The sequence below is a fragment of the Deinococcus ficus genome (genome assembly GCF_003444775.1).
Taxonomy (GTDB): domain Bacteria; phylum Deinococcota; class Deinococci; order Deinococcales; family Deinococcaceae; genus Deinococcus; species Deinococcus ficus.
In genome coordinates, this window is the sequence record NZ_CP021081.1 from 86,617 (window position 1) to 195,000 (window position 108,384).

Annotated in this window: 100 protein-coding genes and 3 tRNA genes (2 of these 103 cut by a window edge); 61 read left to right on the top strand and 42 right to left on the bottom strand. The window is 70.6% G+C overall.

The window, feature by feature from the left end; translation table 11 throughout:
- A protein-coding gene (gene tsaE / locus DFI_RS00385) for a tRNA (adenosine(37)-N6)-threonylcarbamoyltransferase complex ATPase subunit type 1 TsaE (RefSeq protein WP_027463234.1) crosses the window boundary here: on the bottom strand, window positions 1-337 show its 5' portion. The gene continues 110 nt to the left of window position 1, outside the view; only the first 337 of its 447 coding nucleotides appear in the window; its start codon is at window positions 335-337; the stop codon falls past the left edge of the window.
- A 67-nt stretch (window positions 338-404) separates the two neighbouring features.
- Here tsaE and DFI_RS00390 point away from each other — a divergent pair, with 67 nt between their 5' ends.
- From DFI_RS00390 to DFI_RS00435, 10 genes are all read left to right on the top strand, one after another.
- Complete coding sequence (locus tag DFI_RS00390; RefSeq protein WP_022800674.1) at window positions 405-698, top strand: Lrp/AsnC family transcriptional regulator; 294 nt, start codon at window positions 405-407, stop codon at window positions 696-698.
- Window positions 699-1,114: 416 nt separating this feature from the next.
- Window positions 1,115-1,531: a hypothetical protein gene (locus DFI_RS00395; RefSeq protein ID WP_027463235.1), complete on the top strand. Its 417-nt coding sequence runs from the start codon at window positions 1,115-1,117 to the stop codon at window positions 1,529-1,531.
- 75 nt (window positions 1,532-1,606) lie between these two features.
- Entirely contained in the window at window positions 1,607-2,587 is a 981-nt protein-coding gene (locus tag DFI_RS00400; RefSeq protein ID WP_027463236.1) for a CobW family GTP-binding protein, read from the top strand.
- A gap of 34 nt (window positions 2,588-2,621) precedes the next feature.
- A complete protein-coding gene (locus DFI_RS00405) occupies window positions 2,622-3,086 on the top strand; it encodes a PaaI family thioesterase (protein ID WP_022800671.1) in 465 nt (154 codons plus the stop codon).
- A gap of 145 nt (window positions 3,087-3,231) precedes the next feature.
- Window positions 3,232-3,645 (top strand): hypothetical protein, encoded by a 414-nt coding sequence (locus tag DFI_RS00410; protein WP_244940287.1) that lies wholly within the window; start codon window positions 3,232-3,234, stop codon window positions 3,643-3,645.
- A gap of 97 nt (window positions 3,646-3,742) precedes the next feature.
- Window positions 3,743-6,145 carry a penicillin acylase family protein gene (locus DFI_RS00415; protein WP_027463238.1) on the top strand — a complete coding sequence of 801 codons (2,403 nt, stop codon included), beginning with the start codon at window positions 3,743-3,745 and terminating at the stop codon, window positions 6,143-6,145.
- 117 nt (window positions 6,146-6,262) lie between these two features.
- On the top strand, window positions 6,263-6,862 hold the full coding sequence (locus DFI_RS00420) for a hypothetical protein (RefSeq protein ID WP_022800668.1): 600 nt from the start codon (window positions 6,263-6,265) through the stop codon (window positions 6,860-6,862).
- A gap of 8 nt (window positions 6,863-6,870) precedes the next feature.
- Entirely contained in the window at window positions 6,871-7,644 is a 774-nt protein-coding gene (locus DFI_RS00425) for a metallophosphoesterase (protein ID WP_027463239.1), read from the top strand.
- 78 nt (window positions 7,645-7,722) lie between these two features.
- Window positions 7,723-7,798 (top strand) — tRNA-Asp (locus DFI_RS00430).
- Window positions 7,799-7,816: 18 nt separating this feature from the next.
- A tRNA-Phe gene (locus DFI_RS00435) sits at window positions 7,817-7,892 on the top strand.
- Window positions 7,893-7,941: 49 nt separating this feature from the next.
- Here DFI_RS00435 and DFI_RS00440 read toward each other — a convergent pair.
- Entirely contained in the window at window positions 7,942-9,117 is a 1,176-nt protein-coding gene (locus DFI_RS00440; RefSeq protein WP_027463240.1) for a S8 family serine peptidase, read from the bottom strand.
- A 66-nt stretch (window positions 9,118-9,183) separates the two neighbouring features.
- Between DFI_RS00440 and DFI_RS00445 the strand changes: the two genes are divergently transcribed.
- Together DFI_RS00445 and DFI_RS00450 are read left to right on the top strand one after the other, a co-directional pair.
- On the top strand, window positions 9,184-9,966 hold the full coding sequence (locus DFI_RS00445; RefSeq protein WP_027463241.1) for an SDR family NAD(P)-dependent oxidoreductase: 783 nt from the start codon (window positions 9,184-9,186) through the stop codon (window positions 9,964-9,966).
- 57 nt (window positions 9,967-10,023) lie between these two features.
- Window positions 10,024-11,175 carry an App1 family protein gene (locus DFI_RS00450; protein ID WP_027463242.1) on the top strand — a complete coding sequence of 384 codons (1,152 nt, stop codon included), beginning with the start codon at window positions 10,024-10,026 and terminating at the stop codon, window positions 11,173-11,175.
- Between the two features lie 60 nt (window positions 11,176-11,235).
- Here DFI_RS00450 and rnr read toward each other — a convergent pair whose 3' ends face one another.
- Entirely contained in the window at window positions 11,236-15,309 is a 4,074-nt protein-coding gene (gene rnr / locus DFI_RS00455) for a ribonuclease R (RefSeq protein ID WP_420810872.1), read from the bottom strand.
- 336 nt (window positions 15,310-15,645) lie between these two features.
- On the bottom strand, window positions 15,646-16,422 hold the full coding sequence (locus DFI_RS00460) for an exodeoxyribonuclease III (protein ID WP_027463243.1): 777 nt from the start codon (window positions 16,420-16,422) through the stop codon (window positions 15,646-15,648).
- Window positions 16,423-16,523: 101 nt separating this feature from the next.
- On the opposite strand from DFI_RS00460, the gene DFI_RS00465 reads away from it, so the two are divergent.
- Window positions 16,524-16,832: a hypothetical protein gene (locus tag DFI_RS00465; RefSeq protein WP_022800661.1), complete on the top strand. Its 309-nt coding sequence runs from the start codon at window positions 16,524-16,526 to the stop codon at window positions 16,830-16,832.
- A gap of 24 nt (window positions 16,833-16,856) precedes the next feature.
- Here the strand turns inward: DFI_RS00465 and DFI_RS00470 are convergent, their stop codons facing one another.
- The 5 genes from DFI_RS00470 to efp form a co-directional block, all read right to left on the bottom strand.
- On the bottom strand, window positions 16,857-17,477 hold the full coding sequence (locus tag DFI_RS00470; protein WP_027463244.1) for a class I SAM-dependent methyltransferase: 621 nt from the start codon (window positions 17,475-17,477) through the stop codon (window positions 16,857-16,859).
- A complete protein-coding gene (locus DFI_RS00475; protein WP_027463245.1) occupies window positions 17,474-17,785 on the bottom strand; it encodes a hypothetical protein in 312 nt (103 codons plus the stop codon). Before DFI_RS00475 ends, DFI_RS00470 begins: the two co-directional genes overlap by 4 nt.
- Window positions 17,786-17,816: 31 nt before the next feature.
- Window positions 17,817-19,163 carry an acetyl-CoA carboxylase biotin carboxylase subunit gene (accC, locus tag DFI_RS00480; protein ID WP_022800659.1) on the bottom strand — a complete coding sequence of 449 codons (1,347 nt, stop codon included), beginning with the start codon at window positions 19,161-19,163 and terminating at the stop codon, window positions 17,817-17,819.
- A 136-nt stretch (window positions 19,164-19,299) separates the two neighbouring features.
- Window positions 19,300-19,854, bottom strand: coding sequence for an acetyl-CoA carboxylase biotin carboxyl carrier protein (gene accB, locus DFI_RS00485; protein ID WP_027463246.1), 555 nt, complete (start codon window positions 19,852-19,854; stop codon window positions 19,300-19,302).
- Between the two features lie 295 nt (window positions 19,855-20,149).
- Window positions 20,150-20,707 (bottom strand): elongation factor P, encoded by a 558-nt coding sequence (efp, locus tag DFI_RS00490; RefSeq protein WP_022800657.1) that lies wholly within the window; start codon window positions 20,705-20,707, stop codon window positions 20,150-20,152.
- 299 nt (window positions 20,708-21,006) lie between these two features.
- Here efp and DFI_RS00495 point away from each other — a divergent pair, with 299 nt between their 5' ends.
- Window positions 21,007-21,753 carry a 50S ribosomal protein L25/general stress protein Ctc gene (locus DFI_RS00495; RefSeq protein ID WP_022800656.1) on the top strand — a complete coding sequence of 249 codons (747 nt, stop codon included), beginning with the start codon at window positions 21,007-21,009 and terminating at the stop codon, window positions 21,751-21,753.
- Window positions 21,754-21,796: 43 nt separating this feature from the next.
- Here the strand turns inward: DFI_RS00495 and DFI_RS00500 are convergent, their stop codons facing one another.
- Complete coding sequence (locus tag DFI_RS00500; RefSeq protein ID WP_051307888.1) at window positions 21,797-22,885, bottom strand: aminopeptidase; 1,089 nt, start codon at window positions 22,883-22,885, stop codon at window positions 21,797-21,799.
- 31 nt (window positions 22,886-22,916) lie between these two features.
- Between DFI_RS00500 and DFI_RS00505 the strand changes: the two genes are divergently transcribed.
- The 6 genes from DFI_RS00505 (at window position 22,917) to DFI_RS00530 (ending at window position 26,397) form a co-directional block, all read left to right on the top strand.
- The gene (locus DFI_RS00505; RefSeq protein ID WP_043778358.1) at window positions 22,917-23,387 is read left to right on the top strand and encodes a cupin domain-containing protein; all 471 of its coding nucleotides are present in this window, start codon (window positions 22,917-22,919) and stop codon (window positions 23,385-23,387) included.
- A 26-nt stretch (window positions 23,388-23,413) separates the two neighbouring features.
- Window positions 23,414-24,616, top strand: coding sequence for an HD domain-containing protein (locus DFI_RS20620; RefSeq protein ID WP_244940288.1), 1,203 nt, complete (start codon window positions 23,414-23,416; stop codon window positions 24,614-24,616).
- A 58-nt stretch (window positions 24,617-24,674) separates the two neighbouring features.
- Window positions 24,675-24,929, top strand: a complete 255-nt coding sequence (locus tag DFI_RS20515) for a hypothetical protein (RefSeq protein WP_027463249.1) — start codon at window positions 24,675-24,677, stop codon at window positions 24,927-24,929.
- A gap of 3 nt (window positions 24,930-24,932) precedes the next feature.
- The gene (locus DFI_RS00520; RefSeq protein ID WP_244940289.1) at window positions 24,933-25,184 is read left to right on the top strand and encodes a hypothetical protein; all 252 of its coding nucleotides are present in this window, start codon (window positions 24,933-24,935) and stop codon (window positions 25,182-25,184) included.
- 188 nt (window positions 25,185-25,372) lie between these two features.
- The gene (locus DFI_RS00525) at window positions 25,373-25,813 is read left to right on the top strand and encodes an acyl-CoA thioesterase (protein ID WP_022800650.1); all 441 of its coding nucleotides are present in this window, start codon (window positions 25,373-25,375) and stop codon (window positions 25,811-25,813) included.
- A complete protein-coding gene (locus DFI_RS00530) occupies window positions 25,810-26,397 on the top strand; it encodes a histidine phosphatase family protein (protein WP_043778361.1) in 588 nt (195 codons plus the stop codon). The genes DFI_RS00525 and DFI_RS00530 overlap by 4 nt, the downstream gene beginning before the upstream one ends.
- Before the next feature lie 44 nt (window positions 26,398-26,441).
- Here the strand turns inward: DFI_RS00530 and DFI_RS00535 are convergent, their stop codons facing one another.
- A complete protein-coding gene (locus DFI_RS00535; RefSeq protein WP_051307890.1) occupies window positions 26,442-27,149 on the bottom strand; it encodes an HD domain-containing protein in 708 nt (235 codons plus the stop codon).
- 96 nt (window positions 27,150-27,245) lie between these two features.
- Between DFI_RS00535 and DFI_RS00540 the strand changes: the two genes are divergently transcribed.
- Complete coding sequence (locus DFI_RS00540; RefSeq protein WP_081425867.1) at window positions 27,246-28,022, top strand: response regulator; 777 nt, start codon at window positions 27,246-27,248, stop codon at window positions 28,020-28,022.
- 9 nt (window positions 28,023-28,031) lie between these two features.
- Here DFI_RS00540 and DFI_RS00545 read toward each other — a convergent pair whose 3' ends face one another.
- The 3 genes from DFI_RS00545 to DFI_RS00555 all read right to left on the bottom strand — a co-directional run bounded on the left by DFI_RS00545 (window position 28,032) and on the right by DFI_RS00555 (window position 31,017).
- Window positions 28,032-28,832 (bottom strand): Fic family protein, encoded by an 801-nt coding sequence (locus DFI_RS00545; protein ID WP_043778366.1) that lies wholly within the window; start codon window positions 28,830-28,832, stop codon window positions 28,032-28,034.
- On the bottom strand, window positions 28,829-29,026 hold the full coding sequence (locus DFI_RS00550; RefSeq protein ID WP_155864562.1) for a hypothetical protein: 198 nt from the start codon (window positions 29,024-29,026) through the stop codon (window positions 28,829-28,831). The genes DFI_RS00545 and DFI_RS00550 overlap by 4 nt, the downstream gene beginning before the upstream one ends.
- 152 nt (window positions 29,027-29,178) lie before the next feature.
- Window positions 29,179-31,017 (bottom strand): acyl-CoA dehydrogenase C-terminal domain-containing protein, encoded by a 1,839-nt coding sequence (locus tag DFI_RS00555; RefSeq protein ID WP_027463252.1) that lies wholly within the window; start codon window positions 31,015-31,017, stop codon window positions 29,179-29,181.
- A gap of 303 nt (window positions 31,018-31,320) precedes the next feature.
- Here DFI_RS00555 and DFI_RS00560 point away from each other — a divergent pair, with 303 nt between their 5' ends.
- Window positions 31,321-32,016 carry a Crp/Fnr family transcriptional regulator gene (locus DFI_RS00560; protein ID WP_027463253.1) on the top strand — a complete coding sequence of 232 codons (696 nt, stop codon included), beginning with the start codon at window positions 31,321-31,323 and terminating at the stop codon, window positions 32,014-32,016.
- A 57-nt stretch (window positions 32,017-32,073) separates the two neighbouring features.
- Here DFI_RS00560 and DFI_RS00565 read toward each other — a convergent pair whose 3' ends face one another.
- Both DFI_RS00565 and DFI_RS00570 read right to left on the bottom strand, forming a co-directional pair.
- A complete protein-coding gene (locus DFI_RS00565) occupies window positions 32,074-33,198 on the bottom strand; it encodes a 2-oxoacid:ferredoxin oxidoreductase subunit beta (protein WP_081425880.1) in 1,125 nt (374 codons plus the stop codon).
- A gap of 26 nt (window positions 33,199-33,224) precedes the next feature.
- The gene (locus DFI_RS00570; protein ID WP_081425868.1) at window positions 33,225-35,177 is read right to left on the bottom strand and encodes a 2-oxoacid:acceptor oxidoreductase subunit alpha; all 1,953 of its coding nucleotides are present in this window, start codon (window positions 35,175-35,177) and stop codon (window positions 33,225-33,227) included.
- A 188-nt stretch (window positions 35,178-35,365) separates the two neighbouring features.
- On the opposite strand from DFI_RS00570, the gene DFI_RS00575 reads away from it, so the two are divergent.
- Entirely contained in the window at window positions 35,366-35,953 is a 588-nt protein-coding gene (locus tag DFI_RS00575) for a hypothetical protein (RefSeq protein ID WP_027463255.1), read from the top strand.
- A 1-nt stretch (window position 35,954) separates the two neighbouring features.
- On the opposite strand, the gene DFI_RS00580 is transcribed toward DFI_RS00575, so the two are convergent.
- The 3 genes from DFI_RS00580 to DFI_RS00590 all read right to left on the bottom strand — a co-directional run bounded on the left by DFI_RS00580 (window position 35,955) and on the right by DFI_RS00590 (window position 38,236).
- Window positions 35,955-36,803 carry a YwiC-like family protein gene (locus DFI_RS00580; protein WP_051307894.1) on the bottom strand — a complete coding sequence of 283 codons (849 nt, stop codon included), beginning with the start codon at window positions 36,801-36,803 and terminating at the stop codon, window positions 35,955-35,957.
- A gap of 88 nt (window positions 36,804-36,891) precedes the next feature.
- Window positions 36,892-37,623 (bottom strand): DUF2259 domain-containing protein, encoded by a 732-nt coding sequence (locus DFI_RS00585; protein WP_081425869.1) that lies wholly within the window; start codon window positions 37,621-37,623, stop codon window positions 36,892-36,894.
- A gap of 22 nt (window positions 37,624-37,645) precedes the next feature.
- Window positions 37,646-38,236, bottom strand: coding sequence for an HAD family hydrolase (locus DFI_RS00590; RefSeq protein WP_051307896.1), 591 nt, complete (start codon window positions 38,234-38,236; stop codon window positions 37,646-37,648).
- Between the two features lie 85 nt (window positions 38,237-38,321).
- Here DFI_RS00590 and DFI_RS00595 point away from each other — a divergent pair, with 85 nt between their 5' ends.
- Window positions 38,322-39,170, top strand: a complete 849-nt coding sequence (locus DFI_RS00595) for a hypothetical protein (RefSeq protein WP_027463257.1) — start codon at window positions 38,322-38,324, stop codon at window positions 39,168-39,170.
- A gap of 49 nt (window positions 39,171-39,219) precedes the next feature.
- On the opposite strand, the gene nadA is transcribed toward DFI_RS00595, so the two are convergent.
- From nadA to DFI_RS00620, 5 genes are all read right to left on the bottom strand, one after another.
- On the bottom strand, window positions 39,220-40,233 hold the full coding sequence (gene nadA / locus DFI_RS00600) for a quinolinate synthase NadA (protein WP_081425871.1): 1,014 nt from the start codon (window positions 40,231-40,233) through the stop codon (window positions 39,220-39,222).
- Complete coding sequence (gene nadC / locus DFI_RS00605; RefSeq protein ID WP_051307898.1) at window positions 40,230-41,096, bottom strand: carboxylating nicotinate-nucleotide diphosphorylase; 867 nt, start codon at window positions 41,094-41,096, stop codon at window positions 40,230-40,232. Before nadC ends, nadA begins: the two co-directional genes overlap by 4 nt.
- A gap of 49 nt (window positions 41,097-41,145) precedes the next feature.
- The gene (locus tag DFI_RS00610; protein WP_027463259.1) at window positions 41,146-42,690 is read right to left on the bottom strand and encodes an L-aspartate oxidase; all 1,545 of its coding nucleotides are present in this window, start codon (window positions 42,688-42,690) and stop codon (window positions 41,146-41,148) included.
- Between the two features lie 92 nt (window positions 42,691-42,782).
- Window positions 42,783-43,202: an excalibur calcium-binding domain-containing protein gene (locus DFI_RS00615; protein WP_043778372.1), complete on the bottom strand. Its 420-nt coding sequence runs from the start codon at window positions 43,200-43,202 to the stop codon at window positions 42,783-42,785.
- Between the two features lie 80 nt (window positions 43,203-43,282).
- On the bottom strand, window positions 43,283-44,035 hold the full coding sequence (locus tag DFI_RS00620) for a DsbA family oxidoreductase (protein WP_027463261.1): 753 nt from the start codon (window positions 44,033-44,035) through the stop codon (window positions 43,283-43,285).
- 71 nt (window positions 44,036-44,106) lie between these two features.
- On the opposite strand from DFI_RS00620, the gene DFI_RS00625 reads away from it, so the two are divergent.
- Window positions 44,107-44,880, top strand: coding sequence for a hypothetical protein (locus DFI_RS00625; protein WP_027463262.1), 774 nt, complete (start codon window positions 44,107-44,109; stop codon window positions 44,878-44,880).
- Window positions 44,881-44,890: 10 nt separating this feature from the next.
- On the opposite strand, the gene DFI_RS00630 is transcribed toward DFI_RS00625, so the two are convergent.
- The 4 genes from DFI_RS00630 to trpS all read right to left on the bottom strand — a co-directional run bounded on the left by DFI_RS00630 (window position 44,891) and on the right by trpS (window position 49,909).
- Complete coding sequence (locus DFI_RS00630) at window positions 44,891-45,208, bottom strand: hypothetical protein (protein WP_027463263.1); 318 nt, start codon at window positions 45,206-45,208, stop codon at window positions 44,891-44,893.
- 39 nt (window positions 45,209-45,247) lie between these two features.
- A complete protein-coding gene (locus tag DFI_RS00635) occupies window positions 45,248-45,457 on the bottom strand; it encodes a hypothetical protein (protein ID WP_027463264.1) in 210 nt (69 codons plus the stop codon).
- Between the two features lie 127 nt (window positions 45,458-45,584).
- Complete coding sequence (carB, locus tag DFI_RS00640; RefSeq protein WP_027463265.1) at window positions 45,585-48,674, bottom strand: carbamoyl-phosphate synthase large subunit; 3,090 nt, start codon at window positions 48,672-48,674, stop codon at window positions 45,585-45,587.
- A gap of 206 nt (window positions 48,675-48,880) precedes the next feature.
- Entirely contained in the window at window positions 48,881-49,909 is a 1,029-nt protein-coding gene (gene trpS / locus DFI_RS00645; RefSeq protein ID WP_027463266.1) for a tryptophan--tRNA ligase, read from the bottom strand.
- Between the two features lie 236 nt (window positions 49,910-50,145).
- Here trpS and DFI_RS00650 point away from each other — a divergent pair, with 236 nt between their 5' ends.
- The 8 genes from DFI_RS00650 (at window position 50,146) to DFI_RS00685 (ending at window position 57,677) form a co-directional block, all read left to right on the top strand.
- Window positions 50,146-51,210 carry a M42 family metallopeptidase gene (locus DFI_RS00650; RefSeq protein WP_022800626.1) on the top strand — a complete coding sequence of 355 codons (1,065 nt, stop codon included), beginning with the start codon at window positions 50,146-50,148 and terminating at the stop codon, window positions 51,208-51,210.
- Window positions 51,211-51,275: 65 nt separating this feature from the next.
- Window positions 51,276-51,836 (top strand): DUF4126 domain-containing protein, encoded by a 561-nt coding sequence (locus DFI_RS00655; protein ID WP_027463267.1) that lies wholly within the window; start codon window positions 51,276-51,278, stop codon window positions 51,834-51,836.
- A 264-nt stretch (window positions 51,837-52,100) separates the two neighbouring features.
- Window positions 52,101-52,472 carry a P-II family nitrogen regulator gene (locus DFI_RS00660; RefSeq protein ID WP_022800624.1) on the top strand — a complete coding sequence of 124 codons (372 nt, stop codon included), beginning with the start codon at window positions 52,101-52,103 and terminating at the stop codon, window positions 52,470-52,472.
- A gap of 20 nt (window positions 52,473-52,492) precedes the next feature.
- Window positions 52,493-53,794 (top strand): ammonium transporter, encoded by a 1,302-nt coding sequence (locus tag DFI_RS00665; RefSeq protein WP_027463268.1) that lies wholly within the window; start codon window positions 52,493-52,495, stop codon window positions 53,792-53,794.
- 137 nt (window positions 53,795-53,931) lie between these two features.
- Window positions 53,932-55,014: a DUF4384 domain-containing protein gene (locus DFI_RS00670; protein ID WP_022800622.1), complete on the top strand. Its 1,083-nt coding sequence runs from the start codon at window positions 53,932-53,934 to the stop codon at window positions 55,012-55,014.
- 121 nt (window positions 55,015-55,135) lie between these two features.
- Window positions 55,136-55,333, top strand: coding sequence for a hypothetical protein (locus tag DFI_RS00675; protein ID WP_022800621.1), 198 nt, complete (start codon window positions 55,136-55,138; stop codon window positions 55,331-55,333).
- 77 nt (window positions 55,334-55,410) lie between these two features.
- A complete protein-coding gene (locus DFI_RS00680) occupies window positions 55,411-55,845 on the top strand; it encodes a thioesterase family protein (protein WP_027463269.1) in 435 nt (144 codons plus the stop codon).
- Window positions 55,846-55,940: 95 nt separating this feature from the next.
- On the top strand, window positions 55,941-57,677 hold the full coding sequence (locus DFI_RS00685; RefSeq protein WP_027463270.1) for an NAD-dependent malic enzyme: 1,737 nt from the start codon (window positions 55,941-55,943) through the stop codon (window positions 57,675-57,677).
- Window positions 57,678-57,704: 27 nt separating this feature from the next.
- Here the strand turns inward: DFI_RS00685 and truA are convergent, their stop codons facing one another.
- Window positions 57,705-58,502, bottom strand: coding sequence for a tRNA pseudouridine(38-40) synthase TruA (gene truA, locus DFI_RS00690; RefSeq protein ID WP_043778381.1), 798 nt, complete (start codon window positions 58,500-58,502; stop codon window positions 57,705-57,707).
- A gap of 320 nt (window positions 58,503-58,822) precedes the next feature.
- Here truA and DFI_RS00695 point away from each other — a divergent pair, with 320 nt between their 5' ends.
- From DFI_RS00695 to DFI_RS00785, 19 genes are all read left to right on the top strand, one after another.
- Window positions 58,823-60,121 carry a hypothetical protein gene (locus DFI_RS00695; protein WP_043778384.1) on the top strand — a complete coding sequence of 433 codons (1,299 nt, stop codon included), beginning with the start codon at window positions 58,823-58,825 and terminating at the stop codon, window positions 60,119-60,121.
- Between the two features lie 49 nt (window positions 60,122-60,170).
- Complete coding sequence (gene mutY, locus DFI_RS00700) at window positions 60,171-61,226, top strand: A/G-specific adenine glycosylase (protein WP_027463272.1); 1,056 nt, start codon at window positions 60,171-60,173, stop codon at window positions 61,224-61,226.
- A gap of 63 nt (window positions 61,227-61,289) precedes the next feature.
- Entirely contained in the window at window positions 61,290-62,120 is an 831-nt protein-coding gene (locus tag DFI_RS00705) for an isoprenyl transferase (RefSeq protein ID WP_027463273.1), read from the top strand.
- 474 nt (window positions 62,121-62,594) lie between these two features.
- Complete coding sequence (locus tag DFI_RS00710; RefSeq protein WP_027463274.1) at window positions 62,595-63,098, top strand: hypothetical protein; 504 nt, start codon at window positions 62,595-62,597, stop codon at window positions 63,096-63,098.
- Between the two features lie 45 nt (window positions 63,099-63,143).
- Window positions 63,144-65,411: a beta strand repeat-containing protein gene (locus tag DFI_RS00715; RefSeq protein ID WP_027463275.1), complete on the top strand. Its 2,268-nt coding sequence runs from the start codon at window positions 63,144-63,146 to the stop codon at window positions 65,409-65,411.
- 155 nt (window positions 65,412-65,566) lie between these two features.
- Window positions 65,567-68,368, top strand: coding sequence for a DUF11 domain-containing protein (locus tag DFI_RS00720; RefSeq protein ID WP_051307916.1), 2,802 nt, complete (start codon window positions 65,567-65,569; stop codon window positions 68,366-68,368).
- Between the two features lie 2 nt (window positions 68,369-68,370).
- On the top strand, window positions 68,371-73,227 hold the full coding sequence (locus DFI_RS20895) for a DUF11 domain-containing protein (RefSeq protein WP_027463277.1): 4,857 nt from the start codon (window positions 68,371-68,373) through the stop codon (window positions 73,225-73,227).
- Between the two features lie 2 nt (window positions 73,228-73,229).
- A complete protein-coding gene (locus DFI_RS00730) occupies window positions 73,230-76,478 on the top strand; it encodes an SdrD B-like domain-containing protein (RefSeq protein WP_043778387.1) in 3,249 nt (1,082 codons plus the stop codon).
- Window positions 76,479-76,581: 103 nt separating this feature from the next.
- Window positions 76,582-79,239 (top strand): DEAD/DEAH box helicase, encoded by a 2,658-nt coding sequence (locus DFI_RS00735; RefSeq protein ID WP_027463279.1) that lies wholly within the window; start codon window positions 76,582-76,584, stop codon window positions 79,237-79,239.
- A 60-nt stretch (window positions 79,240-79,299) separates the two neighbouring features.
- Window positions 79,300-79,373 (top strand) — tRNA-Gln (locus tag DFI_RS00740).
- A gap of 329 nt (window positions 79,374-79,702) precedes the next feature.
- Entirely contained in the window at window positions 79,703-79,999 is a 297-nt protein-coding gene (locus DFI_RS00745; RefSeq protein ID WP_370568081.1) for a V-type ATPase subunit subunit G family protein, read from the top strand.
- Window positions 79,996-82,080 carry a V-type ATP synthase subunit I gene (locus tag DFI_RS00750; RefSeq protein ID WP_027463280.1) on the top strand — a complete coding sequence of 695 codons (2,085 nt, stop codon included), beginning with the start codon at window positions 79,996-79,998 and terminating at the stop codon, window positions 82,078-82,080. The genes DFI_RS00745 and DFI_RS00750 overlap by 4 nt, the downstream gene beginning before the upstream one ends.
- Window positions 82,081-82,097: 17 nt before the next feature.
- Window positions 82,098-82,400 (top strand): ATP synthase subunit K, encoded by a 303-nt coding sequence (locus DFI_RS00755; protein WP_022800605.1) that lies wholly within the window; start codon window positions 82,098-82,100, stop codon window positions 82,398-82,400.
- Between the two features lie 4 nt (window positions 82,401-82,404).
- Window positions 82,405-82,962, top strand: a complete 558-nt coding sequence (locus tag DFI_RS00760; protein ID WP_022800604.1) for a V-type ATP synthase subunit E — start codon at window positions 82,405-82,407, stop codon at window positions 82,960-82,962.
- 13 nt (window positions 82,963-82,975) lie between these two features.
- Window positions 82,976-83,953 carry a V0D/AC39 family V-type ATPase subunit gene (locus tag DFI_RS00765; protein WP_027463281.1) on the top strand — a complete coding sequence of 326 codons (978 nt, stop codon included), beginning with the start codon at window positions 82,976-82,978 and terminating at the stop codon, window positions 83,951-83,953.
- Window positions 83,950-84,303 carry a V-type ATP synthase subunit F gene (locus tag DFI_RS00770; protein ID WP_022800602.1) on the top strand — a complete coding sequence of 118 codons (354 nt, stop codon included), beginning with the start codon at window positions 83,950-83,952 and terminating at the stop codon, window positions 84,301-84,303. The genes DFI_RS00765 and DFI_RS00770 overlap by 4 nt, the downstream gene beginning before the upstream one ends.
- Before the next feature lie 69 nt (window positions 84,304-84,372).
- A complete protein-coding gene (locus tag DFI_RS00775; protein WP_022800601.1) occupies window positions 84,373-86,121 on the top strand; it encodes a V-type ATP synthase subunit A in 1,749 nt (582 codons plus the stop codon).
- A complete protein-coding gene (locus DFI_RS00780; protein ID WP_022800600.1) occupies window positions 86,118-87,536 on the top strand; it encodes a V-type ATP synthase subunit B in 1,419 nt (472 codons plus the stop codon). The genes DFI_RS00775 and DFI_RS00780 overlap by 4 nt, the downstream gene beginning before the upstream one ends.
- A gap of 70 nt (window positions 87,537-87,606) precedes the next feature.
- Window positions 87,607-88,281, top strand: a complete 675-nt coding sequence (locus DFI_RS00785) for a V-type ATP synthase subunit D (protein ID WP_022800599.1) — start codon at window positions 87,607-87,609, stop codon at window positions 88,279-88,281.
- A 62-nt stretch (window positions 88,282-88,343) separates the two neighbouring features.
- Here the strand turns inward: DFI_RS00785 and DFI_RS00790 are convergent, their stop codons facing one another.
- The 3 genes from DFI_RS00790 to DFI_RS00800 are packed head-to-tail and all read right to left on the bottom strand — an operon-like array spanning window position 88,344 to window position 89,797.
- Window positions 88,344-88,922, bottom strand: a complete 579-nt coding sequence (locus tag DFI_RS00790; RefSeq protein WP_043778391.1) for an HD domain-containing protein — start codon at window positions 88,920-88,922, stop codon at window positions 88,344-88,346.
- Window positions 88,919-89,122, bottom strand: a complete 204-nt coding sequence (locus DFI_RS00795) for a YwbE family protein (protein ID WP_022800598.1) — start codon at window positions 89,120-89,122, stop codon at window positions 88,919-88,921. Before DFI_RS00795 ends, DFI_RS00790 begins: the two co-directional genes overlap by 4 nt.
- A 9-nt stretch (window positions 89,123-89,131) precedes the next feature.
- Window positions 89,132-89,797, bottom strand: a complete 666-nt coding sequence (locus DFI_RS00800) for a class I SAM-dependent methyltransferase (protein WP_043778393.1) — start codon at window positions 89,795-89,797, stop codon at window positions 89,132-89,134.
- A gap of 104 nt (window positions 89,798-89,901) precedes the next feature.
- Here DFI_RS00800 and DFI_RS00805 point away from each other — a divergent pair, with 104 nt between their 5' ends.
- From DFI_RS00805 to DFI_RS00815, 3 genes are all read left to right on the top strand, one after another.
- Window positions 89,902-91,380, top strand: a complete 1,479-nt coding sequence (locus tag DFI_RS00805; RefSeq protein WP_027463284.1) for a hypothetical protein — start codon at window positions 89,902-89,904, stop codon at window positions 91,378-91,380.
- A 451-nt stretch (window positions 91,381-91,831) separates the two neighbouring features.
- Window positions 91,832-92,866 carry a hypothetical protein gene (locus DFI_RS20020; RefSeq protein WP_155864563.1) on the top strand — a complete coding sequence of 345 codons (1,035 nt, stop codon included), beginning with the start codon at window positions 91,832-91,834 and terminating at the stop codon, window positions 92,864-92,866.
- 83 nt (window positions 92,867-92,949) lie between these two features.
- Window positions 92,950-93,402 (top strand): hypothetical protein, encoded by a 453-nt coding sequence (locus DFI_RS00815; protein WP_027463286.1) that lies wholly within the window; start codon window positions 92,950-92,952, stop codon window positions 93,400-93,402.
- A gap of 95 nt (window positions 93,403-93,497) precedes the next feature.
- On the opposite strand, the gene purF is transcribed toward DFI_RS00815, so the two are convergent.
- The 7 genes from purF to DFI_RS00850 form a co-directional block, all read right to left on the bottom strand.
- Entirely contained in the window at window positions 93,498-94,916 is a 1,419-nt protein-coding gene (gene purF, locus DFI_RS00820) for an amidophosphoribosyltransferase (protein ID WP_022800592.1), read from the bottom strand.
- Window positions 94,913-97,150 (bottom strand): phosphoribosylformylglycinamidine synthase subunit PurL, encoded by a 2,238-nt coding sequence (gene purL, locus DFI_RS00825; protein WP_027463287.1) that lies wholly within the window; start codon window positions 97,148-97,150, stop codon window positions 94,913-94,915. The genes purF and purL overlap by 4 nt, the downstream gene beginning before the upstream one ends.
- Window positions 97,147-97,812 (bottom strand): phosphoribosylformylglycinamidine synthase subunit PurQ, encoded by a 666-nt coding sequence (purQ, locus tag DFI_RS00830; RefSeq protein ID WP_027463288.1) that lies wholly within the window; start codon window positions 97,810-97,812, stop codon window positions 97,147-97,149. The genes purL and purQ overlap by 4 nt, the downstream gene beginning before the upstream one ends.
- A gap of 2 nt (window positions 97,813-97,814) precedes the next feature.
- The gene (locus DFI_RS00835; RefSeq protein WP_027463289.1) at window positions 97,815-98,186 is read right to left on the bottom strand and encodes a cupin domain-containing protein; all 372 of its coding nucleotides are present in this window, start codon (window positions 98,184-98,186) and stop codon (window positions 97,815-97,817) included.
- Window positions 98,183-98,437, bottom strand: coding sequence for a phosphoribosylformylglycinamidine synthase subunit PurS (gene purS / locus DFI_RS00840; RefSeq protein ID WP_022800588.1), 255 nt, complete (start codon window positions 98,435-98,437; stop codon window positions 98,183-98,185). The genes DFI_RS00835 and purS overlap by 4 nt, the downstream gene beginning before the upstream one ends.
- A gap of 41 nt (window positions 98,438-98,478) precedes the next feature.
- Complete coding sequence (gene purC, locus DFI_RS00845) at window positions 98,479-99,192, bottom strand: phosphoribosylaminoimidazolesuccinocarboxamide synthase (RefSeq protein ID WP_027463290.1); 714 nt, start codon at window positions 99,190-99,192, stop codon at window positions 98,479-98,481.
- A 321-nt stretch (window positions 99,193-99,513) separates the two neighbouring features.
- Entirely contained in the window at window positions 99,514-100,926 is a 1,413-nt protein-coding gene (locus tag DFI_RS00850; RefSeq protein ID WP_043778395.1) for a DR2241 family protein, read from the bottom strand.
- A 165-nt stretch (window positions 100,927-101,091) separates the two neighbouring features.
- Here DFI_RS00850 and DFI_RS00855 point away from each other — a divergent pair, with 165 nt between their 5' ends.
- The 3 genes from DFI_RS00855 (at window position 101,092) to DFI_RS00865 (ending at window position 104,121) form a co-directional block, all read left to right on the top strand.
- Complete coding sequence (locus DFI_RS00855; protein ID WP_022800585.1) at window positions 101,092-101,517, top strand: hypothetical protein; 426 nt, start codon at window positions 101,092-101,094, stop codon at window positions 101,515-101,517.
- A gap of 109 nt (window positions 101,518-101,626) precedes the next feature.
- Window positions 101,627-102,712, top strand: coding sequence for a M20/M25/M40 family metallo-hydrolase (locus DFI_RS00860; protein WP_027463292.1), 1,086 nt, complete (start codon window positions 101,627-101,629; stop codon window positions 102,710-102,712).
- A gap of 80 nt (window positions 102,713-102,792) precedes the next feature.
- The gene (locus DFI_RS00865) at window positions 102,793-104,121 is read left to right on the top strand and encodes a S41 family peptidase (RefSeq protein WP_027463293.1); all 1,329 of its coding nucleotides are present in this window, start codon (window positions 102,793-102,795) and stop codon (window positions 104,119-104,121) included.
- 36 nt (window positions 104,122-104,157) lie between these two features.
- Here DFI_RS00865 and DFI_RS00870 read toward each other — a convergent pair whose 3' ends face one another.
- A complete protein-coding gene (locus DFI_RS00870) occupies window positions 104,158-105,408 on the bottom strand; it encodes an MFS transporter (RefSeq protein ID WP_051307900.1) in 1,251 nt (416 codons plus the stop codon).
- Between the two features lie 36 nt (window positions 105,409-105,444).
- Between DFI_RS00870 and DFI_RS00875 the strand changes: the two genes are divergently transcribed.
- The 3 genes from DFI_RS00875 to DFI_RS00885 all read left to right on the top strand — a co-directional run bounded on the left by DFI_RS00875 (window position 105,445) and on the right by DFI_RS00885 (window position 107,596).
- Window positions 105,445-106,353, top strand: coding sequence for an MBL fold metallo-hydrolase (locus tag DFI_RS00875; protein WP_027463295.1), 909 nt, complete (start codon window positions 105,445-105,447; stop codon window positions 106,351-106,353).
- Between the two features lie 67 nt (window positions 106,354-106,420).
- The gene (locus DFI_RS00880; RefSeq protein ID WP_022800580.1) at window positions 106,421-107,056 is read left to right on the top strand and encodes a Dps family protein; all 636 of its coding nucleotides are present in this window, start codon (window positions 106,421-106,423) and stop codon (window positions 107,054-107,056) included.
- 78 nt (window positions 107,057-107,134) lie between these two features.
- Window positions 107,135-107,596, top strand: coding sequence for a dUTP diphosphatase (locus DFI_RS00885; protein WP_051307901.1), 462 nt, complete (start codon window positions 107,135-107,137; stop codon window positions 107,594-107,596).
- A 56-nt stretch (window positions 107,597-107,652) separates the two neighbouring features.
- Here the strand turns inward: DFI_RS00885 and DFI_RS00890 are convergent, their stop codons facing one another.
- Both DFI_RS00890 and DFI_RS00895 read right to left on the bottom strand, forming a co-directional pair.
- On the bottom strand, window positions 107,653-108,201 hold the full coding sequence (locus DFI_RS00890; protein ID WP_027463297.1) for a single-stranded DNA-binding protein: 549 nt from the start codon (window positions 108,199-108,201) through the stop codon (window positions 107,653-107,655).
- Between the two features lie 61 nt (window positions 108,202-108,262).
- Window positions 108,263-108,384, bottom strand: partial view of a GNAT family N-acetyltransferase gene (locus DFI_RS00895; protein ID WP_043778399.1) — the 3' portion only. The gene runs 679 nt beyond the window's last position; 122 of the gene's 801 nt are visible here — the last part of the coding sequence; its start codon lies beyond the right edge, outside the window; its stop codon occupies window positions 108,263-108,265.

Consider the following 108,384-nt stretch of genomic DNA (forward strand, 5'->3'; position numbering starts at 1 on the left):
CGGTGAGGCGGGCGGTGCGGATTAGGTCCTCCAGGTCCATCTCGTACAGTTCGTTCACGTCCCGGACGCGGTAGGCGTCCACGTGCAGCACGCTGCCCTGCGGGGTGGGGTAGGCGTGCATCAGGGCGTAGGTGGGGCTGGTCACGGCGTCCGTGAATCCCAGCGCCCCCACCAGGCCCTGCGTGAGGGTGGTCTTGCCCGCGCCGAGTTCGCCTTCCAGGAAGAGCACGCTGCCGGCCGGCAGATGCGCGGCCAGGGCGCCGCCCAGATCGCGCTGGGCTTGGTCGCCGGTCAGGGTGCGGGTCTCGCCGGGGGCCAGGGGAAGGGGGGCGGGCATGCGAGCAGGGTACGGCAGGGGCAGACGATGTGACACGGCCGGGCCGGTCCCGGGTGAGAATGGGGGCATGGTGACCGCGATCGTGATGGTGCAGGCTGAGCGTCAGCAGATTCCCGAGACGGCGGACGCGCTGGCGGGCGTGCCGGCCGTGCGTGAGGTGTACAGCGTGACCGGCGAGTGGGACATCGTCGCGATCATCAAGCTCGCCAATTACGACGAGCTGGATGACGTGGTGACCGGGCACCTGCGCAAGATTCCGGGCATCACGCGCACGCAGACCATGCTGGCGTTCCGGGCGTACAACGAGGGCCTGCTGGACCAGGGGTTCGGGGTGGGTCTGGATGAAAGCCAGCCGCAGTGATTGACGGCAGTCTCAGGGGCTAGACAGGGAGTTCTTTTCTACAGTCAGGGGGCGTGGCTTACCGGCCGGGTGTTTCCTTCTCGGGGGAAATGCCTGGCTGCTCCATATTTGATGGCCCATTCTGGCATTTCAAGTGCGCCGTCAAGCATGTACGACTCTCGATCCACTTCAGCCGGACCCCCTCTTTCGGGCTTGGCCGTTCATTCAGAATCGAAGCTTTGGGAGCGAATTTGCGCCCCATGAATCATCAGGATGACGGGAAAGGTCAATCCTCTTCTGAGTTTCTTCTCAAAGGCAATGCTTTACAACAGGCGGCCCGGTCTTTCATACTGAGCGCGTCCGCCTGTTCAGGCATCACGCAATCACCTGGGTTGCGCCCCGGTGAACAGGCTGTAAACCGATCAAGGAGCACGACAATGCCTTACAAGAGACTCAGCGAGCAGGTCCGTGAACTCACCAACCCCCAGCGCAGCGATTCGTTCATCAAACTCTTCCGTGAAGCGGTCCGGGAGGGCAAGATCGAAGGCGCGTACCTGCCCGAGCGTTTTACGCTGCCCAAGGCGTTCACGAAGCGCGGCACGGAAGGCACGTACCAGCGTGACGCGAAGGAAATGCTGTTCGACGCCACCCCGAAGTTCGAGAAGTGGTTCGATCAGGTGAACCGGGATCTGGCCGTGTCCCGCCGCGGCAGCGCGCTGAAGCCCACCGCGGAGAACATCGAGGCCGGTCTGGTGGACTTCAAGGCCCTGGCGGCCGAGACCCGCAAGAAGATGCAGGCGAGTTACGAGAAGGGCCAGGCGCTCGGCAAGGGCCGCGCGAAGAGCCGCAAGTAACCTCCCCTGGAACGCCCGCCCCGGTCAGGTGCCGGGGCGGGCGCTGTGCTGCGTGGGGGTGGGTATGCTGTCCGGATGACGTCTCCTGAGTCCGTGACGCCGGCCGTGCCGGACGAGCGCCTGCCCGTGATCGTGGTGGGCGGGTTTCTCGGGGCGGGGAAGACCACGCTGGTGAATCACCTGATCCGCAGCCTGCCGCACCGGCTGGGCGTGATCGTGAACGAGTTCGGTGCGGCCGGCGTGGACGGCAGCCTGATCGAGCGCCTGGAGGAGGACGTGCAGGAACTCACGGCCGGGTGCCTGTGCTGCACGGGCCGGGACGACCTGCTGCGCGCCCTGGTGGAGATCGCCCTGCGGGAGCAGAAGCCGGACGCGGTGATCGTGGAACTCAGCGGCGTGGCCGATCCCACGCCCGTCCTGACCACGCTGCTGGACCGCACGGTCCGCGCGGCGTTCCGCGTGGCGACCCTGGTGGGCGTGGTGGACGCCCGGCACGTGCGCCGGACACTGACGGACCACCCGGAGGCGGGGCGGCAGCTGGCGTACGCGAACGTGGTCGTGCTGAACAAGGTGGACCTCGCGGACCCGGCGGCGCTGGACCACGCCGAGGCACTGATCCGCAGCGTGAACCCGCTGGCGCGGGTGGTGCGGGTGGAGCAGGGGCAGGTGGACGCGGCGGCGCTGCTGGCCCGGCGGGACTTCGATCCGGCGGTGCTGGAGGACGCCGCGCCCGTGCAGCACACGCCGGGCGTGACGTCGTTCACGCTGCGCGCGGATAGGGCGCTGGACCCGTACGCGTGGCAGCGGTTCATGACGTCGCACTTCCTGGCCCGGCCGGCGGAGGTGCTGCGCGTGAAGGGCTTCCTGAGCCTGCACGGGTACCCGCAGCGGGTGCTGTTCCAGGCGGTGCGGGACCTGTTCACCGCCGACGCCTGGGACGCCGCGGACGGCCGCAGCGAGCTGGTGGTGATCGGCCGGGGTCTGGACCGCGCAGAGTTCGAGGCGGGGTTCCTGGCGTGCCGGCTGCCGGACCCGGCGGACCTCATTCCCGACTGAGGGCCGGAGCGGGCGGCGTGGGTATGCTGGGCGCATGACGTTGCACCCGGACCTGAACTGGCCCACGCCTGAGGAAATGGCGCGCCTCTCCCCGCAGGAACTCGCGGCGCGTTTCGGGGGACTGTCCGGGACGCTGGGGGAGCGGCTGGGCGTGGAGTTCCTGAGCGTGGAACCGGCCCGGATCGTGGCGCGCATGCCGGTGGACGGCAACCGACAGCCGGCCGGGCGGCTGCACGGCGGGGCGAGCCTGGCGCTGGCGGAGGAACTGGCGAGCGTGGGCAGCTGGCTGAACCTGGACCCGCTGCGGCAACTGGCGGTGGGCGTGGACCTGAACGCCACGCACGTGCGCGGCGTGACGGGCGGCTGGGTGACGGGCGAGGCGACCCTGACGTACCGGGGCCGGTCGCTGATGGTGTGGGCGGTGGAACTGCGCGACGAGCGGGGCCGGGTGACCAGCATGGCGCGCTGCACCTGCAACGTGATCAGCACCGGCGCCTGACCCTCGGCGGCCCGTGTCCTTGAGGCTCCCCTGGGGTGGCGGGGGGGTGAGGGGAGCGTAAGGGCCGTGTCAGAGGCCCGCCCCTACGCTGAACCCTGCCCTGGACGAGCTTCCGACGCGTGCCCGGGCACTCGGGGTGCCCGCCATGATGACCAGTTCCGCCGCCCACCGCCTGCCCCCCACCGACCTGCTCGACCCGGACGGGTTCGAGGACCCCTGCTTTCTGGTGGTGGATCACCTGGAGTTCGCGGACGTGTCCGCCGTACCGGAGGTGCAGGTGCTGGAGGGCGGGCAGGTGCTGACCTTCCGGTTCGGGAACGGGTACGGCGCGGTCGTGGCACGTCAGGATCACCTGCCGGCACTGACGGCGTTCGAGTTCTGCGTGCTGGACTGCACGCCCCCGGGCCTGCGGCCGACCTTCGACACGCCGGTCGCCTCGGCGCTGCTGGCGGGGCTGTCGCACGGGGCGGTGGGCGGGCTGCTGCGGCAGGCGCAGGCCCTGCCCCGGCACCCGGCGCTGCAGGCTGCGGACGCCGCCCTGCGGGACGAACTGTTCTGAGATCCTCCGGGCGTCATGTTCCCGCGCCGGCCACGTGGCCGGCGCGAACGCGTATGCTCTCCTGAACCAGGTTCAAAACAAGGCAGGAGGAACACGTATGGCGACGGGAAGACGCGGCGCAGGCCGCCGGGTGGGATGGGTGGTGAGGGGGCTGCTGGGCCTGATCCTGGCCGTGGCGGCCGTGATCGGCGGGGCGTTCCTGTGGGTGCGGAGCACGGCGCTGCCGCGCGTGGCGGGCGCCGCGGTGGTGCAGGGCCTGTCCGGGCCGGTCACGGTCACGCGGGACCAGTGGGGCGTGCCGCACATCCGCGCGCAGGGCAGTGACGAGGACGCGGTGTTCGCGCTGGGGTTCGTGCACTGGCAGGACCGGGCGTGGCAGATGGACTTCCAGCGCCGCGTGGCCCAGGGGCGCCTGGCGGAGGTGCTGGGCGAGCCGGCCCTGGCGCAGGACCGGTTCCTGCGCATCTGGGGCTTCCAGCGGGCCGCCGAGTCGGCCCTGCCGGCCCTGTCGGACCGCTCCCGCCGCCTGATCCGGGCGTACACCGCCGGCGTGAACGCCGCCATGCAGGAAGGGAAGACAGCGGTGGAGTTCCGGATCCTGGGCTACACCCCGGACGCATGGTCGGACGTGGACAGCGTGTCGTGGAGCAAGCTGATGGCCTTCGACCTGGGCGGCAACTACGACGAGGAACTGCTGGGCCGCCGCGTGGTGGACCGGCTGGGTGAGGCCGGGCTGAACGAGGTGTTCCCGCCGTACCCGGAGGGCGCGCCCACCAACCTGAGCGCCGACGAGCTGCCACGCCCGGCGGCCCCGCCCGCGGGGCCGGCCGGCACCGGGGATACGGCCCTGCTGCCGGAACGCACCGTGGAGACATTGCGCGCGCACCTCGCGGCGGCGCGGAGCCTGGGGATGGAACGGGTGCCCGGCAAGGGCAGCAACGACTGGGTGATCGCCGGGAGCCGCACGGAAAGCGGGAAGCCGATCCTGGCGGACGACCCTCACCTGGCGCTGACCAGCCCCATGCTGTGGTACCTCGCGGACCTCCAGGGCCCGACCCTCAAGGCCATCGGCGCGAGCATCCCGGGCCTGCCGGCCATCGTGATCGGCCGCAACGAGCGCGTGGCGTGGGGGGTCACGAACGTGAACCCGGACGTGCAGGACCTGTACTTGGAACCCGAGGGCACGCGCCTCACGCAGCGCACCGAGGTCATCAGGGTGAAGGGCAAACCGGACGTGCAACTGGTCGTCCGCGAGAGCGCGCACGGGCCCGTCATCAGCGACGTGGCCGGCGAGGACGCCAGGGCCGCCGGGCCGACCGTGGCCCTGAAGTGGACGGCCCTGGCCCCCGGGGACACCACCATGGACGCCTTCCTGGGTCTGAACTACGCCGCTAACTGGGCGGACTTCACCCGGGCCCTGAGCGCCTACGTGGCGCCCAGCCAGAACTTCGTGTACGCCGACGTGGACGGCAACACCGGCTACTACGCGCCGGGCCGCATGCCGGTGCGCCGCGGCTGGGACGGCTCGCTGCCCGTGCCCGGGGACGGCAGCCGCGAGTGGCAGGGATTCATTCCCTTCGAGGACCTCCCGCACACCTTCAACCCGGCCGACGGGCTGGTCGTCACCGCGAACAACCGCGTGGTGCCCGGCAGCTACCCGTACGAGATCGGCAACATCCGCAACTGGGCCGAACCCTACCGCGCCCGGCGCATCACCGACCTGCTCACCGGCCGGCCCACCGGCCTCACCCTGGACGACGTGAAACGCGTGCAGCTGGACACCGTCAGCCTGGTGTGGCAGGACCTGAAACCCCGGATGCTGGCCGCGACGCCCGACGGGGAATCCAGCCGCCGCGCGCTGGAACTGCTGCGCGGCTGGGACGGCAACCAGACGGTGGACAGCGTGCCCGCGCTGATCTTCGAGGCATGGCTGATGCAGTTGCAGAAACTCGCGCAGGACGAACTCGGCAACGAGCACGCCGTGAACAGCTTGGCCGTCCTGAACGCCCTGGACGGCGGCGGCCGCCTGTGCCAGGACGCCGCACGGCAGATCAGGGACTGCCCGCAACTGCTCACCGCCACCCTGCGGCAGGCCGTGACCGACCTGCAGGCCCGCCTGGGCGATGACCCCGCCGGCTGGACGTACGGCAAACTGCACCGCGTCGCCAGCGACCACCGCGCCTTCGGCAAGGTGAAGTACCTGCGGGACGTGTTCAACCACAGCGCCCCCACGCCCGGCGGCACGAACACCGTGAACGTCGCCCGGCCGGAGGCCGGCACCTTCCGCCAGACGCACGGCCCCAGCTACCGCCAGATCGTGGACCTCAGCGACCCCAACCGCAGCCTGTACATCGGCAGCCTCGGGCAGGGCGGCAGCCCCATCGGCCCGCACGCCAGCGACCAGCAGACCCTCTGGGCCCGCGGCGAGTACCTGCCCATGAGCACCGACCCGAAAGACTGGGGCCCGACCCGGGTGATGACCCTGAACAGCCTGAAGTGACCGCCCTCCTCGCTGCCCCCGGCCCCGCACGGCCGGGGGTGGATGCGTCCCCTCCACGCCGTGAGAATGGCGGTTTTCTGAAATCGCCCCCCGGGCAGATGCTCTACACTTCCCGGCATGGCCGACCTCGACCGCGTCCGCGAAGCCCTGCGCGCCAGCATGACCGGCTGGGCGACCCTGGAAGTCCGGGGCGACCAGGCGCGCGTCACGCCCGCCCCCGACCTGGACGCCCTGAGCGCCCACCTGGACCGCGCCGACCCCACCTGGGCCCTGACCTGGGCGTGCGACAGCGTGCAGCCGCCCGTCGTGCGCGCCCACCTGCAACTCGGCGGCCTCACCCGCGAGGGCCTCGCCACCGCCCACACCCTCGCCGACGCGAAACTCGCCGCTCTGGCCGACGCCGCCCGCCTGTACGGCGTGGCGCCCGCCAGCGAAGGCCACTGGGTCGAGTACGACCCGGACGACGGCGCCAACACCACCGACCTCGACGCCGAAGCGCCCCTGCCCACCGCGCCCAGCGCGCCGCCCCGCGTCACCGAACCGCCCCGCGACCCGCAGATGGAAAAGGCCCGCCGGCACATTGAGGACCTCCTCGAACAGCTCAAGGTCGCCGGACGCGGCGGAGAGGCCGCCCGCATCCTCATGCGCGGGTACGGCGAGACCCTCGAGGAAAGCCGCGACATCTACAAGCGCCTCCAGACCCTCCTGAAAGGCTGAGCGGCCCCGTGCGCAAGTTCATCGCCATCGGGGACGTCCACGCCGACTTCGACACCATGTGGGCGGCCCTGCGTGCCGCCAGCTGCGCGGACGCGCAGGGCCGCCCCACCCCGCCCGTCCAGGCCGGGCTGTTCCAGGTCGTCCTGATCGGCGACCTCGTCCACCCCAAGAACGAACGCGAGTACGCCCGCGTCGCCGGACTCCCCCGCTTCAACGCCAGCGACCCCGACCACCTGACCCTCGCCGCCCGGGAACAGGCCCGGCAGCTCGACCGGCTGCGCGAGTACCAGCTTCAGGCGCCGCACGCCGTGCACATCCTGCTCGGCAACCACGACGACGCCGTGCTCCACCCCCGCTTCGTCCTTGGCACCAGCAGCGGCCTCAAACACGTGGAATTCGACCCCGCGCATGGCGGCGTGCCCCTCCCCGCCCACCTGCACGAGTGGATGAGCACCTTCCTGCGTGAACTGCGCGTCGGCAGCGCGGGCGGCGACCTGCACTTTGCGCACGTCAGCCCCCTCCCGGCCCACACCCACTACGACGACCTCTTCTACGCCGACCACAGCCCCAAACGCTGGTTCGTCGACGCGCCCGACTACGTCCGCATGGCCGGGCTCCAGTACGGTGTGTACGGCCACACCCAGATCCAGGGCGGCATCCTCCTCGAGGACGACCACCGCTTCGCCATGATCGACGCCCTGCAATCCCGCGAGTACCTGGAGCTCATGTTCGACCCCGCCAGCACCGACCCCGTGCGCGTCGTGCGCGCCGTGCCCTTCTGAGCCCCGTCCGAAGTTGACAAGCCCAGGAGGCCCCAGTATCCTTAACCCCGCTGCTTTTTCGGGCGGCAACACCAGAATGGTCCGGTAGTGTAGCGGTTAGCATATCTGCCTGTCACGCAGAAGGTCGCGGGTTCAAATCCCGTCCGGACCGCCAACCTCCCTCCGGGGAGACGGCTAGGTAGCTCAGCTGGTAGAGCAAACGACTGAAAATCGTTGGGTCGCCGGTTCAAGTCCGGCCCTGGCCACCAAGAAAGGAATGCCCCCGCCTCGTGCGGGGGTTTTCCTTGTATGCCGTGATTATTTGCGGGCGGTGGGGGTGAGGAGGGCCTTCAGGGCCGCCTGGGCGTTCAGCAGGCCGGCGCCGCAGCTTTTCAGCGGGTCGGGGTCACAGCCCCCGGCGGGAAAGGGCGTGGTGTTGCGGGTGAGCAGGTCCCGCAGTTGCGCCGGGGTCAGGGTGGCGCGGGCGCCGAGGAGCAGGCTGGCAACGCCGGTGACATGCGGGGCGGCCATGCTGGTGCCGTCGGGGCTACGTTCGCCGCCGGGGCCGCTGACGCTGCTGACGGTGATACCTCGGCCCTGTTCCCCGCCGGGCGCGGCGAGGCCGACGGTGCGGCCCCAGTTGGCGTAGGCGGGCCGGGTGCCCTGTTCGCGGACGCTGGTGACGGTCAGGACGTTGCGGCAGCCGGCGGGGGAGTACCCGGCGGCGTCCTTGCCGTCGTTGGCGGCGCCGGCCACGACCAGCACGCCGCGGGCGGTCACGGCGTCCAGGGCGGCCTGCACGCGGGCGTCGCAGCGGGTGAGGGGAATGAAGTCGGCGTACAGGCTGAGGTTCAGGATGCGGGCGGGGTTGGGGTTGGCGGGTACGCCGGGCACGCTGAGGCCGGCGGCCCATTTCAGGCCGTCAACGAGATCGGGCACATCAATCATGCCGTCGGTGCCGGCGACGCGCACGTGCACGATCTTCGCCTGGGGGTTGATGCCGGCCATACCGCGGCCGTCGTGGGCGGCGGCGATGACGTTGGCGACGACCTCGCCGTGGTACGCGTAGGGGCCGAGGGCGGTGGCGTCCGCGTCGCGGCCGGTGCCGTCGCCCGCGCGGGTGACGTCCCGCACGAAGTCGTACCCGTTCACGACCCGTCCGGTGAGTTCCGGGGAGTTCACGAACCCGGTGTCGAGCACGGCGACCGTGACCGGCCCGCCGCGGGTAAGGGCCCAGGCTTCCGGGATGTGGATGGCCTGCAGGCTCCACTGCCGGGGGTAGAGGGGGTCTCGGGGCGCGTAGGCGGGTGTGGGTGCGGGGGTGGGCGGGCTGGGGCGGACGGGGTCGGGTTGCAGGACGGGCAGGTCCGGCAGGGGCTGCACGGGGGCGGGCGTGCCGGGCGGCAGGGCGGGAATCGGGACCAGCCGGATGGCGTGGCCGCCCGCGCCGAGCAGGGTGGCCGTGGCGAGCAGGAGCAGCGGGAGGCGGGGCATGATCCCGGGAGTCTGTCATCCGGTCCTGACGGCCGCCTGAGCGGGGGCTTTCGGGTAGCATCACGCATGACCGGGGCACAGGAGCAGGGGCGGGTGGTGGTCCTGACCGGCGCGTCCAGCGGGATCGGGCGGGCCACGGCGGTGGAACTGGCGGCGCGCGGGTACCGGCTGGTCCTGGCGGCGCGGCGGGCGGGGGAACTGCTGGCCCTGGCGATGGAGCTGGACCCCACCGGCACGCGGGCGGTGGCGGTGCCGGTGGACGTGACCTCGCCGGACGCGCGGGCGTTCCTGATGGACACGGCCCGGACGGTGTTCGGGCGGGTGGACGTGCTGGTCAACAACGCGGGCGTGACGGTGGAGCAGGGCTGGTGGTGGGACGATCCGGACCCCCTGCGGGTGCTGCGGGTGAACCTGGAAGCGCCCATCGAGCTCACGCGGCTGGTGCTGCCGGAGATGCGGGCGCGGGGCAGCGGGCACGTGGTGAACATCGGGAGCGTGGCGGGCCGCGCGGCGACGAACGGCATGTACAGTGCCAGCAAGTTCGGCATGCGGGGCTTCTCGCTGGCCCTGCGGCGGGAACTGCTGGGCAGCGGCGTGCACGTCAGCCTGATCGCGCCGGGGTTCGTGAAAAGCGAGATGACCGCCCGCGCGCAGCTGCCCATGCCCGGGCCGGAGGTGGTGGCCCGCGCGGTCGCGGACGTGCTGGAGCGCCCGCGGCGGGAGGTGATCGTCCCGGGCGTGTACCGGGCGCTGGCGTGGCTGGACCGCCGGCTGCCCGCCCTGGCGGACGTGATCGTCACGCGGGTGCTCATGCGCCGCCGCTACGGGCACGGCCGCCCGCACGGGTGACCTGAGGGTCCCTTCACGTCCCGGCCGGGGCCGCCCGGCGCCTCCTAGACTGGGCGGGTGAGTGCGCTCAAGACTGCCTTCAAGGCCCTGCTGCCCGCCCTGGAGCGCGGCGGGAGTTTCGCGGACCGGACCTTCAACGGCATCGTGCAGCCCCGCCGCGCGCGCGGGAAACTGATCCTGCAGGCGTACGTGGGCTGGGGCACCCCCCGCGAGGTGGAACTCTCCGGGCGGGTGCTGCTGCCCCGCACCCCGCAGCGCGCCATGAAGGGCGACACGCGGCTGAGGAACTTCTCGAACGTGATGCGCCGCATGCTCTCCCGGGAGGTCGGCGGCATCACCGTGCAGGGCACCCTGGACGGACAGGTCGTGCAGGCCGTCAGCGACCTGGACGGGTACTTCAACCTGAAGTTCACGCCCGCGCAGCCCCTGCCCGCCGGCTGGCATCAGGTCACCCTGACCATGCCGGGCCGCGACGCGCCGGACGGCACCGGCCAGGTGGGCACCGGGCAGGCCGGGGTGGGACAGGGCCGCCGCGCCCGCGTGCAGGTCATCGACTGCGCCCGTTACGGCATCATCAGCGACCTGGACGACACCGTCATCCAGTCGGACGTGACCAGCGTGCCCCGCATGCTCCAGACCGTCCTGACCGGCAACGCCCGCACCCGCCTGCCCTTCCCCGGGGTGGGGGCCCTGTACCGCGCCCTGACCCGCGACGGCCTGGAACGCAACCCGATCTTCTACGTGAGCAGCAGCCCATGGAATTTCTTCGACCTGCTGCTGAGCTTCCTGGATTACCGCCGCATTCCGCTGGGCCCGCTGTTCCTGCGCAACTGGGGGTTCGACCTGCTGCGGGGGCACGGCGAGTACAAGCACGGCGTCATCGAGGGCATCCTGACCCGCTTTCCGCAGCTGCCGTTCATCCTGGTGGGCGACAGCGGCGAGAAGGACCCGGAGATCTACGCGGAGATCGTGCGCCGCCACCCGAACCGGGTGCTGGCCGTGTACATCCGCGACGTCACCACCGACGCCATGCGGGACCAGGGGGTGCTGGACCTTGCCCGAGAAGTCCGCAAGGCCGGCGTGGACCTCGTGCTGGCGCGCGACAGCCTCGCCGCTGCCGGGCACGCGCTGGCGGCCGGGTTCATCACCCCGGACGAGTACCGCGCCGTGATGGAAAGCGTGCAGGACACCGCCGCCCACACCACCTGACCCCCGCGGGGGACGGGAAAGGGGAGGGCCCGCCGGGCCCTCCCCTGAATGAACGGGGGCTTACTCGGTGCCGCCGGCGCCCGAGCCGTTGCCGCCCCGGCGTCCGCGGCGGCGCCGGCGGCGCTTGGCGTCGTCCCCGCCCGCGTCAGCCGACGCGTCCGGAGCGGCCTGGACCGGCGCCTGGGGCCGCGGGGCGGGCGGGGCCTGACGGGGCTGCTCGCCGGCCTGGGCGCCGTTGAGGTTCCGCACGGCACCCCGGTCGTTCGCACCCCGGGAGTACCCGCGGCCGCCGCGCTCGCTGCCGCCCCGGTCCGGACGGGGGTACCGGTCGCCCCGGCCGCCCTGGCTTTCCTCGGGCGGCATGTTCTCGATGGTCCAGTCCCCGAAGTACATGCGCTGCACGGTGATGTTCACCGGGCGCAGGTGCTCGTTGCGGGGGCGTTCCAGGGTGATCACGCGCCGGGGGTTCCCACCGCGGGAGCCGCCGCGGTCCTGCCGGTCCCCGCGGTCCGGGCGCTCGCCCACGGCCATCCCGCCGAACGTGCGGCCCTGGGCCTGGTTGCTGCGGCTGCCGCTGCGGTCGTTGCTGCCGCGCTCGGCGCGCTGGTACCCGCGGCCGCCGCTGCGGCCCGCGCCGCCCTGGCCGCGCCCGGCACTGGGGCTGCTCATGACGGGGGCCGGGTCGTCCAGCGTGAACTTGCGGGGGGCGCTGGGCTGCACGCCCGCGAGCTTCTCGCGGCGTTCGGCCTCGCGGTCCTCGCGGCGGCGGGCGCGGGGTTTGTGGTCAGTGTCCATGTCGGTACTCTCCTGCGTAAAGTCGATCATGCGCGCCAGGGGGTTCACGGCGCTGATGGTGACGGTCATGGGGTCACCCAGGCGGAAGGTGCGCCCGTGGCTGCGGCCCCGGAGCATCTGCGCGTCCTCGATGAAGATGTAGTAGTCGTCGTCCAGGTTGCTGATGTGCAGCTTGCCTTCCACGCCGTTGTCCAGCGCCACGTACAGCCCGCTGGCGACCACGCCCGACACGTTCCCTGTGAAGGTCTGGTTCAGGTGCTCCTGAGCCCACTTCGCCTGGTAGTACTTCGTCAGGTCACGTTCGGCCTCGGCGGCCGCGCGTTCACGGTCACTGGTGTGATTGCCCATCTCCGGGAGGCGCGACTGCAACTGCGCGACCTCGCGGCCGCCGGCCTTCAGGTCGCCCGCGAGCATGTCCTTCAGCACGCGGTGCACCAGAAGGTCCGGGTACCGGCGGATGGGGCTGGTGAAGTGCAGGTACTCGTCGAAGGCCAGGCCGAAGTGACCCAGGTTCTCGCCGGCGTACTTGGCCTGCTGCATGCTGCGCAGCAGCAGGGTGTTCACCACGCTCTCGCGCGGCGTACCGCGCACCTGCTTCAGCACCGCCTGGTACGCCTGCGGGGTGGGTTCCCCGCCCGGGAACGCGAAGCCCAGACGCCCGATGGCCTGCGTGACCTCCTGGAAGCGTTGCAAGGTGGGTTCCTCGTGGATGCGGAACAGGGCCGGGATCTCGCGCTGCAGCAGTTCGTGCGCGACGACCTTGTTCGCCAGCAGCATCAGGTCCTCGATCATGCCGCGGGCGGTTTCCTCGCGGATGGGAATGAGTTCCATGCGGCCGTCCGGGCCGACGTCCACCTTGACCTCGCGCATCTTGAAGTCCAGGCTGCCTTCCCGCAGCCGCTTCTGGCGGAGTTTGCTGGTGATCTTCAGCAGCAGGTGCAGGTCGCCTTCCAGGTGCCGGGCGTGGTCCGGCAGGGTGGCGGTCGCCTCGCTGTAGGCCTGCACCTCGTCGTACGTGAGGCGCGCCTTGCTGTTGATCACGCTGGGCGCGAGCTGCACGTGCAGGATCTCGCCTTCCGGGGACAGTTCCACCATGGCCGTCAGGGTCAGGCGGTCCTCGTACGGCACCAGGCTGCACACGCCGTTGCTGAGGTGCTCGGGCAGCATGGGCAGCACCCGGCCGGGCAGGTACACGCTGGTCGCGCGGGCGTACGCCTCCTCGTCCAGCGGCGCGCCCTCCTGCACGTAGTGGCTGACGTCCGCGATGTGCACGCCCACCACGAAGTTCCCCTCCGGGGTCGGCTGGATGTGAATGGCGTCGTCAAAGTCCTTGGCGTCGCGGCCGTCCACGGTGAAGATGTTGAACTCGCGCAGGTCCAGCCGACCCACCAGGGCCTCCGGCGGAATCTGCGTGGGAATTGCGGCCGCCTGCGCCTCCACCTCGGGCGGGAACTCGCCGCGCAGCCCGAACTTCACGATCACCGCCTCGGTTTCCGTCTCCGGGTCGTCCTCGGCGCCCAGCACGCGCTTGATCTGCCCGAACACCTCGTCCTCGCCGGTGTGCTCCGGCCAGAACAGCTCGGTCACCACGCGCGCCCCGGCTTCCAGGCCCTCCAGGCCCTCCGGGAGCAGCAGGATGCGGTGCCGGGCGCGGTGGTCGTCCGGTTTCAGGATCGGGTGCCCGTGATGGAATTCCAGCGTGCCCACCAGCTGCGAGTACGCCCGCTGCACGATCCGGATCACGCTGGCGCGCGGGTTCCCGTCGCCCTTCTGGCCGCGCCGGGACCCGCGGGCGCCACGGTCGTCGCCGCGGTCCCCGCGACCTTCCATGCGCACCAGCACGATGTCGCCGTTCCAGGCCTCCATCGTCTGCTCCGCCGGAATGTAGAAGTCGTCCCCGCCGGAGTCCGGGATCACGAACCCGAAGCCCGCCGCCGACGCCTGGAAGCGCCCGCGCACCAGGCTCATCGCCTCCGGCAGCCCATAGGTTTTCTTGCGGGTGCGGATGACCGTGCCGGCCTCCACCAGTTCCTCCAGCAGGTCGCCCAGCTCACGCCAGCCGCCCACCTTCTCCAGCGCCTGCCGGGTAAAGGTTTTTTCCAGGTCGCGCACGTGCAGCGGGCGGCCCAGCTTGCGCAGCTGCGCGATCACCAGCTCCTGCGCAGGGTTGCCCTGCCCGGCGGCCTCGTCCGGTTCGGTCACACTGACCGGCGTCCCGCGCCGGCCCTGGCGGCCTTCCCGCACGGGGGGCGTGTGCTCGGCCGGGAGGTCCTCCGGCTCCAGCACGGCCACCGGCGAGTCCACCAGCGGCCCGGTCGTCGCGCCTGTCGTGGTGGGCACCGCCAGCGGCGCGTCCCCGGTCGCGTGCACCTCCTCCACGCCCGCCAGCGGCGGCAACTCCTCCGCGGGGGCCGGCGCGGCCTTCGGCTTGCGGCCCCGGCGCTTGGGCGGGTCCAGAATCACCGGCTCGGCCACCACGGCCGCTTCCGGCTCGATGACGACCTCGTCGGTCAGGGCCGGCAGGGCGGCCTCGGCGTCCACGTCCGCCTTCTTTCTGCGGCCGCGCTTCACGGGCGTGGGCGGCACGAGATCCGCCGCCGGGGAGACGGGCTCCGCCACGGCATCCACAGACTTCGCGGTCCGGCCGCGGCGCTTGGCCGGTCCGGGCTCAGCCGCGGGCGGTTCCACCGGCCCGGCCTCGGCGGTCGGGGTGACCTCCACCTCGGGCACGGGAACCGCTTTGCCCCGGCCGCGGGTCGCCCGCGCGGGTTTGGAGGGGGCTGGCTGGGGTTCAGCCACAGCCGGCACGTCGGTGCCGGTGTCCACGGCGGCGGCCGGGGTTGCGGCTTTCGCTTTCGGCTGGCGGCCGCGCCGGGGTGCCGGGGACTCCACCGGAGTCTGCTCCAGGGCGGTCGGGGCCGGCTCGGCAAGGGCCGGGGTGACCTCCAGTGCGGGGGCCGCCGCCGTTTTCTTCGCGCGGGTCGTCCGGGCAGGAGGCACGGCTGCGGCGGTGTCCTCTGCCGGTTTCCGGGCGGCGCGCTTGGGCTTGGGGACGGCCGCCTGCGGGGCCGTTTCCGTCACGGCCACCTCGGGCGGGGTGACGGCGTCCGGCTGGCGGTCTTTTTTCTGGCCGCGTTTCGCGGCAGGTTTCGTGTTGTCTACGGTGTCCTCCGGCAGGGGGGTCCTGCGGGGCGCTGCGGCCTTCTGGCGCGCGCCGGTCTGAGGGGCGGCTGTGCTCGCTTCGCTGGCCTTGCGGGGCGCCGGCATGCCGGGCTCGGCCTGATCGGCTTTCTTCACCTGACGGTTCTGCGCGGCACTCGCGGCATTGTCTTTTTTCACTCTTGGCATGAACGCACCTGAACCTGACAGGGTCTTGCAGGACGCGCCCGTGGGCTTATTTCTCAGGCTCTGTTCGCTCGCTACTGTCGCGGGCCGCGCGTGCGCAGGGGTCGTCCGGTCGGCCTGCCTGCGCGGTCACGGCGCACATTCCCGCCCACGGGAACTGGTTTTCGCTTGTCTCGGGCCCAGGCCGCGCCGCTTTACCCACGGACCACTCTGGGTCACCCTGTGGGGGCGCGGCCTCCGGAACCCGGCAGCACACTCAGAGTAGCACGCCGTTCCTGACGGGATCTTTACGTCAAATGGCCGCCTGACGGGGGACTCCGGGGCGCGGTTTCAGGGGCGCTGCACCACGCCGCTCAGCGGCGCGTGATCGCTCAGGCGCGCGTCGCGGTCCACGCACACGCCGCGCAGGTTCACGCCGCTGGCCAGCAGGTAATCGATGCGCCAGCCGACGTTGTTCGCATACGCGTTCCCGCGGTTACTCCACCACGTGTACTCGGCCTGCTCGCCCAGGCAGTCGCGGTGGCAGTCCACCAGCCCGGCCTGCAGGTGCGCGCTCAGCCACTCGCGCTCGTGCGGCAGGAACCCGCTGTTCTTCGCGTTGGACCGCCAGTTCTTCAGGTCGATATTCTGGTGCGCGATGTTGTAATCCCCACCGATCACGGTGGGCGTGCCCTCGGCCAGCAGGGCCGAGACCCACGCCTGGTAGTCCAGCAGCACGCGGTCCTTGAAGCCCTGCCGCTCCGGGCCGCTGCTGCCGCTGGGCAGGTACACGCTCACGAACCGCACGCCGCCCACCACCGCGCTCACCACCCGGCCCTCCCGGTCCATGTCGTCGTGCGGCATGCCCACCCGCACGTCCTCCAGCGGGTGCCGGGCCAGCAGCGCCACGCCGCTGTAGCCGGGTTTCTGCGCCGGGAACCACGCGCCCGCGTACCCCAGGTCCGCCAGGGCGTCCGGCATCGGGTCGGCGCGGACCTCCTGCAGCAGCAGCACGTCCGGCTGCGCAGCCTGCACCCAGTCGTGCAGGCCCTTGCGCAGCGCGCTGCGCAGGCCGTTCACGTTCAGCGTCGTGACCTTCAGTCCGTCCGGGCCAGCACTCTGCGTCATTGCCGCCGAGGATACCGCCCGGCCTTTACCGGGAGTTCATGCAACGCCGGCCGCGCGCCCCGGGGGACCCGCCGCCGCCTCCGGCCCGGTACTCTGAACCCATGGTAGAGATCAAATTCCGACAGGAGCACAGCGGTGACGAGTACCAGATGACGCACCCGAAAGCGGCCCGCGTCCTGAAGGACATCGAAGCCTGGGCACAGGGCAACAGCTTTTCCAGCGTGACCTTCTGGCAGGACGAGCAGGACCCGCACAAACTCTGGGTGCAGCTCGGCGACGACCGCCTGAACTACTGGATTCACGACAGCACCTTCACCGAAGGCAAGCACGAGACCGTGGAAATGCAGATGGACTACGCCCGGGGCGCGCAGCGCCGCAGCGCCGCCGGGTACGAGAAGTTCGACAAGTAGCCGGACCCGAGCGCACCTGGCGCCTCAGGGCGTGGCGGTCAGCACGACCAGATGAAGGGCGTCTTCCAGCTGGAAGCGCCCTTCTTCCCGCTGGGGCGCGCGGCCGTACAACTCCATCAGCCGCGTGCCCTGGGTCCGGGAGAGCCTGACCGGCGCCTGCACGTCCTGCCGAGCGGCCGTGAACCCCTCCGCGCGCAGCAGATCGAGCAGCGCCACCTCTGGCCCCGGTCCGGAAGCCGCCTCACCCGCGGCCTGCCACAGGGCCCGCAGGTGACCCGCGCCGTGCACCGCCAGGACCAGCTGGCCGCCCGGCCGCAGCACCCGCCGCGCCTCCCGCAGGGCCCCCCGGGCATCCGGCACGTGCGACAGGCTCCGCACGAACAGCGCCGCGTCGAACGCCCCATCCGGGAAGGGTAGGGCGCCCGCCATCCCGGCCTGCACGCCGGGCCCGGGCGAAGGGTCCACCCCCGCCAGTCGCCCCCGGTGCCCCCGCTCCCGCAAGGTCCGCAGCAGCCCCCCGGCCCCGGCGCCCACATCCAGCACGTCCGCCTCTGGCAGCAGGGCCAGGGCGTCCAGCAGCGGCCCCGCCGGCCACGCGACCCCTGCCAGCCGGGAGAGCAGCGCATCACGGTCCGCCAGACTCATGGCGCCAGCCCTCGGGCTGAGTCGATCAGCAAGGCGTTCCACACACTGTCGTCCGGCAGCTTCATGGAGAGGACGTTTCCGGGCCAGCCGGGCGAGTCCCGGATGAGGTCCAGGAAACAGAACACCACGCCGTACAGGTCATGTCCCGCCGGGTCCAGCGCAAGGATGAGGATGCGGACCTCGTCATCGCTGAGGGGCGAACTCATGCCCATGATGGCCTGGACGAGCGGCCACCACCCGTCCTCGTTCACGTCATAACGCAGAGTCCCGAACTCCTTCAGGGCAAGGAATTCGGGACGGGCGCTCATGGCGTTCAGGGTAAGGGTTGCGGGCTGGCGCTCAGCCTTCCTTGTTCTCCATGCGGGTTTTCAGGAAGTTGGTCATGACCGCGCCCCGTTTGTAGAAGGGGTTGTCCATGATCTTGATGTACAGCGGGATGGTGGTCTTGGGGCCCTGGATGACGGTTTCTTCCAGGGCGCGTTTCATGCGGTGGATGGCCTTGTCGCGGTCCTCGTGCCACACGATGAGTTTCCCGACCAGGCTGTCGTAGTTCGGGGGGATGCTGTAGCCGCTGTACGTGTGCGTGTCCACGCGCACGCCGGGGCCGCCCGCGAAGTGCACCTCGTCGATCTTGCCGGCGCTGGGCCGGAAGTCCTTGTCGGGGTCCTCGGCGTTGATGCGGCACTCGATGGCGTGCCCGGTCAGCACCACGTCCTCCTGGCTGATCTTGAGGCCCTCGCCGGCGGCGATCTCGATCTGCATGCGCACCAGGTCCAGGTTGCTGATCATTTCACTGACGCAGTGTTCCACCTGGATGCGGGTGTTCATTTCCATGAAGTAGTAGTTGCCGTCGCGGTCCAGGATGAATTCCAGGGTGCCGGCGCCGGTGTAGTTGATGCTGCTCGCCAGGCGCACGCCGGCCGCCAGGATCTCCTGACGCAGGCTCTCGGGGAGCGTGCTGGGCGCTTCCTCGATGAGTTTCTGGTTGCGGCGCTGGATGCTGCAGTCGCGTTCGCCGATGTGGATGACCTTGCCCTGACCGTCGCCCATGACCTGCACTTCGACGTGCCGGAACTCGGTGAGGAATTTCTCCATGATCAGCGCGGGGTCGCTGAAGTACAGTTTCGCCTCTTCCTGCGCCTGCGCGAAGCCCTTGGCAAGTTCTTCCTGGGTGTGGATGACCTTCTGCCCGCGGCCGCCGCCGCCGGCGGACGCCTTGAGCAGCACCGGGTAGCCGATCTGCTTGGCGGCGGCCAGGGCGTCCTCGACGGTGTCCAGCACGCCGGTGCCGGGCACGACCGGCACGTTCGCGGCGGCCGCCACCGCCCGCCCGCCGGCCTTGGAGCCGAGTTCGTCCATGTTTTCCGGTGTGGGGCCGATGAACACGATGCCGTGCTCGCGGCACATGCGCGCGAACTCGGGGTTTTCGGCCATGAAGCCGTACCCGGGGTGGATGGCCTCGGCGCCGGTGACCATGGCGGCCGAGAGGATGTTCGGGATGTTCAGGTACGACTGGTTGCTCGCTGGCGGGCCCACGCACACGGACTCGTCGGCGAGCAGCACGGGGAGGCTTTTCTCGTCGGCGGTGGAGTACACCACGACCGTCTTGATGCCCATCTCACGCGCCGTGCGGATCACGCGCAGCGCGATCTCGCCGCGGTTGGCGATCAGGATCTTCTTGAACATAGCTTGCGCTCCTTCGTTCAGGAGGTGGACGGGCCGGCCGGCCCGCCCGGGGACGCCACAGCCGGGCTCACCGCGAGGTTGACGCGGCGTGTCCGGCCGGGGGCGCCGCCTGGGGCGGCGGGCCGGCGCCCCTTGGTCACTCGATGATGAACAGCGTCTGCCCGAACTCGACCGGTTCGGCGTTCTGCACGCTGATCTCGCGGATCACGCCGGAGGTCTCGGCCTCGATCTCGTTCATCAGTTTCATCGCTTCGATGATGCACAGCACCTGCCCGGCCGTGACGTGGTCCCCGACCTTCACGTAGGGGGGCGCGTCCGGGCTGCTCGCGGAGTAGAAGGTCCCCACGATGGGCGCCTTCACCGGCGTGCCCTTGCTGGCGGGTTTCGCCTCGGGGGCGGGCGCGGCGGGGGCCTCGGCGGGCTTCTCGGTGGCCGGCGCGGCGGCCGCAGGCGCGCTCTGGGCGGCGGGGGCCGGGGTGGGCGCGCTGGGCGCGGCGGGGGCCGGCATGGCGTAGGTGGGCGCCGGGAGGTGCGGCATGGCGAACCCGGCCGGGGCCGGGGCGACGGGGGCGGCGAACGCCTGCGGGCCGCGTTTGAGGTCCATGGCGAAGCTGCCGGTCGTGAGGCTGAACTCGCGCACGTCGGCCAGGCTCAGGGCGTCGAGAATTTTCTTGAGGTCTTCAGGATTCATGCTGCCTCCTTGCTCCTTGAAACTGGGAATGACCTGTACATCATGACGGGTCAGGTGTGCGGTGAGGTGTCACCGCCTGCCTGACGCCCGGAGGGCTGGACCCAGTTCAACAGTTCCCTTCTACGCTGCGTGCGCGGCGTCTCGTGTCCCGTGTCCAGGGGCCCGCCGGGCCGGTGGGGGCAAGTGTCCCGCGCTGCAAGACTGATGCCCCACACGCCGTCCGGCCAGCAAAAACCTACCCCCCAGAAACCTGGGGGGCGGGCGGGTCCGGACGGGGTTCAGGAAACCCGGCGGGTCAGGCGCGGCTGAGGTACTGCCCGGTGCGGGTGTCCACCTTGACGTTGGTGTCCTGCTCCACGAACAGCGGCACCTGCACCACGGCGCCCGTCTCCAGCTTGGCGGGCTTGGTGCCGCCGGACACGGTGTCGCCGCGGACGCCGGGGTCGGTTTCCACGATCTTCAGGATCACCTGGTTGGGCAGGGTGATGCTCAGGGCCTTGTCGCCGAACATGGCGACTTCCACCTCGGTGTTCTCCTTCATGAACTTCGCGGCGTCGCCGACCAGGGTCTTGCCCAGGTGAATCTGATCGAAGGTCTCCAGGTCCATGAACACGTAGTCGTCGCCGTCGGGGTACAGGTACTGCATCTTCTTGCCCTCGACGTAGATGTCCTGCAGCTTTTCACCGCTGTTGAAGGTGCGGTCCACGATGCTGCCGGTTTCCATGTTCCGGAACTTCGTGACGACCTTCGCGCCGCCGCGGCCCATCTTCAGGTGCGAGTAATCCAGGCACTCCCACAGGCCGCCGTCCATCTCCACTTTCGTGCCGTTGCGCAGTTCAGTCACACTGATCATGTCTCTCGTTCTCCTTGAACAGAACCTGCCCGGTGTCCGGGCGGGTCAGGCCGGGGCCACCTCCGCCCGGACGCTCCCGGCCTGCCCGCCAGGGCGGGGTGCAGGCGGGGCAGGGCGGGGGGCCGCGCGACAACAGGCACGATTCTAGCAGAGTGCCCCGCGGCCCGGCCACCGGCACCCTTCCCCCGTGCGGCGCGGTTTGCTATGCTACTTCGGTTGCACGTCCGCCCCCGCCCCCGGTGCCCACCCACCGGCGCGCGGCGAGCGCGAGGCGGCGAAAGACTTAAGGAGAAACGCTCATGGAACTGACCGCCCAACCCCGCACCAGCCAGCAGAAACTGGCCGAAGGCATGATCCCCGCCGTCGCCTACAACAAGGAAAAGAACGTGTCCTTCGCCCTGGACCGCAAGGCCTTTGACCGCGCCTTCCGCCAGCAGAGCACCACGGGCCTGTTCGACATCACCATCGAAGGCGGCGAGACCTTCCCCGCCCTGGTGAAGACCGTGCAGATGGACAAGCGCAAGCGCGCCCCCATCCACGTCGACTTCTACATGGTCACCTACGGCCAGCCCGTCGAAGTGCACGTCCCCGTGCACACCAGCGGCAAGAGCCAGGGTGAAATCGAAGGCGGCCTGGTGGACATCGTCGTGCACGCCCTGAACATCGTCGCCCCCGGCCCCCGCCGCATCCCCAGCGAACTGACCGTGGACGTCACCAAGCTCGGCATCGGCGACCACGTCACCGCCGGCGACATCAAGCTGCCCGAAGGCTGCACCCTGGCCGTGGCGCCCGACCTGGTGGTCGTCAGCGTCCTGCCGCCCCGCCTGACCGAAGAGCAGCTGGAAGCCGAAGCGCAGGCCGCCCAGGTGGCCGGCATGGTCGCCAGCGGCGAACTCAGCGAGGAAGCCGCCGAGGCTGTCCTGGAAGGCGGCGCCAGCGTCGAGGAAGCCAAGGCGGCCTCCGACGAGGCCCTCACCAGCGGTCCCGAGAAGGCCGCCGGCGAAGGCAGCGACGACGCCATCAGCGAGAGCGGCGAAGAGAAGTAAGCGCCGCCCCGCCCCGGACCTCCGCACTGGGGGTCCGGTTTTTTCATGCCCGGGCCGCCTCCCGCAGGCAGGCCACGCGCTCCGCCGCCGGGCGGGCCGCGCAGCCCTGTACCACGCGCAGGAAGGCCGGCACGTCCCCGTCCACCCGGGCCAGCACCGCCTGGAATTCCGGAACCAGCGCCGCGTACGCCGCCACCGACCCCAGCGCCGCGTTGTTCACGCCCCGCGCGAACCAGCCGTCGTACCCGGCGTACCCGTCCCAGCGTTCCTCCTTCAGCCGGGCGTACCGGGCGTTCAGGTCCGCGAGAAGGCCGGCCTTGCGCGCCCGCATCGTCTCCGGCGGCAGCGCCTGCGCGTACAGAGCCTCCAGCTCCCCGCGCGCCGAGAGCAGCAGCGCGTTGAAGTCCTGCGCGCGCGCCTGCGCCAGCCGGTCCTGCTCCCGCAGTTCCGGCGTGCCCCGCGCCGCCAGCCAGCGCCGCATGCCCTCCTCCTCCACCGCCGTGGCGTACGACTCGTTGAACACCGTGTCGTCCTTCACGTACACGGCCGGGTGCGCCAGCTCGTGAATCACCGTGCGGATCAGCGTGGCGTCCGGGTAGGCCAGCATGGTGGACAGCACCGGGTCCTTCAGGTACCCCAGCGTGCTGTACGCGCTCACGCCGCCCACCAGCACGTCCTGCCCCGTCGCGGCCCGGGCGCGGCCCTCTGCGCGGGCCGCCGCCTCGCTGAAGTACCCGCGGTACGCCACGCAGCCCGCCACCGGAAAACACTGCGTGCTGAGCTGCACGCTGAATTCCGGCGCGGAAAAGACGTTCCACACCACGTACGGCCGCCCCACATCCACGTACTTCACAAAAGACCCGTGGTCCGGCAGGCCCAGCCCGCCCTGCGCGGCCGGCGCCACCGCGAACGCCCGCACGTCCCGCACCAGTTCCAGCTTCCGTCGCGTGACCGCCGGCGTGCCCGGGTCCGCGAGCACGTCCGCCACGCCGCGCGCCCGCACCAGCAGGTCCAGCTGCCCCGCCGCCGCCTGCGCCAGGTACGACACCTCCCCGCACCCGCTCAGCCCGGCCAGCAGCGCCGCGCCCAGCAGCACCCCGCCCAGCCGGCGCCCCCACGTCCCGCGTCTCATGGCGGTCAGTGTAGGGCGCGTACACTCCGGCATGGACCGCCTGCCCCTCGGCCTGAACGGAACCGTGCCGAACCATCCGCGCCTCCCGGTGCTCGTCGCCCGCGCCGCCCTGCCGGACCGCACGCCCGTGCAGATCGAAACGCACCTCGCGCACCGCGGCTGGACCCGGGCCTGGCGCAACGGCATCCACGCCTTTCACCACTACCACTCCACCGCGCACGAGGTGCTGGTGATTGCCCGGGGGCAGGTGCGCGTCACCGTGGGCGGCGAAGGCGGCCCACCGCTGGACCTGCACGCCGGGGACGTCCTGGTGCTCCCGGCCGGCACGGCGCACCGCAACGACGGCAGCAGCGCCGACCTGCTCGTCATCGGCGCCTACGCCGGCGGCCGCGACTGGGACCTGTGCCGCCCGGAAGACACCGACCTCGAAGGCGCCCGCGCACGGATCGCGCAGGTGCCTGACTGGGACACCGCCCCCGTCGACGACCCGGAAGGCGGCTGAGCCCGAGGGCATCAGTACACTTGTGCATGCTGAGCGCCGCCCTGCCCTTCCTCCTGACCGCCGACCGCCTGAAACGCGTGACCCGCCAGAACACCCTGCACGACGGCAGCCGCCCGGAGAACGCCGCGGAACACGCCTGGCACGCCGCGCTGATGGCCCTGGTGCTCGCGGAGTACGCCCCACCCGGCACCAACACCGCCCACGTGGTGGACCTGCTGCTCGCCCATGACCTCGTGGAGATCGAAGCAGGGGACCGCCTCATCCTGGACGCCCCCGGGACCGAGGACCGCCGGGAGGCGCGGGCCGCCCGGCCGCTGTTCGGCTCCCCACCCACCCCCCTGAACGCCGACCTGCATGCCCTATGGACGGAGTTCGACGCAGGCATCACCCCGGAGGCCACCTTCGCCCGGCAACTGGACGCCCTGGCCCCCGCGCTCCTCAGCTGGGGGGACGGCGGAGCCGGACGGGCCCTGTGGGGTCCGCCCAGCGACGCATACCGCGCCGTGAAGCGCCGGACCCTGACCCACCCCGCGCCCTATGCCGCCTTTCACACCTGGATGGTCCGTGCAGGGGCACCCGACGATCCCACCGTGAGCACCCCGACGGAGCGCCTGTCGCGGCAACTGGCGTTCCTGACCGAATGCGACCGCCTGAAGGGCGTGCGGCGGACCACGTACCTGCATGATGGCAGCCGGCCGGAGAACAGCGCCGAGCACTCCTGGCACCTGGCCCTGATGGCCCTGCTGGGCGGCCTCCCGCCGGGCACGGACCGGTCGCGCGTGACCGCGCTGCTGCTCGTGCATGACCTCGTCGAGATTCACGCCGGGGACACGCATTTCGACGCCACGCCCGAGGCGCTGGCCCGGCAGGCGGATCAGGAGGCGCAGGCCGCCCGCACCCTCTTCGGCCGGCTGCCCGCCGATCAGGCCGCGTCCCTGCGGGGCCTCTGGGAGGAATTCGAGGCGCAGCGCACCCCGGACGCCCGGTACGCCCGCGCGCTGGACGCCCTGCAGCCCATGCTGCTCACCTGGGGGCCCGGCGGGCGCGGCTGCACCGACCGCCACCCGGAACTCACCGCGGAACGGCTCCTGGCGCTGAAACGGCCCCGCCTGGAGGCGTACCCTGACCTCTGGGCGCTGGCGCAGCAGGTCGTGACTGACGCAGTGAGGGCCGGCCTTCTGCCCACGGCACCGGTCACGGCCGGCATGAAGCTCCGCTTGAGCCCCTGACAAGAGCGCTTCACGGTCCGGGCACGTTTATCAGGGGCGCGTCCGGCACCCTGCACGCATGACCAACGACGACACGAACCGGGAACGGCAGGGCGGCACCCAGCCGGGCGGGGACGATGGAGCGCGTTACCGTCAGGACGGCGACCCGGCCCGCCGCGAGCAGGCCGAACAGGGCGCCGAGGGACACCACAGCGGCGCCGGCCAGCAGGGCGCGCCCGGCCAGGGCCGTAAGGACCAGGGCAACAACGGGCAGGCCATGAACGACCAGGGCGGCAGCACGCAGCGCGGCAACAACGGCCGTGCGGGGGAGTAAAGCATGACGAACAGTGACGACTATCGCGGCCGCAACGGCACCGATAAGGATGAGAACCGCGGTCAGGGCGCCGGGCACGAGCAGGTCGGGAACCAGCAGCAACCCAGCGGCGGCGCCCCCTACCGCGACGACGCCACCCCGCCCCACCGGGAAGGGGGCCCCGGCAACGAACGCACCCAGGGCCAGGGCAACCCCGGCGGCGGGAACGGGCAGGGGCAGGGCAGCGGCAAGGACAGCTCCGGCAACGACCGGTAAACAGAGAAAGAGAGGGCCGGCAGCGCAGACTGCCGGCCCCTGATCTTTGCCCCTGGCCGGACAGCGGGTCCCGGGCCGCGCGGCGCGCCTGTACACTCACGGGCGCGGCGGGACGGGTGCACTGAGCGCGCCTCCCGGCCGAGATCACCTGAGCCCCGCGCCCACCGGCGGGGCCGTGGAGGGGCAAGATGACGAATGACAGTACGGTTCCCGCCCCGCGCAGCCGCGCCCGCATGCTGGAACTGGTGTTCCCCAAGGACACGAACTATCACGGCACCGCCTTCGGGGGCTGGGTGCTTTCCCTGATGGACAAGGCCGCCAGTGTCGCCGCGGTGCGGCACGCCGGGGGAAACGTGGTGACGGCCCGCATGGACGGCGTGGACTTCCACACCCCGATCCGCGTGGGGGACGCCGTGGCGCTGGACGCTCAGGTGGTGAAGGTAGGCCGCAGCAGCATGACCATCCGCGTGGACGTGTACCGCGAGCACATGGCGTCCGGGGAGCAGCAGCTGGCGACCAGCGGGTTTTTCGTGTTCGTGGCGCTGGACGATGAGGGCCGGACCCGCCCGGTGCCGCCGCTGCCGGAAGCGGACGAGGCCGTGGACAAGCACGTGCACGCCCGCCCATGACCGGCGCGGACCTGCACCTGACGCTGGTGCGGCACGGCGCGACCGCCTGGAACGACGGGGGGCGCTGGCAGGGAACGACCGATAACCCCCTGGCGGCCAGCGGGGAGGCGCAGGCGAGCGCCCTCGCGCCGCGCTTCAGGGGGCAGACCTTCGAGCTGGCGTTCAGCAGCGACCTGACCCGCGCCGTGCAGACCGCCGAACTGGTGCTGCCCGGCCATCCGCTGATCCTGGACCCGCGGCTGCGGGAGATTCACTTCGGGCAGTTCGAGGGCCTGAAGGTGCCCGAGATGCAGCGCCACCCGGAGTACCCGGTCTGGCAGGCGGACCCCTGGCGGGTCGGCCCGCCCGGCGGGGAGAGCCTCGCGGAGGTCGCGGCGCGGCTGCGTGCCTGGGTGGAGGACCTGAGTGGCGGCCGGGTGATCGCGTTCAGTCACTCGGTGGCGATCCGCACCCTGCTGGTGGACCTGTTCGGCTGGCCGCTGATCCCGCAGCCGGACTACCCGGTGCCGTACGCGTTCCGGCTGGGGCACGCGGGCGTGGTGGACCTGCGCCGGGTGGGCGGGCACTGGACGCTGCACGTCTAGGCCCCAGTGCGCCGTGGCTCAGGAGGCCGGGGGAGACCCTGGCCTCAGTTGCTGTACGGCAGGCCGAGTTCGCCGCCGAGTTCCCTCAGGAAGCGGTGCATGAACTCGGTGCGGCGCCGCGCTTCCTCGCGCCCGGGGGGCGTCTGGAAGGTCTGGTGCAGGGTGAGCAGCTTGGTGAAGAAGTGGTCCACGGTGAAGGTCTGGTCGTCGGCGGGGCGGTCCTCGGCCCAGGGGTCCAGGGGGTGCAGCAGAGCGCGTTCCATGCGGCCCCCGACCGCCGCGACCCGCAGGACGCCCAGCGCGCCCAGGGCGTCGAGCCGGTCGGCGTCCTGCAGGGCCTTGCCCAGGGGCGTTTCGGGCGTGGCGCCGCGGGAGAAGCTGTGGTCGCGCACGGCCAGGGCGACCTCGTGCGCGTCGTCGGGCGTGAAGCCCAGGCCGGGCAGGGCGGCCTCGGTGGCCTGGGCGGCCCGGGTGCTGGCGTGCGCGCGGTCCGGGTGGTTCTTGGGCAGGTTGATGACGTCGTGCGTGAGCGCGGCCGCCACGGCCAGGGCGGGGGAGAGGCCGGGGGCGCAGGTCAGCGTCCAGCGGGCCACGCGCACGAGGTGGGCGTCGTCGTGCGCGGCGTCGGGCGTCATGGTCGCGTGCACCCAGGTCCACACGTCCGGGAGGCGGGGGTCCAGGGCGAGCAGGGGCGCGAGGAGCGGCCCGGTGAGCGCCGCTGGGGTGGGGTCGGGGGGAGAGGCGGCCTTCACGGCGTTCAGTATGCGAGGTCCGGTGGGCGGGGACAGGGGGCCGGGCTGGTGGGGGGAGCAAGAGCACCGACAGAATCTTAATGTTACCCTCATGGTATGAGCGGTGGGCCCGGTCGCCTTCCAGTGCTGGTCGTGGACGACAGCGCCGGCACCCTGACGTACCTGCAGCGCCTGCTGGCCCCCCACGTGGACGTGCAGCTCGCCCGCACCGCGCCCGAGGCCTTACAGGTGCTCTCGCCCGGCACCGCCCTGGTGGTCACGGACCTGCACATGCCCGGCCCGAGCGGCCTGGAACTCACGGCCGAGCTGCGTCGCCGCGCGCCGGACGTGCCGGTCGTGATGATGACGGGCGTGGTGGACGAGTTCGTGCAGCAGGAGGCCGCCGCGGCCGGCGCGCGCGACGTGCTGCGCAAGCCCGTCACGGCCGCGAAACTGTACCCGTTGCTGCGCGAGTACCTGGGGCTCACGGACCTGGAGGTGCCCCCGCTCGAGGACGACGACCTGCCGCCCGCGACCACCACGCACCACCCGGCCATGGACCTGCCGGGCCTGCTGAGCGGCGTGCGGGCGCTGGGGGGTGTGCAGGCGGTCACGTACTACGCCGCGGACGGGGCGCGCACGGTATCCAGCGTGGGCGCGCCCCTCCCGGCGGAACTGGCCGGGTTCGTGCACGCCGCCGGCGAGGCTGCACGGGGCGGGGCGCCTTTCCTGGGCGCGGCGGGTGGGGTGCGGGCCGTGCAGGTGGAGTACCTGGACCGTGTGCTGCTGGTCGTGCCGGTCGGGGACGGGCTGCTGGCGGCCCTGACGCGCGACGCGGCGAGCGCCAGCACCGTGAAGGCCTGGCTGCGCTCGGCGCAGTTCACGCTGGGCTGACCCGGGGCGTTACGCAAAGGTCTCTTCGAGTCGCGCCAGGTAGAACTGCGTGAGCGGCCCGTACTCGCGGCGGTTGGTGGCCTCGTGCAGCGCCTGAAAGTAGTCCCCCACGGCCTGCCTGTCCGGGAAGTGCACGATCTGCGGGCTGGTGGCGAGCGTGTCGCCCACGGCGCCCAGCGACACCCACAGCACGTAGTGGTCCAGCAGGCGGCCGCTGCGGCCGTTGGTGTCCACGAAGGGGTGAATGTACTCGAACTGGTGGTGCGTGAGCGCCAGCAGCCGCGCGGCGTCCGGCAGGTCCCAGGGGTCGGGCAGCGCGGCGTACCACGCGGCGAAATCGTACTGAAGTTCCCGCATCTTCGGCCGGACCTCGTACGAGCGGACGTACACGATTCCGCCCGGCCCGGCCTCGGTCAGGCGGGGCGCGCCGGCCCAGTCGTACAGGTGCCCGAACGCGGCGGCGTGCAGGGCGTAGATGTCGTGGTCGGTCACCAGCGGCGAGGTCTGGTCGTTCAGGGCGCGCTCGTGCATCCACTGGCGGCCCGCGAGTTCGCCCTGAATGAGCTGCGTCTGGATCTGGTCGTAGCTGACGAGCAGGCCCAGGTGCGTGTCCTGCGGCTCGGTCTTGCGGGGCCGGCGCGGGTCGGTGATGACGCGCCCGTCGGCCCTGCGGGCGTGCAGGGCCTCGCTGATCTCCCGCAGGCGGCGGGCCGTGCGTTCCGCTTCGTTCCGGCCTTCCTGCCCGCCCTGGTCCGGGTCGGGAAGGCCGGCGGCCTTCTGGTCCTCGGCGTCCGTCGCGTGCGGGCTCATGGTTTGCGCCGGCCCACGATCTGCTGCACGGCTTCGGCCACCTCCTCGCGTTTCACGTCGTAGCCCTCGACGCGCAGACTGCCTGTGATGCTGTCCGTGAGGCGTTCACCCCCTTTCACTGCGTCCTCGTTCCGGGTCACGGCGTCGTCCACGGCCCCCTTCCGGACCGCGTGGGACATCCGCTTTTTCAACACACCCGCAGCGTACCGCGCCCTGCCGGGGCGGACCAGGGGCGCGCGGCCCGGTCGTCAAGGCGCGTCACCCGGGGCGTCCGGGCCCGGCGGCCGGGCACAGGGAGCGGGCAGGGAAGCCGCCGCCTCCCTGCCCGCCGTGTACGTTGCGCGGCTTACGCCGTGACGAGCCCCTGCTCCCAGCCGAAGACGGCCTTGTCGTCCACGGCGAGGCTCTCGTTACCGGCCTTGATGGTCGCGGCCAGCGCCTTGGTTTCGGGGAACAGCTTGGCGAAGTAGAACTTCGCGGTCTGGACCTTGCTCAGGTAGAAGCCGTCCCTGTCCTGCCCGGCGTCGATCTTCTCCTGGGCGATCTTCGCCATGCGGGCCCACAGGTACCCGTACACGACGTGCCCGAAGAAGCGCAGGTAGTCCACGGCGGCGGCGTTCACCTCGTCGGCGCCCTCCGGGCCGCTCATGGCCTTCTGCCCGATCACCATGGTGAGGCTCCCGAGCTGCTGCGCGGCCTTGCCGAGCTGGTTCACGTAGTCGCCGATGTGCTCGTCGTCCTCGTGGCTTTCGGCGAATTCCTGCAGGGTGCCGGCCAGTTTCTGGAGTTTCTTGCCGCCGTCCATCAGGACCTTGCGGCCCAGCAGGTCCAGGCTCTGGATGCCGTTGGTGCCCTCGTAGATCTGCCCGATGCGGGCGTCACGCACGAACTGCTCCATGCCCCACTCCTGGATGTAGCCGTGCCCGCCGAAGACCTGCTGGCTGAGCACCGCGGTCTGGAAGCCGTTGTCGGTCATGAAGGCCTTGGCGACCGGGGTGAGCAGCGCGACCAGGTCGCCGGCTTCCTTGCGTTTGGCCTCGTCCGGGTGGTGGTGTTCCACGTCCAGGCTGAGGGCCAGCCACATGGCAAGCGCGCGGCCGGCCTCGTTGTAGGCCTTGCCGGTCAGCAGCATGCGGCGCACATCCGGGTGCACCAGGATGGGATCGGCGTTTTCGGAAGGCAGCACGCGCGGTTCGTGGCGCATCTGCAGGCGGTCCTTGGCGTAGGCCAGGGCGTTCTGGTAGGACACCTCGCCCAGCCCGAGGCCCTGCAGGCCGGTGCCGAGGCGGGCGGCGTTCATCATGATGAACATGTGGTTCATGCCCTTGTTGATCTCGCCGACCAGCCAGCCCTTGGCCTGATCGAAGTTCAGCACGGCGGTGGCGTTGCCGTGGATGCCCATCTTGTGTTCCAGGCTGCCGCACACCACAGCGTTGCGCTCGCCCACGCTGCCGTCGGCGTTCGGGATGAACTTGGGCACCAGGAACAGCGAGATGCCCTTGGTGCCTTCGGGGCTGCCGTCCAGGCGGGCCAGGACGAGGTGCACGATGTTCTCGGTCAGGTCGTGCTCGCCGGCGCTGATGAAGATCTTGGTGCCGGTGATGTTGTAGGTGCCGTCGCCGTTGTCGCTGGCCTTGGTGCGGATGATGCCCAGGTCCGTACCGGCGTGCGGTTCGGTGAGGCACATGGTGCCGCTCCACTGCCCGCTGACGATCTTCGGCAGGTACAGGTTCTTCAGTTCTTCGCTGCCGACGGCGTGCAGGGCGCTGTACGCGCCGTGCGACAGGCCGGGGTACATGCCCCAGGCGACGCTGGCGCTGTTCAGCATCTCGTTCAGGGTCATGCTGACCAGATGCGGCATGCCCTGCCCGCCGTACTGCGGATCGGCGTCCAGGGCGGGCCAGCCGGCGTCGCAGAACTTCTTGTAGGCGGCCTTGAAGCCGGTGGGGGTCTTCACCTCACCGTGCTCGTCGCGCACGCAGCCTTCGCGGTCGCCGACCTGGTTCAGGGGCTGCACCTCGGTCTCCACGAAGCGGGCGGCTTCCTCCATGACCTGGGTGATCAGGTCGAGGTCGGCGGTGTCGTTGTCCTGGTAGAAGGGCAGGCTGGCGAGCTGGGGGCCGGCTTCCAGCAGTTCAGTCATCACGAATTTGATGTCACGAAGGGGCGCTTTGTAGGTGGGCATGCTGGGGTCCTCCTGGGGTCTCGCCGGTGGCTGCGGCCGGGTGGGGTCCGGGCAGGGGCGGGGCGGCGGGGGGTCGGGCGCGGGCGGGAATGGCGGACTGGACGGTCTGCACGGGGATCGGGGCGGGGAAGGTGGGCCGGAGCGGCGACACCTGCAGCATGGTTAATTGTACCGAGTATAAAACTCCGGCGGGTGAATGTCACGCCCCCCCCGCCCGCCTGCCCCCGGCCGCCCCGCCAACCGGGGGCAGGCGGGACCCGCCGCGCACGCCCCAGTCACGTTTCAGGTATGGTGTAGCAGATCATGAACTATCCAAGTCTGGTCTGGCACCTCAAGCGCACGGAGCTGTTCGCCGACCTGGAACTTGCCGAGCTGGAACGCGTCGCCGCCACCACTCCCTACCGTTCCTACGCCCCGGGCGAGGTCATCTACCGCATGGACGACCCCGCCGACGCCCTGTACTTCGTGCGCAGCGGGCTGGTCAAGATCAGCAAGCTGTTCCCCAACGGCAAGGAAGCCATCCTGGGCGTCATCGGCCAGCACGACACCTTCGGCGAGCTGCTGCTGCAGCCCGAGGAACGCCGCCCCACCCAGGCCGAGGCGCTCGAACGCACCATGCTGATCGTCCTGCCCCGCAACGAACTGCAAAAACTCCTGGCGACCAAACCCGACCTCGCCATGAAACTCATCCGCCTGATGGCCGCCCGGCTGTTCGAGGCCCAGAGCTGGACCGCCACCGTCAGCGCCTACAGCGCCCCCGAACGCGTCGCCAGCCTGCTGTACCGCCTCTCCCGCGAATTCGGCCGGCCGCACGCGCAGGGCGTGGAACTCGCCCTGAAACTCAACCAGGAAGACATCGCCCGCATGGTCGGCGCCACCCGCGAGACCGTCAGCCACAGCCTGGGCAAACTCAAGCAGGAAGGCGCCATCTACCGCGCCCGCTCGCCCATCATCGTCCGCATGGAAGCCCTGCGCGACTACATCGAACGCGGCACCTGACCCCGCTTACGGCACCGCCCTGCCCCCGCGTGAGGGCCGGGCGGACGGCGTTGCCCGTCAGCGGAACTGCGCCATGACCTCCCTCAGGCTCTCGCGGCTGGGCCGGGTCAGCGTCTCGGGCAGCAGGGCCAGCGGCGTGGGCACGATGTGCGTGGTGTCCAGGAGCGTCCTGCGGCCCGGATCGATGTACAGCAGGCCCGTGATCAGCTGCCCGGCGCGCTGCCCCTCCTCGATCAGCCGCAGCGCGCCCAGCCGGTCGGTGGGATCGTACTCGCGGTCCAGTTTCCTGAGCTGCACGGCCGGTCCGTCGTGCAGCTGCACGGTGACCACCTCGCCGGGCGCGTAGTCCACCCGGATCTCCTCGAAGTCCGGCACGAAGGTCACGTCGTGAATGGGCACCTCGTGCGCCTTGCCGTAGCTGTAACTCTTCGTGCTCTCGTCGTGGTTGTTGAAGGTCACGCACGGCGAGACGACGTCGATGATCGCCGTGCCGCCGAAGCGGATCGCGGCCTTGAGCAGCTCCGTGACCTGCCGGGCGTCCCCGGCGAAGCTGCGCGCCACGAACCCCGCGCCCGCCACGATCGCCTCGGCGCACAGGTCCAGCGCCGGCAGCTCGTTCAGACCGACCGCCTTGAGCCGCTGGCCCTCGTCGGCCGTGGCCGAGAACTGCCCCTTGGTCAGGCCGTACACGCCGTTGTTCTCGATGATGTACACCATCGGCACGTTCCGGCGGATCACGTGCTTGAACTGTCCCAGCCCGATGCTGCCGCTGTCCCCGTCCCCGGACACCGCCAGCGCGAGGTGGTTCCGCTGCGCGAGCATGGCGCCCGTCGCCACGCTCGGCATGCGGCCGTGCACCGTGTTGATGCCGTGCGCGCCGTTCAGGAAGTACGCCGGGGACTTGCTGGAACACCCGATTCCCGAGAGTTTCAGCACCTGGTGCGGCTTCACGCCCAGCTGGTAGCACGCGTCGATGATCCGGCTGGAGATGCTGTCATGCCCGCAGCCGGGGCACAGGGTGCTCGGCAGGCCGCGGTAATCGTTCTTCGTGAGTCCGGCGCTGTTCACCGCCGGGGCCCGCTCCGCCGGAGGAGAGACCGGCGCCGGGGAGACCGGTCCTGTCGTGTCCGGCGCCTTCACGTCCGCGCCGATGCCGTCCGTCGCCCTGCCCGCGCCTGTCATGCCGTGCCCCCCTTCCTCCACCGGTGTCATGCGGTGACCGTCCCTTCCGGCCCGTCCTCGCCGGCCTTCACGGTGCGGGGCTCGTCCGTCTCGGCCGCCACCCGCGCGTCCATGCGCCGGGCCGCCTGTTCGGAGCGGTGCTCGGCGCCGGTGCCGGCCTCCCCGCGCTCCCGCACCCGCCCCGCCACGAAGGGCCCGCTCAGCGGCAGGCCGTCGCAGTGCGCCACGCTCAGGATCCGCGGCGCCAGGGCCGGGTACTCGGCGCGCAGCAGCGTCGCCAGCTGCCCGTGCTGGTTCAGTTCCACCACGATCACCCGCTCGTGCGCCTCGATGAACTCCCGCACGCCCTCCCCGAACGGCAGGGCCCGCACCCGCAGGTAATCGGTGTCCAGCCCGCCCGCCTGCAGCAGCGCCCGCGCTTCTTGCATCGCCGGGTCGGCGCTGCCCATGGCGATCAGACCCAGAGCGCGACCCTCGCCGTCCACGACGGGTCTGGGCACGACCGTGCGGGCGTAATTGTGCTTGCGGTCCAGGCGGTCCAGGTTCGCCTTCCAGTCGGCCGGGTGCTCGCTGTACGTGGCCGTGTCGGTGTGCCCGGTGCCGCGCGTGAAGTACGCCGCGCCCAGCGCGTCCGTGCCGGGCAGCGTGCGCGGCCCCACGCCGGTCCGGTCGTCGTCGCGGTAGCGCGCAAACCGGTTGCCCAGCCGCAGGATGTCCTCGGCGGACAGCAGCTTCCCGCGGTTCATCTGCTCCTCCGGGTACTCGAACTCGTCACACATCCAGCTGTTCATGCCGATGTCCAGGTCGCTCAGCACGAACACCGGCGTCTGCAAGCCCTCCGCGATCTCGAAGGCCCGCCACCCGAACTCGAAGCACTCCTTCGGGTCGGCGGGCAGCAGGATCACCTGCTTCGTGTCCCCGTGCGACAGGTAGTACGTGCTGAGCAGGTCCCCCTGCGCCGTGCGGGTGGGCAGCCCCGTGCTGGGCCCCATGCGCTGCACGTCCCAGATCACCAGCGGAATCTCCGTGAAGTACGCGTACCCCGCGAACTCCGCCATCAGGGAAATGCCGGGCCCGCTGGTGGACGTCATGGCCCGCGCGCCCGCCCAGCCGGCCCCGACCAGCACGCCGCTGGCCGCCAGTTCGTCCTCCACCTGCAGGATCGCGCAGGTGTTCAGGCCGGTCTCCGGGTCGCGGCGCAGCTTCGGCACCCACTCGATCAGCGCCTCGGCCAGACTGGTGGCCGGGGTGATCGGGTACCACGCGACCACCGTGCACCCGCCGTACAGGCTGCCCAGCGCCGCGGCGGTGTTCCCGTCGATCAGGATCTTCCCGCCGTTGGCGTCCAGGCGCTGCACCCGGTAGGGGTCGCGTTTGACCACGTTCGCCGCGCACCAGTCGAACGCCGCCCGCGTGATGCTGAAGTTGCTCTCGATCACAGCCGCCTTGCCGTGAAACGCCTGCTCCAGGTACTCGTGCACGGCGCCCAGCTCGATGCCCAGCAGCTGCGCCAGCGCGCCCACGTACACCATGTTCACCATCCGGTCCCGGAACTTCACCGTCACGTCGTGGTCCCTGATGATCCCGTTGGCGGGCAGGGCGTACACCGTCACGTCGTCCCGCGGCCGGGTGGGCTTCAGGTGGTCCGGGCAGAACATCACGCCCCCGCTGGGCAGTTCGGCCAGGTCGGCGTCCAGCGTCTTGGGATTGAACGCCACCAGCACGTGCGCCACGTCCTGCCGGGCGGTGAAGCCCTGCCCGCTCACCCGGATGCGGTAGTACGTGGGCAGGCCCTTGATGTTGCTGGGAAACAGGTTCTTCGCGTTCACCGGGATGCCCATGCGGAACAGGGCGTCCACGATCGCCCCGTTCGCCGTCTGGGACCCGCTGCCGTTCACGGTCGCCACGTTCAGCGTGAACTCGTTGACGGCCGTGCCCACCCCGGGGCCCTGCTCTGTGCGCTCCGCCAGTTGCGTCATCGATTCCCCCTCCTCGGCAAGGAGGTCGGCCTCAGGTGTTCATGGCAAGGCCAGCGCCTCCACGATTGTCCGTGCTCCGACTGTACTCCCCCCGCGGCGGGGCGCATGCCCGGCCCCCTCCCCCCTGCCCGGCCCACCGGACGCCCGCCTGTGAGGGCACGGACCGCGGCTCCGTAGAATCGGGGCAGATGCCCGCGTCCCCCGCCTGCCGGCCCCGGTCCGGTCTCGCCGTCGCCGCGCTGGCCGCCCTGCTGTGGCTGCCGGCCGGGGCCGCACAGACCACCCCCGAACCGCCCCCGGCGTGCCTGGAGGCGGCCGCCGCCCTGCGCGCCTACGAGCGGCAGGCGGGCGTGAACGAACTGCCCTTCGTGCACATCCAGGCCCGGGTGGCGGAACTCGGCTGCGCGCGGCGGGAAACGTTCGACGACCCCGTGTGGTTCGAGCGGACCGTGACGCTGTTCGTGCAGACCTTCACCGCGCAGGGCGGCGACTGGAAAGCCACCGTCGCCGCCTGCGCCGCAGCCGACATGACGCAACTGCTGTGCGTGGACCGCATGGTCGCCCGGCACATCGCCGGCGACCTGCCGCCCGCCCTGCGCGTGACCGGGTGCGGCACCCCCGGGGACTGGGGGCGGGTGGGCGCCCTGATCGTGGAGGCCGCCTACCGGGAAGGGTGGATCTGGGGCGTGGGCGCGGAGGTGGGCGTGCCCTGGCAGCGCGAGCTGGTCCGGGCCGCCTGCCTTCGCGGCGAGGCGGCCCCGGCCGGTCCGACCTGAGTTACGCCCAGCCCAGCAGGAACAGCAGCAGGAAGCTGATGCCGAACTCGGTCAGGCCCACCTGTTTCGGCGTGACCCGCCGGCCCCGCCAGCCTTCCAGCCGGGGCATGACCGCGGCGCGCACGGTGGTGAGCAGGAAGAAGGCCGGGAAGGCCGCGGGGACCACGCCGGTCAGTGCCCCCCACAGAGCCAGTGCGAAGAGGGCCGCGTGCGCGCCCACCGAGAGGGTCAGGTAGGCCGCCTCACCCCGTTCGCGGATCATGGTTTTCACGTACAGCAGCGTGCCCAGGAAGTACGCCCACAACGCCAGGGTGGCCAGGGTGGGCCGGGCGGTCAGGGGCAGGCGCAGCGCGTCCAGCGGCCCCCCGGTCGTCATGACCGCGGTGAGCAGGCAGGCGGCGACCACCGCCGAGCCGCGCGCGAGAAGCGAGGCGTCGTCGCGGTGCGCGGCGCGCCACAGGCCCACGCCCAGCAGCGGCGCGAATGCCAGCGCCCAGCCCAGCAGGTGCGGCGCCAGCGCCAGCGTGAGCCCGCCCAGCACGCCGGACACCGCGCCGTACGTGAGCGCGGGACGCAGGTACAGCGGCTTGCGGCCGGATTTCAGCCACAGGGTCAGGGCGTTGAACGCGAAGTACCCGAACAGCCAGGCGGGCAGCAGGGGCCACGCGAACGCGGGCACGCCGCTCCCCTGCGCGAGCAGCGTCACGCCCACCAGGTAGGGCAAGAACAGCATGGCCCACGCGCCGTGCTGCCGGGGCATCCACTCGGCGCCCACCCGCCGACGGCCCGGTTTGCGGGCGGCTTTCGGGCGGGGTCGGGCGGGGGTGGTCGGGTTGGCGGGGGTGGTCATGGGGGGCTCCTCAGGGTAGGGACGGGGGAAAGTGGATCTCTATATCCATTTTAAGGAACCGGGCCGGGACGTTCAAACCCCCGGCCGGTCACCGCAGGGTGGTCGCGATCACCAGCAGGTCCGCGTCCGGCCCCTCGAAGCCCGGCCGGTACCCGCGCATCAGCACCGCCGCCCGGTTCCCCTGCACGTACACCCCGTCCAGCGCGTAGCGCGCCGTGCCCTCCCGCGAACACGGCAGGAACGCGTCCGCATGCACCACCTGCGCGTTCACCTTCACCTGCACGCCCGCCACCCGCTCGCCGGGGGGAAGCAGCGCCAGCCGCCCCGTCGGCGCCGGGCACGCCGCGGCCCGCACCGGGTACACCCGCCACGTCACCGGCACCGGCCGCGACCACAGCGGCACGTCCACCCGCCCCGCCTGACCCGCCCGCAGGCCGTCCGCCCACCCGATCAACGGCGCGAACGTCCGCCGGTACCGGGCCGTGGCCGCCGGCCGGTTCAGCAGCCCGTACCGCCCCAGCACAGTCCGCTGCGCCCCGAGCAGCCGCGCGGCAACCTGCGCCGGCGCCGCCGATCCCTCCTCCCGCCGGGACGCACCCGCCAGCCGCGCTCCCGTCGCCGTGCTGTACACCGCCAGCGCCGACACCGGGAACCCGCTGCCGTCCTGCACGCCGGCCGTCACGACCAGCACCGCCCGCCCGTCCGCGCTGAAGCGCACCTCCTGCACCGGGAACAGGTCCCCGGCCCGGGCCGCGCCGCCCAGCAGGGCCAGCAGCGCCCCCCCCGCCCTCAGCCGGGACCGCCATGCATTCAAGGTCATGCCCCAGGGTACGCCCGCGCGCTCACCCTCCGGCCGTCATCACGCGCCGGAAGTCCTCCACGCCCGTGAACAGGTGCGCCTGCCACCCGGCCGCCCGCGCGGCCTCCACGTTCTCCGCACTGTCGTCCCAGAACACGATCCGCTCCGGCGCCACACCCAGGTGCGCGGCGACCGCCCCGTAATACGCGGCGTCCGGCTTGCGGTGCCCGACCGTGCAGCTCGCCACCTCACCGTCCACCACCTCACCCAGCCCCACCTCACGCAACAGGTGATTCACCCGGTTGCGCTCCTGGTTCGTCGCCAGGAACGCCCGCCAGCCCGCGCCGCGCAGCTCCCGCACGGCCGCCAGCATCGGGACGTTCGGGTGGTTCTCGTAGTCCAGCCACTCGCGCACGAACCCCTCCGGCGTGCCCGGCCGGCCCGTGGCGTTCAGGAAGGCCGGCACGTGCGACAGCAGGTCCGTCTCCCCGCGCGTGGCGGGCAGGAACGCCCCCTCGAAGAACGCGCGCGCCTCCTGCGGGTGCTCGCGCAGCAGCTTCACCCCGAACCAGTCGGGCGGGATGACCAGCACGCCATCCACATCGAGGAGCAGCACGTCACGTTCCGGATTCACGCCGGCCAGGATACGGGGAAAGTGCCCCGGCCGGTGCGCCAACTGGCGCACGACACGCGGGACGGCGGACTGCCACACTGCGCGGGTGCGGATCCTGAACATCCCCGTGACGGCAGCCCAGCTCGCCGCCTGGCGGGCGCGACTGGCGCCGGCCGCCCAGCCGTTTTTCCTGACCGCACCCGAAGCGGACGCGCTGGCCCTGCCCACCCTGCCCCGCACCTCCCTGGCCGTGACCCCCGAGGACCGCGACACCCTGACCCTCTGGAGGGTGGACCCCCAGGCGGACCGCGTGGTCACCCTCACGACCGCCGAGTTCGCGGCCCTGCCCGGCCGGACACGTCAGGCCCTCCTGCGCGCCCAGGTCCGGCACGGCCGGGGCAACGTCCCCCTGGGCCGCCACCACCAGGACCTGAACCCGGCCCTGCCCGCCGGGCGGTTCCTGTGGCACCCCGATCACCTCACCCCGGCCGTGCTGGCCCGCGTGATCTCACAGGGCAGCGCCCCCTGCCAGCGGGAGCACGTGCCCGCCTCCGTGTGGGCCGAAGCGGTCACGGCCCTGCCGCGCGTGAAGGCCCTCACCGGCACCTTCCCGGCCGGCCCCGGCAACTGCTTCGGCGCCGTGATGGGCGCCGCCGGCCTGACGGGGGCCGAGGACGAATGGATGCAGCGCGCCCCCTTCGAGGCCTTCCTGCACGCCCGCACCCGGCCTGGCGGAACGGACGAACAGCCCGGCACGCTGCTGGTGTGGCGCAACCGGGACGGGCAGGCGGAGCACGCCGCCGTCACTCTGGGCGGCGGCTGGGCCTTTCACAAACCCGCTCAGACGTGGTGGACGCCCCGCATCGTCCTGCCCACCGCCGCCCTGATCCGGAACTGGCGCACCCCCGGCCAGCGCCTGGAACGCCGGACCCTGCTCAGCCCAGCAGCAGGCTGACGCGCGGTAAACCAATGCGCCCGTTGTTGTCAGCCATCCCCTCCGCCCCTCACCCGATGGCGAGCATGCGTTCGATGGGACGCAGCGCCTGCGCGCGGACGGCCTCGGGGACGGTCACGCGGGGGGACAGGTCGCGCAGGGCTTCCCGGACACCTCGCAGGGTGATCATCTTCATGTACTCGCAGCAGGCGGTGCGGCTCACGGGGATGAAGGTCTTGTCGGGCACGTCGTGTTCCAGGCGGGTGACCATGCCGGTTTCCGTGACCACGATGAACGTCTGCGCCGCACTTGCTCTGGCGCGGTGAATCATGCCCTCGGTGGAGTAGAGCTGCACGTCCGGCTGCGACGCCAGGATGCGGCTGCTGCACCCGCACTCCGGGTGGATCAGCAGTTCGGCGTCCGGGTGCGCGCCCTGCTGATGGGCAATGTCCTCCGGGCGGATCGCCTCGTGCACGTGGCAGGCGCCCTGCCAGACGTGCAGGTGCCGGCCGGTCTGGCGCATGACGTGCGCGGCCAGGAAGCGGTCCGGGGCGAACAGCACGGGCACGTCCGCGGGGAGGCTCTCGACGATCTGCACGGCGTTCCCGGACGTGCAGCAGTAGTCGCTTTCGGCCTTCACGTCGGCGGTGGTGTTCACGTACGTCACGACCAGCCCGCCGGGGTGCTGCGCCTTCCAGGCGCGGATGTCCTGCGCGGTCAGGGTGTCGGCCAGGGAGCACCCGGCCCGCAGGTCGGGCAGCAGCACGGTCTTGCCGGGGTTGAGGATCGCGGCGGTCTCGGCCATGAAGTGCACGCCGGCGAACACGATCACGTCCGCGTCCGTGCGGGCCGCCTGCCGGGACAGGCCCAGCGAGTCCCCCACGAAGTCTGCGATGCGCTGCACCTCGGGCCGCTGGTAGTTGTGTGCCAGGATGACCGCGTTGCGCTCCTGGCGCAGGCGGCCGATCTCCTCGATGAGCTGCGGGTCGTCGCCCAGGACCTCCAGTTGCAGCAGGTCGCGGTTGGGCGTCTGCGCGGGCGGGACGACGGGGTGGTACGGGGCGGGGGCGTCGGGGGTGGTCATGACAGGGACTCCTGAAGGGCGGGGAAGACGGGGGTGGGCAGGAAGTTCAGGCTGATGTCCAGCGCGGCGGCCGAGTGCGTCAGGGCCCCGGCGGACACGAAGTCCACGCCGCTCGCGGCGATGCGGGGCAGGCGGTCCAGGGTGACGTTCCCGCTGGTTTCCAGGGTGACGTGCGGTGCGAGGCGGTCCCGCCGGGCGACGGCCTCCGCGAGCTGATCGTCGCTGAAGTTGTCCAGCATCACGCGGTCCGCGCCCGCGTGGATGGCTTCCTCCAGGCCGGCGAGGTCCGGCACCTCGCACAGCACCTTCAGCAGGTACCCGCCCTCGCGCGCGGCCTGCACGGCGGGCGTGATGCCGCCCGCCGCGACGATGTGGTTGTCCTTGATCAGGATGCCGTCGTCCAGCCCGACCCGGTGGTTCACGCCGCCGCCGTGGCGGACGGCGTCCTTTTCCAGGTCGCGCCACAGCGGCGTGGTCTTGCGGGTGTCCAGCAGCCGCGTGCGGGACCCGGCCAGCGCGTCCGCGTACGCCCGGGTGAGGGTCGCGACGCCCGACAGGCGCTGCAGCAGGTTCAGGGCCACCCGCTCCCCGCCCAGCACGCTGCGGGCCGGGCCGCTCACCACCCCGATCACGCCCCGCTCGCGCCGGTCGCCGTCCCGGGCGGTCCAGGTGACGGTCACGGCCGGGTCCAGCAGGGCGTACACCCGCGCGGCCACGTCCAGACCGCTCAGCACGCCCGGCTGTTTCAGCAGGAACTCCGCGCGGGCGGGGGTGGCGGCGGGCACGGTGCTGCGGGTGGTGACGTCCCCGCGGCCGAGGTCCTCGGCCAGCGCGGCGCGCAGGCGGTCATCCAGGGTCAGCATGCGGGGCTCCGTGCAGGAGTCCGGGCGGGGGTCCAGAAAGGCATCCGCCTCAAGGTACGGCCTCCACCGCCGCGTGCGGCACGAGGTCCAGCCGATCCGAACCCTGCACCAGCCGCGACACGCTGTGCTGCGGGGCGCCCAGGTCCGGGAAGTCCAGCCGGGCGTGCGCCCCACGCGACTCCTGGCGGGCGTGCGCGGCCCGCAGCAGCAGCGGCGCCAGCTGCCGCAGGTTCCCGGCCTCCAGGGCCGCCGGCGCCTCCGCTTCCCCGGCCGGGAAGGCGGGGGGCAGGGCCTCCAGCGCCAGCAGCCCCGCCTCCAGCCGCGCCGCGCCCCGCCGCAGGCCCGCCGCGCGGCCCACGATCTCCCGCAGGGCCGGCAGGCTCCCCGGGTCGGCCGCAAGGGCCGGCAGCGCCTCACCGGCCTCCGGGGTCCGCGCGTCCGCCAGTGCGGCGACCGCCGCCCGCGCACCGAAGACCAGCCCCTCCGAGAGGCTGTTGCTCGCCAGCCGGTTCGCGCCGTGCAGGCCCGACGACGCCACCTCGCCCGCCGCGTACAGGCCCGGCACCGTGCAGCGCCCATGTGCGTCCGTCTGCACACCGCCGATGGTGTAGTGCACCGCCGGCTCCACCGGAATCAGGTCCGCACCCAGGCGCAGGCCCAGCGGCGCCAGGCTGGCCGCCACCATCGGGAAGCGCGCGCGCACGAACGCGTCGCCCAGGTGCCGCAGGTCCAGAACCACCTGCCCGGTCCGGTCCCGCTCGGCGGCGATCGCGCGGGCCACCACGTCCCGCGGCGCCAGTTCCTCCAACGGGTCGTACCGCGGCATGAAGCGCTCGCCCTGCGCGTTCAGCAGGTGCGCGCCCTCGCCGCGGGCGGCCTCGGTGACCAGCAGGGCCCGGTGGCCGGCCCGCACCGCCGTCGGGTGAAACTGCACGAACTCCAGGTCCCGCAGCGCCGCGCCCGCCCGGTACGCCAGCGCCAGGCCGTCCCCGGTGCCTTCCGGCGGGGCGGTCGTGACCGGGTACAGGCCGCCGTACCCGCCGCAGGCGAGCAGCACCCCCCCCGCCCGCACCGTGAGCGGCCCGGCCGGCGTGAGCAGCTCCGCGCCCACTACCCGCGGGCCGCTCACCCGCAGGGCCCGCACGAAGGTGCGCTCCAGTACATGTAGGCCCCCGCCCCGGTCGGCCTCCAGGGCCGCACTCAGCGCTACGCTGATCGCGTGGCCGGTCGCGTCGGCCGCATGCCGGATGCGCGGCACGCTGTGCCCGCCCTCCAGCGTCAGCGACGCCTCGAACGGCACGCCGTACGCCCGCAGGCCGTCCACCAGCGCCTGAGATTCCCGCACGAACGCGTCCACCACCGCCGGGTCGCACAGGCCCCGCCCGGCCCGCAGGGTGTCCGCCGCGTGTGCCGCGCGGTCCCCGGCGTCCCGCGGCGCAGCCACCCCTCCCTGCGCCCAGGGGGTGGACCCGCTGCGCAGCCGGCCCTTCGTGACCAGCAGCACCCGCGCGCCCCGGCGGTGGGCGGTCAGGGCGGCCTGCGCGCCGGCCACTCCACTTCCGACCACCAGCAGGTCTGTTTCGAGAACCTCCATCCCCGCAGACTACCGGGCTAAATGTGAGGAGCGCCACCAAGTTGGGCCGGGCTGTCCCGTCAATGCGGCAGCCCGGCCCGCGGGAAGGTCGTTCAGCGTTCGATCTGGTCGCAGGCCCAGCCGTTCCCGTTGCGGTCCAGGCCCACCCGGTACCCGGGCGTCCCCACCCGCGCGGGCGCCGCGCCCGCCCGCCGCATGGCCGTGCAGGACGCGTAGAAGCGGCTGTACGCCCCGCTGGACGCGGAGTTCAGTGGGGCGCTGCGCGTCACCGCCTTCAGGTACGCGCGGCCCACGTACCCGCCCCGGCCCCGGTACGTCGTCCGGCACCATGCACCGTCACAGGCGGTGATCAGCAGCGTGTTCGCGGGAATCACCGCCACCACCGCCCCGCCCGGCGTGCGGCGCAGGTTCAGGCTGGTGGTTGTCACGGAGGTGGCCGCCTCGGCCATGCCGAGCAGCGCGGCGCCCAGCGCCAGGGTCTTCAGTGCGGAACGGAAGGGAAACGCAGTCATGAGGGCAGCATGGCGGCCCTCACCTGACGAACCATGAGGGCAACATGACCACCCCTGAAGGTGACCGGGCGCGGCCGGGGTCAGTCCTGCCGGGCCGGCACGGCGCAGCTGCCGTCCTCGCAGCCGTCCGCGGTGTCGCTGCCCAGCAGGGTCAGGGGCGCGGGGTGCGTTTCCTGCCACACCTGGTTCAGGGCGCCCAGGAAGGTCTGCGGGTCCTGCGCGCCGCTCACGCCGTACTTGCCGCCCAGCACGAAGAACGGCACGCCGGTGATGCCCAGCGCGGCAGCCTGCGCCTCGTCCCGCCGAACCGCGGCCACGCGGGCCTCGTCGGTCAGGGCCGCGCGGGCTTCCCCGGCGTCCAGGCCGGCGCTCTGCGCCAGGGTGACCAGGGTGTCCGGGTCACTCAGGTCGGCGCCCTGCGTGAAGTAGGCATCCAGCAGGGTTTCCTTCAGGCGGTCCTGCACACCCCGCTCGGCGGCGAGGTGCAGCAGCGCGTGCGCGCGGACGGTGTTCACGAGTTTCGCGTCGTCCAGGCGGTAGTTCAGGCCCTCTCCGGCGGCGGCCTGTGCCACGCCGTTCATCATGTCCTGCGCCTGCGCGGGGGTGCGGCGGTACTTCGCGGCGAGCGCGTCGCGCATGCCCAGGGGGTTGCGTTCGGCGGCGCCGGGGTCCAGTTCGAAGGAGTGCCACACGACGTCCACCTGGTCGCGGTGGGGGAAGTCGGCCAGGGCGCGTTCGAAGCGGCGTTTGCCGATGTAGCACCAGGGGCAGGCGATGTCGGACCAGATGTCCACGCGCAGGCGGTCGGGGGTGGGGGGGGCGAGCGAAGTCATGCGAAGAGAATACTGTGCTTTGAAAAATAAAGCTATCATCTGCGCACAATTCCAGCCGCTACCCTGGCCCCATGACTCCCCCCGACTGGCTCCTGTCCCTGCTCGGCGCAGGCGCCGTCGCCCTGCTGATCTTGCTGCTGTCTTCCCTGCGTCCCCGTCGCACACCCCACCCGGCCCGGCGCCGCAGGAGCCGCTCCACCCCGGAACAGCAGGAGCGTCGGGACGAGATGAAAGCCCGCGAACTGGCCCACGAACGGGACGTCATGCGCCCCGGCCTGCTTCACCTGCCCTTCAGCCGCGACAGCGTCAGCATGGGCGACGACAGCAGCATGCAGGGCCACTGGCGCCTCCTGACCTTCGAGGAGGACCTCCCCATGTCCACCCTGCTCGGCCCGCCCATTCACCGGGTGCTGGCCTCCATCCAGGGCGGGCAGGCCACCTGGGTCCTGCAACTGCACGAACCCCTCGCCGCCCCCGTCAAACCCAACGCCGGACGGATGCGCGTCACGGACGTGGCGGTCGTCGCGCAGCAGTGGCCCGCGCCGCGCCTGCTCGTCCCGGACTTCCCCGTCTCCCGGGCAGGCGGCGGCACGCTGTTCGCGTTGTACCTCGCCCAGCTGGACCCGGAACACGTGTACGACACGCTGAATGGCCGACAGGAAGAAAGGACCGAGGTGCAGCCGCACTTCTCCGAGAGGCGGTCTGAGCGTCAGCTGGCGGCCCTGAGCCAGCTTCCCAACCCCCGCGTGCAGGAAACCTACACGCGTTACCCGGTGGGCCCCGAGGTCCCGGCCGGGCAGCGCGTGATGATGCGGGTCCGGCCCACCCCGCCCGCCCAGACGTAGAGATCCGGAGTCAGGGCCGCCTTTCGTCCACCACCACGAACCCCGGTCCCAAGGCCGCCCGGAGCCGCTCCAGCAGGGCGTCCGCCTGCACCCGGAACCCCCGCTCGTCGTCCGCCGTCCACGGCGATGGCCCTCCCGGGTCGTCCCAGTCCAGGCCCGTGTCCCACAGGGCGATCAGGCGCTCGGTCTCGGCCACCAGGTCGGGCGGCAGGGGCAGGGCGCCGGCCTCGACCGCCAGGCCGTACCGGTCTTCGGTGAAGGCGTCACCCGCCCACAGGCAGATGCCGGATCCGGAATCGAAGAAAAAGCGCAGGCGGCAGGGGCGCACGGTGCCGCCAGCCTACCGCCCCCTGCCGCCGTGCCGGGGTCAGTTCTCCTGCGCGCCGGAACGCTCACCCCCGTCGTTCGCCTCGGTGGCCTCCCCGCCGACCTCGCTGTTGCCCGGGGTGCCGGTGCTGCCGGCGCCGCCCGCGCTGGTCTTGCCAGTCTGGCGCTCGTGCTCCTGCCGCTGCGCGTACGCCTCCTGCATCTGCTCGGATTCGTTCCCTCCGTTCGTCCGGTTCTCGTTGTCGGTCATGGCCGCAGGGTAGGGACGAGGACGTGAAGGGGCGTGTGCAGGGCGTGACGGCCCGTTCATCAGGGGACGTCGGACATGGAAAGAACCCGGAAGCCCTCATGCTTCCGGGTTCGGCGCTGGTCGGGCGTCAGTCGGCGGCGACGCTTCCCGTCACCCAGGCCTGCAGGCCCTTCACCCCGAGCTTCGCTCCGGCCGCGGCCTGAATGGCCTTCGCGGTCCACTCCGCGCCCTCCAGCGTGCTCACGATGGGCACGCCGCGTTCCAGGGCGGTGCGCAGCAGGGGGCTACCGGTCACGTCGATCAACAGGTCCGGCAGGGCGTCACCGTTCTGCTGGCGGGTGACGGTCAGGCCGGCGGCGCTCAGCGTGGCGGCCACATCGTCCAGGCCGTCCCCGAGCAGCAGGGCAGTGCCGGTCAGCGGGAGGTAGTTCTTGGCGCCCAGCTGCGCGCGGTAGAACGCCAGGTAGGGATCGGCGTCGATGCCCATGCTCTCGCCGGTGCTCTTCATTTCCGGCCCGAGGATGGGGGCCACGCCCTTGAACTTCAGGAACGGCAGGTGCACTTCCTTCACGCTGTACATGGCGGGCACGGGCGTCTCCAGCAGGCCGATCTGGTCCAGCGTATGGCCCACGGCGATGCGGGCGGCACTCTTGGCGAGGGGGTGGTTCACGGCCTTGCTCACGAACGGCACGGTCCGGCTGGCGCGCGGGTTGGCTTCCAGGATGTACGCCACGCCGTCCTTCACGGCCCACTGCACATTCATCAGGCCCTTCACGCGCAGTTCCAGCGCGAGGCGTTCCGTGTCGGCCTTCACGCGGGCCAGCAGCTCGGCGCTCAGGTTCACGGGGGGCAGCACGCAGGCGCTGTCGCCGCTGTGCACGCCGGCGGCCTCCACGTGCTCCATGATCCCGGCGACCACGGCTTTCTCGCCGTCGCAGAGGGTGTCCACGTCCAGTTCCAGCGCGCCTTCCAGGAACTGGTCCAGCAGGATGCTGGGCTGGCCTTCCACGGCGGCGTACACCTCGTCCAGGTACGTGGTGAGTTCGTCCATGCTGCGCACGGTGCGCATGGCGCGGCCGCCCAGGACGTAGCTGGGGCGGGCCATCAGCGGGAAGCCCAGTTCGGCGGCGAGGTCACGCGCCTGCGCGGGTGTCTCGGCGACCTTGCCTCTGGGCTGCGGCAGGCCCAGGCGTTCGCACAGGGCGTTGAAGCTGGCCCGGTCCTCGGCCTCGTGGATGGTCTCCGGGCTGGTGCCGATGATGGGCGCGCCGGCGTCCGCGAGCTTCCTCGCCAGTTTCAGCGGGGTCTGCCCGCCGAGCTGCACGATCACCCCGACGGGCTTCTCGTGCTCGACGATGTTCATCACGTCCTCGAACGTGAGCGGCTCGAAGTACAGGCGGTCGGCGGTGTCGTAGTCGGTGCTGACCGTCTCCGGGTTGCTGTTCACCATGATGGTCTCGTACCCGGCTTCCTGCAGCGCCCAGACGGCGTGCACGGTGGCGTAGTCGAATTCCACGCCCTGCCCGATGCGGTTGGGCCCGGACCCCAGGATGACCACCTTGGGCTTGTCGGTGGGCGTGACCTCGTCCTCCCATTCGTAGGTGCTGTAGTGGTAGGGGGTGTGCGCCTCGAACTCGGCGGCGCAGGTGTCTACCGTCTTGTACACGGGCGTGGCCTTGGCTTCCTTGCGCAGCTGCCGGACTTCCAGTTCGCTCAGGCCCACGATCTCGCCGATGCGGGCGTCACTGAAGCCCAGGCGCTTGACCTCGCGCCAGTATTCGTACTTCCACTCCGCGATGGGCCCCAGGTCCAGGATTTCCGTCTCGGCGTCGATGATCTCCTTGAGCTGCCCCAGGAACCAGCGGTCGATCTTCGTGGCCTCGAACAGCGCCTCCACGGTCTCGCCGCGGCGCAGCAGCTCGATCACCGCCTCGATGCGGCGGGGGTTCGGGTACAGCAGCGCCCGCAGGCCTTCGACGTCCATCTCGGCGTACACGCCGCGGATGTCGCTCTCGGTGCTGCGCAGGGCCTTCTGCAGGCTTTCCTTGAAGGTCCGGCCGATCGCCATGACCTCGCCCACGCTGCGCATCTGCGTGCCCAGGTGGTCGGGCGTGCCGGGGAACTTCTCGAACGCGAAGCGCGGAATCTTCGTGACGACGTAGTCGATGGTGGGTTCGAACGCGGCGGGCGTGACGCGGGTGATGTCGTTCGGCAGTTCGTCCAGGTGGTACCCGACCGCCAGCAGCGCGGCGATCTTCGCGATGGGGAAGCCGGTGGCCTTGCTGGCCAGGGCGCTGCTGCGGCTCACGCGGGGGTTCATCTCGATGACGATCACGCGGCCGTTGTCGGGGTTCACCGCGAACTGGATGTTGCTTCCGCCGGTCGCCACGCCGATCTCCCGGATGATCGCCAGGGACTGGTCGCGCAATCTCTGGTATTCCACGTCACTCAGTGTCTGCGCGGGCGCCACGGTGATGCTGTCGCCGGTGTGCACGCCCATCGGGTCGAAGTTCTCGATGCTGGTGATGATGATCACCGTGTCGGCGGTGTCGCGCATCACCTCCAGCTCGTACTCCTTCCAGCCCAGGATGCTCTCTTCCAGCAGCACGCTGGTCACGGGGCTGTCGCGCAGGCCGCCTTCCGTGATGGTCAGGAACTCCTCGTACGTGTGCGCGATGCCGCCGCCGGTGCCGCCCAGCGTGAAGGAGGGCCGGATCACGATGGGCAGGCCGATCTCCTTCTGGTACTCGACAGCTTCCTCCATGGAGTGCACCATCTTCCCGCGGGCGGTTTCCACGCCGATCTTCTTCATGGCCGCCTGGAACAGTTCGCGGTCCTCGCCTTTCTTGATGGCCTCCACGCCCGCGCCGATCAGTTCCACGCCGTATTTCTCCAGCGTGCCGCGCTCGTGCAGTTCCATCGCCAGGTTCAGCGCCGTCTGCCCGCCCAGCGTGGGGAGGATCGCGTCGGGTTTCTCCACCTCGATGATCTTCTCCACGAACTCCGGCGTGAGCGGTTCCAGGTACGTGGCGTCCGCGAGGTCCGGGTCGGTCATGATGGTCGCCGGGTTGCTGTTGACCAGCACCACCCGGTACCCTTCGTTCTTCAGCGCCTTGAGCGCCTGCGTGCCACTGTAATCGAACTCGGCAGCCTGCCCGATCTGAATGGGGCCGCTGCCGAGAATCAGGATGGTCTGGAGGTCAGTACGCTTAGGCATTCCAGACAAACAGTATGGCATGACCCGGCCGGGGGTGTCCCGCACACCTGTATGACTATGCACACTGAATGCACGGGGCGGGACGGCGGGGGTCGGATCGACTGGAGATCAAGCGTGGCGGAGCTGTCGTTCTCGGCGATTCTGTCGCGGCTTCAGGTTATGGGTTCGGCAGGCGCCTGTCGGGATCTCTACTTCTAATCGGATACTTATGCGGAAAAGTAGTCCAGCCCCATCGCCTGCCGGACCTGCGCCATGGTCTGCGCCGCCACCTCCCGCCCGCGCCGCGTGCCGGCCTCCAGCAGCGCCATCACCGCGCCCGCGTCACGGGCCGCCTCCGCCCGGCGCTCCCGGATGGGCGTCAGGACGCCGTCCAGCACGTCCACCAGATGGGACTTGACCTTCACGTCGCCCAGGCCGCCGCGCCGGTAGTGGTCCTTCAGGGCCTGCACGCGCTCCCGGTCCGGGTCGAAGGCGTCCAGGTACGTGAACACCGGGTTGCCTTCCACGCGGCCGGGGTCGCTGGCGCGCAGGTGCCCGGGGTCGGTGTACATGCCCATCACCTTGCGCTTCACCTCGTCGGCGCTGTCCCCCAGGAACAGGGCGTTGCCCTGGGACTTACTCATCTTGGTCTGGCCGTCCAGGCCCGGCAGGCGCGGAAAGGCGCTCAATAGCGCCTGCGGTTCGGTCAGGACCGGGGCGTACAGGCCGCCAAACCGCCGCACGATCTCCCGGGTCTGCTCGATCATGGGCAGCTGGTCGTCCCCAACGGGCACGAGGTGCGCGCCGAACGCGGTGATGTCGGCCGCCTGCGACACCGGGTACACGAAGAACCCGGCGGGCACAGCCTCCCCGAAGCCCTTTTGCTGAATCTCGGTTTTCACGGTGGGGTTCTGCCGCAGGTGCGACACCGTCACGAGGTTCAGGTAGAACACCGTCAGTTCCGCGATCTCCGGCACCTGGGACTGAATCACGAAGGTGCAGTGCCGGGGGTCCAGGCCCACCGCCAGGTAGTCCAGGGCGACTTCCAGCACGTTGGCGCGCACGCGGGCCGGGTCGGCGAAATTGTCGGTCATGGCCTGCACGTCCGCGAGCAGGATGAACGTGTCGTACTCGTGCTGAAGCCGCACGCGGCTTTGCAGGGAGCCGACCAGGTGGCCCAGGTGCAGCGGGGCGGTGGGGCGGTCGCCGGTCAGGATGCGTTTCTTCTCAGGCTGGATCGCGTGGGGCTGGGTCATGGGGGGCTCCTGGAATGGGGATGAAAAAGGGACCGCGCCCCGGGGGTGGTCCGGGGCGCGGCCTCTGCTGGTGGAGTCAGGGCATCATGCGGGTCACCCGGCTACGCGGGCCACCACACCTGAACCTGGAAACTCATGCCGTGAGGGTAGCGGGCGCGGGGAGGGGCGCGCATCCGGCAGATGGCCTACCCTCTTGCCGGGCGGACAGGGGGCCGGGCGGGGGGTAGTCTGGGCGCGTGGCGACAACTGATCTCAGGCTGGACGTGTTGATGCAGCTCTCGGACCTTCCCGGCGTGCCCGGGCAGGAGGACCGCGTGCGGGAATTCCTGCTGCGCGAACTGGACGGACTGGCGGACTCCGTGCGGGTGGACGCGATGGGCAACGTGATCGCGCACCGCGCCGCGCACGCCGGCAAGGGCAAGAAGAAGGCCGCGGACCCGGAGCGCGTGATGATCTCCGCGCACATGGACGAGATCGGCTTCCTGGTCCGGTTCGTGGACGACAAGGGCTTCCTGCGCGTGCAGGCGCTGGGCGGGTTTGACACCCGCAACCTATTCGCGCGCAACGTGACCGTGCACACCCGTGGCGGCCCCCTGCCCGGCATCATGCAGCCCGGCGGCAAGCCCGTGCACGTGGCCTCCGCCGAGGAACGCAAGAAGATCCCCGAGGTCCGCGAGTTCTTCATCGACCTGGGCCTGGACGGCGAGGAAGCGCAGCGCCGCGTGCGCATCGGCGACATGGTCACGCTGGACCAGACGGCCCGGCAGGTGGGCCGCTTCGTGACCGGCAAGGCCATGGACGACCGCGCCTGCGTGTTCCTGCTGCTGGAACTCTTGCGGCACCTCAAGGGTCGCAAGCTGCGGCACGACCTGTACGCGGTGTTCAGCGTGCAGGAGGAAGTGGGCCTGCGCGGCGCGATCACCGCGGCGTACGGCGTGGAGCCCACCATCGGCGTGGGCCTGGACGTCACGCTCGCCATCGACGGGCTGGGCGGCGCGCCGGACGAGGCCGTGACCCGCATGGGCGAGGGCATCGCCATCAAGGTGTTCGACTCCACCATGATCAGCACCCGCTGGCTGGTGGACGAGTTCTACGACCTCGCGCAGAAAGAAGGCATCCGCACGCAACTGGAGGTGCTGCCGCTGGGCGGCACGGACGGCGCCGCCATCCAGCGCAGCCGCGCGGGCGTGCCCACCATCACCCTGAGCGTGCCCACGCGCTACATCCACACCGTGCAGGAGTCCGTGCAAGAGGACGACCTGCGCGCCGGCGTGGACCTGCTCGCCGCGTACCTGAGCTGAATCCCTAAAGGTTCCGTGGAGACCGGGCGCCCACACGGCCGCCCGGTCTGGCGTATTCGTGCCGTATGGAACTGCTGTCCGGTCTGCTCTCCTCGCTGGGCCTGTCGGGCGCGGCGGGCCTGAACGCGTTCATTCCGCTGCTGGTGGTGGGACTGCTGGACCGCCTGGGCGTGATGACCCTGGCCGAACCGTACGACCTGCTCGCCAGCCCGTGGGTGCTGCTGGGCGTGGCGGTGCTGGGCGCGCTGGATTTCGTGGGGGACAAGATTCCGGGCGTGGACCACCTGCTGCACCTGGCGGGCGGCGTGGTGAACACGGCGGCGGGCGCGGTGCTGTTCGCGTCGCAGGCCGGCATCGCGGAGGTCCCGCCGTCCCTGAGTCTGATCCTGGGCGTGGTGGTGGCGGGCGGCGTGCACGCCACGCGCGCGGCGGTGCGACCGGTGGCGACGGCCACGACGGGCGGCCTGGGCAACCCGGTGGTGAGCACCGCCGAGGACGGCCTGAGCCTGGGCATGAGCCTGCTGGCGGTGTTCATTCCGGTGCTGGGGGCCCTGGCGCTGGTCGGGGTGCTGTTCCTGGGCTTCAGTCTGTGGGGTCGCCGGCGCCGGCGCCGCCGGGCGCTGTAGCTGTAAGGCACAGGTCGTGGGGTGGGGGAGGCTTGCAGCCTCCCCCCACCTCTCTTTGGCCTCTCGTGCAGGTTGTCCGGGAATTTCTGCACAGCCGGACAGGTGAACGTCCTGTGCGACCATGATCGGCCTCCTAGAGTGCAATCTGTCTCAGAGAATTTATACATATGCCCAATAACTCTGAAACAAGATGCAAAAATGACCGCACCTGATCCCCATATTCGCCCCGGTTCCATGCAGGTTGTTCACCAGAAAGGAGACACGATGAAACTCGTCACCGCCATCGTCCGGCCCGAACGGGTCCAGCAGGTCAAGGAGGCCCTGTTCCGCGCCGGCATCAGCGGCCTCACCCTCAGCCGCGTCAGCGGCCACGGCGGCGAACAGGAGATCGTCGAGCACTACCGCGGCCGCCGCGTGATGGTGGAATTCCGCGACAAGGTCGAGGTCCGCATGGCCGTCAGCGACGCCTTCGTGGACGCCGCCGTGCAGGCCATCGTGCAGGGCGCCCGCACCGGCGAGGTCGGCGACGGAAAGATCTTCGTGCAGCCCCTCGAACGCGTCATCCGCATCCGCACCGGCGAGCAGGACACCGCCGCGCTCACGCCCGTCACCGAGACGAAACTCACGCCCGCCTGACCCCCGCGAAGGAGACGCCCATGACCCACAAGACCCTGCTTCCCCTCGCCGCGCTGCTCGGCGGCACCGCCCTGGCCCAGACGGCGCCGCCCACCCTGGACAGCGGCGATACCGCCTGGATGCTCATGTCGGCCGCGCTGGTGCTGCTGATGACCCCGGGCCTCGCGTTCTTCTACGGCGGCCTGACCCGCGCGCAGAGCGTGCTGAACACCATGATGATGAGCGTCGTGTCCATCGGCCTGGTCGGCGTGCTGTGGATGCTCGCCGGGTACACCCTGGCCTTCGGAGAGGGGGGCAACGCCCTCATCGGCGGACTCTCGCACCTGGGCCTGGAGGGCCTGGCTGGGCAGCTGACCGGCACGGTGCCCACCTACGTGTTCGCGGCCTTCCAGGCGATGTTCGCGATCATCGCCGTGGCCTTGATCAGCGGCGCGGTCGTGGAACGCATGCGCTTCGGCGCGTTCGTGACCTTCGGGGCGCTGTGGAGCCTGCTGATCTACGCCCCGCTCGCCCACTGGGTCTGGAGCGCCGACGGCTGGCTGTTCAAGGACGGCGCGCTGGACTTCGCGGGCGGCACCGTCATTCACATCAGCGCCGGTGTGAGCGCCCTGGTCGCCGCCCGCGTCCTCGGGCCGCGCCTCGGCTACCCCCGGGCCGCGCACGTGCCACACAACGTGCCGCTGGTGCTGCTGGGCGCGGGCCTGCTGTGGTTCGGGTGGATGGGCTTCAACGCGGGCTCCGCGCTCGCTGCCGGGCAGACCGCGGCACTGGCCTTCATCACCACCCTGGTCGCCCCGGCCGCCGCGATGCTCACCTGGCTGGCGTGGGAGGCCCGGCAGGGCAAGCCCACCGCCGTGGGCGCCGCCACGGGCGCCGTGGTGGGCCTGGTCGCCATCACGCCCGCCTGCGCGTTCGTGAGCCCCTGGGCCGCCCTGCTGATCGGGGTGCTGGGCGCCAGCGCCAGCTACTGGACCCTGAACCTCAAGACGCACCTGCGCGCCGACGACACCCTGGACGTGTTTGCCTGCCACGGCGTGGCCGGCATCGTGGGGGCGCTGCTCACCGGGGCGCTCGCCTGGACGACCGGCAGCGGCAAGGCCGTGCCGGAGCAGCTGCTCACGCAGGCGGTGAGTGTCGTGGCCAGCCTGCTGTACGCCGGGATGGGGTCGTTCGTGCTGCTGAAACTGGTGAACGTGCTGACGCCGCTGCGCGTGACCGCCACGCAGGAACTCACGGGCATGGACCTGCACGCCCACCGCGAACAGGGCTACAGCCAGCCCGAGACGGAACTGGGCGCGCCCGTGTTCCTCGGCGGCGACTGAGGGGTATACGCAACTGCGGGGTCCGGGGCACTGCCCCCGGGCCCCTTCTTTTACGGTCCCTTGAGGGTCGGGCAAACCATAAGGCTTTTTCAGATGCCATCAGCCTGCGGTCATTCCGTGCTGGCACACTGCCCCTCATGAAACGGAACCTGACCGCCACCCTGGCCCTGACCGCCGCCGCCCTCGTGGGCAATGCCGCCGCGCAGGGCAAGATCAGCGCCCAGAGCATCATCGTGAACCCCACCCAGCCGGACCTCGCGGTCAGCGTGACCGTGAACAAGGACGCCTCCGGCAACGCCAACCCCACCTACCGCATCGGCGAGAAGATCACCGTCAGCGCCACCGTGAACCGCGACGCGTACGTGTACCTGTTCAACGTGAACGCCGACGGCACCACCGACCAGATCCTCCCCAACCGCCTGGGCGGCGACAACTTCGTCAAGGCCGGCACCACCAAGACCTTCCCCGCCCCCGGTGACAACTTCACCTTCGACATCGGCGGCCCCGTCGGCCAGAACAAGGTCCTGGCCCTCGCCAGCCTGACCCCGCTGAACCTGGAACAGATCAGCCAGTTCCGCACCGCGCAGGACCAGTTCGCCACCGTGAGCGCCCGCACCCAGGCCGGCTTCGCGCAGGCGCTGAGTATCGTCGTGAACCCCCTGCCGCAGAACAGCTGGGTCAGCGACACCGCCTTCTACAACGTCGTGAACCAGGCCCCGGTCAGCACCGGCGCGCTGTTCATCGGCACGAACGTGGACGCCACCGTGATCCTCAACGGCCAGCGTCTGGGCGGCAGCAACGTCACCTACGCCAACCTGCGCCCCGGCACCTACCCCGTGCGCATCCAGGCCCCCGGGTACAACGACTTCGCCACCACCGTTACCGTCCGCCAGGGCGCCGTCACGAACCTGAACGTGGACCTGACCCCCACCCAGCCCGTGTACACCACCCAGCCCAGCACCGGTAACCCCATCCTGGACCTGATCGGCGGCCTGCTCGGCCTGAACACCCAGGTCAGCGACCCCGCCCGCAGCGCCAACGACCAGAAGGTCGCCGACCTGCAGCGCCAGGGCTACACCCTGCAGGGCACCCGTCAGACCACCACCGGCTACGTGAGCACGCTGGTCAAGGGCGGCAGCACCGTGACCGTCACCGTGACCCGCGGCGCGAACCGCACCCTGAGCGTGCAGGTGACCGAAACCACCACCTACCGCTACTGATCCCCGCTCCCTTCTGGTCCCGCCCGTGGTGGCGGGGCCTTTTTTCGTGTGCTGGACGCCGTGCGGGGCAGACTGTGCCCGGGTCAGCCTTCTGAAAGAAAAAGTCCGTACACTGTAGGACGTGAGCGCAGATCACAAGGACCAGAGGGTCGGCCGTCACCAGCGCCTGCTGGACTGGGACGAGGTGGAACTGCCGTCCGAGACGGCCCCGGCTCCCGAAGAGACCCCCCAGGTGGCCAAGGCCGCCGCACCGGCCAAGGCCGCGCCTCAGGGCCGCATGGACCGGCTCCGCAGCCTCCTCGGCCGCAAGTCGGGCTGACCCCCACCCTGTTCAGCAGTCCCGGACCCCGCCCCGCCGGCGGACGCGTCCGGGACCCCTGCTTTACCCTGAGCGCCATGCAGCCCATTCCCGCCGGATTCACCCAGACCCTGACCGTGACCGTCACCGACGACATGACCGTGGACTTCGGCGAACTCGGCCGCGTGCACCCCGTGTACGCCACGTACTGGATGGCCAAACACTTCGAGGAAGCCGGCCGCAAGATCATCCTGCCCTTCCTGGACGCCGGCGAGGGCGGCATCGGGTCTCAGGTGGACGTCACGCACACCGCCTCGGCGCTGCCCGGCATGCAGGTCACCGTGACCGCCGTGTTCGAGCGCACGGAGGGCCGGCGCGTGTACGCCACCATGCGCGCCGTGAACGAACTCGGCGACGAGATCGGCACGGGCACCACCACCCAGGTGATTCTGCCGCGGGCTCGCATCGACGCGGGCTTTGACACCCTGCGGGAACGCTGGGCCGCGCACCAGGCCGCCCGGCCCACCCCCTGACCTGCCGGGCGCGTCCCCCGCGCAGGAACAGGGCCGGGGCCGGGTCGGTCTATGCCTGGGACGCATCCTCACCCCCGTCCGGCCTACCCTGACCCATGGCACGCATCTCCAGGTACTACGACGTGAACCGCGACGAGGACGGGCACCGCTATATCGACGTGAAGGTCACGGGCTTCCCGCTGCTGCACCTGCCCCTGCTGAACAAAGCCACCGCCTTCACCGACGGTGAGCGCCAGCGCCTGGGCCTGGAGGGCCTGCTGCCGCCCGGCGTGAGCAGCCTCGACGAACAGAAACACCGCTCGTACCTGCGCTTCCGCCAGCAGAGCTCCCCGCTGGAAAAACACGCCTACCTGCGCGCCCTGCAGGACCAGAACGAGATCCTGTACTTCGCGATGCTCGAGGACCACCTGGAGGAGATGCTGCCCATCATCTACACCCCCACGGTGGGAGAGGCCGTGCAGCAGTTCTCCCGGCTGTACCGCAGCCCGCGCGGTCTGGCGGTCAGCACCCGCAACGTACTGCGCGCCCCGCAACTCCTCCAGAACGTGCACCAGGAGGACGTGCGCATGATCGTCGCCACCGACTCCAGCGCCATCCTCGGCATCGGGGACCAGGGCTTCGGCGGCATGGCGATCAGCATCGGGAAACTCAGCCTGTACACCGTCGCCGGCGGCGTCGGGCCCGACAAGACCCTCCCGGTGGAACTGGACGTCGGCACCAACCGCCAGGACCTGATCGAGGACCCCCTGTACATCGGCGAGCGCCACGCCCGCCTGACCGGCAAGGCGTACGACGACTTCATCGACGCGTTCGTGCGGGCCGTGCAGGACCGCTACCCCAAGGCGATCATCCAGTGGGAGGACTTCAGCAAGGACGCCGCCTTCCACGTCCTGGAGCGCTACCGCAAGGTCGTGCCCAGCTTCAACGACGACATCCAGGGCACCGGGGCGGTCACGCTGGCCGGTGTGCTGCGCGCCTGCGCGCTCAAAGGCGAGGCGCTGCGCGACCAGGTGGTCGCCATTCACGGCGCCGGGGCCGGCGGGGCCGGGGTGGCCGCCGCCATCCGCGAGGGCATGCGCCGCGAGGGCCTCACCGAGGACGAGATCGCCGCCCGGGTGTTCGTGCTCGACTCCCGCGGGCTGCTCACCAGCGACCGCGCCATGGAGGACTACAAGCGCCCGCTGGCCACGCCGGCCGCCGTGGCCGCCGCCTGGAGCGGCAAGGACCTGCTGTCCGTGGTGCGCGAGGGCCGCGTGACCGTCCTGCTGGGCCTCAGCGGGCAGGGCGGGATCTTCAGCGAACCGGTCGTGCGGGCGGTCGGCGCGAACACCGAACGGCCCGTGGTGTTCCCCCTGAGCAACCCCACCGCGAACACCGAAGCGCTCCCCGAGGACGTCCTGCGCTGGACGGAGGGGCGGGCCATCGTCGCCACCGGCAGCCCCTTCCCGGACGTGGAATGGGACGGCGTGAACCACCAGATCGGGCAGGGCAACAACGCCTTCATCTTCCCCGGGCTGGGCTTCGCGGCCGTGCTGACCCGCGCCGCGGAGATCACCGACGCCATGGTCACCGCCGCCGCCTACGCCCTGGCCGAGTACACCGCGCAGGCCTGGCCGGGCCGCACCTACCCGCCCACCCGCGCCCTGCGCGCCGCGAGCCGCCGCGTGGCCCTGCGCGTGGCCCGGCAGGCCATCGAAGACGGCGTGGCCCGCGAGGAGAAGGTCCGCCACCTGGACGACGCCGGCCTGGAAGCGTTCATCGAGCGCCGCTTCTGGCTGCCGAAGTACCTGCCGTACCGCACCGCGCCTGACGCCAGCCCGGACGCTACCTGAGGCCCGCTAACCTGAGGCCCGGGGGGCTTAGCGGTCGTAGCGGGCGCCGGTGAAGTACAGGCCGTGCGGGGGCACGTTCGCGCCCGCCTGTGCCCGCTGCCCGCTGCGCAGGATGTCCGGCACGGCGTCCGGCGCCAGCCGGCCCTGTCCGACCAGCAGCAGCGTGCCCACCAGTCCGCGCACCATGTGCCGCAGGAAACTCTCGCCCGCCACCCGCACCTCCCAGACGCCCTCGCCCGGGTGAACCGCCAGGGCCCGCAGCTCCCGCACGGTCTGGCGGTCCTCCTGCGTGGCGAACGCCGCGAAGTCGTGCGTGCCGGTCAGGTGGGCCGCTGCGGCATTCATCGCGGCCGCGTCCAGAGGCGCCGGAACGTGCAGGGCGCGGCCCTCCCACAGCGGGTGACGCTGCGGGGCGCACAGCAGCCGGTACGTGTACCGCCGCTCCGTGCAGGAAAACCGCGCGTGAAAGCCGGCCGGCGCCTCCGCGGCGTGCAGTACCGCCACGTTTGCCGGCAGGTGGGCGTTCAGGGCCCGGGCGAGTTTCGCCACCGGCACCCGGAAGGCCTCCGGGACGTCCACGTGCGCCGGCATCGCCTCGGCGTGCACGCCCGCGTCGGTGCGCCCGGCCGCGACCGGCCGGAAGGCCGCCGCCCCCAGCCGGCCGAACGCGGCATGCAGGGCGTCCTGCACGCTGGCGGCGTTCGGCTGGGATTGCCAGCCGGCGTACGCCCGGCCATCCCAGGCGACCGTCAGCTTCAGGCGCCGGTGCCCGTCCGGTGGGCGGAAGTCGCGGGGGCCGGGAATGGGGGGGGACGGGTGGGTCATGCGTCCCGAGCCTACCGCACCCCACGCCGGGCACCGGTTTCATGGAAACTGGCGCCGTGTGCGTCCAGGACGGCTTTTCTGCGCGCGCCCCTCAGCCCAGGTTCATGAGGCGAGGCGTTCATGGAGGCGGGGCGGGCGGTGTCTCCGACCCTGACCGCCTGCTGAAGCGGGGCGCCGCGTCCCTTACGGGAAAATTCGTAACGTGTCAGGGCGGGACTTCTGCTACCTTAAACAGAGTTTAATTGTTCTTAAACCAGGCAGGGCGCGCCCGCTCCAGGCGGTCGGCTGCTGACGAACGGAGGAATTCCCGCGTGAAATCAATGCGCTACATCATCACCCGGCCTGACCTGCAGGAAGGCAGCCTGCGGCTCCTGAAATACCTCGATGCGCTCTTCCCGCAGCCCGGCCCCGTCCAGTTCGTGGACGACCAGGGCACCGAGCACACCGTGCAGGTGGACCGCGCCGCCGGCCGGGTCTGGGGTGTGGGCGCCCTGTACCACGCGCAGCACCTCGGCGTGAACGACGTCCTGATGCTCACCGCCCTGGCCCCCGGCCGTTACCAGGCCGAAGGCATCGTCAAACCCTACGCCTCGCCCCCGCCCCCCCGGCCCGCGCCCAGCGCCGCGCCGGAAACGCGCCGCGTGGTGACGGCCGCCACCCCCCACGTCCGCGAGGTGCGCCTGCAGACCGTGCGCCCCGCTCCGGCCGCCGAGGCGCCCGCCCGTGAAGCGGCCCGCGAGGCTGCCGCGCCCGCCCCCCGCGACCTGGGGCGCCCCACCGAGCCCCCCCGCGCCGAGCCGGGCCGGGCCGACCAGCCGCGCCCCGAGCCCGCCCGCACCCCAGCCCGCAAGGACGCCCGCGCCGGCAGCGATTTCCGGCCGCTGGACGTGCGCTTCGACCGGCCCACCGCCGCGCCCGCCCCGGCCCTCCCGCAGGACAGCGCCGGGCAGCTGGGCGAACTGGCCCGCCTGACCGGGTACCGCCTGCACGAACTGGGCGGCGGCGTGACCCGCCTCACCGCCGACCTGGGCACGCACGGGTACAGCGTGCTGGTCGCCCACCAGCCCGACGCCCTGACCGGTGCCGCCTGGAGCGAGCCGGCCGAGTACCGCGTGCTGCTCACCGACGAGGCCACCCGCCCCGAGGGCGTGGCCCGCCTGACCCGTGAGGCGCTGGTCGCCCTGATCGAGCACGCCCGGCTGGCGCCGCTGTCCGCCGTGGACCTGCGCGGGTACTGGAAGGCCGGCAGCGTGGACCTGGAGTCCGCGGCGAGCGTGGCCGAGATGGTCAGCGCGCACCTCGCGCAGCGCGGCACCTTCAGCTTCGTGCTGCTCACCCTGGCGCAGCAGCCGGCGCACAGCGTGGTCAGCGTGCCCCGCCTTGCCGAGCGGCTGGGCAGCGGCGTGAACTACGCCGAGCTGGGCAGCATCCTGGACACCCTGACCCGTCCGCCCTTCCTGGCCCTGACGCCCCTGCCGGCCGGGCAGTACCTGCTGCGCGTGGGCGTGGCCGAACTGCTCAGCGACATGGCCGAGTACGCCGACGTGGTCCGCCGCCGTATCCGCGTGCCCGCCCCGGCCGCCGCGCCCGTGCGGGAGCGCGAGCCCGTTCGCGCCTGACCGGCACCTTCCTACAGTTCCCCGCTCACCGCGTCCCTAGACTGGCGCGGTGAGTTCGCTGTCCGGTCCGCCTGAACCCGCCCTGGACGTCCCCGCGTTCCGGGCGGCGCTTCTGGCGTGGTTCGACGCGCACGCCCGCCCGCTGCCCTGGCGGGCCGGCGCCGAGGGCCGGCGCGACCCGTACCGCGTGTGGGTCTCGGAGATCCTGCTGCAGCAGACGCAGGTGGCGCGCGGCCTGACCTACTACGACCGTTTCCTCACCGCCTTCCCGACCGTGCAGGCCCTCGCCGCCGCCCCCGAGGCGGCCGTGCTGAAGGCCTGGGAGGGCTGCGGGTATTACGCCCGCGCCCGGAACCTTCACCGCGCCGCGAAGCTCGTGGCCGAGCAGGGCTTCCCGGACTCGTACGCCGGCTGGCTGGCCCTGCCGGGCGTGGGGCCGTACACCGCCGCCGCGATCAGCAGCCTCACGCGGAACGAGGCGCGCGCCGTGAACGACGGCAACGTCCGCCGCGTCCTGGCCCGCGTGCACGCCGAGTCCACGCCCACGGACCGCTGGGTGCAGGCCCGCGCGGACGACCTGCTCGACCCGGCCCGGCCCGGCGCCTGGAACGAGGCCGTGATGGACCTCGGCGCGACCGTGTGCACCCCCAGACGCCCGAACTGCGCGCGTTGCCCCGTCAGCGCGCACTGCCGCGCGTTCCGGCAGGGGGACCCCACCCGCTACCCCGCCCCGAAGGTCCGCGCCGCCGTCCGGGAGATTCGCGCGGTGGCGCTGCTGATCGGTGACGCCCACGCCGCCGTGCTGGAACGCCGCGACGGCACCCTGCTGGGCGGCCTGATGGGCCTCCCCATGGAAGAACTGGCGGCCGGGGAGACGCCCGCCGCGGCGCTGGCCCGCCTGGGCGCCCGCCTGAACGCCGTGCCCGGTGCTGAACTGGGCGTGGTCACGCACGGCATGACGCACCGCCGCCTGCACGTGCACGTGCACACCGGCACGGCCGACCTGCCCCGCACGCCGGTCAGCAGCGCGGCTCTCTCCCGCCTGGATGCCAAGGCCGTGGCCCTGTACGCCGAGCGGCAGACCAGCCTGTTTCCCCCCGCATAAGCACCCCCTCCACCTTTCGTCGGCTGCCCTGTGGGCCGGGCGCGCGCTAGACTGCCCGCGTCTATGCCCGGAAAGCCTGTCCACACCGCCCTGCGCACCCTTCAACGCACGCGGAGCGCGGTCCGGGGCGCGCTCCTGTGGGGCTACGAGCAGCGGCTGGTCCGCGATGTGCGAGGACACGGCAAGATGCCGCAGCACCTGGGCCTAATCCTGGACGGCAACCGCCGCTTCGCCCGGGCGGCCGGCATGCAGCGCGAGATGGGCCACTCCTTCGGCGCGGAAAAGGCGCACGAGGTGCTGCAGTGGTGCCTGGAACTGGGCATCCCGGCCGTGACCATCTGGGTGCTCAGCACCGACAATTCCAGCCGCGACCCCAGCGAACTGGCGCACATCCTGAACCTCCTGGAGCAGGAGGCGCGGAACCTCGCGACCGACCCGCGCATCCACGCCAACCACGTCCGCGTGCGGGCCATCGGACAGCACGAGAAGTTCCCCCCGAACGTCCTGGCCGCCCTGAGCGAACTGGAAGCGAAGACCGCGCACTACCAGGGCATGCGCCTGAACATCGCCGTCGGTTACGGCGGCCGCGAGGAGATCGTGGACGCCGTGAAAGCCCACCTGAGCACCCAGGCGCAGGCCGGCCGGACCCTGACCGACGTGATCACCGCCCTGACGCCCGACGACGTGAGCGCGCACCTGTACAGCGCGGACATTCCCGACCCGGACTTCATCATCCGGACCAGCGGCGAGATCCGCCTGAGCGGGTTCATGCTGTGGCAGAGCGTGTACTCCGAATATTACTTCTGCGACGTGTACTGGCCCGGGTTCCGCCGCGTGGACTTCCTGCGGGCCCTGCGGGAATTCCAGGGCCGGGAACGCCGCTTCGGCCGCTGAGCGCACCGCAGGCACAGCCGCCGTCACGGACCACTGAGAAAAGTTAGAAATTTAAACGCTGCGATCGCCCGGGCCGACAGGCTTCAGTGAACCAGGGCGAACGTCGCGTCTCTGTCGCTGGCTGCCGAGACAGAGGGGAAATTGCGTGTTCGTTCGTCTTCGCATCCAAGACGGACGGCACCCGTGGACCCTGTCTCAGCCCCCGATGGGGGTACCAATGTGAAATTCTTCTAAATATTCTCCTGTTCGTGTGAAGAATCCCTGCTCTGAAAAACGTGCTGCTGACGGCCATAGAGGACAACTGGTGCCCTGAGTAGGGCCGTCACGTTCTCAGAAAAGTCGCGCATCACGGCATTCCCCCCAATGGCGTGTCCCATACAGGTAAGCCGGCTGTAAGGTCTTTCACCTTAATGTCCCTCCAAGTAAGCGTTCAGAAATCTCTTCATGAAGCCTGCAACGCCCCAGGAGAACCCCTTGAAACACCGCGCCGCCCCCACCCTGCTGCTCCTCCTCGGCCTGGCCCTAGCCCAGAACGCCAGCCCCCTGAAACTCGACCTCACCCTCAACCTCACCCTCAACCTCGTCAAGACCGTCACCGAGAACGGCAGACCCGTCGAGAAGTTCACCCCCGCCACTCAGAACTTCCCCGGCGACGTGCTCAGCCAGGTGGTCACCGTCACCAACACCGGCAGCAAGGCCCTCAGCAACGTCCGCATTCCCCTCAACGTCCCCCGCAACACCGTGTACCTCGCCCCGGAAAAGGGCATGGCCGACCTCCAGGCCCAGTACAGCATCGACGGCGGCAAGACCTTCGCCCCCGCCCCCCTGAAAAAGACCGTCACGGTCACCGAGAACGGCAAGACCACCACCCGGCAGGTGGACGTCAAGCCCAGCGAATACCAGGCCGTCCGCTGGACCGTCCCCAACCTCGCCCCCGGCCAGACGCTGAAACTCGGCTACCGCATCCAGGTCAAGTAATCCCCGCTGCCACGGCCATCCCGGCCACCCCAAGGAGGAACCCCAGTGAACGCCCCCACCAAAACCCTCACCCTGATGGCCCTGCTCGCCGCCGGCGCCGCCGCCGCGCAGACCGCCGCCCCCGAGCGCACCGGCAACCTGACCAACGCCGGCACCAGCATCACCAACACCGCCACCGCCACCTATGACGTCCCCAACACCGACGGCACCACGACGGGCGGCACCACCAGCTCCAACACCGTCACCACCACCGTCGCCGCCAAGATGGCCTTCGACATCACCTACACCACCGGGGCCGACAGCGACACCACCGACACCGTCGCTGGCGCCATCTCCAGCTACCAGAAGACCGGCGTGCTCCCCGGTTCCACCGTCGTCTTCTCCTACGTGGCCGTGAACAACGGCAACGCCAGCCAGACCATCAACCTGAGCAGCGAAGCCAGCACCGGCGCCTCGAACGTCGTGTACTACAGCGCCAACCCCGACGCCAACAACGACGGCATCATCTCCGCCACCGAGAAGTCCAACGCCGCCGGCACCATCATCACCAGCCTCACCATCGCCCCAAGCGGTGACAACCCCGCCACTACCAGCACCGTCGAAACGAATCCCGGCTTCCAGAACTTCTGGATGACCTACGACGTGACCGGCGCGCCCGACGTCGTCGTCGGCGCCACCCCCATCGGCAGCGGCCAGAGCTGGGACGGCACCACCAACGTCGCCGCCACCGAACAGAAAGACCCCGGCGCTCCCACCTACGACGACCTGTGGTACCAGTACAGCAGCGCCAAGATCTTCGCGCCCAACCTGACCACCACCCCCGACACCACCCCCATCGGCGGCGGCAGCGTGGACACCCCGCCCAGCGGCGGCACCCTCGTCCCCGGCTACACCGACCCCGGCGGCACGGTCGTGGCGGTCAGCGGCGACGAGCAGATCGCCTACCCCAAGGTGGACAACACCGACGGTACCGACACCGTGGTGTTCACGAACACCGTCACCAACGGCAGCACCGTGCCGGACACCGTCACCCTGACCATTGAGGCCCGCACAAACGTCCCCAACTACCTCCAGACCGTGACGCCCGTGGCCGGCCAGCCCGGCGTGTACACCGTCACGCAGACCAACCCGGACGGCAGCACCACCACCGCCACCGTCACCATCACCACCCCCAACGGCACCACCGTGGCCCCCGGCGGCAGCCTGGACTACACCGTCACCGTCACGTACACCGACCAGGACAAGGCCAACCCCTACCCCATCTACGTGGCCGTGGGCGTGGACTCCGGCAACGACACCGACAGCACCCCCAACGACCTGACCTACGACACGGTCCTGCCCGGCGCCTTCCAGTTCGGTGACCCGGCCACCGGAATCGCCGCCGACGCCACCCCCGCAGTGCCCAAGACCGGCGCAGCCAGCAGCACCGTGACCTTCCCCATGGAAGTCGCCAACACCGGCGAGTACACCGACAGCTACAAGCTCAGCGGCTACACCATCGTGACCCTCACCGACGGCACCAAGCAGATCGTGCCGATCGTGTACACCGGCACCGGCGTCACCGCCACGGCCACCACCATCACCGCTGACCTGAACGGCGACGGCGACACCAGCGACGCCGGCGAGAGCGTGCCCGGCTTCATCTACACCACGGCCGACCTGACGGCCAACACCGAAGTCGCCCTGAACGCCAGCATCACCCTGCCCGCCAACGTGGCCTCCACCAACGGCGACAACTACGAACTGATCCAGTCCGCGACCTCCGTGTACAGCAACGTCACCCGCGTGGACAACAACGACTACATCACCGTCGTGGCTGCCGGGACCCTGGTCGTCGGTAAGTTCACCGCCAGCACCACGGCCATCGCCGCCGGCAGCGAGTACATCACCTGCGCCACCACCTGCACCGTGAGCACGACGCAGCCCGCCGCCGGGACCGGGTACGTCAACAACCCCGCCAACTTCACGGCGCTGAACCCCACCACCTACGCTCCCGGCGTGAACTACAGCTACCAGATCATTGCCAAGAACACCTACAACACCGGTGTCGGCAAGTTCACCATCAAGGACACCACGCCCACCAACACCACCTTCCAGGGCGCCAGCGTGTCCACCAGCGGCTTCACGAACACCACCGCGAAGGTCCTGTACAGCACCGACGGCGGCACCAGCTGGAGCGCCGTGGCCCCTGCGACCGGCACCGCGAACGTCACGGTGGCCGTGGACCTGAACGGCGACGGCGCCCTGACCAGTGCCGACGTGCTGCCCTCGAGCGGTCAGGTCGAGCTGACCCTGACCGTCAGCGTGAACTGAGCCTTTCCCGGCGCACCTCGCCCAGAGCGGGGTGCGCCGCTTCACAACACCAGACACTTTTTTAGATTTCTCACATTTTTTGGACCTGCAGTCCCGCCTTTCTCCTCCTCATCCCCTCCGGAACGCCGAGTCACGGCCACCTGCAAGGAGTGACAGTGAACCCCAAATCCTCCCCTCTCCTGATCCTGATTCTCAGCCTGCTGTGCGCCCTGGGCGGCACGTGGGCGCAGGGCGCACCGACCCCGGCCGGTACCGTCATCAGCAACCAGGTGGAAGCGGAGTACAGTTCCCCCGTCACCGGCCAGCCCGAAACCGTACGCTCCAACGCCGTCCGCACGATCGTGCAGGCCGTGTGCGCCGTGAGCGTCACCCCGGACGGCACCGTGCAGCAGCCCGGACAGACCGCTCTGCGCCTGCCCGGTGAGGGCGCCGCGTTCGCCTACGTCCTCACGAACGCCGGGAACGACACCTTCACCCTGCCGGTCGGTGCGCGCGTGGAGGCCGGCAGCGCGGCCACGCCGGCCGTGCAGGTCGTGGTGGACACCAATGGCAACGGCACGCCGGACAGCGGCGAGCCGGACGTCACCAGCGTCACCCTGGCCGCCAGTGCGGGCGCGCGGCTGCTGCTGGTCGTGGACGCCGTGGCCGCGCAGGGCGACACCTTCGTGAACCTGACTGCCTTCTGCGCCGGCGGTCAGGCGGCCGACACGAACAACGTCAGCGTGGTCCGCGTCGGCCCGCCCGCCGCGCTGGTCGTGGAAAAGACCTTCACGCCCACCCTGGTCCGCCCCGGGGTGGAAAGCACCGTGACCGTCACCGTACGCAATGCCGGGCAGGGAGAGAGCCGCGAGGTCGTCCTGACCGACCTGCTGGACGACCAGCTCACCCAGGGGCTGGCGTTCGTGCCCGGCAGCGCCCGCGTGAGCGCCAGCAGCGTGGAATACACCACCGACACCACCACCTGGAGCGAGGCGGAGCAGGCGCCCGTGCGCGGCGTGCGCGCCCGCGTGCCCAGCCTCGCTCCCGGCGCGGCCCTCACCCTCACCTTCCGGATGCTGGCCGGCGCCTCGGCCGAGAACCGCGATATCCGCAACGTCGCCACCGCCCGGACGGGCGCCGACGCCGTCACTGGCAGCGCCACCCTGAGCGTCCGCTACCAGCCAGTCGTCGCCATCGGCCCGGTCGGCGCGCCCAAAGCGCCGGAGGGTACCGCCGCGGACACGCAGACCCGAGCGTTCGCGATCACCGGCCAGACCGTGTGCTTTGACCACACCGCGCTGAACGCCGGGGACGTGCGCGACACGTACCGCATCACGGTGAGCGGCGTGCCGGCCGAGAGCATCACCCTGCTCGGCACGGACGGCCAGCCCCTCGCGCAGCCGTTCCCGCTGGACCCCCAGGCCACCACCCTGGTCCGCGTGTGTTACGCCCTCACCCAGGCCTCCCCGGTGGACGCGGTGGTCACCATCACCGGCGAGCGCGGCACCCGCAACGCCACCCGCGACCAGATCACCCAGGTCGAGACGGCCAGCCCCGAACTCACCAAGAGCTACCGCGCCTGGACGACCACCGACACGGGCACGCCGACCGAGGTGCCGCAGGGCCGCTCGGTCGTGCCGGGCGACACGGTCACGTACACCCTGAGCGTCACCAACCCCTACGCCCGCCCCCTGGCGGACGTGGTGCTCACGGACCCGCTGCCTGCCCAGGTGGACTTCGTGAGCGCCACCGCCGGCGGGCAGGTCAGCGGCCAGCCTGGCACGCAGACGGTTCGCTGGACGCTCGGCACGCTGGCCGCCGGGGAGACCCGGCAGGTGGCCGTGACCACCCGCGTCACCGAGCGCGCCGTGGACGGCGAGGCGCTGAAGAACGTGTTTCAGATGGTGACCAGCGACCTGCCGCTCCCCACGCCCTTCACCAGCAATGAGGTCGTTACGCCCGTCTGGAAGGCGCAGCTGCTGATCGAGAAGCTCGTCAACCGCCAGCAGGTGACCTTCGGCGACCGCGTCACCTACACCCTGCGCATCACCAACGCGTCCCGCACCACCGCCATCGTGGACGCCCAGATCATCGACACCCCCCCGGTCGGCCTGCAGTACATCCCGAACACCAGCACCCTGGACGGCCAGCCGCTGGACGACCCGGCCCTGACGGAGGGCAGCATGACCTGGCAGGTCGCGCAGATTCCTGCAGGCGGCACCATCGTCATCACCTACCAGTCCCGCGTCACCCCGGCCGCCGGCGGCGTGCTGGTGAACTACGTGCAGGTGGTCGGGAACGGCGCGGGCGGCGTGGCCAAGGCCATCGCCAGCAACCGCGCCCAGGCCGTCACCCGCCTGGCCCCGCTGACCTTCGCGCCCGCCGGGGACATCGTGGGCCTGGTGTATGTGGACCGCAACCGCAACGGCCAGTTCGACCCGTACCTGGACACCCCGGTCCTGCGCGCCCGCGTTCTGCTGGCCGGGGGCCGCGAGGTGACCACCGACGCGGCCGGCCGGTACAGCTTCACGAACGTTCCGCTGGGTACCCACGCGCTGCGCCTGGATCCGAACAGCGCCCCCTACGCACCTCTGGATCTGCCCGGTCAGGGCGGTCTGGGCGGCACCCGCACCGTGCAGGTGCGCGGCCTGACCGGCGTGGACTTCCCGCTCGCGCCGGTCGGCGGGGAGATCACGGCGCTGCGCCGCACCACCCTGACCGTGAACGGCACCCGCGTGGAGAAGGTCGTGTACGCCGTCCCCGAAGGGTACGTGGTGACGCTGCGCATCGTGAGCCCGGTTTCCCGGGACGACTTCACGCTGACCGACCCTCTGCCGGCCCGCGCCGCCCTGAAAGACGGCCGCAATACCTGGACCGGTACGCTTCCCTCCGGTGAGACAAACCTCACATACCTGTTCACCTGGGACGGCGAGGCCCGCGCCGCGACCACCGACCCGACCATGACCTGGAGGAACTGAGCGTGCCCGCCCCCCTGCCCCGACTCGCGTTGACGCTCACCGCCCTGCTGGCCGCCGGGCCGGCCGCCGGCGCCCAGACCCTCAGCTCCAGCCTTCCCCTGACCAGCATCGGTGACGCGCTGCGCTGGCAGGTCGGTGACCAGACCCTCCAGCTCACCGTGCCCGTCAGCGGCCGCGTCCGGCTGGACCTGTACAGCCCCCGCGTGGACCCCCGCGACTACCGCAGCGACACCTACTACGGCGACGAACGCTACGACCCCCGCTCGGCCGCGCCGGTCACGACCACCTTCACGCTCGTGGACGCGCAGGGCCGCGCGCTGCTCACCCGGACCTTCATGCCCGGCGCGCACGCCTGGGAACCCCTGCTCGACCTGAACCTGCCCGCCGGCACGTACGCCCTGCGGGTCGCCACCCAGGGCAACGGCAAGAACACCTTCGCCGTGCGCCTGGCCGGCACGGCCGCCACCCTCAGCGCCGGGCAGCTCACCGTGAACGTCCACGCCCGCGACTGGGTGCCGGCCCTGAACGTCACCACCGACGGCCCCGGGCACACCCTGCGCCTGTACGACGGCGACGGCCCCCACGAGCTCGAAGCGCGGCTGCGTGACCCCCAGGGCCGCGTGCTGCCCCTCCCGGTAGGCGCGGACCTCACCGCCACCGACCTGCCGCTGCCCGCCCAGCCCGGCGAGTACACCGTGGAACTCCGCCAGCCGGCCGGGGCCACGCAGTACAGCAACTCGGTGGGCTTCACGCTGCTGCGCGGCGGCCAGCCCCGCCCCCTGACCGTCGCGCAGCTCGACCAGACCGGCCTGCTCGCCCTGAACGCCGAACTGCTGCTTCCTGGCGGCCCGCAGCCCACCCGCGTGACCGCCACGCTGAACGGTCAGCCCGTCACCGTGGACGGCCAGCTGCAGGTGCGCGTGCCCGCCGGGGAGTACGCCCTTCAGCCCGCCGCGGTGCCCGGCGCGGACGTCACCGTGGACCGTGCCGCCCTGACCGTGCCCCGCGGCGGCCGCACCCAGGCGACCCTGCAGGTCCGGCCACAGGTGGCCCTGACCCTCACGCCCGACAAGACCGAGGTCTGCCCCGGCGACACCGTCGCCTTCACCGCGCGGGCCACCACGGCCTTCACCGGCGACCTGCCCGTGACCCTCACCCTGGACGCCCCCGGGCTGAACGTGGCCGGCGGCCGCACCCAGGGCCCCCTGACCGCCGGCACGCCCACCGAACTGCGCCTCAGCGGGGTGGTCACCGAAGGCGCGCCCGTCACCGCCACCGCCCAGCTGCCCGGCTGGAGCGCCCCGCAGACGGTGACCATCACGGTCCTGCCCGGCCGCACGCCCCTGCAGCTGGCCCGCGCGCCGCTGGCTGACGCGCCGCTGGGTGACGAGGTGACCGTCACCCTGACCGTGCGCAACACCGGCGGCGAACCCGCCGCGTACACCCTGCGCGACGAACCCGGCGCGGGCCTGGAGACACTCGAGGCCCCCCTCTTCACCGGCACACTCCAGCCCGGCGAGGAACGCGCCCTGAGCTACCGCGCCCGCGTCCGGTCGGCCGGCACGCTGGCCCTGACCGCCACCCTGACTACCCCCGGCTGCGCCGCCCCGCAGCAGGTGAGCGGGCAACTGCTCGCGCAGCCCCCCGTCCCCCAGCCGGCGCCCCTGCCGTCCCCCGCGCCAGCCGGTGAGACCGCCGCGGGGACGCCCGTTGCCACCCGCAGCAGCACCGTCACCCTGCCCTTCGACGCGCCCGGCCACGCCCTGAGCGTCACCGTTGCGCACGCCACGCCGGACGGCAGCGCGTACATGCCCGGCAGCAGCCGCCTGAACGGCCAGCCCCTGCCCGACCCACTGCGCGGCCCCAGTGGACGCCTGTACTGGGTGCTCCCACGCACCGCCGGCCAGAGCCGCGATCCGCAGAGCGTGCAGCGCGGCGTGCTCACCTACGACCTCGCGCACGAGGGATCGCTGGGTGCCCTGCCTGCCCCTGCCCTGATGATCCGCCTCGGCGGCGAACGCACCGAGGTGCTCGAAGGCAGCCTGGACCCCCGCGACCTGGCCGCCGCCCAGCCCCTTGCCGCGTCCACCCAGGTCCAGAACGCCGAGAACGATGGCGCCATTCGGCTGCCGTTGCAGGGCGCCCAGGTGCGCGTCCGCGACCGCGTGAGCGTGGTCGTGGAAGAACCCCAGGCCCAGCCCCTCCCCCTGACCGTGAATGGACAACCCGTCTCCCGGGACGCCATCGGTGAAACCACCGAGGACGGCCCCCGTGGTGTGCGCCGCCTGACGTACGTCGGCGTGCCCCTCCAGATCGGCGTCAATGTCTTGCAGGCCGGCGGCAGCACGGTCACCGTCTACCGCGTGGGCGACACCGCCCGTGTGGAGATCACCCCTCTGGCCCTGACCGCCGACGGCAGCACCCCCCTGCGCCTGCGCGTCCGCACCCTGGACGCCGACGGGTACCGCACGCCGCAGGACACCCTGACCATCCGCACCAACCTGGAACCGCAAACTCCTTCCGCCGCCCCCCGCACCGAGGGCTACCAGCTGCGCCTCACGGACGGCGAGGGCATCCTGGAACTTCAGCCGCAGTCGGCCCCCACCAGCCTGCAGGTGGACGTGCTGCTCGGGGACCGTGTGCTCACCTCCCGGTTTGAAGTCAACCCGGACGACAGCCGCGTCGGGGTCGGCGTGGTCAGCGCCACCCTGGGCCTGGACGGCACCCTGAACCTGGATGACGACCTGACCTGGCAGGCCCGCGCCAGCTACGAAGGCCCCCTGCTGGGCGGGAAGGTGTACGTCGCCGCCGACAAGGACGGCCTGCCGACCGACCGTGACACCCTGAACCGCTACAGCGTCACCGGGGACAGCAGCGTGGAGACCGTGCCCCTCCAGGGCCTGGACCCCGTGGCGTTCACGTACGACCACCCGGCCTTCCGCGTGCAGTACCGCCAGACCGCCCTGCCCATCGACGTGCTTCCGGTCGGCGAGCAGCTCACGGCGCTGACCGCCTACAGCAAGACCAATCCGCAGGTGTCCGGGTTCGTGGCCTTCGTGCCCGCTGACCGGATCACGGACGAGGTCGTGCAGCCCGAAGGCACCCGCCTCGTGCGGCTCGCGCGGGGCGACATCACGCCCGGCAGCGAAACCCTGGAGCTCGTGACCCTGGAACCCGGCACCGGCAAGGAACTCGGCCGCCGCACCCTGATCCGCAACGTGGACTACCAGCTGGACCACGCCACCGGCATCGTCACCCTGACCCGCGCCCTGGACCCCTTCGACACCGACCTGAACGCCCAGGTCATCGTGGCCGCGTACCGCATCAACGACGGCCTGCAAAACCGCCAGCTCGCGTACGGCGCGCAGGTGAAGTACGCCGGCCCGCACTTCACGGTGGGCGCCGCCCTGGTCAATTTGGACGGCACCGTCACCACCGGCGCCCGCGCCACTTTCGACAACGGCACCACCCGCGCCGCCGGTCTCCTCGCGTACTCCGGCGGCGTGCAGGCCAGCGTGGACGCCGGCACCCGCTTCAGCGTCGCCGGGCGGCCCGGCACCATCACCGGCCGCGTCCGGTACCAGGACCTGGGGTACGGCGGCCTGGGGAAATTCACCCCTGGCCTGAACGCCAGCCTGAACCTGGACGCGCGCCTCGCTCCGCAGCTGCGTCTTGTGACCGACGCCGAGTACCACAGCACCTTCACGCCCGGTCCGGCCGGGGGGACGCTGGTCACCGCCCAGGGCGGCAGCGTGAGCGCCCGCGCCGAGTACCTGTTCCAGCCCTTCAATGTCGGGGCCGGCCTGAAAGCCGGGATGGGCGACGTCGCGGGCCTGAGCGGCATCCTCAGCGCCGGGTACCACCGCGACCCGCTGGACGTGGACGTCATCCACACCCAGCCCTTCACCGGGACCGCCGCCCCCGAGACGGTCTTTACCGCCCGGTACCGCCTGAACGATCATCTGAGTCTGGGCTTCACCGACAAGATCACCTGGGGCGTCGGGCAGGCCGCAACCCTGGCCCTGGAAGGCGCGCTCGGGCTGATCAACTACTCCGCCGCGTACGACCTGCCCACCGCCAGCGGCCAGGGCAACCGCGCCCGCTTCGGCGTGACCACCCGCCTTCCCCTCACCGACCGCCTCAGCGCCGGCCTGCGCGGCAACGTCACCCAGGACTTCACCGCCGGGCGCACCGATCTGGGCGCCGGCCTTGACCTGAACTACCGCACCGACCGCGTCAGCGCCGGACTCGGCACCGACGTCACGTACGCCATCGGCGGCACCCGGCCGGGCGTCAGCACCGTGATCCGCGCCGGCCTCGCCGGGACCGTCACCGACGAACTCACCCTCAGCGCCGACGGCCTCGCCGAATTCGGCGTGCGCGGCACCGGCGCGCGCCTCGCCCTCGGATACGCCTACCGCGGCCGCACCGTTAACAGCCTGGGCGTCGTCCGGTACGTGCAGGGCAGCCTCGCCGGCGGCAACCCGGAATTCAGCAGCAACCTCAGCGCCGAGTACCGCCAGCCCACCTTCGCCGTACGCGGCGCCCTCGACACCCGCACGCTGCTCAACGACACCGACACCTTCACCGCCCAGGGCAGCCTGAACGGCACGTACTACGTCACCCGCACCCTCGGCCTCGGCGCCTGGGCCCATTACCTCACCCAGCCCAGCAGCCAGACCAGCGTCCTCGGGTACGGCCTGGAAGCCAGTTACAACGTCCTGCCCGGCACGTGGCTTACCGCCGGATACAACCTGTCCGGCTTCGACGGCATCAGCAAGACCCTCTACACCCGCCCCGGCCTGTACCTGCGGCTGGACCTGACCGTGGACGACACCGTGTTCGGAGGACAGAAGTGAACATGCGAGCCCCCCGCCTCCTTCGTCGCCTGGGCGCCGTCCTGGCACCGCTCGCGCTGCTGCTGGGCGCGGGGCAGGCGACCGCCGCGCCTCAGCTGTCCGTCACGCCGATCACCTGGAACGTCATCGGACTGGACAGTAACAAGGTCAACGAGGGCCCCGACATCTTCCCCGTGGGCGTGCGCGTCTGCAACACCGGCGACGCGGTTGCCACCGGCGTGAAAGCGGACTTCGCGTGGGTGAACCCAGCGAACACCGCCATCACCCTGATCGGCCAGTCCAGCATCGCCCTGCAGGACCTGCCCGCGGGCCCGGCACCGCTGCACCCCAACGACCTGTCCCGCGTGCCCACCAACTGCCAGGACGCCTACTTCAACGTGCGGATCACCCGCACGGTCAGCGCGTTCTCCACCTGGGTCAGCCGGACGGCCACCCCGGCCCAGCGCAACACCAGCACGTACCTCATCACCGCCTCGGCCACCGGCGCATCCCCGGTCAGTACGCCCTCCCCGCGCGAACTGTTCGTGGAGAAAATTCAGTCGCAGAACCGCAATGAGGTGACTTCCTTCAGCGTGGTGTCCGGCGCCAGCAACGCCAGTGCCGGGCAGGTGCTGCAGCTGCGTCTGGAAGCGAACACCTCGACCGGGTACCTGCAGTTGGAAAACTACCCGATCCTGCTGAACACCGTGTTCCAGATTCTGGACGTGCAGACCACATACAACAATCCGGCTGGATCCACGAACAGCACCGCCTACGCCGACGCCTGCGGCTGGATCAACGACCCGGCCAGCGCCGACTACCTGCAGAACGCCGGTGGCGCCTACTGCAACGGCCCGGACCATTACGGCGGCGGAATCGGAGGACGCATGGTCTCTATTTACACCGTGCGCGTGCTGAGCGGCGCCGTAAGCACCATCAACAACGTCATCTACGACCTGTCCGGCGGCAGCTACCACTACAACTCCGACTACAACGGCGGCCAGCCGACCGTCACGATCACCTCCCGCGCGGCGGACCTCACCCTGCAGAAGACGGCCAGCGCCCCCGCCTTCACGGTCGGCGGCACGGTCAGCTTCACGTTCGCAGTGAAGGCCACGGGCGCCGACGTGTACGGCAAAACCACCATCACCGACCCGCTGCCGGCTGGCCTGACCCTCCCGGACGGCCCGGTAAGCCTCACGGGCGCCGGAGCCAGCAACTGGTCCTGCACCTCCCTGAACAACACCCTGACCTGCACCAGCACGAACAGCACCGGCGTGAACGCCGCGCCCCTGATCCTGGAGGGGGCCAGCAGCGTGTTCACCGTGAACGGCATCAAGGTCACGGCCGACGCGCTGCCCAGCGTCACGAACACCGCCTCGGTCAGCAACCCCTTCGAAAACCCCTCGGCTACCGGGAACAACACGGGCAGCGTGACCATTCCCGTAACCCAGCCGGCGGCCGGCGTCTCGGCGTGCGTGGCGGCCGGCGGCACCCTGGGCAGCCAGAACCGCTTCACGTACCTCAGCAACGGCACGTTCGGCACGATGACGTCGAGCACTTCCTACCGCGATCTCGATGCCGCGGTCAAGGTGAGTGGAGGATATACGTTCGCAGGAGCTTCCCCAGCCGGCGGCGCTGGCAACTACCTCGTTCCAGAGGGCCTCTATGTGATCACTCCTCCATCCAGGAGTGGCCAGTTGCTGAACCAGTACGGCCCTTGGGCCGCCTATTATGGGCACACAGATGTCACTGCCTCAGATGCCTATCTGGCCGTGAACGGCCTGGTGAACAAGGCCGGCACCATCCTGCAGGCGAACGTTCCCGTGACTGCCGCCACGGTCTACGAGTTCGGCGTGTGGAGCCGCTCCACCCACCTGGCGTCCTCGCAGTTCGGCGGGGTGGGGCAGGAGGTCAAGATCGTGCTGTCGGGCACGCCCGGCACGCAGCCGCAGGTCAGCCAGCAGGCGCCGAACGTGCTCAGGGGCAGTCCCTGGACGCTCAACTCGCTGCTGCTGAACTCCGGGAACGCCACCAGTCTGCTCGTGGCCCTCGGCAACGCTGCCAGCGCCCAGGAAGGCAACGACTTCTACCTGGACGACCTGTACGTGGTGACCTGCACCCTGCCGGCCGGCACGGTGAGCGGCCGGGTCTTCAATGACCTCAACCGCAACGGCGTGCAGGATGCCGGCGAGGGAGGCATTCAGGGCGTGACCGTGCAGGCCACCGACCGCAACGGGGCTGCCCTGACCGCCGTAACGGACGCCGCGGGCCTGTACACGTTCACCGGACTGCCGGCCGCGCTGGGCACGTACACCGTGCAGGTCCTGCTCTCTTCCGCCCCCCTGAGCACCATGACCGCCACGACCTCCACCGTCACCACTGGCGTGACGGTCACGCCCGCTGCGACCACTGCCGGGGGGAACTTCGGGTACGCCGTCGCGCCGGCCTTCACGATCACGAAGCAGGCCAGCACCACCCTGCTGCGCGTGTCGGACACGGCGAATTCCCTGACGATGACACCCGGGCAGTTCACCTACACCATTACGGTCCGCAACACCGGCGGCAGCGCCGCCACGGGTGCCCGGGTGACGGACGTGCTGCCGGCCGGCCTGACGTACGTGGCCGGGTCCACGACGGGCACCCCGGGGCCGGGCGAGCCGGCCGTGACCGGCGTGACGTCCGGTCCGGTGACGCAGCAGCGGCTGGAATTCACGCTGCCCACGCTGGCGGCGGGCGCGCAGCAGGTGTTCACGTTCACGGTGACGCCCACCGTGACGCGTGACACGGCGCAGTCGGCCTTCCTGAACACGGCCACCGTGAGCCTGAGCGGGGTGACCCCGGCGACCAGTGCCGCGACCCGCACGGAGGTGCTGTACGTGAAGCTGGTGAAGGGCGTGCGGAACGTGACGCGCAACGAGGCCGCGTTCGGCACGACGTCTGGCGGCACGCCCGGGGACGTGCTGGAGTACTGCATCAGTTTCTACAACTACAGTTCGCTGGCGCTCGTGAAGTTCCAGATTCAGGATGTCATCCCGGCGAACACCACGGCCCTGCTGACCGGGTACGACGCGGAGGAACCCTCGGCGACGACCGGGTTCGGGGTGCGGGTGCAGCGGCCGGACGTGCCTTCCTACCAGCTGAGTTCCGGAGACACGAGTGACCTGACCGTGCCGGGCGCCAGCCTGACCGCCGTGCGGATGACGACGAATCTGGGCACGTTGGCGCTGGCCGATCAGGGCCGCACCTGCTTCCGGGTGACGGTGAAGTAACCCGCGAGCCTGGGGAGGCAGGGAGCGCCGGCCGTGGCGGCTCCTGCCTTCTTTTGTCTGTCCGGCACGCTGCGCGGCGGGGCCTTGCCTCTACACTGGGCCGATGCGGCCTTTCGATTCCTCCTTTGCGCGACTGGAGGGCTTTTTGCGGGACACGCTGGGGAGTGGGGCGGCGCGCCTGTTCGAGGAGGAGCCGCAGGGGGCGGTAACGGTGTCGGCGGCGGCACTGGGGTGGTCGCCGGCAGTGCGGCAGGGGTTCGGGTTCGGGGACGTGTACTCGCATCAGGCGGAGACGTACCGGTTGATGCGGGAGGGGAAGAACGTGATCGTGACGACGCCCACGGCGAGCGGGAAGACGGGGGCGTTTTTCCCGGCGGTGTTCGAGCGGCTGGAGCGGGACGCGGAGGCCACGGCGCTGTTCGTGTACCCGCTGGTGGCGCTGGGGCAGGACCAGCGGGACAAGCTGCTGGCGTTCCGGGACCGGGGCGGGTTTCCGTGGGGGGTGGCTTCGTTTCAGGGGGCGGCGAATCCGGTGGAGGTGTTCGGGCGGGACGTGCGGATGGTGACGGCCACGCCGGACAAGCTGCACTGGTCCCTGACGCATCCGGGGGTGCGGGCGTTTCTGTCGCGGCTGGCGTTCGTGGTGCTGGACGAGGCGCACACGTACCGGGGGGGGTTCGGGTCGGAGGTGGCGGGCATGCTGCGCCGGCTGCTGGACCTGGCGCGGGCGCTGGGGGCGTCGCCGCAGGTGGTGCTGAGCACGGCGACGATCGGGAACCCGGCGGAGTTCGCGCGGGAACTGTCGGGCGTGGAGGCGGTGGAGGTCCGGGAGTCGGGCGCGGCGCGGCACGGGAAGCGTTTTTACCTGGCGGATCACCGGGGGCAGCCGCGGCGGTTCTGGAACGCGGTGATGGACGCCAGCGACCGGTACGGGCTGAAGGTGCTGGCGTTTTTCCGGGGGCGGTCGCGGGCGGCGCGGCTGTACGGCACGTACCGGGCAAATCCCGCGTACGCGCGCCGGGCGCACCTGTACATGGCGGGCACCAGCGACCGGGAGGGGCGGCTCACGGAGTTCCGCCGGGCGAAGAGCGGGGTGATGTTCGCCACGAACGCGCTGGAGGCGGGGGTGGACATCGGGGACCTGGAGGTGGTGATCATCGACGGGTACCCGGGGTCGCGCATGGCGTTCCGGCAGATGGCGGGCCGGGCGGGGCGGGTGGCGCCGGGGCTGGTGCTGTACCTGCCGGCCCTGAACGAGCAGGGGTTGCCGCAGGCGGCGGACGCGTTTTACAGCAACAGCGGGAATTTCCTGGAGCTGCTGACCGGCCCGATCGAGAAGGCGGTGGTGGAGTCGGAGAATCCGTATCTGGCGCCTCGGCACCGGGCGCGGGCGTCGGAGGAGTTCCGGCTGGCGCGGCTGCCGGATCCTTTCCCGGACCTGGAGTCGGCGGGGCAGCGGTACTGGAACCTGCGTGGGGAGGGCAGCGCGAAGTTCATCGTGGTGGAGGAGGGGGACTGGGAGCGGCTGGGCGCGGCGGCGTTCAACGCGCCGCTGGAGTCGCCCAGTCAGCATTACGCCCTGACGGAGAAGCACGAGGGCGCGGTGTTCACGCTGGACGGGCAGGGGTACCGGGTGAAGCGCTGGGAGGCGCACCCGGCGGGCACGGCGATCCTGGTGGAAAAGTTCGACGCGGCGAGCCTGTACACGCGCGGGCTGTATGCCATCGAGGTGACGCCGGGGAAGATGACGCCTTGGGAGAAGCGTGGGCCGCTGGCGTTCCGGCATGGGGAGGTGGTGATCCGGCGGCGCTACACCGGGTACCAGATGCTGCGGCAGGTGTTCGAGCGGGTGTGCGTGGGCTGCGACCGGGAGCCGGGGCCGACAGAGCGCGTGTGCGTGCGCTGCGGGGGGCGCATTCAGGACCGCATGCAGGACCACCGGCTCTCGGAGCACCTGTACGAGCAGCCCATCGAGTTGCCGCCCTTCCGCACGGCGGCACTGGAGATCGGGGTGGATGCCCGCGCGACTGAGCGGCCGGGCGCGGTGGCGCACACCCTGAAGCACCTGCTGCAGAAGGTGACGCCGGAGCGCATCGCCTGCGACGAGAACGACCTGTCGGGCGCGTTCCGGGGCGAGCGGGACAACTACTTCTTCCTGTACGACGACTGGCTGGGCGGGCTGGGCGTGTCGAAGCGGGCGGCCGAGCAGCTGGACGACCTGCTGAGGCGGGCGTACACCCTGACGGCGAAGACCTGTTGCCGGAACACGGAGGGGTGTTACGAGTGCATCGCTGTGAGCCGCTGTTACAGCCCGCACCTGCCGAGCGGGGAGCGGCGGCCGACCGACAAGGCGGCCACGCGGGCGTTCCTGGAGGCCGTGCTGGGCGTGGTGCCCGGGGTGCTGGAGGCCCTGCCGGTGCCGGACGCGCTGCCGGAATTGCCGCCGTCGTGGCCGGCGCAGGCGCGGGAACTGCTGGACCTGCACGGCCTGTCGCTGCCGGAGGTGAGTGCCCGCCTGGGCATTCCCAGCCGGGAGCTGCAGCGGGTGGTGGGCGGCACGACTCCCCTGAGGCTGCGGCACCCGAAGTTCGGGGAGGGCGTGTTCATGGGCGGCTTTCATCAGGGGGAGCGCCGGGAGGTGCTGGTGTACTTCCCGGGCGTGGGCCAGAAGAAGCTGATCCTGAAGCACGCGGGCCTGAGCGTGGTGGACCCGGCCGGCAGCGAGGTGGCCGGGGAGGTGGGCGCGGGCCGGGGCAGTTGACCGGGCGGGGAGCGGCTCTTATACTCCTGGGGCCTGCGCGCATGTGGGCGGCATTTTTCTGGGGATATAGTGTAATGGCAGCACAACAGATTTTGGATCTGTTTGTCTAGGTTCGAATCCTGGTATCCCTGCCAGACAACAGGTGACTGTGGGCGGCTTCCGAAAAGGGGCCGCCCATATGGTTGCGCCTCTTGCCGGGCGGTTTCACCCGGAAGCGTCCCCCCGCGAGTTACGTGCTTTCCCTCACAAGCGCCGGTGTGTCCGCCGGGTTCAGACGTCGGCGGCGTGAGCGGGACTTTAAGGCTGTGTTACGATAAACCCTGAGTCTGACGTCTCATATCAGTCGGGCCATCAGTGAGATTTCTGCCCTTCATGCGCCTCATCTCCGGATGGGGAGTTTCGCACGGAAGGAATGAACTCACGAAGGGAAAGGAGGAGGGATTTGGACGTTTCAAGTCGAGTCTTGAGTGAACTCGCGAGCCGCGAGGCCGCGCTGGACGCACAGATCGAAGCCGCCCGCGAGGAAGCCAAGCGGGAAGTCGAAGCGGCACAGCACGAGGCGGCCCGCATCCTCCGCGAAGCGGAAACGCGCGCGCAGGCCATGCAGGCCGAGTTCGACCAGCAGCTGGCCGCCGAGAGTGACCGCATCCGCGCCGAGGCACGCGCCCAGGCGCAGAGCGAAGCGGACGCCACGCGCAGCCGCGCCTCGGGCCGCATCCAGCAGGCCGCCGAGCACATTCTGAGGGCGGTGCTGCCGTGATCATCCCGATGCAGCAGGTCGTGATCGCCATGCGCACCCGCGAAAGCGAGCGCGTGATCACGGCCCTGCAAGACGCCGGGGTCCTTCACCTCAAGCCCATCACAGAAGGCCCCCTGAACACCGGCAGCCTCGCCGGTCAGGACGCCGCCAGCCGCCGCGAGGACGAGAGGTTGCTCGCCCGCGCGGAGAGCACCATCGCCGAACTCGGCGCCTACCGCCCCGCCCCCGCCGGCCTCCCTGCCGAAAGCGAGTGGGCGGCCGTGGTCGAGGCCGCCGCGGCGCCGGTCACCGCGCTGGCCCGCGAACGTCAGGACCTCCAGGCCGACCTGGACGTGGAGCGCAGCTACGGCGACGCCATCCGCGCCCTGGCCCGCATGGTTGGAGGGCTCGACCGCAGCCGCCGCGTGGCCCTGGTGCCCTTCGTGCTGGCCCCCACCGACGACGCGGCCACGCTGGACGCCGCGCTGCGCGAAACCCTCGCGGAGCGCTACACCCTGGCGACCGAAACGGTCGGGAACAACCGCGTGGGCGTGATCGCCACCCTGCGCGGCGACCGCGACGCCGCCCGCGCCGCCCTCAGCAAGGCCCGCCTGGGCGAACTGCGCCTCCCGGGGCGCTTCGACAGCCTGCCCCTGGGCGACGCCGCGCGGGAAATGGACCAGATCAGGCAAACCGGCGACCGCCGCCTGCAGGCCCTGAACGGCCAGCGCGACGGGCTCACCGCCCAGCACGCCCCCGTGCTGTACGCCGTGCGTGACGCGCTGAAAGACCGCGTCGCGATTCACGACGTGCGCGCCGTGAGCGCCCGCGGGAAGTACAGCATGGTCATGCAGGGCTACGTCCCGCAGGACCGCGTGCCCGCGCTGCAGGGCGCCCTGGGCGCCTTCGGCGACGCCGTGAGCTTCGAGCTGCACGCCGTGGACGAGCACCACGACCACGCCGTGCCGGTCACCCTGAAGAACAGCTCCTACGTGGAGCCCTTCCAGAAGACTGTCATGGGCATGATGAGCCTCCCCAAGTACGGCACCTTCGACCCCACCTGGGTCGTGGCGTGGTTCTTCCCGTTCTTCTTCGGGATCATCATGGCCGACATCGGCTACGGCCTGCTGTTCCTGGCGCTCGGCATGTGGCTGCTCGGCAAGGCCCGCCGCGGCGAGGGCTGGAACGTCCCGCTGCTCGGCTCGTACCTCAGTCCCGACACGCTGCGCAACCTGGGCTTCGTCACGAACGTGATGGCCGCCTGGACGATCGTGTGGGGCTTCCTCACCGGTGAATTCTTCGGCACCCTGCTGGAGCACATGCACGTGTTCTACATGAACAACGAGCTGCTCAACTCCCTGTGGGGCTGGACCGGCGTGCACTTCGGCGGCGCGCACGGCGCGACCGAGGACGCCGCCCACCACGGCAGCGGCCTGATTCCCATCGTGTTCCCCCGCCTCGACACCGAGAACTTCGCCAACATCGCCCTGGTGTTCGCGCTGCTGTTCGGCATCCTCCAGGTCCTGTGGGGCTGGGCGATCCGCATCCAGCAGGGCCGCAAGCACGGCGACAGCCTGCACTTCTGGGAAGGCATCGCCATGTTCGGCGGCATCGCCGCACTGATCCTGCTGGCCTTCATCAGCAAGGCCGCTCAGGACTTCGGCGCGCTTGCCAACTTCAGCGACCCCCGCGTGTGGCTGATGATCCTGGGCTTCCTGACCTTCATCGTCGGGTACCTGCGCGTCATCGGGAAACTCCCCCTGCTGCCCGTGGAACTGATGTCCCAGGGTGGGTCGGTCGTGAGCTACGCCCGTATCTTCGCCGTGGGCCTCGTCTCGGCCATCCTCGCCAAGCTCTGCACCGACCTCGGCTGGGCGATGTACGAGCAGATCGGCGTCCTCGGCATCATCCTGGGCGTCGTGATCGGCGCACTGCTGCACGTCTTCGTGCTGGCCCTGACCTTGATCGGTCACGTGCTGCAACCCATCCGTCTTCACATGGTCGAGTTCCTGAACCCCACCGGGTTCAACAACGAGTCCAGCCCCGCCTACAACCCCCTTCGTCGCCTCAGCCCCGCGCAGAGCGCCGGGCAGGTCAAATAATCACAGGAGACACCACCATGACCAAGACCAACAAGATCGTCCTCGCCGCCCTCGTCCTCGCCCTCGCCACCACCGGCTTCGCCCAGGACACCGTGGCCTCCAACGACGCCAACAACAACGAAGGCCTCGCCGCCATCGGCAAGGGCCTGGCCCTCGGCCTCGGCGCGCTCGGCACCGGCGTCGCGCAGGCCCGCATCGGCTCCAGCCTGGTCGGCGCCGCCGCCGAGGACAGCAGCAAGCTCGGCCAGCTGCTCCTCGTGTTCCTGCTCCCCGAAACGCTCGTCATCTTCGGCTTCCTGGCCCTTTTCCTGATCGGCTAAGCCCATGGCCCTCGACAAGCTCCTCGAAAACGAAGCGCAGAGCGAGATCCAGCGCATCCGCGCTGAAGCGCAGGGCCGCGCCCAGCAGATCCTCGCCGACGCGCAGGAGCGCGCCCAGGCCATGATCGAAAGCCGTCAGCGCGCCCTGGAAACCCAGCGTCAGGCCGGGATCGTCCGTGCCCGCAGCGCCGCCGACCTGGAACTCAACGCCGCCCGCCTCACCGCCAGTGAAAGCGGCATGACCCAGGTGTACGCCCTCGTCGACCAGCACCTCGACCAGATCACCCAGGCCCCCGAGTACCGCGACATCCTGGCCCGGCTGATCTACCAGGCCCGCGAGGTCGTCACCGACGCTGAAAGCGTCGAAGTGAACCCCGCCGAGGCGCAGCTCGCCCGCGAACTCGTGCACGACATCCCCGTGCGGGAAAACCCCGGCATCCGGGGCGGCGTGCGCGTGGTCGCGCGCGGCGGGAAGAGCGGCATCACCAACACCCTCGGTGGCCGGCTGGAACGCGTGAAAGGCGAACTCGCCCCGCAGATCAGCCGCATCCTCGCGGAGTAAAGGACCAGCCCTCATGCCCGACGATTACGCCTACATCAACACGCGCGTCCGCGTCATGCGGACCAAACTGCTCGACGGGCGCGCCCTTGACGCCGCGCTCGCCGCGGGCAGCTACCCGGAATTCCTGCGCGTTCTGACCGAAACGGACTTCGCCAGTGACATGCGCGAAGCCACCGGCGAAGGCGCGGGACTCCCGGAACTCGACCGGGCGCTTTCCCAGAACCTCTTCACCACCACCCAGCGCGTCCTCGGCTTCGCCGAAGGCGACGCCCGGCGCGAGATCGAGAGCCTGCTGATGAAGTGGGACCTCGTGAACCTCAAGACCATCGCCCGCGGCATCATTAGCGGTCGCGGCAGCGAGGCCGTCCTGGACGGCCTGATCGCCGGCGGCACCATCAAGCCCGCCGCGCTGCAGACCGCCGCCCAGAGCAGTGACCTCGCCAGCGCCGCCGCCGCCCTGAGCCTCACCGGGCACCCGCTCGCCAAGGCGTTCCGCGCGGCCGTGCAGGCCTACGGCACCACCAGCCGCCTGCTGGACCTGGAAGTCGCGCTGGACCAGGGGTACTACAAGCACACCCTGCAGGTCGCCCGCGACAACAGCCTGAAAACCTACCTGAAGCGCGAGATCGACGTGACCAACGCCCTGATCGCGCGCAGCAGCAAGGGCCAGGCCGTGGACCCCAGCCTGTTCGTGCCCGGCGGCAGCCTGGACGCTGGCGGTTACGCCCGCCTGAGCGCCGGGGATACCGGCAGCGTCCCCGACGCCGCCGCGATCCTGGAAGCGCCCACCCTGGAAGACGCCGAGGTGGCCGCCCGCACCGTGCTGGACAGGGCCGCGCGCACCATCAGCGTCGCCGACAGCGACGGCGTGGGCATCATCCTGGACTTCCTGCGCCGCAAGGAAATGGAGATCGCCAAACTGCGACTCATCGGGCGCGGCAAGTACTACAACCTGCCCACCGAACAGATCCGCCGCGAGGTGCAGGCATGACCCAGGCCACGAAGAGCGGCACCACCCAGCGGGTGGCCGTGCTCACCGATTCCGAAACCGCCACCGGCTACCGCCTCGCGGGCGCCAGCGTGATCGAAACGAACGCCGAGCAGGCCGTCAGCGTGCTGGAACAGGCCATTCAGGACGGCACCTACGGCCTGATCGCCGTGGACACCGGCCTGATCCCCGACCCGGCCACCGCCACCGCCCGCGTGATGCGCGGCCGGGACCTGCCGATCCTGCTGCCGATCCCCAGCCTGCGGGACGCGTTTGCCAGCGACACCGTGGACGCCAAGGCGTACATGGGGAAACTGGTGCGGGACACCATCGGTTTCGACATCAAACTGTAAAGACGTTCCGGGGGTGGGCCGCCCACCCCGGACAGCCTCACCCCCGAACTCTTTCTCAAGGAGCTACAAATGACGCAGAACAAGCAAGGCGTCGTGCAGAGCATCGCCGGACCCGCCGTGATTGCGGACGGGATGTACGGTGCGAAGATGTACGACATCGTGCGCGTGGGCAAGGAACGCCTCGTGGGCGAGATCATCCGCCTCGACGGCAACACCGCCTTCGTGCAGGTGTACGAGGACACCGCCGGCCTGACCGTCGGTGAACCCGTGGAAACCACTGGCCTGCCCCTGTCCGTGGAACTCGGGCCCGGCATGCTCAACGGCATTTACGACGGCATTCAGCGCCCCCTGGACAAGATCCGCGAGGCGTCCGGCGACTTCATCGCCCGCGGCATCGAAGTCAGCAGCCTGGACCGCACCAAGCAGTGGGACTTCACGCCCAGCGTGCAGGCCGGCGACACCATCAGCGGCAGCGGGATCCTGGGCACCGTGCCTGAATTCAGCTTCACCCACAAGATCCTGACCCCCCCCGACAAGGGCGGTAAGATCAAGTGGATCGCCCCGGCCGGCAGCTACAACATCGACGAGACCATCGCCGAACTCGAAGACGGCACCAAGCTGCGCCTCGCCCACTACTGGCCGGTGCGCGCGCCCCGTCCCGTCGCCAAGAAACTCGACCCCAGCCTGCCGTTCCTCACCGGGATGCGCATCCTGGACGTCCTGTTCCCCCTGGTCATGGGCGGCGCCGCCGCGATCCCCGGTCCGTTCGGGAGCGGCAAGACCGTCACCCAGCAGAGCGTGGCGAAGTACGGCAACGCCGACATCGTGGTGTACGTGGGCTGCGGCGAACGCGGCAACGAGATGACCGACGTGCTCGTCGAGTTCCCGGAACTGGTCGACCCCAAGACCGGCGGACCGCTGATGCACCGCACCATCCTGATCGCCAACACCTCCAACATGCCCGTGGCCGCCCGCGAAGCCAGCGTGTACACCGGCATCACCCTCGCCGAGTACTTCCGCGACCAGGGCTACAGCGTGTCCCTGATGGCCGACAGCACCAGCCGCTGGGCCGAGGCGCTGCGTGAAATCTCCAGCCGCCTGGAAGAAATGCCCGCCGAAGAAGGCTACCCGCCCTACCTGGGCGCCAAGCTCAGCGCCTTCTACGAGCGCGCGGGCACCGTGAACACCCTCGCCGGCGAGAACGGCGCGGTCAGCGTGATCGGCGCCGTGAGCCCCGCCGGCGGCGACATGTCCGAGCCCGTCACCCAGGCCACCCTGCGCATCACCGGCGCCTTCTGGCGCCTCGACGCCGGCCTGGCGCGCCGCCGCCACTTCCCCGCCATCAACTGGAACGGCTCCTACAGCCTGTTCACCCCGGTGCTGGAAAGCTGGTACCGCCAGAACATCGGCCAGGACTTCCCCGAACTGCGCCAGCGCGTGCAGAACCTCCTGCAGCAGGAAGCCAGTCTGCAGGAAGTCGTGCAGCTGGTCGGCCCGGACGCCCTGCAGGACAACGAGAGATTGATCATCGAGGCCGGCCGCATGCTCCGCCAGGACTTCCTGCAGCAGAACGGCTACGACGCCGTGGACGCCAGCAGCAGCATGCCGAAGAACTACGGCCTGATGAAGATGTTCCTGAAGTTCTACGACGAAGCCGAAGCGGGGCTGCGCAGCGGCCTCACCATCGACGAAATCATCCAGAACCCCGTCGTGGAGAAACTCGCCCGCGCCCGCTACGTGCACGAGAACGAGTTCATGGCCTACGGCGAGGGCGTCATGGACGAACTCGACCAGACCTTTAAGGGAGTGAAAGCGTGACCCTTCTCCAGAAGGAATACAACGACGTCGCGTACATCTCCGGTCCGCTGCTGTTCGTGAACGCCGCCAGCGACCTCGCGTACGGCGCCATCGTGAACATCAAGGACGCCAGCGGCAAGATGCGCGGCGGCCAGGTCATCAGCGTGACCGACAAGAACGCCGTCATCCAGGTGTTCGAAGAAACCCGCGGCCTCGACCTCGCCACCGCTTCCGTGAGCCTCGTCGAAGACGTGGCCCGTCTGGGCGTCAGCAAGGAAATGGTCGGCCGCCGCTTCGACGGCCTGGGCCGCCCCATCGACGGCCTGCCCGAAGTGGTTGCGGAAAAGCGCCTGAACATCAACGGCCAGGCCATGAACCCTGCCGCCCGCGCCAAACCCGAGGAGTTCATCCAGACCGGGATCAGCACCATCGACGTGAACACGTCCCTGATCCGCGGCCAGAAACTCCCGATCTTCAGCGGCAGCGGCCTCCCGCACAACGAACTCGCCGCGCAGATCGCCCGCCAGGCCAAGGTGCCCGGCCACGAGGGTGACTTCGCCGTGGTGTTCGCCGCGATGGGCCTGACCCAGCGCGAAGTGAGCTTCTTCACCCAGGAATTCGAACGCACCGGCGCCCTGGCCCGCAGCGTGCTGTTCCTGAACAAGGCCGACGACCCCGCGGTCGAGCGCCTGCTCACCCCCCGCATGGCGCTCACCACCGCCGAGTACCTCGCGTTCGAGCACGGCTACCACGTGCTGGTCATCCTGACCGACCTCACGAACTACTGCGAGGCGCTGCGCGAGATCGGCGGGGCCCGTGAAGAGATCCCCGGCCGCCGCGGCTTCCCCGGCTACATGTACACCGACCTGGCGAACCTGTACGAGCGCGCCGGCGTGGTGGACGGCAAGCCCGGCTCGGTCACGCAGATCCCGATCCTGTCGATGCCCGACGACGACATCACCCACCCCATCCCCGACCTGACCGGCTACATCACCGAAGGGCAGATCGTGGTGGACCGCACCCTGAACTCCAAGGGCGTGTTCCCCCCCATCAACCCCCTCCCCAGCCTCAGCCGACTCCAGGGCAACGGCATCGGCAAGGGCAAGACCCGCGCCGACCACAAGAACATCAGCGACCAGCTGTTCGCCGCGTACGCCAACGGCCTGGACCTGCGCAAACTGGTGGCCATCACCGGTGAAGACGCGCTGACCGAAACCGACAAGCTGTACCTGAAGTTCGCCGACGACTTCGAGCAGTACTTCATCGGCCAGGGCAACCAGGACCGCAGCATCGAAGACAGCCTGACCGTCGCCTGGGGCATCCTCAGCAAGCTCCCCCAGAGCCAGCTCACCCGCATCAGCAAAGACGCCATCGACAAGTTCTACGGACAGAAGATGGACGAGATGTGGAAGGGCAGCCGCAGCGCCAGCATCTGACCCCCGCCCGGGTGGGGGAGACCAGAGCCCCCACCCACCCACCCCACACGAAAAGGAGGTGAAATAACACATGGCAGGACAGATCAGCCCCACCCGCAGCGCCATGCTGGCCAGCAAAGCCAGCCTGAAAACCGCCAGCGGCGGCGCGGACCTCCTGAAGCGCAAACGCGACGCCCTCATCGGCGAATTCTTCGCCCTGGTCAAGGACGCCCTGGCCGCCCGCGAGGAACTCAGCGGCGTGAGCAAGGGCGCCTACACCAGCCTGTTCGGCGCGAAAGCCTGGGACAGCCCCGAAGCCGTCGAGAGCCTCTCGCTGGCCGGCACCGGCGACTACGCCGTGGACATGGAGATCGAGAGCGTGTATGGCGTGAAGGTGCCCCGCATCAACATCCCCGAACGCGCCCGGCAGGCGAACTTCAGCCCGATCAACGTCGGCGCGCGCACCATCCAGGCCGCCACCGACTTCGGCGGCGTGATGGACGCCATCGTCCGCGTCGCCGCGACCGAAACGAAGCTGCGCCGCATCGGCGAGGAGATCAAGAAAACCTCCCGGCGCGTGAACGCGCTGGAACAGGTCGTGATCCCCGGCATCGAGGACGACATCCGCTTCATCCGCAGCGTGCTCGACCAGCGCGAACGCGAGGCCGGCTTCACCCAGAAGAAGATCAAGGCCAAGATCGAGCAGAAGGCCGAGGAAGCCCGCGAGGCCGCCGCCGCGCAGAGCCACGGCAGCGCCGCCGACTGACGCCCCCCTCCTCACCTGAGTGCACCGCCCCCGCAAAGAGGGCGGTGCTTCTGTTTGTGGCTTCAGTCCGCCAGGGCCGCCACCGCGCCCTGCAGATTCATGCGCGCCTGGGCCTCCAGGTCAGCAAATTCCGGAGTGACGTAGAGCCGCGGCCGGTCCAGAAACCCCTGCAGCACCGCCCGCCGGGCCGGCCGGTACGCCGCGTCCGGGACGTGCGCGTACTCCCGGCGGATGGCCGCGTCGTACGCCGCGAACAGCCCCGGCGATGCGCCCAGGATGCCCAGGTCGGCGTCCACCAGCAGGGCCTCCTCCTGCGTGGCCGGTGCTTCCGCGTGCCGAGTGGCGAGAATCATGGAGCTCACCCGCGCCCGAACGCTCGCCGGTGCCTGTTTCGCGGCCAGCCAGTCGTCCATCAGATCGGCGCTGCGGGCCTCGTTGTCGTGGCGCCGGGCGTCATAAACCACATCATGGCCCCACACGGCCAGCGCCAGCGCCGGCGTGAGCACCCCCCGCACGCCCAGCGCCGTGAGCATGACGCGGACATGCCCGTCATCGTGGTACGCCCGGTCCGGCGCGCGGTAATGCGGCAGCGCGAACGCCCGGACGCCCTCCAGCAGCGCCCAGCCTTCCGGCACGGTCACGCGCCGTCCCCGGTGATTACCGCCTGCACGCGCCCCACCTGCCCGGACGTGAGCCGCACCTTGATGCCGTGCGGGTGCGAGGGTGAACGGGTGAGCAGCTGCGCGACCACCCCGCGCGTCAGCTTCCCGGTGGGCTGGTCCTGCTTCTGCACGATGTCCACCGTGAATCCCGGCTGGACCTGTGAACGGAGAGGCGGCATGCCCCGAGCCTACCCGACCTCCGCCCCCTCCTCCCGCCGCAGCAGCATGACCTGCACCGCCCCGAACCGCGCCGCATGCACCAGCGTGCACCCGGGCAGCTGCCCCTGCACCCACGCGGCGTCCGGGAAGCTCAGGCCGCCCAGCCGCCCCAGCAGCCGCGACACCGGCCCACCCGCCGGGGCCGCGTACATCAGCCACAGGCGCCCCCCCGGGCGCAACTGCGCCTCCAGTGCCCGCAGAAAGACGGCCGGCCGGGCCGTCTCGTTCAGTGTGGCGCCCACCGCCACACCGTCAAAGCGCTCCTCCGGGACCCCCAGCGTCTCCACGTTCCCCACCTGCCACGTGATCCGTTCGGAGGGTTCCCGCTCCCGGGCGACCCGCAGCATCGCGGGACTCAGGTCCAGGGCCACCACCCGGCAGCCCGCGCCCGCCAGCACCCCCGCGTAGAAACCCGCGCTGGTGCCCGCGTCCAGCCACCGCTCCCCGGGCTGCGGCGCCGCGAGGACCCGGAACAGCCGCGCCTCCCGCTCCAGCGAGAACGGCGCCCCGGACAGCAACGACAGCGACCGCGCCCGCCACCACGCATACCCCCAGGCCGTCAGCGGGAAGAAGTTGCTGCGCTGCGCCAGCGTGAGCGGCGCACGCGCAGAAGCCGGCCGGGACGGGAGAGCCATGGTCAGGGCAGCTTACGCCCCCGCGGCCCGGATCTTCACCCGCCCGCCGCCCCGCGGGATTACCATGCGGGCCAGCCCCACAATCCAGCCCCGGAGGTTCCCGCATGCCCCAGCGTCTTCCCGCCGTTCCGCTTCTGACCGCCCTGACCGTGCTGCTCGCCGCCTGCACGCCCCCGGCCGCCACCCCCCCACCCGCCGGCACCCTGAGCCCGCAGGCCGTGGAAGCGGACGTCCTGAACCCCGCCACGTGGCCCAGCCTGGAGGAAGGCGAGGCCCCCGCCCCGGACATCGGCATCGACCCCGGCGTGTTCCAGGGCCGCCCCGGCACCGACACCACCGAAAGCGCCGCCCTGACCGCCCAGGCCAGCGCCACAGAAGGCGACGATCCCTTCCTGACGTACCTCACCTGCCGCAACGAACCCAGCGGCCCCTACCTGCGGCTCCAGACCGACCCCGGCCGCACCGGCCCCGTGAACTTCGTGCAGGGCACCGCCACCCTCCCTGCCGTGCAGGCCACACCCACCGCCTTCCCCTACGTGTACCTGGGCGGGCAACCCCAGGCCGGCGTGGCTGCTGACGCCGGCGTGTACGTGAACTACGACGGCAGCTGGATTCCCTTCATCGCGGTCGCCGGCCCGGGCGGCACCCGCAACCTGCCCCGCGACACCACCAGCGTCCCCGGCAAGACCTTCGTGTACCGCCTGGACGGCGCCCAGGACGTGCAACTGCGCCTCTCCATCCGGAACGACCACGAACTCCGCCTGGACATCACCGCCGGGAACTGGGTGCAGTACGAACTGAAAGGCACCGCCCTCACCCGCGTCGGCAGCGTCGGCCCCGGCACCCGCACCGTCGTGCACCCCCTGGCGACCGGGTGGAAGGCCAGCGGCGAGCACCAGGTGTACAAGGTCATGACCACCATCGCCTTCCCCGGCAAGGGCAACTTCCGGTACCTCACGCAGAACTACGACTTCCTGGGTGCCGCCTGGCAGGACCTCACCACCGGCCGCCTCGCCCCCCTGGACGCGGCCGGGCAGCCCACCGGCGAGGACTGGCAGATTCCCTTCACGAAAGCCCGCCTGTACAGCGCCTGCGCCGCCCCCCACGACGTCGTCACCCCCACGAAAACCGCGCTCCTGCCCCGCGCCAGCGCCCAGATCCACCTGCGCCGCCCGGCCAGCACCCACTTCCCCGGCGGCACCACCTTCCAGCTCACCACCCGCCCCCACCAGACCGAACGCGCCGAGGTCAGCCTCCAGAACACCGGGCCCGCTCCCGCCCTCGTCCACTACCAGGTCACCCCCCTCGGCCGCGACCAAACCATCAAAACCCTCACCGGCACCCTGGAGAGCGCCGAGCAGACCAGCGTGCCCTTCCACGCCATCTGCCCCGCCACGCCCGGCACCACCCCCCACACCTTCGACGTCCTGTACGCCCAGGGTGAGACCGTCCAGGGCAGCAATGCCACCAGCACCACCCCTGAAACCATCACCACGCCCAGCGCCCTGCCCGGCGCGCACCCCGGCGATCTCCTCTACCACGCCCAGCCCGTCACCGTGACCCTGACCTGCACCGAAAAGTAGACGTTTACTCCGTGCCCCCGGACGTACATGTCCGGGGACTGAAACGTGCCTGAATATGCATGGAAACAATTACGGGCACGCACATTTCTTCCCGCAGAGTCCATGGCGTGGAAGTACACTTCCGGAGACGGTCCCCATTTTCTCTCCTTCTCTTCTCGGGAGCTGTATGAGCTTTGAACCTTCCAAATCACGTCCGCCAGCCCCAAAGGCAAGCTCTATGGGGAGTGCGGGGCCCACTGGTGCGCAGCTGAAGCCCACGGCACTGACCAATGGAATGTCTCTTCGGTTGGCCCAGGCCACTGCGAGTCAGGCGGAGGCAGATCCTTGGTTGACCCCTGCTCCTGGCTACGTGGCTGATAGGAGTGGAAAGCCACGCCCGGCACTGGACCCTGTACAGATTCAGAAGGCGCAGGCCTGGTACCGCGCAAATTCGAGCATCTTCACGCCTGCTGTGATCAAGGAAGTCCAGCAGAAACTGAATACGCCAGCCACCGGCAAACCGGACATCGCGTTTGTCAAGGCAGTCGCCAGATGGCAGGCCAGTTATAACCTCTTCATCTCGAGCGACCGGGAGGTATCCCTGAAGAACGGGAAGACCAGCATGGTGTACCCCAGCACAGGCGTACTCAATCCCGAACAGCTTTCCAAAATGTTCCCAACAGGACTCGCTCGCCCTGAAACAGCGGCGGCATATGCGAAGAATGCCCAGGCGCTCAGCGACCAATGGGCCTCGCTGGCGACGAAGGACAAGCGCCTGAAAGCGGTGTACTCACTGCTGAATAGACTGCTCGCTGCTGCCGGCGTCTATGAGCCCGAATTTCTGCTGGTCAATATGCCCACGGAAGAGCGGGGGGCATTCTCCCCGCAGAAATGGGAACTGGCTCTGAACTCATCATTGTTCAGCCGGAGGCAGGTTTCACCGGAAGAGGTGGACGAGATGCTCACCACCCTGTATCACGAGGTCCGCCACGCCGATCAGCTTATGCAGGTCCTCCGTTATCTGGCTGGGCGGGGCATGACTGTCACGCAGATCAAACAGATCACCTCGATGAGGGGGAAGCAGGTACAGGCGGCCATGAAAAAGCCGATTCCACCGGGCAGTGCTCAGGGCATCGTGGCACGCGAATGGTTTGAGTCCTACTTCGGCAGCCAGCGGACATACAGAGCTATGGTCCTTCGAGATTTGAATATGAATTTTGATGCCGCCATCGCTGCCAATACAGCAGAACTGAATCGTCTCCAGGCGCAGCTTCATCTAATCAATGGACAGCTGAAAACAGCCACCGGCCAGAAGCAAAGTGACCTCAACAGAGAAAAAATCATGGTTCAGGCGGGGATTAATCGGTTTTCCCGCCTTCTAGCGGAACAGCGCGCCAAACGTGATGGGGCTTACCCTGCCTACCTTGCGCTTCCCGAGGAACGTGACGCTTGGGATGTTCAGAAACAGGTTGCCCGTAACTTCAACTTCAGGCCGGAGACGCCATGAAATCTGTAGTTGAAGTCAGAAGAGTCCTGCGAATGCTCATGCTCTCTATGTTCCTTAGCGCTTGTCGCGGAGATCCTACGACCATGACCCAGCTTCCCCTAAATTCGTCAGACCTACCCTCCACGCTCGTCCGCATCTGTCAGGTTCTCATCGAGAACCCCTCCGTGGACACTCTTGCCAGCCGACTGGGCAAGCATCAGCAAGATGAACTGAATGGCCCAGGTTTTCGGACCGTCACGTCGGCTCCACCGGAGTTCGAGAAGCTCCTGGTTTATTTCCTGTCCTCACAGGATCAGGTGACCCTGAAAGCGCAATTCAAGCCAGGCCAGGGCATCACCGTGGGAGCGTTGAAGGACAAGTTCGGTCCATTTCGCATCCTGCCGCAGGACCCTGGCAACTTCAGGCGTGGGCAGATTGCTTTCGAGAAGGTCATCGGTTCTCATACCTGTGAGCTCAATCTGTATCTGGAGCAGCTCAAAGAGAAGGTGGAGGACACGGACCGCGTTTCGGAGCTGAGCATCCTGGTCTGGGAGTAGCGCGACCAGCACAACCTGTGGATTGTTGACTGGGCAAAAAGACAGAAGGGAAGCTTGGGCGAGCTTCCCTTTTCTGGTTTCCCGGTGGCTGCTCTTTACACTTCCAGGGCGAGTTTGTCCACGTCGTTCAGGAGGGGTGTGCCGGCGGGGTAGTTGCCGGTGAAGCAGGCGGAGCACAGGCCGGGGCCGCCGATGGCGTCGCGCAGGCCCTGTTCGCTGATGAAAGTGAGGGTGTCCGCGCCGATCAGTTGCCGGATCTCGTCGATGCTGTGGGTGCTGGCGACGAGTTCCTTGCGGGCGGCGGTGTCGATGCCGTAGAAGCACGGGTGGGTGATGGGGGGGCTGGACACGCGGAAGTGCACTTCGGTGGCGCCGGCTTCGCGCAGGAGGTTCACGATCTGGCGGCTGGTGGTGCCGCGCACGATGCTGTCGTCCACCAGGATGACGCGTTTGCCTTTCACGGCGCTGGTGGGGGAGAGTTTCATCTTGACCTTCAGCTCGCGGGCTTCCTGGGTGGGGGCGATGAAGGTCCGGCCGGCGTAGGGGTTCTTGTACAGGCCGTAGTCGAAGGGAATGCCGCTCTCGCGGGCGTAGCCGATGGCGGCGCCGATGCCGCTGTCGGGCACGGGGACGACCACGTCGGCGTGGACGGGGTTTTCCTTGGCGAGCTGGACGCCCATGCGGATGCGGCTTTCGTGGGTGTCCACGTCGTCCAGGCGGCTGTCAGACCGGGCGAAGTAGATCCATTCGAAGGAGCAGGGCGTGGGGGCCTTGGCGTCCACGGTGAGGCTGTGCAGGCCGGTGCGGTCGAACCAGACGAGTTCGCCGGGTTGCACGTCGCGGATAAGTTTCGCGCCGACGGCGTACAGGGCGCAGGGTTCGCTGGCGAGCACCCAGGCGCCGTCCTCGCGCTGGCCGATGACGAGGGGGCGCACGCCGTGGGGGTCGCGGAAGCCGATGAGCTGGGTGCGGCTCATCAGGACGCAGGCGTACCCGCCCTTGAGGCGTTTCATGGCGGCGGCGGTGGCCTCGATGAGGTCGAGGTCACTCTCGCGGGCGATGAGGTTGAGCATGACTTCGCTGTCGTTGGTGGTCTGGAACAGCGCGCCCTGGGAGAGCATCTCGCTGCGGACTTCCAGGGCGTTGACGAAGTTGCCGTTGTGGGCCAGGCCGAGGATGCCCTTGTTGGTGCGGGTGGTCAGAGGTTGGGCGTTGAAGCGCAGGTTGCTGCCGGTGGTGCTGTAGCGCACGTGGCCGATGCTGACCTTGGCGTTGGGGAGGCGCACGCTGTCCAGGCGGCGCTCGTCGAACACCTGGGTGACCAGGCCCAGGTCTTTTTCCACGTGGAACCGTTCCCCGTCGCTGACGCACATGCCGGCTGCTTCCTGCCCGCGGTGCTGCAGGGCGAACAGGCCCAGGTACGTGAACCATGCCAGGTCCAGGGGCGGCGCGGAGTACATGCCGAACACGCCGCACTCGTCCTGGGGTTTGTCGGTGGCGGGGTCGAAGATCACGCGAGGATGTCCTTGAGGGGGCGCTCCCAGGCGTGGCGCAGGGTGTCGAGGTTCACGCTCAAGTGTACGTGCTGGTTCGGGAGGGCAATGGTGACGCTGTGCGCGTCCACCGTCTCGCCCAGTCGGCTGAACGGGACGCCCAGGTCCCGCAGGGTGGCCTCGGCGGCCCCGGCGTCCGGAACCGCGACGATCACGCGGCCGTGCGCCTCGCCGTACAGCAGGGCGTCGGCGCGGGTGCCTTCGGACGCCTCAAGCTGAACGCGCACGCCCAGGTTCCCGGCGATGGCCATCTCGGCCAGGGCCACGGCGAGGCCGCCCTCGGCGCAGTCGTGCGCGGTGTCGGTCAGGCCGGCGCGGATCAGGGACAGGGTGCCCTCGATGACCTTCGCCTCGCGGGTCAGGTCCAGGGTCGGCACGCGTCCGGCTTCCTGGCCGTGCACGGTTTCCAGGTAGTGGCTGGCGCCGATGTCGCTGGCGTGTTCGCCCAGCAGGATCAGGGTCTGCCCGGCGGCCTTGAGGTTCAGGGTGGCGCGCCGCGTCACGTCCGGCAGCACGCCCACCATGCCGATCGTGGGGGTGGGATGGATGGCGACGGTGCGGCCTTCCTCGACGTACTGGTTGTACAGGCTGACGTTCCCGCCGGTGACGGGTGTGTTCAGGGCGCGGCAGGCGTCCGCGATGCCCTGCACGGCCTGCTGCAGCTGGTAGTACACGTCCAGGCGGTGCGGGTTGCCGAAGTTCAGGTTGTCGGTGATCGCCAGGGGCGTGGCGCCCACGCACGCGAGGTTGCGGGCGGCTTCGGCCACGGCGGCGGCGGCGCCGGTGTAGGGGTCGAGGTACACGAAGCGGGGGTTGCAGTCGCTGGTGGCGGCCACGCCCATGCCGCTGCCCTTGACGCGCATCACGGCGGCGTCGGCGGCGCCGGGCACCACGACGGTGTTCGTCATGACCTGGTGGTCGTACCGCTCGAAGATGGGGCGTTTGCTGGCGATGGTGGGGTGGGCGAGCAGGTCCACCAGCACCGCGCCCAGGTCGGCGGGCACCGGCACGCCGCTGAGGTCCGCCTCGCGCTTGGCCTTGATCTCGTCGGATTCCACGCCTTCCCGGGTGTACTTGGGCGCCTCGTTCAGCAGCGCCACCGGCAGGTCGCACACGACCTCGCCCTTCCAGGTCAGGCGGTAGTTGTTGTGCGACTCCACCTGCCCGATGGTCACGACGTCCAGTTCCCATTTCGCCAGCAGGTCGTGCAGTTCCTGTTCACGGCCGGGCACGGGCACCAGGATCATGCGTTCCTGCGATTCCGAGAGGCACAGTTCCATGGGGACCATGCCTTCCTCGCGGGTGGGAACCTTGTCCAGGTCCATGGTGATGCCCAGCTCGGCGCGGTACGCCATCTCGCAGGTGCTGCTGACCAGCCCGGCGGCGCCCATGTCCTGCACGCCCGCCACCACGCCCGCCTGGATGGCCTCCAGGGTGGCTTCCAGCAGCAGTTTTTCCATGAAGGGGTCGCCCACCTGCACGGCCGGGCGGTCCGCCTGCGAGGCGTCGCTCAGGTCGGCGGAGGCGAACACCGCGCCGCCCAGGCCGTCCCGGCCGGTCTTGGAACCCACGTACACGATCTGGTTCCCGACCGCGCCCATGGTGCCCTTCGCGAGGTCCTCGTGGCGCATGATGCCCAGCGCCATCACGTTCACCAGGGGGTTTTCCTGGTAGCTGGGGTGGAAGGTGACCTCGCCGCCCACGGTGGGCACGCCGATGGCGTTGCCGTAGTGCGCGATGCCGTCCACCACGCCATTCACCAGGAAGCGGGTGCGGGGGCTGTCGGGGTTCCCGAAGCGCAGGCTGTCCAGCACCGCGAAGGGCCGCGCGCCCATCGCGAAGATGTCGCGCAGGATGCCGCCCACGCCGGTCGCGGCGCCCTGCACGGGCTCCACGGCCGAGGGGTGGTTGTGGCTTTCCATCTTGAACGCCACGCCCCACCCGTCCCCGATGTCCACCACGCCGGCGTTCTCGCCGGGGCCCTGCAGGACCTGCGGGCCGGTGGTGGGGAAGTGCCGGAACAGCGGGCGGCTGTTCTTGTACCCGCAGTGCTCGGACCACATCGCGCCGATGATCGCGGCTTCCAGGGCGTTGGGCTCGCGGCCCATCTGGGAGGTCGCGAGATCGAATTCTTCGGCGGTCAGGCCGAACGTGCCGGCCCGGTCACGCAGGCTGGGGGTGCTGGGGGTGGTCATTTCTTCACCGTCTTGAGGCTCTGGAACACACCCCGGCCGTCCTCGCTGCCCAGCAGGAGTTCCACGGCACGTTCGGGGTGGGGCATCATGCCGAGCACGTTGCCGCGCTCGTTGATGATGCCGGCGATGTCGTTGAGGCTGCCGTTGGGGTTGTCGGTGTAGCGGAACACCACGCGGCCCTGCGCTTCCAGGTCGGCGATGGTGGCGGCGTCGGCGTAGTAGTTGCCCTCGCCGTGCGCGATGGGCACCTCGATGGTCTGGCCCTGGGCGTACGCGCTGGTGAAGTGGGTGGCGTTGTTCTCCACGCGCAGGTGCACGGGCCGGCACATGAAGTGCAGGTCCTTGTTGCGCGAGAGCGCCCCGGGCAGCAGCCCCGCCTCGGTGAGCACCTGGAAGCCGTTGCATACGCCCAGCACGTACCCGCCGGCCTCGGCGTGGGCCTTCACGGCCTGCATGATGGGGCTGCGGGCGGCGATGGCGCCGCTGCGCAGGTGGTCGCCGTAACTGAAGCCGCCGGGCAGGAACACCAGTTCGGTGCCCTCGGGCAGGGCGGGTTCGGTGTGCCACACGAACGTGGCCTCGGCGTCCAGCAGCAGTTGCGCGGCGTGCAGGGCGTCGGCGTCGCAGTTGCTTCCGGGGAACTGAATCACAGCAGTCTTCATGCTTACAACCTCTCCAGGTCGGTGACGGTGCGTTCGCCGCCCGCCGTTCCGGTGTTGACGGTGGTGGCGGGCTCGAACAGCAGGACCCATACCTCGTCGTCCAGCGCGACCGGCAGGTGTTCCACGCCGCGGGGCACGATGATGAATTCCCCCACGCCCACCCGCTGCTCGCCGTCCCGGAAGCGCATCAGCAGCGTGCCGCGCGTGACCAGGAACAGTTCGTCCTCGTGTTCGTGGCTGTGCCAGATGAACTCGCCCGAGAACTTGACGGCCTTGACGTGCTGGCCGTTGAGTTCCCCGATGACTTTCGGGGAGAAGTGGTCGCTGAACGCGTCAAACTTGTCCTGCAGCCTGACGGTCCGGGGCAGGGTCACTGAAGCTCCTCAAGCTCCCAGCGGGCGTCTTCCATGATCGGGTTGCTCAGGACGTTCTCGGTGATGTCCCGCAACTGCCCTTCCACGTCGGCGCGCTCGCCGCTCAGGGTGAGCTCGATGTACTTGCCGATGCGCACGGTCCCCACGTTGGTGTGGTTCAGGTGCGACAGGGCGCGTTCCACGGTGCGGCCCTGCGGGTCGAGGATGCTGGGTTTCAGGGTCACGAACACTTTGGCGTGGTACTTGGGCATGGGATCACTCCGGGGCAGGGTTGGGGGACGGGGGGGGCAGGTCAGGCGGGGCGGGTGACGCGCCGGAGCATCTCGGCGTACGCCTCGGCCTCGCCGCCCAGGTCGCGGCGGAAGCGGTCCTTGTCCAGCTTCTCGCCGGTCTCGGCGTCCCAGAAGCGGCAGGTGTCGGGGCTGATCTCGTCGGCCAGGACGATCTCGCCGCCGGGCAGCTTGCCGAACTCCAGCTTGAAGTCGATCAGGTTCACGCCGCGCGCCGCGAAGTACGGCACGAGGAAGTCCCGGACCTGCAGGGCCAGTTCGCGGATGCGGGTCAGGTCCTCGGCGGTGGCCCAGCCGAGGGCGACGGCGGTGTCGGTGTTGATCAGGGGGTCGCCCAGCGCGTCACTCTTGTAGCAGTACTCCACGACCGGCCGGGACAGCGGCGTGCCCTCCTCGATGCCCAGGCGCTTGCTGAAACTGCCGGCGGCGGTGTTGCGCACGATGACCTCCACCGGCACGATGGTCACGGCCTTCACGCGCTGCTCGCGCTCGGAGAGTTTCTCCAGGAAGTGTGTGGGAATCCCGGCCGCTTCCAGCTGCGGGTACAGGTGCGCGGTGATGGCGTTGTTCGTGGCGCCCTTCCCGGCCCACTCGCCGCGCTTCTGGGCGTTGAAGGCGGTTGCGTCGTCCTTGTACTCCACCACGTACTCGTGGGGGTGGGGGGTGGCGTACACGCGCTTGGCCTTGCCCTCGTACTTCAGTTCGCCTCTGGTCATGGTCTGGTCTCCCGGGAAAGTAGGAAAGGCGCCCCCCGGCCGGTGCGGGGTGGCGCCTGGAATGTCGCGGTGCTGGGCATGCGGTGACCTCCAATGCCGCCTCTCGGACGGACTTACCGCGGGGTGCAGGCGTGAACCTGGGCGCGGGGCATCTCGCGGGATGCAACTGGAAGGAAAAGGGGAGAGGGCTGGGGACAGGACGCCGGAACCTGCGGGAAACACGCACGGAAGGAGCAGGTGGGCGGCAAACCGAACACGCAGCCGTCGCAGGCTGCCTTGCTCAACCTTAACACCCGCTCAAGGCCGCCCGGGCCCTCCTGTTCAGTCGGGTTGGACGTGCCCGGCCGCGTCCGGCCGCAACTCCTCACGCACGTGCGCGATCAGGTACGTGCACGCCTCCGCGCACGGCATCGCCCCCGGCACGCCCTCCAGGAAGGTGCGCGGCAGCTTCTCCCCGGCCCACAGCGGCGTGCGCAGGCACTGGCCGCACACGTCTCTGGTAACCCGCGCCAGCACGTCCGGGCCGGCCTTCTGCACCCGCGCGTATGACCCCGTCTGGCGGCGGGCCGTGGTGGGCCAGGGCGTGGCCCGCAGGGTGTAGCACCCGTGCGCGTACGCCTCCTCGGTCACGGCCGGGTACACGTCGTGCAGGGCGCGGCGCAGCTCGGCCGGGTGAATCACGGCCCGCCAGCCGCGCGGCAGGGTCCGGAAGGTCCGCACCGGCCGGTGCCGGCCGCGGTCGTCGGTGCGGGCGTGGTCACGCAGGCCCTCAGTGGTCACGATGGTGGTGAGTTCGCTGCCGGGCGTGCCCTGGTCCAGCGCGTGCCGGAACTCGTATACGCCGTGCTGCGGGGTGATCAGCAGCTCCCCGATCCGCGCCTCCCCGCTGACCAGGGTGCGCAGGGCGTCCCAGGCGGCGTGATGGGCGCGTTCGGCGTCCCCCTCGCGGGCGCCGCTGTGCGCGTCGGCCGCCACCTGCAAGACCACCTGCGCCACGTCCGGGTGCGTCCCCGCCGCCGCCGTGAACTGCACCGTCGGCCCGCCGGGCAGGGCCGTGACCGGGCCCGGCAGGCCCAGCCGGGCGGGCAGCGCCGTGCGCGTGTGGGCCGCGTCCGACGCGCTGAACGGCACGACCACCACCTGCGCCGCCGTGAGGCCCTCCAGCCACGCGCCTCCGGGCGCCTCGCCTTCCGGCGCGGCCACGGTGCGCACCTCTCGGAACAGCCCCGTATCCCGCAACTGCCCGGCGTGCGCCTCCAGGCCGTGCGCGTGCGGGTCGCCGCCCGCCACGCTGACCAGCACCAGCGCCACGTCCGGCGCCGCCCCCACCTCCGGGACGGCCGGCAGGTCCGGCAGCACCTCGCGCACCCGGGCCAGGATCACGTCCCGCATGGCGGGGTGCGTGCCGAACGGCCGCGTGTAGCGCACGGTGCGGGCGCCCATCACCCGGGCGATGCCCTCGGGCGGCACGGGGCCCTGGTGGCCCAGGTTCAGCTCGCGCGGCAGGACCACGTCCGTGAAGTACCCCGGCGCGATGAACAGCGGCACCACCGTGACGTCCGTGCTGGCCGCGGTGCGCAGCACCTGCCGCAGCGACGGGTCGTCCTTCCAGAAGGCCTCCAGGACCTCGTCGAAGGCGTTCAGGGCGCGCAGCCGTTCGGCCAGGGCGTACACCGGGGCCGCCGCGTCCCCACTGCGGTGAGACCCGTGACCGACCAGCACCAGCGATCGCATACCCGCGCACTCTAGTGCAATTCCGCCCCCGGGCGGCGGCCCAGGCGGGAAAAACCGGGCCGCCGCCGCGTGGACACATGAATGCCCGTGAAGGGCCACCTCACCCCCCTATTGCCGGGCCTGCCTAACCTGACGGGGAAAACCGATTCCCCTGGAGGTCCCACCATGCAATTCGATCAGCAGATGCACGAGAAGATGGCCCGCCTCGACCCCCGCGACACCAACATGGACGGCGTCGTGAGCCCCCAGGAGGCCGCCGCGTACGTGCAGGAGTACATGCGCACGGCCAGCCCCGAGGAACGCAACCAGATCCTGCGCGACTACATCGGCGGCATGAGCCCCGACCAGCGCCAGGGCATGGGCGACGCGATCGTCCGCAGCCCCGCCAACCCCGTGCAGACCGTGGACCACACCGACGACAGCAGCCTGCTCGACGCCTTCAACCGCACCGCCCAGGCCCCTGCCCAGCCGCAGGGCCCCAGCCCGCTGGAAGCCGCGTTCGGGCAGGGCGGCGCGCTGAGCAACCCCATGGTGAAAGCCGGCCTGGTCGGCCTGGCCGCCGCGATCGGCAGCCGCATGCTGCGCCGCTGATCTTCACGCCCTCCGCGCCCCGCCCCGGATGAACCGGGGTGGGGCGCGCCGCTTTGGGCCCGGCGCGCCGAGCAGTCCGGACCGCACCGGAGGGTACAGTTGGAGCGTCATGCCGCTCTCCTACCTCACCCGGATCGCCCAGACGCCCGCCCCCACCTTCCAGGAGGGCGCCCGGGCCGAACTGATCACGGACCTGTGGCGGGACCTCGGCTACGACCCGCAGCGCGACGAGGTCGGCAACGTGCTCGTGCGCCTGAGCACCCCCGGCCTGGACGCCCTGCCGGCCCTGATGCTCGCCTCGCACCTGGACACCGTGTTCGACGCCGGCACGGACGTGCGCGTGCGCGAGGAAGCCGGCAAGCTCGTCGGGCCGGGCGTGGGCGACAACAGCGCCAGCCTCGCGGTGCTCACCGCCCTGTTGCGCGACCTGCGCGGACAGCTGCATACCCTGCGCCGGCCGCTGTGGGTCGTGGCGAACGTCGCCGAGGAGGGGCTGGGCGACCTGCGCGGCGCCAAGCACCTGCTCGCCCGGCACGCCCCGCACCTCGGCGCGTTCGTGGCCGTGGACGGCTACATGGGCGTCGCCGTGACCCGCGGCGTGGGCGTGCGCCGCTACCGGGCCACCTTCCACGGCCCCGGCGGGCACTCCTGGGGCGACACCGCCCCCAGCGCCTTGCACGCCGCCGGCCGCGCCATCCGCGACCTCTACGCCCTGCCGCTGCCGATCACGCCGCGCACCACCCTGAACGTCGGCGTGGCTGGCGGGGGCACCAGCGTGAACAGCATCGCCGCGACCGCCGACCTGCTGCTGGACCTGCGTTCCCTGGACGCCGGGCTCCTGGACGACCTGGACCGCCGGGCGGTGGCGACCCTGCACGCCGCTGCGCGCGAGGTGGGCGTCACCGTGCGCCTGGAACGCGTCGGGGACCGCCCCGGCGGGGACCTGCACTCGGACGCGCTGCTGCCCCTGGTGCGGGAGGCGGCGCAGGGCGTGCAGCTAGAGATCCGCACGGCGTCCTCCAGCACCGACGCGAACGCCGCAGCGCCCTACGACCTGCCGGCCGTGGCGATCGGCGTGTACCGCGGCGGGAACGCGCACCGCACCGACGAGTGGGTGCAGGGCGCCAGCCTCGCCCCGGGCCTGAAGTTCCTGCGGCGGTTCGTGGAGCTGTACCAGCGTCAGCCGGCCCGCTGAACGGCACCCGAAACTGTGACCCGCGTGGCCTTTAAACCCCACCAATTTCCCATGTAGGCCGGGCAAAATGGGGCGTACCCATGAACGCATTTCCCCTGGCCCGCACCCTGTCTGCGTTCCCCGTGCTCACCGGCCGGGGGACCCGTTCGCTTCTTCTCGGCGCCGCCCTGCTGCTGGGCGCGCCCGGCACGCACGCGCAGGCCGTCTCGCCGGCGCAGGCGGCCTTCAATCAGGTGAACGACCTGCTCGTGAACGAGTACGGCGGCCTGAGCGGCGTGGACCGCGCCGCCCTGCGCGCCGAGTACCAGTCGCGCCTGGACGCCGTGTGCGCCCCGCAGCCGCAGGACTGCCCCGCCGACAAGGCCTACCCGGTCCTGCAGGCCGAGGTCAGCGCCCTGGAGGACCAGCACAGCTTCTTCATGATGCCGCAGGAATTCCAGGACTTCATCGCCAGCGTCAGCGGCGGCAACCGCCGCCAGTTCGGCGTGAAGCTCGCCGCGCTGGACGGCCAGAACCGCGTGGTGCTGGAAGTCATCGCAGGCAGCACCGCCGCGCAGGCCGGGCTGCAACGCGGCGACGTGCTGCTCACCCTGGACGGCAAACCCTACACCTACACCGCGCTGCGTGACGCGCGCCTGAGCGGCCAGGGCATCCAGCTCGGCTTCAGCCGCGCCGGCCAGACCCTCACCACCAGCCTGGCGTCCAGCGAGAGCAGCACCGTGGACCTGCCGCGCCTGTCGTACGTCAGCCGGAACGGCAAGGACGTGGCCGTGCTGCGCATCCCCACCTTTATTTCCGGCGGCGGGGTCGCGCAGACCGTGCACGACCTCGTCGGGCAGGCCCAGGCGCGCGGCGTGCAGGGCCTGGTCGTGGACCTGCGCGGCAACCCGGGCGGCAGCCTGATCGAGTGCGACCAGAGCATCTCGGCGTTCGTGCCGACCCTGACCCGCCTGGCCCGCACCGCCGACGGCGCCGACGCGACCGTGGTGCGCGGCGGCGTGCGCCTGGAAAACGGCCGGGTGGTGGGCGCCCCCATCCGCAACCCGCAGCTGTGGACCGGGCCGCTGACCGTGCTGGTCGATGAGGGCAGCGGGTCGTGCAGCGAGTTCTTCGCGTACGAGACGCAGTTCGCCAGGCGGGGCCTGGTGGTCGGGGAGGTCACGGCCGGGGTGGGCAACACCTCCACCCGCGTGTTCCAGGTGGGCGCGGCGGCCGTGCAGCTCACGCTGCTGCACTACGTGAAGCCCGACGGCACCCCGTACCCGGAATCGGTCACGCCGGACGTCGTGAAGGAACAGGGCGAGGCCGAGATCCGCCTGCTGACGCAGGGTGTGGACAGCGCCCTGGAAGCCAGCGTGGACGCGCTGGCGGGCGCGCCGGCCCTGGCCGCCGACCTCAGCCGGCCCTGACCGGTTCCCACCCGGGGCCCGCTGACCAGGGTTCGGTTAGCGGGCCCCTTCCTGTGCCGGCGCCTCGTCCTCCTCGCCTTCCTCGTGCAGGCCGCGCAGCGCCCAGCGCAGGCCCTGGGCGGTGAGCAGGCCCACCACGAACAGCACCGCCCACGGCAGCGCCGGGAAGCCCAGGCGGGTGCCGGCGTCCAGCAGCGTGCCGCCGATGACGTTCCCGATCGCGCCGCCCAGCCCCAGGCTGATCGCGGAGAACCCGAAGTAGCTGCCGATCAGGGCGCGGGGCGCGAAGCGGGCCGTGAGGGTCTGCTGCGAGGGGTACACGATCATGCTGCCCAGCGAGTACAGCGCCACGCACGCCAGCAGCGCCGGGAAGCTGGACGCGAAGGCCATCAGGCCCAGCGCCGTGGCGACCAGCAGCACCGCCGTGACCAGCGCCGTGCGGGTGGGCAGGTGCCGGTCCACCACCCGCAGCAGCGGGTACTGCAGCAGCACCGCCATGCCGGCACTCAGGGCGTACAGCGGGCCGGTGGCGGCCTTGCCGGCCAGCGCCACGGCCTTCAGGGTCACGATCACGTTCAGCTGCGTGCTGAGCATGAAGTACCCGATGAGCACCAGCGTGAAGCGCCGGAAGCGGCGGTCCCGCGCGGCCGCCCACAGGCCCGACAGGCCCGGCGGGGTCTGCCCGGGGGCGGGCCGGGTGTGCGGCAGCGTGGCCGCCAGAACCGCGGCAGCCAGCACGTACACGCTGCCGGCGGCCACGGCGGCGGTGCGGAACCCCAGGCCGATCAGCAGCGCCCCGATCAGCGGACCCGTGACCATGCCGAGGTTCCCGGCGATGCTCATCACGCTGAACATCCGCGTGCGCTGCCGGTCGGGCGTGACGGCGGTCACGGCCGCGTTCTTCGGCGCGTCGAACAGGCCGCCGCCGATCCCGGCGAGCAGCGCGGCCGCCAGCAGCAGCGGCAGCGTGGTCGTGAAGCCCATCCACGCGAAACCGGCGGCGCGCAGCAGGCAGCCCAGCAGGATCAGCGGTTTCGGGCCGACGACGTCCGACCACGCCCCGCCGAACACCGTGAGGCCCTGCTGCGTGAGCTGCCGCAGGGCCAGCACCAGCCCCACGCTGGCGGCCGCCCAGCCCAGGTCGCTCACGAAATGCACGGTGATCAGCGGCACCACCGCGAAAAATCCGCCCCACATCAGGAAGTTCGAGAACAGCAGGCCCCACTGCGCGGCACCGGGACGGAACCGGTCGGGCGCGGGCGCGGCGGGCGGGGACGCGGCAGTCACGCGCTAGAGCCTACTCCCATGCTCTAGGGTGCGGTCATGACCGGCTTTCCTGCTCCGCTGGAGGCTCTGAGTGACCGCGTGGCGTACCTGCCGGGCGCGGTGAACAGCGTGGTGGTCACCGGCAGCGGCGACCGGGCCCTGGTCGTGGACACCGGCCTGGACGACACGCAGGCGCGCAAACTCCTGCGGGCCGTGCAGGCTGCCGGGCTCACGCCGGCCGCGATCCTGAACACGCACAGCCACGCCGACCACCACGGCGGGAACGCTTTCCTGCGCCGGCAGCTGCCGGACCTGCCGGTGTACGCCCCACCGGTCGAGGCGGCCGTGATCACCCACCCGCTGCTGGAACCCGTGACGCTGTACGGCGCCGCGCCCCCCACCGAACTGCGCGGCAAGTTCCTGCTCGCGCCCGCCAGCCCCGCGCAGCCTGTGGCCTCCGGCGAGCAGGTGCTGGGCGGCATACCTGTGACTCTGATTCCGGTCCCCGGGCACGCGCTGGACATGTACGCCGTGCAGGTGGGGGACGTGCTGTACGCCGCCGACGCGCTGTTCAGCCCGGACGCGCTGGATAAGCACCCCCTGACCTTCTGCGCCGACTCGGCCGCGCAGAAAGCCAGTGCCGCCGCGCTGGAGGGTCTGGCCGGCGTGCGCGTCACCCTGCCCGGCCATGGCGCTCCCACCGGGGACCTGCCCGCGCTGATCCGCGCGAACCTCGCCGCCTACGAGCGCACCACCCAGGCCGTGCTGGCCGCCGTGCAGGCCGGCCCGGCGGGCATGGACGCGCTGCTGGCCCGGGTGTGCGCGGCCCTGAACATCACCATGGTCAACCCGGCCGCGGTGCTGCTGAACCGGGCGGTGGTCAGCGCCCACGTCACGGAACTGCAGCAGCGGGGGCAGGTCCGGCTGGCGGTGCAGGACCTGCACCTGACCGTGCACCCGGCCTGAGCTTCATGCCAGTTGGGTAAAGGAACGCGGTATGGGCGCCTCCGGCCGCGGCGCGTACCTTGGGCCCATGACGAAAAAGAGCAGCAAGAACGGCGGCAAGGCGGCGGAAGCCAAGGCGCCCGCCCGCGGCGGCGCGGCGCAGGGCGGCGCGAAGGGCGTGCGCGGGACCGGAGCCGACCATGCCGACGCCGCGCACCTGCGCACCGTGAACAATGCCCTGGTCGACCACAACTACCTGACCGAGGAGCAGTTCCAGATCGTCGCCGAGACGCTGCAGCGCAACCTCGCGACCACCGTCAGCCTGTACCTGAAATTCAAGAAGTACCACTGGGACATCCGGGGGCGCTTCTTCCGCGACCTGCACCTCGCGTACGACGAGTTCATCGAGATGATCTTCCCCGGCATCGACGAGCAGGCCGAGCGTCTCGTGGCGCTGGGCGGCAGCCCCGTCGCCGCGCCCAGCGACCTCGCGCGTTACAGCGTGGTGAAGGTCCCCACCGAAACCGTCCGGGACGCCCGCACGCAGGTGGCTGACCTGGTCGAGGACCTGACCCGCGTGAGCCGCGGTTACCGCGACGACAGCCAGGCCGTGGACGAGGCGGACGACCCCGCCACCGCCGACCTGTACAACGGGTACGCTGCCATCATCGACAAGATCCGCTGGATGCTCCAGGCGATCATGGACGACGACCGCATGGTCTGAGGCCGGCAGACCGGCAGGGGAGGGGCCCGCGCGGCCTCTCCCTTCTTTTCTGTGTGGGCGGCCGGGTACCATCCGGGGATGACCGAGCCGCGTTCCTCTGCTCCTCCGCTCTCCGGGGCCGCGCCCCTCACGAACGCGGGGCACCTGCGGGCCTTTCACCGCGCGATCGGCCTGACCCCGCCGGACCGCCCGACCGTGCCGGACGCCGCGCTGCTGGCCCTGCGCCGCACGCTGCTGAGCGAGGAGTGGGCGGAGGTGCAGGCCGAGTTCGATGCGCTGGCCCCGCGCCTGGACGGGGCGGTGCCGGCGGACCTGGCGCCGCTGGTGCATGAACTGGTGGACCTGCTGTACGTGACGTACGGCGCCCTGGACATGCTGGGCGTGGACGCGGACGCGGCCTTCGCGGAGGTGCAGCGCGCGAACCTGAGCAAGGCCAGCGGCCCGAAGCGCGCCGACGGCAAGCAGCTCAAGCCGGAGGGCTGGCAGCCAGCAGACCTGCGGGCGGTGCTGGACCGGCTGGCAAAGCAGGCGCTGGAGTAAACCGACAAGAACCGCTCCCAGGCATGCCCTGGGAGCGGTCCTATTCTGCTGTGTGGTTAGAAGGGGGCTTCCTCGTCCTGCGGGGCGGCGGCTGGGCGCGGGGCGGGGCGGGGTGCCGGGGCGGGCCGCTGGGCGGCGCTCGGTGCGGGGCGGCTGCCCTGGCCCTGGGCGCCGCCGGGGATGGCGTAGCGTTCCTGACGTTTGCCGCCGCGGAAGATTGCCAGGGTCACGTACTCGAATTCGCCGTCGGATTTCTCGCGCAGGTGGTCGGGGTCGGTGCTCTTGGCGCCGCGGGAGTACTTCACGGCGGCCGGGAGTTTCATCTTGCGGCTGTCCACGGCCTCCAGTTCGCGGCGGCGGTAGGCGTGGCCCTTGTGGATGACCATGTCTTCGCCTTCGGGGTTGGTCCATTTGCGGGCGCCGATCAGGGTCCAGTCGAAGTCGGGTTCGTTGTCGAGGGGGAACTGGTAGCCGCCGACGGGCACCTGTCCGCTGGTCCAGCCGAGGCGGCCGTACTGGCGCTGGACGTCGAGGAGTTTGTCGGCGCTGTCGACGTCCACGGTGACTTTGGCGCCCAGGTCGGTCAGGAATTCAATGTGCAGCATGCGGTCACGCTCCTTATGTAAATAACATAATGCAGTGGAGTGGATTTGTCCAGGGCTGGCTTCACGCCACCGGCGTCAGCACATAGAAGGCCCGTTCTCCTTCCCGAGCCAGGTCCGTCACCACGTACCCCCGGCCCAGCGCCCCCACCAGCGCCTCCCGCAGCGCCAGCCGCCACGCCAGCC

Coding starts and splice junctions, on each gene's coding strand:
- DFI_RS00390 (WP_022800674.1), top strand. CDS start 405: ATGGTGACCGCGATCGTGATGGTGCAGGCTGAGCGTCAGCAGATTCCC.
- DFI_RS00395 (WP_027463235.1), top strand. CDS start 1,115: ATGCCTTACAAGAGACTCAGCGAGCAGGTCCGTGAACTCACCAACCCC.
- DFI_RS00400 (WP_027463236.1), top strand. CDS start 1,607: ATGACGTCTCCTGAGTCCGTGACGCCGGCCGTGCCGGACGAGCGCCTG.
- DFI_RS00405 (WP_022800671.1), top strand. CDS start 2,622: ATGACGTTGCACCCGGACCTGAACTGGCCCACGCCTGAGGAAATGGCG.
- DFI_RS00410 (WP_244940287.1), top strand. CDS start 3,232: ATGATGACCAGTTCCGCCGCCCACCGCCTGCCCCCCACCGACCTGCTC.
- DFI_RS00415 (WP_027463238.1), top strand. CDS start 3,743: ATGGCGACGGGAAGACGCGGCGCAGGCCGCCGGGTGGGATGGGTGGTG.
- DFI_RS00420 (WP_022800668.1), top strand. CDS start 6,263: ATGGCCGACCTCGACCGCGTCCGCGAAGCCCTGCGCGCCAGCATGACC.
- DFI_RS00440 (WP_027463240.1), bottom strand. CDS start 9,117: ATGCCCCGCCTCCCGCTGCTCCTGCTCGCCACGGCCACCCTGCTCGGC.
- DFI_RS00445 (WP_027463241.1), top strand. CDS start 9,184: ATGACCGGGGCACAGGAGCAGGGGCGGGTGGTGGTCCTGACCGGCGCG.
- DFI_RS00460 (WP_027463243.1), bottom strand. CDS start 16,422: ATGACGCAGAGTGCTGGCCCGGACGGACTGAAGGTCACGACGCTGAAC.
- DFI_RS00465 (WP_022800661.1), top strand. CDS start 16,524: ATGGTAGAGATCAAATTCCGACAGGAGCACAGCGGTGACGAGTACCAG.
- DFI_RS00470 (WP_027463244.1), bottom strand. CDS start 17,477: ATGAGTCTGGCGGACCGTGATGCGCTGCTCTCCCGGCTGGCAGGGGTC.
- DFI_RS00475 (WP_027463245.1), bottom strand. CDS start 17,785: ATGAGCGCCCGTCCCGAATTCCTTGCCCTGAAGGAGTTCGGGACTCTG.
- accC (WP_022800659.1), bottom strand. CDS start 19,163: ATGTTCAAGAAGATCCTGATCGCCAACCGCGGCGAGATCGCGCTGCGC.
- accB (WP_027463246.1), bottom strand. CDS start 19,854: ATGAATCCTGAAGACCTCAAGAAAATTCTCGACGCCCTGAGCCTGGCC.
- efp (WP_022800657.1), bottom strand. CDS start 20,707: ATGATCAGTGTGACTGAACTGCGCAACGGCACGAAAGTGGAGATGGAC.
- DFI_RS00495 (WP_022800656.1), top strand. CDS start 21,007: ATGGAACTGACCGCCCAACCCCGCACCAGCCAGCAGAAACTGGCCGAA.
- DFI_RS00500 (WP_051307888.1), bottom strand. CDS start 22,885: ATGAGACGCGGGACGTGGGGGCGCCGGCTGGGCGGGGTGCTGCTGGGC.
- DFI_RS00505 (WP_043778358.1), top strand. CDS start 22,917: ATGGACCGCCTGCCCCTCGGCCTGAACGGAACCGTGCCGAACCATCCG.
- DFI_RS20620 (WP_244940288.1), top strand. CDS start 23,414: ATGCTGAGCGCCGCCCTGCCCTTCCTCCTGACCGCCGACCGCCTGAAA.
- DFI_RS20515 (WP_027463249.1), top strand. CDS start 24,675: ATGACCAACGACGACACGAACCGGGAACGGCAGGGCGGCACCCAGCCG.
- DFI_RS00520 (WP_244940289.1), top strand. CDS start 24,933: ATGACGAACAGTGACGACTATCGCGGCCGCAACGGCACCGATAAGGAT.
- DFI_RS00525 (WP_022800650.1), top strand. CDS start 25,373: ATGACGAATGACAGTACGGTTCCCGCCCCGCGCAGCCGCGCCCGCATG.
- DFI_RS00530 (WP_043778361.1), top strand. CDS start 25,810: ATGACCGGCGCGGACCTGCACCTGACGCTGGTGCGGCACGGCGCGACC.
- DFI_RS00540 (WP_081425867.1), top strand. CDS start 27,246: ATGAGCGGTGGGCCCGGTCGCCTTCCAGTGCTGGTCGTGGACGACAGC.
- DFI_RS00545 (WP_043778366.1), bottom strand. CDS start 28,832: ATGAGCCCGCACGCGACGGACGCCGAGGACCAGAAGGCCGCCGGCCTT.
- DFI_RS00555 (WP_027463252.1), bottom strand. CDS start 31,017: ATGCCCACCTACAAAGCGCCCCTTCGTGACATCAAATTCGTGATGACT.
- DFI_RS00560 (WP_027463253.1), top strand. CDS start 31,321: ATGAACTATCCAAGTCTGGTCTGGCACCTCAAGCGCACGGAGCTGTTC.
- DFI_RS00565 (WP_081425880.1), bottom strand. CDS start 33,198: ATGACAGGCGCGGGCAGGGCGACGGACGGCATCGGCGCGGACGTGAAG.
- DFI_RS00570 (WP_081425868.1), bottom strand. CDS start 35,177: ATGACGCAACTGGCGGAGCGCACAGAGCAGGGCCCCGGGGTGGGCACG.
- DFI_RS00575 (WP_027463255.1), top strand. CDS start 35,366: ATGCCCGCGTCCCCCGCCTGCCGGCCCCGGTCCGGTCTCGCCGTCGCC.
- DFI_RS00580 (WP_051307894.1), bottom strand. CDS start 36,803: ATGACCACCCCCGCCAACCCGACCACCCCCGCCCGACCCCGCCCGAAA.
- DFI_RS00585 (WP_081425869.1), bottom strand. CDS start 37,623: ATGACCTTGAATGCATGGCGGTCCCGGCTGAGGGCGGGGGGGGCGCTG.
- nadA (WP_081425871.1), bottom strand. CDS start 40,233: ATGACCACCCCCGACGCCCCCGCCCCGTACCACCCCGTCGTCCCGCCC.
- nadC (WP_051307898.1), bottom strand. CDS start 41,096: ATGCTGACCCTGGATGACCGCCTGCGCGCCGCGCTGGCCGAGGACCTC.
- DFI_RS00610 (WP_027463259.1), bottom strand. CDS start 42,690: ATGGAGGTTCTCGAAACAGACCTGCTGGTGGTCGGAAGTGGAGTGGCC.
- DFI_RS00615 (WP_043778372.1), bottom strand. CDS start 43,202: ATGACTGCGTTTCCCTTCCGTTCCGCACTGAAGACCCTGGCGCTGGGC.
- DFI_RS00620 (WP_027463261.1), bottom strand. CDS start 44,035: ATGACTTCGCTCGCCCCCCCCACCCCCGACCGCCTGCGCGTGGACATC.
- DFI_RS00625 (WP_027463262.1), top strand. CDS start 44,107: ATGACTCCCCCCGACTGGCTCCTGTCCCTGCTCGGCGCAGGCGCCGTC.
- DFI_RS00635 (WP_027463264.1), bottom strand. CDS start 45,457: ATGACCGACAACGAGAACCGGACGAACGGAGGGAACGAATCCGAGCAG.
- carB (WP_027463265.1), bottom strand. CDS start 48,674: ATGCCTAAGCGTACTGACCTCCAGACCATCCTGATTCTCGGCAGCGGC.
- trpS (WP_027463266.1), bottom strand. CDS start 49,909: ATGACCCAGCCCCACGCGATCCAGCCTGAGAAGAAACGCATCCTGACC.
- DFI_RS00655 (WP_027463267.1), top strand. CDS start 51,276: ATGGAACTGCTGTCCGGTCTGCTCTCCTCGCTGGGCCTGTCGGGCGCG.
- DFI_RS00660 (WP_022800624.1), top strand. CDS start 52,101: ATGAAACTCGTCACCGCCATCGTCCGGCCCGAACGGGTCCAGCAGGTC.
- DFI_RS00665 (WP_027463268.1), top strand. CDS start 52,493: ATGACCCACAAGACCCTGCTTCCCCTCGCCGCGCTGCTCGGCGGCACC.
- DFI_RS00670 (WP_022800622.1), top strand. CDS start 53,932: ATGAAACGGAACCTGACCGCCACCCTGGCCCTGACCGCCGCCGCCCTC.
- DFI_RS00680 (WP_027463269.1), top strand. CDS start 55,411: ATGCAGCCCATTCCCGCCGGATTCACCCAGACCCTGACCGTGACCGTC.
- DFI_RS00685 (WP_027463270.1), top strand. CDS start 55,941: ATGGCACGCATCTCCAGGTACTACGACGTGAACCGCGACGAGGACGGG.
- truA (WP_043778381.1), bottom strand. CDS start 58,502: ATGACCCACCCGTCCCCCCCCATTCCCGGCCCCCGCGACTTCCGCCCA.
- DFI_RS00695 (WP_043778384.1), top strand. CDS start 58,823: ATGCGCTACATCATCACCCGGCCTGACCTGCAGGAAGGCAGCCTGCGG.
- DFI_RS00705 (WP_027463273.1), top strand. CDS start 61,290: ATGCCCGGAAAGCCTGTCCACACCGCCCTGCGCACCCTTCAACGCACG.
- DFI_RS00730 (WP_043778387.1), top strand. CDS start 73,230: ATGCGAGCCCCCCGCCTCCTTCGTCGCCTGGGCGCCGTCCTGGCACCG.
- DFI_RS00735 (WP_027463279.1), top strand. CDS start 76,582: ATGCGGCCTTTCGATTCCTCCTTTGCGCGACTGGAGGGCTTTTTGCGG.
- DFI_RS00755 (WP_022800605.1), top strand. CDS start 82,098: ATGACCAAGACCAACAAGATCGTCCTCGCCGCCCTCGTCCTCGCCCTC.
- DFI_RS00760 (WP_022800604.1), top strand. CDS start 82,405: ATGGCCCTCGACAAGCTCCTCGAAAACGAAGCGCAGAGCGAGATCCAG.
- DFI_RS00765 (WP_027463281.1), top strand. CDS start 82,976: ATGCCCGACGATTACGCCTACATCAACACGCGCGTCCGCGTCATGCGG.
- DFI_RS00770 (WP_022800602.1), top strand. CDS start 83,950: ATGACCCAGGCCACGAAGAGCGGCACCACCCAGCGGGTGGCCGTGCTC.
- DFI_RS00775 (WP_022800601.1), top strand. CDS start 84,373: ATGACGCAGAACAAGCAAGGCGTCGTGCAGAGCATCGCCGGACCCGCC.
- DFI_RS00785 (WP_022800599.1), top strand. CDS start 87,607: ATGGCAGGACAGATCAGCCCCACCCGCAGCGCCATGCTGGCCAGCAAA.
- DFI_RS00795 (WP_022800598.1), bottom strand. CDS start 89,122: ATGCCGCCTCTCCGTTCACAGGTCCAGCCGGGATTCACGGTGGACATC.
- DFI_RS00800 (WP_043778393.1), bottom strand. CDS start 89,797: ATGGCTCTCCCGTCCCGGCCGGCTTCTGCGCGTGCGCCGCTCACGCTG.
- DFI_RS00805 (WP_027463284.1), top strand. CDS start 89,902: ATGCCCCAGCGTCTTCCCGCCGTTCCGCTTCTGACCGCCCTGACCGTG.
- DFI_RS00815 (WP_027463286.1), top strand. CDS start 92,950: ATGACCCAGCTTCCCCTAAATTCGTCAGACCTACCCTCCACGCTCGTC.
- purL (WP_027463287.1), bottom strand. CDS start 97,150: ATGACCACCCCCAGCACCCCCAGCCTGCGTGACCGGGCCGGCACGTTC.
- purQ (WP_027463288.1), bottom strand. CDS start 97,812: ATGAAGACTGCTGTGATTCAGTTCCCCGGAAGCAACTGCGACGCCGAC.
- purS (WP_022800588.1), bottom strand. CDS start 98,437: ATGCCCAAGTACCACGCCAAAGTGTTCGTGACCCTGAAACCCAGCATC.
- purC (WP_027463290.1), bottom strand. CDS start 99,192: ATGACCAGAGGCGAACTGAAGTACGAGGGCAAGGCCAAGCGCGTGTAC.
- DFI_RS00850 (WP_043778395.1), bottom strand. CDS start 100,926: ATGCGATCGCTGGTGCTGGTCGGTCACGGGTCTCACCGCAGTGGGGAC.
- DFI_RS00855 (WP_022800585.1), top strand. CDS start 101,092: ATGCAATTCGATCAGCAGATGCACGAGAAGATGGCCCGCCTCGACCCC.
- DFI_RS00860 (WP_027463292.1), top strand. CDS start 101,627: ATGCCGCTCTCCTACCTCACCCGGATCGCCCAGACGCCCGCCCCCACC.
- DFI_RS00865 (WP_027463293.1), top strand. CDS start 102,793: ATGAACGCATTTCCCCTGGCCCGCACCCTGTCTGCGTTCCCCGTGCTC.
- DFI_RS00875 (WP_027463295.1), top strand. CDS start 105,445: ATGACCGGCTTTCCTGCTCCGCTGGAGGCTCTGAGTGACCGCGTGGCG.
- DFI_RS00880 (WP_022800580.1), top strand. CDS start 106,421: ATGACGAAAAAGAGCAGCAAGAACGGCGGCAAGGCGGCGGAAGCCAAG.
- DFI_RS00885 (WP_051307901.1), top strand. CDS start 107,135: ATGACCGAGCCGCGTTCCTCTGCTCCTCCGCTCTCCGGGGCCGCGCCC.
- DFI_RS00890 (WP_027463297.1), bottom strand. CDS start 108,201: ATGCTGCACATTGAATTCCTGACCGACCTGGGCGCCAAAGTCACCGTG.